117 protein-coding genes, 1 tRNA gene and 5 pseudogenes (1 of these 123 running past the window's edge) are annotated in these 112923 nt (G+C 60.3%); 65 read left to right on the top strand and 58 right to left on the bottom strand.

Going from position 1 to position 112923, the window contains the following annotated elements:
• Nucleotides 1-250 precede the first annotated feature (250 nt).
• Together ACYP01_RS20520 and ACYP01_RS20525 are read left to right on the top strand one after the other, a co-directional pair.
• Nucleotides 251-1504 carry a pyridoxal phosphate-dependent aminotransferase gene (locus tag ACYP01_RS20520; RefSeq protein ID WP_003943683.1) on the top strand — a complete coding sequence of 418 codons (1254 nt, stop codon included), beginning with the start codon at nt 251-253 and terminating at the stop codon, nt 1502-1504.
• 509 nt (nt 1505-2013) lie between these two features.
• The gene (locus tag ACYP01_RS20525; protein ID WP_003943628.1) at nt 2014-3276 is read left to right on the top strand and encodes a YibE/F family protein; all 1263 of its coding nucleotides are present in this window, start codon (nt 2014-2016) and stop codon (nt 3274-3276) included.
• Between the two features lie 9 nt (nt 3277-3285).
• Here ACYP01_RS20525 and ACYP01_RS20530 read toward each other — a convergent pair whose 3' ends face one another.
• Together ACYP01_RS20530 and ACYP01_RS20535 are read right to left on the bottom strand one after the other, a co-directional pair.
• A complete protein-coding gene (locus ACYP01_RS20530; protein ID WP_459682057.1) occupies nt 3286-4962 on the bottom strand; it encodes an Hsp70 family protein in 1677 nt (558 codons plus the stop codon).
• 149 nt (nt 4963-5111) lie between these two features.
• Complete coding sequence (locus ACYP01_RS20535; protein WP_459682059.1) at nt 5112-6431, bottom strand: UDP-glucose dehydrogenase family protein; 1320 nt, start codon at nt 6429-6431, stop codon at nt 5112-5114.
• A gap of 108 nt (nt 6432-6539) precedes the next feature.
• On the opposite strand from ACYP01_RS20535, the gene ACYP01_RS20540 reads away from it, so the two are divergent.
• Nucleotides 6540-7064 (top strand): arsenate reductase/protein-tyrosine-phosphatase family protein, encoded by a 525-nt coding sequence (locus ACYP01_RS20540; protein WP_459682061.1) that lies wholly within the window; start codon nt 6540-6542, stop codon nt 7062-7064.
• Here ACYP01_RS20540 and ACYP01_RS20545 read toward each other — a convergent pair.
• From ACYP01_RS20545 to ACYP01_RS20600, 12 genes and pseudogenes are all read right to left on the bottom strand, one after another.
• Nucleotides 7036-8424 (bottom strand): annotated as a pseudogene (locus ACYP01_RS20545) (tyrosine-protein kinase domain-containing protein). The gene ACYP01_RS20540 and the pseudogene ACYP01_RS20545 overlap by 29 nt on opposite strands.
• A 539-nt stretch (nt 8425-8963) precedes the next feature.
• The gene (locus ACYP01_RS20550) at nt 8964-10409 is read right to left on the bottom strand and encodes a tyrosine-protein kinase domain-containing protein (RefSeq protein WP_459682063.1); all 1446 of its coding nucleotides are present in this window, start codon (nt 10407-10409) and stop codon (nt 8964-8966) included.
• 622 nt (nt 10410-11031) lie between these two features.
• Entirely contained in the window at nt 11032-12357 is a 1326-nt protein-coding gene (locus ACYP01_RS20555) for a UDP-glucose dehydrogenase family protein (RefSeq protein ID WP_459682065.1), read from the bottom strand.
• Nucleotides 12358-12409: 52 nt separating this feature from the next.
• Nucleotides 12410-13378 (bottom strand): GDP-L-fucose synthase family protein, encoded by a 969-nt coding sequence (locus tag ACYP01_RS20560; RefSeq protein ID WP_007726619.1) that lies wholly within the window; start codon nt 13376-13378, stop codon nt 12410-12412.
• On the bottom strand, nt 13375-14406 hold the full coding sequence (gene gmd / locus ACYP01_RS20565) for a GDP-mannose 4,6-dehydratase (protein ID WP_459682066.1): 1032 nt from the start codon (nt 14404-14406) through the stop codon (nt 13375-13377). The genes ACYP01_RS20560 and gmd overlap by 4 nt, the downstream gene beginning before the upstream one ends.
• A gap of 100 nt (nt 14407-14506) precedes the next feature.
• The gene (locus tag ACYP01_RS20570; RefSeq protein WP_459682069.1) at nt 14507-15571 is read right to left on the bottom strand and encodes a polysaccharide pyruvyl transferase family protein; all 1065 of its coding nucleotides are present in this window, start codon (nt 15569-15571) and stop codon (nt 14507-14509) included.
• Nucleotides 15564-16775, bottom strand: coding sequence for a lipopolysaccharide biosynthesis protein (locus ACYP01_RS20575; RefSeq protein WP_459682071.1), 1212 nt, complete (start codon nt 16773-16775; stop codon nt 15564-15566). Before ACYP01_RS20575 ends, ACYP01_RS20570 begins: the two co-directional genes overlap by 8 nt.
• A 70-nt stretch (nt 16776-16845) precedes the next feature.
• Complete coding sequence (locus tag ACYP01_RS20580; RefSeq protein ID WP_064443236.1) at nt 16846-17385, bottom strand: DapH/DapD/GlmU-related protein; 540 nt, start codon at nt 17383-17385, stop codon at nt 16846-16848.
• Nucleotides 17382-18671, bottom strand: coding sequence for a glycosyltransferase (locus ACYP01_RS20585; RefSeq protein ID WP_459682073.1), 1290 nt, complete (start codon nt 18669-18671; stop codon nt 17382-17384). Before ACYP01_RS20585 ends, ACYP01_RS20580 begins: the two co-directional genes overlap by 4 nt.
• 17 nt (nt 18672-18688) lie before the next feature.
• Nucleotides 18689-19027 (bottom strand): DapH/DapD/GlmU-related protein, encoded by a 339-nt coding sequence (locus tag ACYP01_RS20590; RefSeq protein WP_024487404.1) that lies wholly within the window; start codon nt 19025-19027, stop codon nt 18689-18691.
• A gap of 215 nt (nt 19028-19242) precedes the next feature.
• Nucleotides 19243-20418, bottom strand: a complete 1176-nt coding sequence (locus ACYP01_RS20595) for a glycosyltransferase (RefSeq protein ID WP_459682076.1) — start codon at nt 20416-20418, stop codon at nt 19243-19245.
• Nucleotides 20419-20514: 96 nt separating this feature from the next.
• Nucleotides 20515-22035: a sugar transferase gene (locus ACYP01_RS20600; RefSeq protein ID WP_459682078.1), complete on the bottom strand. Its 1521-nt coding sequence runs from the start codon at nt 22033-22035 to the stop codon at nt 20515-20517.
• A 929-nt stretch (nt 22036-22964) separates the two neighbouring features.
• Between ACYP01_RS20600 and ACYP01_RS20605 the strand changes: the two genes are divergently transcribed.
• Nucleotides 22965-24368, top strand: coding sequence for a hypothetical protein (locus ACYP01_RS20605; protein WP_459682080.1), 1404 nt, complete (start codon nt 22965-22967; stop codon nt 24366-24368).
• A complete protein-coding gene (locus ACYP01_RS20610; protein ID WP_058038950.1) occupies nt 24362-25813 on the top strand; it encodes a glycosyltransferase in 1452 nt (483 codons plus the stop codon). Before ACYP01_RS20605 ends, ACYP01_RS20610 begins: the two co-directional genes overlap by 7 nt.
• Nucleotides 25814-25815: 2 nt before the next feature.
• Here the strand turns inward: ACYP01_RS20610 and ACYP01_RS20615 are convergent, their stop codons facing one another.
• Nucleotides 25816-26991: an O-antigen ligase family protein gene (locus ACYP01_RS20615; protein ID WP_459682082.1), complete on the bottom strand. Its 1176-nt coding sequence runs from the start codon at nt 26989-26991 to the stop codon at nt 25816-25818.
• A gap of 348 nt (nt 26992-27339) precedes the next feature.
• On the opposite strand from ACYP01_RS20615, the gene ACYP01_RS20620 reads away from it, so the two are divergent.
• Complete coding sequence (locus ACYP01_RS20620; RefSeq protein ID WP_223304618.1) at nt 27340-27663, top strand: helix-turn-helix domain-containing protein; 324 nt, start codon at nt 27340-27342, stop codon at nt 27661-27663.
• A 99-nt stretch (nt 27664-27762) separates the two neighbouring features.
• On the opposite strand, the gene ACYP01_RS20625 is transcribed toward ACYP01_RS20620, so the two are convergent.
• From ACYP01_RS20625 to ACYP01_RS20640, 4 genes are all read right to left on the bottom strand, one after another.
• Nucleotides 27763-28686 (bottom strand): UTP--glucose-1-phosphate uridylyltransferase, encoded by a 924-nt coding sequence (locus ACYP01_RS20625; RefSeq protein ID WP_287482701.1) that lies wholly within the window; start codon nt 28684-28686, stop codon nt 27763-27765.
• A gap of 572 nt (nt 28687-29258) precedes the next feature.
• The gene (locus ACYP01_RS20630; protein ID WP_459682085.1) at nt 29259-30407 is read right to left on the bottom strand and encodes a beta-mannosidase; all 1149 of its coding nucleotides are present in this window, start codon (nt 30405-30407) and stop codon (nt 29259-29261) included.
• A 46-nt stretch (nt 30408-30453) separates the two neighbouring features.
• The gene (locus tag ACYP01_RS20635) at nt 30454-32187 is read right to left on the bottom strand and encodes an ArnT family glycosyltransferase (protein WP_003943618.1); all 1734 of its coding nucleotides are present in this window, start codon (nt 32185-32187) and stop codon (nt 30454-30456) included.
• Nucleotides 32184-34145, bottom strand: a complete 1962-nt coding sequence (locus tag ACYP01_RS20640) for a hypothetical protein (protein ID WP_459682088.1) — start codon at nt 34143-34145, stop codon at nt 32184-32186. The genes ACYP01_RS20635 and ACYP01_RS20640 overlap by 4 nt, the downstream gene beginning before the upstream one ends.
• Nucleotides 34146-34451: 306 nt before the next feature.
• Between ACYP01_RS20640 and ACYP01_RS20645 the strand changes: the two genes are divergently transcribed.
• Nucleotides 34452-35174, top strand: coding sequence for a hypothetical protein (locus ACYP01_RS20645; RefSeq protein ID WP_003943634.1), 723 nt, complete (start codon nt 34452-34454; stop codon nt 35172-35174).
• A gap of 33 nt (nt 35175-35207) precedes the next feature.
• Here ACYP01_RS20645 and ACYP01_RS20650 read toward each other — a convergent pair whose 3' ends face one another.
• From ACYP01_RS20650 to ACYP01_RS20690, 9 genes are all read right to left on the bottom strand, one after another.
• On the bottom strand, nt 35208-35405 hold the full coding sequence (locus ACYP01_RS20650) for a CsbD family protein (RefSeq protein WP_007726588.1): 198 nt from the start codon (nt 35403-35405) through the stop codon (nt 35208-35210).
• 90 nt (nt 35406-35495) lie between these two features.
• Nucleotides 35496-35759 carry a GlsB/YeaQ/YmgE family stress response membrane protein gene (locus ACYP01_RS20655; RefSeq protein WP_003943661.1) on the bottom strand — a complete coding sequence of 88 codons (264 nt, stop codon included), beginning with the start codon at nt 35757-35759 and terminating at the stop codon, nt 35496-35498.
• Nucleotides 35760-36168: 409 nt separating this feature from the next.
• Complete coding sequence (locus ACYP01_RS20660; RefSeq protein ID WP_459682091.1) at nt 36169-36753, bottom strand: hypothetical protein; 585 nt, start codon at nt 36751-36753, stop codon at nt 36169-36171.
• The gene (locus ACYP01_RS20665) at nt 36750-37319 is read right to left on the bottom strand and encodes a DUF6286 domain-containing protein (protein ID WP_459682093.1); all 570 of its coding nucleotides are present in this window, start codon (nt 37317-37319) and stop codon (nt 36750-36752) included. The genes ACYP01_RS20660 and ACYP01_RS20665 overlap by 4 nt, the downstream gene beginning before the upstream one ends.
• Nucleotides 37316-37708: an Asp23/Gls24 family envelope stress response protein gene (locus tag ACYP01_RS20670; protein ID WP_459682095.1), complete on the bottom strand. Its 393-nt coding sequence runs from the start codon at nt 37706-37708 to the stop codon at nt 37316-37318. Before ACYP01_RS20670 ends, ACYP01_RS20665 begins: the two co-directional genes overlap by 4 nt.
• A complete protein-coding gene (locus tag ACYP01_RS20675) occupies nt 37701-37880 on the bottom strand; it encodes a hypothetical protein (RefSeq protein WP_003943629.1) in 180 nt (59 codons plus the stop codon). The genes ACYP01_RS20670 and ACYP01_RS20675 overlap by 8 nt, the downstream gene beginning before the upstream one ends.
• Nucleotides 37881-37918: 38 nt before the next feature.
• Nucleotides 37919-38107 (bottom strand): hypothetical protein, encoded by a 189-nt coding sequence (locus ACYP01_RS20680; protein WP_232329999.1) that lies wholly within the window; start codon nt 38105-38107, stop codon nt 37919-37921.
• Between the two features lie 70 nt (nt 38108-38177).
• Nucleotides 38178-38462 carry an Asp23/Gls24 family envelope stress response protein gene (locus tag ACYP01_RS20685; RefSeq protein WP_042452304.1) on the bottom strand — a complete coding sequence of 95 codons (285 nt, stop codon included), beginning with the start codon at nt 38460-38462 and terminating at the stop codon, nt 38178-38180.
• A complete protein-coding gene (locus ACYP01_RS20690) occupies nt 38459-38923 on the bottom strand; it encodes an Asp23/Gls24 family envelope stress response protein (protein ID WP_003943699.1) in 465 nt (154 codons plus the stop codon). Before ACYP01_RS20690 ends, ACYP01_RS20685 begins: the two co-directional genes overlap by 4 nt.
• Nucleotides 38924-39109: 186 nt before the next feature.
• Here ACYP01_RS20690 and ACYP01_RS20695 point away from each other — a divergent pair, with 186 nt between their 5' ends.
• Nucleotides 39110-39688, top strand: a complete 579-nt coding sequence (locus ACYP01_RS20695) for an RNA polymerase sigma factor (RefSeq protein WP_459682099.1) — start codon at nt 39110-39112, stop codon at nt 39686-39688.
• Nucleotides 39685-40176, top strand: coding sequence for a hypothetical protein (locus tag ACYP01_RS20700; RefSeq protein WP_230691574.1), 492 nt, complete (start codon nt 39685-39687; stop codon nt 40174-40176). Before ACYP01_RS20695 ends, ACYP01_RS20700 begins: the two co-directional genes overlap by 4 nt.
• 220 nt (nt 40177-40396) lie before the next feature.
• Here the strand turns inward: ACYP01_RS20700 and ACYP01_RS20705 are convergent, their stop codons facing one another.
• Nucleotides 40397-40645 (bottom strand): hypothetical protein, encoded by a 249-nt coding sequence (locus ACYP01_RS20705; RefSeq protein WP_019747457.1) that lies wholly within the window; start codon nt 40643-40645, stop codon nt 40397-40399.
• 165 nt (nt 40646-40810) lie between these two features.
• Between ACYP01_RS20705 and ACYP01_RS20710 the strand changes: the two genes are divergently transcribed.
• From ACYP01_RS20710 to ACYP01_RS20725, 4 genes are all read left to right on the top strand, one after another.
• Nucleotides 40811-40999 (top strand): PI-type proteinase, encoded by a 189-nt coding sequence (locus ACYP01_RS20710; protein WP_228117918.1) that lies wholly within the window; start codon nt 40811-40813, stop codon nt 40997-40999.
• Between the two features lie 259 nt (nt 41000-41258).
• Nucleotides 41259-41678 (top strand): STAS domain-containing protein, encoded by a 420-nt coding sequence (locus ACYP01_RS20715; RefSeq protein ID WP_037131011.1) that lies wholly within the window; start codon nt 41259-41261, stop codon nt 41676-41678.
• On the top strand, nt 41675-43162 hold the full coding sequence (locus tag ACYP01_RS20720) for an alpha,alpha-trehalose-phosphate synthase (UDP-forming) (RefSeq protein ID WP_459682102.1): 1488 nt from the start codon (nt 41675-41677) through the stop codon (nt 43160-43162). Before ACYP01_RS20715 ends, ACYP01_RS20720 begins: the two co-directional genes overlap by 4 nt.
• Nucleotides 43163-43298: 136 nt before the next feature.
• Complete coding sequence (locus tag ACYP01_RS20725) at nt 43299-43676, top strand: hypothetical protein (protein WP_007726560.1); 378 nt, start codon at nt 43299-43301, stop codon at nt 43674-43676.
• A 24-nt stretch (nt 43677-43700) separates the two neighbouring features.
• Here ACYP01_RS20725 and ACYP01_RS20730 read toward each other — a convergent pair whose 3' ends face one another.
• Entirely contained in the window at nt 43701-44003 is a 303-nt protein-coding gene (locus ACYP01_RS20730) for a MerR family transcriptional regulator (RefSeq protein WP_003943719.1), read from the bottom strand.
• Between the two features lie 358 nt (nt 44004-44361).
• Between ACYP01_RS20730 and ACYP01_RS20735 the strand changes: the two genes are divergently transcribed.
• The 5 genes from ACYP01_RS20735 to ACYP01_RS20755 all read left to right on the top strand — a co-directional run bounded on the left by ACYP01_RS20735 (nt 44362) and on the right by ACYP01_RS20755 (nt 46581).
• Complete coding sequence (locus tag ACYP01_RS20735; RefSeq protein ID WP_003943664.1) at nt 44362-44520, top strand: hypothetical protein; 159 nt, start codon at nt 44362-44364, stop codon at nt 44518-44520.
• Between the two features lie 84 nt (nt 44521-44604).
• Nucleotides 44605-45150, top strand: coding sequence for a Dps family protein (locus tag ACYP01_RS20740; protein WP_003943731.1), 546 nt, complete (start codon nt 44605-44607; stop codon nt 45148-45150).
• A 73-nt stretch (nt 45151-45223) separates the two neighbouring features.
• Complete coding sequence (locus ACYP01_RS20745; RefSeq protein WP_003943674.1) at nt 45224-45358, top strand: hypothetical protein; 135 nt, start codon at nt 45224-45226, stop codon at nt 45356-45358.
• A gap of 48 nt (nt 45359-45406) precedes the next feature.
• A complete protein-coding gene (locus ACYP01_RS20750; protein ID WP_003943739.1) occupies nt 45407-46078 on the top strand; it encodes an ANTAR domain-containing protein in 672 nt (223 codons plus the stop codon).
• Between the two features lie 185 nt (nt 46079-46263).
• On the top strand, nt 46264-46581 hold the full coding sequence (locus tag ACYP01_RS20755; RefSeq protein WP_003943622.1) for a WhiB family transcriptional regulator: 318 nt from the start codon (nt 46264-46266) through the stop codon (nt 46579-46581).
• Nucleotides 46582-46590: 9 nt separating this feature from the next.
• On the opposite strand, the gene ACYP01_RS20760 is transcribed toward ACYP01_RS20755, so the two are convergent.
• The gene (locus ACYP01_RS20760) at nt 46591-47028 is read right to left on the bottom strand and encodes a hypothetical protein (RefSeq protein ID WP_037131043.1); all 438 of its coding nucleotides are present in this window, start codon (nt 47026-47028) and stop codon (nt 46591-46593) included.
• A 237-nt stretch (nt 47029-47265) separates the two neighbouring features.
• Between ACYP01_RS20760 and ACYP01_RS20765 the strand changes: the two genes are divergently transcribed.
• On the top strand, nt 47266-47700 hold the full coding sequence (locus tag ACYP01_RS20765) for an ATP-binding protein (RefSeq protein WP_003943620.1): 435 nt from the start codon (nt 47266-47268) through the stop codon (nt 47698-47700).
• Nucleotides 47697-48479: a SigB/SigF/SigG family RNA polymerase sigma factor gene (locus ACYP01_RS20770; RefSeq protein ID WP_003943639.1), complete on the top strand. Its 783-nt coding sequence runs from the start codon at nt 47697-47699 to the stop codon at nt 48477-48479. Before ACYP01_RS20765 ends, ACYP01_RS20770 begins: the two co-directional genes overlap by 4 nt.
• A 16-nt stretch (nt 48480-48495) precedes the next feature.
• Here the strand turns inward: ACYP01_RS20770 and ACYP01_RS20775 are convergent, their stop codons facing one another.
• The gene (locus ACYP01_RS20775) at nt 48496-48744 is read right to left on the bottom strand and encodes a hypothetical protein (protein WP_003943680.1); all 249 of its coding nucleotides are present in this window, start codon (nt 48742-48744) and stop codon (nt 48496-48498) included.
• Between the two features lie 330 nt (nt 48745-49074).
• On the opposite strand from ACYP01_RS20775, the gene ACYP01_RS20780 reads away from it, so the two are divergent.
• From ACYP01_RS20780 to ACYP01_RS20790, 3 genes are all read left to right on the top strand, one after another.
• Nucleotides 49075-49512, top strand: coding sequence for an STAS domain-containing protein (locus ACYP01_RS20780; protein WP_003943635.1), 438 nt, complete (start codon nt 49075-49077; stop codon nt 49510-49512).
• Between the two features lie 86 nt (nt 49513-49598).
• Nucleotides 49599-50576 carry a YihY/virulence factor BrkB family protein gene (locus ACYP01_RS20785; RefSeq protein ID WP_003943713.1) on the top strand — a complete coding sequence of 326 codons (978 nt, stop codon included), beginning with the start codon at nt 49599-49601 and terminating at the stop codon, nt 50574-50576.
• 316 nt (nt 50577-50892) lie between these two features.
• Nucleotides 50893-51096: a cold-shock protein gene (locus ACYP01_RS20790; protein ID WP_003943666.1), complete on the top strand. Its 204-nt coding sequence runs from the start codon at nt 50893-50895 to the stop codon at nt 51094-51096.
• Between the two features lie 128 nt (nt 51097-51224).
• On the opposite strand, the gene ACYP01_RS20795 is transcribed toward ACYP01_RS20790, so the two are convergent.
• The gene (locus ACYP01_RS20795) at nt 51225-51464 is read right to left on the bottom strand and encodes a CDGSH iron-sulfur domain-containing protein (protein WP_003943717.1); all 240 of its coding nucleotides are present in this window, start codon (nt 51462-51464) and stop codon (nt 51225-51227) included.
• Between ACYP01_RS20795 and ACYP01_RS20800 the strand changes: the two genes are divergently transcribed.
• Nucleotides 51465-52514 carry an iron-containing redox enzyme family protein gene (locus ACYP01_RS20800; RefSeq protein ID WP_459682111.1) on the top strand — a complete coding sequence of 350 codons (1050 nt, stop codon included), beginning with the start codon at nt 51465-51467 and terminating at the stop codon, nt 52512-52514.
• On the opposite strand, the gene ACYP01_RS20805 is transcribed toward ACYP01_RS20800, so the two are convergent.
• On the bottom strand, nt 52471-53169 hold the full coding sequence (locus ACYP01_RS20805; protein WP_037131016.1) for a HemK2/MTQ2 family protein methyltransferase: 699 nt from the start codon (nt 53167-53169) through the stop codon (nt 52471-52473). The genes ACYP01_RS20800 and ACYP01_RS20805 overlap by 44 nt on opposite strands.
• A 109-nt stretch (nt 53170-53278) precedes the next feature.
• Here ACYP01_RS20805 and ACYP01_RS20810 point away from each other — a divergent pair, with 109 nt between their 5' ends.
• The 5 genes from ACYP01_RS20810 (at nt 53279) to ACYP01_RS20830 (ending at nt 57282) form a co-directional block, all read left to right on the top strand.
• Nucleotides 53279-54046 carry a GAF and ANTAR domain-containing protein gene (locus tag ACYP01_RS20810; protein ID WP_003943624.1) on the top strand — a complete coding sequence of 256 codons (768 nt, stop codon included), beginning with the start codon at nt 53279-53281 and terminating at the stop codon, nt 54044-54046.
• Between the two features lie 233 nt (nt 54047-54279).
• Nucleotides 54280-54984 carry a glycosyltransferase family 2 protein gene (locus ACYP01_RS20815; RefSeq protein ID WP_076948781.1) on the top strand — a complete coding sequence of 235 codons (705 nt, stop codon included), beginning with the start codon at nt 54280-54282 and terminating at the stop codon, nt 54982-54984.
• The gene (locus ACYP01_RS20820; RefSeq protein WP_003943621.1) at nt 54981-55919 is read left to right on the top strand and encodes an acyl-CoA dehydrogenase family protein; all 939 of its coding nucleotides are present in this window, start codon (nt 54981-54983) and stop codon (nt 55917-55919) included. Before ACYP01_RS20815 ends, ACYP01_RS20820 begins: the two co-directional genes overlap by 4 nt.
• Nucleotides 55913-56671, top strand: coding sequence for a PIG-L deacetylase family protein (locus ACYP01_RS20825; RefSeq protein ID WP_459682115.1), 759 nt, complete (start codon nt 55913-55915; stop codon nt 56669-56671). Before ACYP01_RS20820 ends, ACYP01_RS20825 begins: the two co-directional genes overlap by 7 nt.
• The gene (locus ACYP01_RS20830; protein ID WP_003943669.1) at nt 56668-57282 is read left to right on the top strand and encodes a class I SAM-dependent DNA methyltransferase; all 615 of its coding nucleotides are present in this window, start codon (nt 56668-56670) and stop codon (nt 57280-57282) included. Before ACYP01_RS20825 ends, ACYP01_RS20830 begins: the two co-directional genes overlap by 4 nt.
• Nucleotides 57283-57334: 52 nt before the next feature.
• Here ACYP01_RS20830 and tatA read toward each other — a convergent pair whose 3' ends face one another.
• From tatA to ACYP01_RS20845, 3 genes are read right to left on the bottom strand one after another with little or no spacing between them, the layout of a single operon-like run.
• Complete coding sequence (tatA, locus tag ACYP01_RS20835; RefSeq protein ID WP_003943732.1) at nt 57335-57511, bottom strand: Sec-independent protein translocase subunit TatA; 177 nt, start codon at nt 57509-57511, stop codon at nt 57335-57337.
• Nucleotides 57511-58182: a Rid family hydrolase gene (locus ACYP01_RS20840; RefSeq protein WP_003943640.1), complete on the bottom strand. Its 672-nt coding sequence runs from the start codon at nt 58180-58182 to the stop codon at nt 57511-57513. The genes tatA and ACYP01_RS20840 overlap by 1 nt, the downstream gene beginning before the upstream one ends.
• Nucleotides 58183-58221: 39 nt before the next feature.
• Nucleotides 58222-59802: a flavin monoamine oxidase family protein gene (locus tag ACYP01_RS20845; RefSeq protein WP_459682236.1), complete on the bottom strand. Its 1581-nt coding sequence runs from the start codon at nt 59800-59802 to the stop codon at nt 58222-58224.
• A 238-nt stretch (nt 59803-60040) separates the two neighbouring features.
• Between ACYP01_RS20845 and ACYP01_RS20850 the strand changes: the two genes are divergently transcribed.
• Nucleotides 60041-61552: an APC family permease gene (locus tag ACYP01_RS20850; protein ID WP_003943653.1), complete on the top strand. Its 1512-nt coding sequence runs from the start codon at nt 60041-60043 to the stop codon at nt 61550-61552.
• Nucleotides 61552-62304, top strand: a complete 753-nt coding sequence (locus ACYP01_RS20855; protein ID WP_003943724.1) for an IclR family transcriptional regulator — start codon at nt 61552-61554, stop codon at nt 62302-62304. Before ACYP01_RS20850 ends, ACYP01_RS20855 begins: the two co-directional genes overlap by 1 nt.
• A gap of 3 nt (nt 62305-62307) precedes the next feature.
• Here the strand turns inward: ACYP01_RS20855 and ACYP01_RS20860 are convergent, their stop codons facing one another.
• The 3 genes from ACYP01_RS20860 to dcd form a co-directional block, all read right to left on the bottom strand.
• Nucleotides 62308-63831 (bottom strand): hypothetical protein, encoded by a 1524-nt coding sequence (locus tag ACYP01_RS20860; RefSeq protein ID WP_459682120.1) that lies wholly within the window; start codon nt 63829-63831, stop codon nt 62308-62310.
• 328 nt (nt 63832-64159) lie between these two features.
• Nucleotides 64160-64444, bottom strand: a complete 285-nt coding sequence (locus tag ACYP01_RS20865; RefSeq protein WP_042452329.1) for a hypothetical protein — start codon at nt 64442-64444, stop codon at nt 64160-64162.
• Between the two features lie 25 nt (nt 64445-64469).
• Nucleotides 64470-65039 (bottom strand): dCTP deaminase, encoded by a 570-nt coding sequence (gene dcd / locus ACYP01_RS20870; protein WP_003943702.1) that lies wholly within the window; start codon nt 65037-65039, stop codon nt 64470-64472.
• Nucleotides 65040-65344: 305 nt separating this feature from the next.
• Between dcd and ACYP01_RS20875 the strand changes: the two genes are divergently transcribed.
• Nucleotides 65345-65418, top strand: a tRNA-Gly gene (locus ACYP01_RS20875).
• 72 nt (nt 65419-65490) lie between these two features.
• Here ACYP01_RS20875 and ACYP01_RS20880 read toward each other — a convergent pair.
• The 3 genes and pseudogenes from ACYP01_RS20880 to ACYP01_RS20890 form a co-directional block, all read right to left on the bottom strand.
• Complete coding sequence (locus tag ACYP01_RS20880) at nt 65491-66399, bottom strand: tyrosine-type recombinase/integrase (RefSeq protein WP_459682239.1); 909 nt, start codon at nt 66397-66399, stop codon at nt 65491-65493.
• A gap of 78 nt (nt 66400-66477) precedes the next feature.
• Nucleotides 66478-66660: pseudogene (locus tag ACYP01_RS20885) on the bottom strand (Arm DNA-binding domain-containing protein); the annotation flags it as partial.
• Nucleotides 66653-67288: a helix-turn-helix domain-containing protein gene (locus ACYP01_RS20890; RefSeq protein WP_459682122.1), complete on the bottom strand. Its 636-nt coding sequence runs from the start codon at nt 67286-67288 to the stop codon at nt 66653-66655. The gene ACYP01_RS20890 and the pseudogene ACYP01_RS20885, both read right to left, overlap by 8 nt.
• Before the next feature lie 126 nt (nt 67289-67414).
• Between ACYP01_RS20890 and ACYP01_RS20895 the strand changes: the two genes are divergently transcribed.
• The 8 genes from ACYP01_RS20895 (at nt 67415) to ACYP01_RS20930 (ending at nt 72010) form a co-directional block, all read left to right on the top strand.
• Complete coding sequence (locus ACYP01_RS20895) at nt 67415-67648, top strand: helix-turn-helix transcriptional regulator (protein ID WP_459682241.1); 234 nt, start codon at nt 67415-67417, stop codon at nt 67646-67648.
• Between the two features lie 272 nt (nt 67649-67920).
• Nucleotides 67921-68877, top strand: coding sequence for a hypothetical protein (locus tag ACYP01_RS20900; RefSeq protein ID WP_459682124.1), 957 nt, complete (start codon nt 67921-67923; stop codon nt 68875-68877).
• Nucleotides 68861-69364: a hypothetical protein gene (locus tag ACYP01_RS20905; protein WP_459682126.1), complete on the top strand. Its 504-nt coding sequence runs from the start codon at nt 68861-68863 to the stop codon at nt 69362-69364. Before ACYP01_RS20900 ends, ACYP01_RS20905 begins: the two co-directional genes overlap by 17 nt.
• Nucleotides 69365-69418: 54 nt before the next feature.
• Nucleotides 69419-69865: a hypothetical protein gene (locus ACYP01_RS20910; RefSeq protein WP_459682128.1), complete on the top strand. Its 447-nt coding sequence runs from the start codon at nt 69419-69421 to the stop codon at nt 69863-69865.
• A gap of 127 nt (nt 69866-69992) precedes the next feature.
• Nucleotides 69993-70304: an FDXHR family putative zinc-binding protein gene (locus ACYP01_RS20915; protein ID WP_459682130.1), complete on the top strand. Its 312-nt coding sequence runs from the start codon at nt 69993-69995 to the stop codon at nt 70302-70304.
• Nucleotides 70301-70633 carry a hypothetical protein gene (locus ACYP01_RS20920; protein WP_459682132.1) on the top strand — a complete coding sequence of 111 codons (333 nt, stop codon included), beginning with the start codon at nt 70301-70303 and terminating at the stop codon, nt 70631-70633. The genes ACYP01_RS20915 and ACYP01_RS20920 overlap by 4 nt, the downstream gene beginning before the upstream one ends.
• A gap of 308 nt (nt 70634-70941) precedes the next feature.
• Nucleotides 70942-71343 carry a hypothetical protein gene (locus tag ACYP01_RS20925; protein ID WP_459682134.1) on the top strand — a complete coding sequence of 134 codons (402 nt, stop codon included), beginning with the start codon at nt 70942-70944 and terminating at the stop codon, nt 71341-71343.
• Between the two features lie 391 nt (nt 71344-71734).
• Nucleotides 71735-72010 (top strand): helix-turn-helix domain-containing protein, encoded by a 276-nt coding sequence (locus ACYP01_RS20930; protein ID WP_459682137.1) that lies wholly within the window; start codon nt 71735-71737, stop codon nt 72008-72010.
• A gap of 279 nt (nt 72011-72289) precedes the next feature.
• Here the strand turns inward: ACYP01_RS20930 and ACYP01_RS20935 are convergent, their stop codons facing one another.
• Complete coding sequence (locus ACYP01_RS20935) at nt 72290-72544, bottom strand: Txe/YoeB family addiction module toxin (protein ID WP_021343849.1); 255 nt, start codon at nt 72542-72544, stop codon at nt 72290-72292.
• Nucleotides 72541-72792 (bottom strand): type II toxin-antitoxin system Phd/YefM family antitoxin, encoded by a 252-nt coding sequence (locus ACYP01_RS20940; protein WP_021343848.1) that lies wholly within the window; start codon nt 72790-72792, stop codon nt 72541-72543. Before ACYP01_RS20940 ends, ACYP01_RS20935 begins: the two co-directional genes overlap by 4 nt.
• Before the next feature lie 550 nt (nt 72793-73342).
• Here ACYP01_RS20940 and ACYP01_RS20945 point away from each other — a divergent pair.
• From ACYP01_RS20945 to ACYP01_RS20965, 5 genes are all read left to right on the top strand, one after another.
• On the top strand, nt 73343-73546 hold the full coding sequence (locus tag ACYP01_RS20945) for a hypothetical protein (protein WP_459682140.1): 204 nt from the start codon (nt 73343-73345) through the stop codon (nt 73544-73546).
• A 129-nt stretch (nt 73547-73675) separates the two neighbouring features.
• A complete protein-coding gene (locus tag ACYP01_RS20950; RefSeq protein WP_459682143.1) occupies nt 73676-73909 on the top strand; it encodes a hypothetical protein in 234 nt (77 codons plus the stop codon).
• Nucleotides 73906-74133, top strand: coding sequence for a hypothetical protein (locus ACYP01_RS20955; RefSeq protein WP_459682145.1), 228 nt, complete (start codon nt 73906-73908; stop codon nt 74131-74133). The genes ACYP01_RS20950 and ACYP01_RS20955 overlap by 4 nt, the downstream gene beginning before the upstream one ends.
• Nucleotides 74134-74172: 39 nt before the next feature.
• The gene (locus tag ACYP01_RS20960) at nt 74173-74466 is read left to right on the top strand and encodes a hypothetical protein (RefSeq protein WP_459682148.1); all 294 of its coding nucleotides are present in this window, start codon (nt 74173-74175) and stop codon (nt 74464-74466) included.
• Nucleotides 74467-74952: 486 nt separating this feature from the next.
• Nucleotides 74953-79770: a transglycosylase SLT domain-containing protein gene (locus ACYP01_RS20965; protein WP_459682151.1), complete on the top strand. Its 4818-nt coding sequence runs from the start codon at nt 74953-74955 to the stop codon at nt 79768-79770.
• Nucleotides 79771-80360: 590 nt separating this feature from the next.
• On the opposite strand, the gene ACYP01_RS20970 is transcribed toward ACYP01_RS20965, so the two are convergent.
• The 4 genes and pseudogenes from ACYP01_RS20970 to ACYP01_RS20985 all read right to left on the bottom strand — a co-directional run.
• Complete coding sequence (locus ACYP01_RS20970) at nt 80361-80732, bottom strand: hypothetical protein (RefSeq protein ID WP_459682153.1); 372 nt, start codon at nt 80730-80732, stop codon at nt 80361-80363.
• 32 nt (nt 80733-80764) lie between these two features.
• Nucleotides 80765-82282, bottom strand: coding sequence for a GNAT family N-acetyltransferase (locus ACYP01_RS20975; RefSeq protein ID WP_459682156.1), 1518 nt, complete (start codon nt 82280-82282; stop codon nt 80765-80767).
• Between the two features lie 343 nt (nt 82283-82625).
• The gene (locus tag ACYP01_RS20980; RefSeq protein ID WP_459682244.1) at nt 82626-83213 is read right to left on the bottom strand and encodes a DUF4352 domain-containing protein; all 588 of its coding nucleotides are present in this window, start codon (nt 83211-83213) and stop codon (nt 82626-82628) included.
• 57 nt (nt 83214-83270) lie between these two features.
• Nucleotides 83271-83372, bottom strand: a pseudogene (locus tag ACYP01_RS20985) (DUF2510 domain-containing protein); the annotation flags it as partial.
• A 3370-nt stretch (nt 83373-86742) separates the two neighbouring features.
• On the opposite strand from ACYP01_RS20985, the gene ACYP01_RS20990 reads away from it, so the two are divergent.
• The 3 genes from ACYP01_RS20990 to ACYP01_RS21000 are packed head-to-tail and all read left to right on the top strand — an operon-like array spanning nt 86743 to nt 88774.
• Nucleotides 86743-87105, top strand: a complete 363-nt coding sequence (locus ACYP01_RS20990) for a GntR family transcriptional regulator (RefSeq protein ID WP_007726518.1) — start codon at nt 86743-86745, stop codon at nt 87103-87105.
• A complete protein-coding gene (locus ACYP01_RS20995) occupies nt 87102-88037 on the top strand; it encodes an ABC transporter ATP-binding protein (protein WP_459682159.1) in 936 nt (311 codons plus the stop codon). Before ACYP01_RS20990 ends, ACYP01_RS20995 begins: the two co-directional genes overlap by 4 nt.
• Complete coding sequence (locus tag ACYP01_RS21000) at nt 88034-88774, top strand: ABC transporter permease (RefSeq protein ID WP_459682161.1); 741 nt, start codon at nt 88034-88036, stop codon at nt 88772-88774. The genes ACYP01_RS20995 and ACYP01_RS21000 overlap by 4 nt, the downstream gene beginning before the upstream one ends.
• 150 nt (nt 88775-88924) lie before the next feature.
• Here ACYP01_RS21000 and ACYP01_RS21005 read toward each other — a convergent pair whose 3' ends face one another.
• Both ACYP01_RS21005 and ACYP01_RS21010 read right to left on the bottom strand, forming a co-directional pair.
• Entirely contained in the window at nt 88925-89416 is a 492-nt protein-coding gene (locus tag ACYP01_RS21005; RefSeq protein WP_459682163.1) for an FBP domain-containing protein, read from the bottom strand.
• A 200-nt stretch (nt 89417-89616) separates the two neighbouring features.
• Nucleotides 89617-90234: a DUF1109 domain-containing protein gene (locus tag ACYP01_RS21010; RefSeq protein ID WP_459682165.1), complete on the bottom strand. Its 618-nt coding sequence runs from the start codon at nt 90232-90234 to the stop codon at nt 89617-89619.
• Between the two features lie 551 nt (nt 90235-90785).
• Between ACYP01_RS21010 and ACYP01_RS21015 the strand changes: the two genes are divergently transcribed.
• The 6 genes and pseudogenes from ACYP01_RS21015 to ACYP01_RS21040 form a co-directional block, all read left to right on the top strand.
• Complete coding sequence (locus ACYP01_RS21015; protein WP_459682247.1) at nt 90786-92081, top strand: hypothetical protein; 1296 nt, start codon at nt 90786-90788, stop codon at nt 92079-92081.
• A 46-nt stretch (nt 92082-92127) separates the two neighbouring features.
• Complete coding sequence (locus tag ACYP01_RS21020) at nt 92128-93381, top strand: wax ester/triacylglycerol synthase domain-containing protein (protein WP_459682167.1); 1254 nt, start codon at nt 92128-92130, stop codon at nt 93379-93381.
• A gap of 137 nt (nt 93382-93518) precedes the next feature.
• Nucleotides 93519-94403 (top strand): MBL fold metallo-hydrolase, encoded by an 885-nt coding sequence (locus ACYP01_RS21025; RefSeq protein WP_003943725.1) that lies wholly within the window; start codon nt 93519-93521, stop codon nt 94401-94403.
• 186 nt (nt 94404-94589) lie between these two features.
• Nucleotides 94590-95051, top strand: a complete 462-nt coding sequence (locus ACYP01_RS21030) for an Hsp20/alpha crystallin family protein (protein ID WP_459682169.1) — start codon at nt 94590-94592, stop codon at nt 95049-95051.
• 58 nt (nt 95052-95109) lie between these two features.
• Entirely contained in the window at nt 95110-95253 is a 144-nt protein-coding gene (locus ACYP01_RS21035; RefSeq protein ID WP_193595562.1) for a hypothetical protein, read from the top strand.
• 362 nt (nt 95254-95615) lie between these two features.
• Nucleotides 95616-95970: pseudogene (locus ACYP01_RS21040) on the top strand (alkane 1-monooxygenase); the annotation flags it as partial.
• 43 nt (nt 95971-96013) lie between these two features.
• Here the strand turns inward: ACYP01_RS21040 and ACYP01_RS21045 are convergent.
• The 4 genes from ACYP01_RS21045 to ACYP01_RS21060 all read right to left on the bottom strand — a co-directional run bounded on the left by ACYP01_RS21045 (nt 96014) and on the right by ACYP01_RS21060 (nt 100667).
• Nucleotides 96014-96325 carry a hypothetical protein gene (locus tag ACYP01_RS21045; protein WP_459682254.1) on the bottom strand — a complete coding sequence of 104 codons (312 nt, stop codon included), beginning with the start codon at nt 96323-96325 and terminating at the stop codon, nt 96014-96016.
• A 118-nt stretch (nt 96326-96443) separates the two neighbouring features.
• Entirely contained in the window at nt 96444-97274 is an 831-nt protein-coding gene (locus ACYP01_RS21050; RefSeq protein WP_459682172.1) for a pentapeptide repeat-containing protein, read from the bottom strand.
• A 175-nt stretch (nt 97275-97449) separates the two neighbouring features.
• Nucleotides 97450-98262, bottom strand: coding sequence for a peptidoglycan DD-metalloendopeptidase family protein (locus tag ACYP01_RS21055; protein WP_232319028.1), 813 nt, complete (start codon nt 98260-98262; stop codon nt 97450-97452).
• 689 nt (nt 98263-98951) lie between these two features.
• Entirely contained in the window at nt 98952-100667 is a 1716-nt protein-coding gene (locus ACYP01_RS21060; protein ID WP_003943733.1) for a 3-ketosteroid-delta-1-dehydrogenase, read from the bottom strand.
• Nucleotides 100668-100854: 187 nt separating this feature from the next.
• Between ACYP01_RS21060 and ACYP01_RS21065 the strand changes: the two genes are divergently transcribed.
• From ACYP01_RS21065 to ACYP01_RS21080, 4 genes are all read left to right on the top strand, one after another.
• Nucleotides 100855-101193 (top strand): hypothetical protein, encoded by a 339-nt coding sequence (locus ACYP01_RS21065; RefSeq protein ID WP_459682176.1) that lies wholly within the window; start codon nt 100855-100857, stop codon nt 101191-101193.
• Between the two features lie 64 nt (nt 101194-101257).
• The gene (locus tag ACYP01_RS21070; protein ID WP_459682179.1) at nt 101258-101806 is read left to right on the top strand and encodes a hypothetical protein; all 549 of its coding nucleotides are present in this window, start codon (nt 101258-101260) and stop codon (nt 101804-101806) included.
• 468 nt (nt 101807-102274) lie between these two features.
• Nucleotides 102275-102697 carry a hypothetical protein gene (locus ACYP01_RS21075; protein ID WP_459682250.1) on the top strand — a complete coding sequence of 141 codons (423 nt, stop codon included), beginning with the start codon at nt 102275-102277 and terminating at the stop codon, nt 102695-102697.
• A gap of 98 nt (nt 102698-102795) precedes the next feature.
• Nucleotides 102796-104046, top strand: a complete 1251-nt coding sequence (locus ACYP01_RS21080; RefSeq protein WP_007726466.1) for an amidohydrolase — start codon at nt 102796-102798, stop codon at nt 104044-104046.
• A gap of 66 nt (nt 104047-104112) precedes the next feature.
• Here ACYP01_RS21080 and ACYP01_RS21085 read toward each other — a convergent pair.
• Nucleotides 104113-105288 (bottom strand): annotated as a pseudogene (locus ACYP01_RS21085) (MFS transporter); the annotation flags it as partial.
• Nucleotides 105289-105337: 49 nt separating this feature from the next.
• Between ACYP01_RS21085 and ACYP01_RS21090 the strand changes: the two are divergent.
• Both ACYP01_RS21090 and ACYP01_RS21095 read left to right on the top strand, forming a co-directional pair.
• Nucleotides 105338-105787, top strand: a complete 450-nt coding sequence (locus ACYP01_RS21090; RefSeq protein WP_459682183.1) for a winged helix-turn-helix transcriptional regulator — start codon at nt 105338-105340, stop codon at nt 105785-105787.
• 23 nt (nt 105788-105810) lie between these two features.
• The gene (locus ACYP01_RS21095; RefSeq protein ID WP_459682186.1) at nt 105811-106413 is read left to right on the top strand and encodes a hypothetical protein; all 603 of its coding nucleotides are present in this window, start codon (nt 105811-105813) and stop codon (nt 106411-106413) included.
• Nucleotides 106414-106520: 107 nt separating this feature from the next.
• Here ACYP01_RS21095 and ACYP01_RS21100 read toward each other — a convergent pair whose 3' ends face one another.
• Nucleotides 106521-106742 carry an RGCVC family protein gene (locus ACYP01_RS21100; protein ID WP_075832430.1) on the bottom strand — a complete coding sequence of 74 codons (222 nt, stop codon included), beginning with the start codon at nt 106740-106742 and terminating at the stop codon, nt 106521-106523.
• 238 nt (nt 106743-106980) lie between these two features.
• On the opposite strand from ACYP01_RS21100, the gene ACYP01_RS21105 reads away from it, so the two are divergent.
• The 3 genes from ACYP01_RS21105 to ACYP01_RS21115 all read left to right on the top strand — a co-directional run bounded on the left by ACYP01_RS21105 (nt 106981) and on the right by ACYP01_RS21115 (nt 109981).
• A complete protein-coding gene (locus ACYP01_RS21105; RefSeq protein ID WP_037129595.1) occupies nt 106981-107325 on the top strand; it encodes a PNPOx family protein in 345 nt (114 codons plus the stop codon).
• A 234-nt stretch (nt 107326-107559) separates the two neighbouring features.
• Nucleotides 107560-108291, top strand: a complete 732-nt coding sequence (locus ACYP01_RS21110) for a response regulator transcription factor (RefSeq protein ID WP_039972719.1) — start codon at nt 107560-107562, stop codon at nt 108289-108291.
• Nucleotides 108281-109981 carry a sensor histidine kinase gene (locus tag ACYP01_RS21115; RefSeq protein WP_042452382.1) on the top strand — a complete coding sequence of 567 codons (1701 nt, stop codon included), beginning with the start codon at nt 108281-108283 and terminating at the stop codon, nt 109979-109981. The genes ACYP01_RS21110 and ACYP01_RS21115 overlap by 11 nt, the downstream gene beginning before the upstream one ends.
• Nucleotides 109982-109984: 3 nt before the next feature.
• On the opposite strand, the gene ACYP01_RS21120 is transcribed toward ACYP01_RS21115, so the two are convergent.
• Nucleotides 109985-110365 carry a VOC family protein gene (locus ACYP01_RS21120; RefSeq protein WP_007726436.1) on the bottom strand — a complete coding sequence of 127 codons (381 nt, stop codon included), beginning with the start codon at nt 110363-110365 and terminating at the stop codon, nt 109985-109987.
• A gap of 199 nt (nt 110366-110564) precedes the next feature.
• Here ACYP01_RS21120 and ctaD point away from each other — a divergent pair, with 199 nt between their 5' ends.
• Nucleotides 110565-112307, top strand: coding sequence for an aa3-type cytochrome oxidase subunit I (gene ctaD, locus ACYP01_RS21125; protein WP_007726434.1), 1743 nt, complete (start codon nt 110565-110567; stop codon nt 112305-112307).
• Nucleotides 112308-112528: 221 nt separating this feature from the next.
• Nucleotides 112529-112923, top strand: the start of a protein-coding gene (locus ACYP01_RS21130; RefSeq protein ID WP_065456042.1) for a universal stress protein. 424 nt of this gene lie beyond the right edge of the window; the window shows 395 of its 819 coding nt (coding positions 1-395); the start codon lies at nt 112529-112531; its stop codon lies off the right edge, out of view.

Below are 112923 nucleotides of genomic sequence, written 5' to 3' on the forward strand. Positions count from 1 at the left end.
AGATCGACGGATCGAGGTCCGACCACCCTCGGTCGGACGAAGTTCAGCCCACCAGATCTCGTCACCGACGTATCGTCCACCCTCGACAGGGTGCCCACCTGCAGCCAGATCAGCTGCTCCGATCGGAGAAGTCCACGATCCGTACGGGGCTGCAATCTGCTCGCTGGGGGTCATCGCTCGACAATAGCCAACGGGGCGTGCGACACGGTCCCCGACAATGCACTTGCACAGTGGTGGAATCATGTAACTCGTGAGCACACCAGAACCCGTCCGCCACCGTCAGCCGCAGCGCGAGCTGGAGCAGTCGTCGAAGCTCCAGAACGTCCTGTACGAAATCCGTGGACCGGTGCACGCGCATGCCGCCCGGTTGGAGGCGGAAGGACACCGGATCCTCAAGCTCAACATCGGCAACCCGGCACCGTTCGGATTCGACGCCCCCGATGTGATCATGCGGGACATGATCGCCGCCCTGCCCTATGCACAGGGCTATTCGGAGTCGAAGGGCATTCTGTCGGCGCGGCGCGCAATCGTGACGCGTTACGAGTTGGTTCCCGGCTTCCCCGAGCTCGACGTCGACGACATCTACCTCGGCAACGGTGTTTCCGAGCTGATCACGATGACCATGCAGGCCCTCCTCAACAACGGCGACGAGGTTCTGATCCCAGCACCGGACTACCCCCTGTGGACTGCGATGACGAGCTTGTCCGGAGGCACGCCCGTCCACTATCTCTGCGACGAGGCCAACGACTGGAATCCCGATATCGCCGATATCGAATCCAAGATCACCGACAAGACCAAGGCTCTCCTCGTCATCAACCCGAACAACCCCACGGGTGCGGTGTACTCGATGGAGGTTCTGCAGCAGTTGGTCGATCTGGCACGCAAGCATCAGCTTCTGCTGCTCGCCGACGAGATCTACGACAAGATCCTCTACGACGACGCCAAGCACATCTCGCTGGCAACACTTGCCCCTGATCTGCTGTGCCTGACGTTCAACGGCCTCTCGAAGGCTTACCGCGTCGCCGGCTACCGCTCCGGCTGGGTGGCAATCACGGGCCCGAAGGATCACGCGGCCGGCTTCCTCGAGGGACTCGATCTCTTGGCGTCGACCCGTCTGTGCCCCAACGTCCCCGGACAGCACGCCATTCAGGTCGCCCTCGGCGGTCACCAGAGCATCGAAGACCTGATCCTGCCCGGCGGCCGCCTGCTCGAGCAGCGCGACGTCGCTTGGGAGCGATTGAACATGATTCCGGGCGTTTCGTGTGTGAAGCCTCGCGGCGCGCTCTACGCGTTCCCTCGTCTGGATCCGAACGTCTACGAGATCCACGACGACGAGAAATTGGTTCAGGACCTGCTTCTCCAGGAGAAGATCCTGATGGTTCAAGGCACCGGGTTCAATTGGCCGAATCACGATCACCTTCGGATCGTCACCCTTCCGTGGGCCCGAGATCTCGCCGTGGCCATCGAGCGATTCGGCAACTTCCTCACCAGTTACAAACAGTAGATTCTCACGCTGAATCCGGCTGAAATCGAGTAAACAATTCGTTGTACAAATGCCCCGTAAACGTAAAACTGCGGGGCATTTGTGCGACCTTGGTCACATTTTTCGCAAACCATGCGGTTTGATTGACTCTTTAACTATTTAGTGACCTGCCCCGATGTGAAAACGGTCCAACCGGTACGTGATTCGTTGTGAAATTGGTAGTTGGACAACGCGCCAAATCGGTTTGAAATTCGGTACATTAGTTAGCAGCACTTCGGTGCCGCGAGCACCTGGTATCCCTCCCCCCCCTGTGGATACCAGGTTGGTGGCGGGGACAACCCCCCCTGTTCCCCGCCACCCAGCTCGACCAATCCCAGTTTCACAACCCCTCATCGGTAGCACCGGTTTTCGCCGACTCTGCCTTGTAGCGACACTGCCTTTCACCGACACTGCCGTCAGAAGCTGACCATTCGCTTCGGAGCCGATAACATTGCACCGGTGCAAATCCCCAGTCCGACACTCAGTTTCCGATGAGTCACGGCCACGGCCACGGTGGCCCCATTCAGATCGGCCCCACCGCATCACGCGTCGTCATCGGGTTGCTCGTCGTCATCGGCATGGTCGTCGTCGCGGCAGCTGTCGCACTGTGGCCGGACAAGAACACCATTCCCGTCCCACTCCCCTTCCAGAATGCCGACGGCAGCTCGGTGGAAACCGAGGCGGGCACCGTCACGATGCAGGATCTCGGTGACTGCGGAAGTTCCTCTGCCGGAAGGGTATTCGTCGGTGCCCCGCAACCGCCGCCTACCTCCGCCTACCAGTGCCAGCGAAGTATCGTCGATATCGAATCCGGGCCGAATGCCGGAACGAAGACATTGCTCGAGGTCATTCCGGGCGCCGGTCAGCCGGACCTTCGCGTGGGTGACCACATTCGCCTGGTGCGTCAGACCGACCCGAACGGAAACACGCAGTACTCCTTCGAAGACTATTCGCGTGGGCTCCCGCTGGCGTTGATCGTCATCGCGTTCGCCGTCGTCATCATCGCAGTCGCACGGTGGAGAGGGCTGCGCGCACTCGTCGGCCTGGTGATCGCCTTCGGCGTAGTCGTCGGGTTTCTCCTACCCGCTCTGCTCGACGGCAAGCCTGCGATACCGGTTGCGCTGGTCGCCGGGGCGGTGATCTTGTACGCGGTTCTCTATCTGGCGCACGGGGTCTCACTCAAGACCAGTTCTGCTTTGCTCGGCACCCTTGCCGCCATGGTGCTCGCCGCGGTTCTCTCCTACCTCTGCATTGAACTGACACACCTCACCGGTTTGTCTGAAGAGCAGAACACCAATGTTCAGACCTATATCGAGCACATAGACATCACCGGCCTGCTGCTGGCGGGCTTCATCATCGGCTCGCTCGGCGTTCTCAACGACGTCACCATCACCCAGGCATCCTCGGCATTCGAGTTGGCCGAACTCGACAAGCATGCGTCCCGTCGAAAAGTCTTCGGCGGTGCGATGCGGGTCGGACGTGATCACATCGCCAGCACGGTCTACACCTTGGTTCTCGCGTACGCGGGTGGGGCGCTGCCACTGCTACTGCTCTTCAGCGTCAGCGGGCGCCCTCTTCAGGACGTCCTGGTCGGTGACGCTGTAGCGATCGAAATCGTACGGTCCGCGGTCGGCGGGATTGCTCTGGCTCTATCTGTTCCGCTCACTACTGCTATCGCTGTGATTCTGGCTCGGCCACCCGGTAGTGCGGTCAAGGCCGGCCCCACGTCAGGTGGCCGACACTCCAAACGCTGAAAACGAGCCTCAGAGTCCGGGAATCGGTGGGAGAACCGGCAACAGAATCGGCGGAAGCCCCGGGATGTAGATCGCCGGCGGTGGCGGCGCGGGCGCGGGCGCGGGAGGCACGTAAGTGTCCTGCACGACTGGCGGAGCCTCGACGACCGGAGGGGCTTCCTCCGTCGTCGTCGGGGGCGGGGTCGTTGTGGTCGTCGGCGGCGGAGTAGTCGTGGTCGTCGGTGCCGTCGTGGTCACCTCGGTTGCCACGGGTCCGGCGTCCTCGGAATCGAAGACCTTTCCTCCGTAGCCCAATCCCAGCCCCACGATCACGATCGCCGCGATCACACCGGCGCCGAGGCCCGCGAACCGTAGCGGGTTTCTCGCCTCTTTGGATGTCGATTCAACGGGTTGTGTCCCGGCGAGCCAGGACGGGTGTGCGGCCCCTGCCCCGGGTGCCTCGCCTTCGTACATCGCCGAGTACGCCTGGGCGTCAACCATCACGGCCTCGGTGTCTGCGTCACGTTCTGTGCTGAATCCGTCCGTGGCCCGGTCGCTGTCGGCGACCACGAGATCTGCGGCCGGATCGAATCGTTGCTCGTGCCGGTTCGGTCGCGGCTGAGGCAGTTCCGCCGCGTAAGGGCTCGGCACCTGTTCTTGCGGAACGGACTTCGTGCCGGAAGTGACTTCGGACAACGCATTCGGCCGCTCCGATTCCGCGAGCGTTGCGACCCCTCCGTGGCTGAACGCCTGAACCGGAACGGGTACCTCCGCCGGGGTGTGGATCGGATACGGCGCAAAGATCGGCGCTACAGCCGGAACTTGAACCGGGGCAGATACCGCGCGCGCCGATGGCGTCATCGACGACTCCGCGATCAGCGCAGCGCCTTGAGCAGTCACGAGTTCCGGCTGCTCGGGCGCGATGAGGGGGCACTCCAGCCACGCGGCGAGGGTCGCCCGCACGATCGGAATGCGTGCACCGCCACCGATCAGGAGAATCGCGTCGGGGTTACGGCCGGACGTTGCGATGACCTCTCGTATCTCGCGTGCGAAGGCCTCCACCGACGTGACGACCAACGAATCGAAAACTTCCCGCGACAGCAGGAGAAGCCCGCCGGGGCCGGGCAGGCACACCGCACTTCGTGAGGACAGCTGTTCCTTCGCGAGTCGGCATCGCGCCTGCAGTTCGGCATCGCCGCCCGGGTCGGCCGGCGTAGCTATACGGCGACGCACGGTCTGATCCGAGTAGACGAGCTCGTCGAAGTGATCTCCACTGACCCGCGTCGACCGGGCGGTGACGACGGTAGACCGCATCTGCCTGTCCACAATGCTGATCGTCGATCCAGAACTACCGATGTCGACGACGACGAGTGTGCTCTGGTCGGTCAACGCACCGGACTCCTCGAGCATTCGAAGCGTCGCGACTACTTCGGGAACCAGCTCGAAGTTGTCGATGCCTTTCTGTTCGAACGCTGTTTGGAGTGCTCCGGCCTGCGCTTGATCCCGGTAAGCGACGACCGTATTGCTGCCGAGGTCGGCATTCTCGGTCAAGGCCACGCCGGTTGCCTCCGCTGCGACTTCCTCGGGAATCTCGCGGCCTCGATCGACCGCTCTGGATCGGAACACCGGACCACTGTGGTCGGGCGTCCCCGGGCGCGCCAAACGCACAGCGCTGGCTCCCACCGTCACACCCAAAACCAAGTTCATGATCCACCTTCGTCGACCGTCGACGGGTTCCGTCACCAGACCCCGTCATTCCCCGGCCGGAAGTCTACCCACTGGGCATGGTCTGCGAGGTTCGCGCATCTCACCTAAGGCCTTCTCGCAGCTATTTTTTCGCTACCTGGACGTTCGACCTACCGCCCCAATCCGCGATAGTTCCAACCGGCGGAGCGCCACAGGTCCGGATCGAGGCAATTTCTGGCGTCAACGATCACCCGCCGCCGAACGAGTGGTTCCAAATCGGCGGGCACGAGTGAGGCGAACTCGTCCCATTCAGTGGCGATCAAGACCACATCAGCATTCCTGCAAGCTTCTGACGTGGAGGTTGCGTAGTGAAGGGTGGGAAACAGTCGGCGAGAATTATCCATTGCCTTCGGATCGAAAACGGTGACCGCCGCCCCGTGCAACTGCATCATTCCTGCAACGTTGAGCGCAGGCGAATCGCGCACATCGTCGGATTCGGGCTTGAACGCAGCTCCCAGCACCGACACGTTAGCTCCCAGCAAACTGCCATCGCAGGCTGCCGTCACCAGTTCCACAGCTTTTGTCCGTCGTCGCATGTTGATGCTGTCGACCTCGCGGAGGAAGTACAGCGCCTGGTCGACACCCAACTCCCCGGCGCGTGCCATGAACGCCCGAATGTCCTTCGGCAGGCACCCACCGCCGAACCCCAAGCCCGCATTGAGGAACCGTCTACCGATCCGAGCGTCGTACCCGAGAGCGTCGGCCAACATCGTGACGTCGGCGCCGGTCGCCTCGCACACCTCCGCAATCGCATTGATGAAGGACACCTTGGTCGCGAGAAACGCGTTCGCAGATCCCTTGACCAACTCGGACGTCGCCAGATCGGTCACGAGGAACGGCACCCCCGCGCCCAGTATCTCGGCATACACCTCGCGAAGAACGCCTTCGGCGTTTCCCGGCCGGTCACGATCGATCCCCAGAACCAACCGGTCAGGGCTCAAGGTGTCCGCGATCGCGTGTCCTTCACGCAGGAACTCCGGATTCCAGGCCACCTCTACCGAGCCACCCGCCGGCGCAGTCGCTCGGAGTCGCTCGCCGAGAGCCGCTGCCGTGCCTACCGGCACCGTCGACTTCCCGACTATCAGCGAAGGCTTTCGCAACAACGGCGCCAACATGTCGATCACCGAATGAACATGACTCAGATCTGCGGCGTACTCCCCCTTCTTCTGGGGCGTCCCCACACCGACGAAATGGATGTCCGCAAAATCCGCGGCATCGGAGTAGGAAGTCGTGAACTGCAGCCGACCCGACGCCAGATTCTTCTCCAGCATGTCGGTCAGACCCGGCTCGAAGAACGGGACCTCCCCACGAGACAACTTGTCGACCTTGGACTGGTCGATGTCGACTCCCAGCACGTCGTGGCCAAGTTCGGCCATACACACTGCGTGGGTCGCCCCCAGGTATCCCGTTCCGAACACGGTCATCTTCATGTGTTGTTGGTATGCGTCCGAACTTTCCGAAACGCGTACGCCAGGTGGGCGCGAAACCAACATCGGGCGTACGACGAGTGCGTCGCGTGTGCAACCTATGCTTCTGCCATGCACGTTCTCTTCGTTTGTACGGGAAACATCTGCCGATCACCCACGGGCGAACGCCTTGCACGTGCTTATGCCGCCGAAGCCGGGGTCACCGGATTCACCGCGTCGAGTGCCGGAACCCGGGCGATGGTCGGACACCCGATCGAGCCGACTGCTGCGAGGGTTCTCGCGGGGCTCGGCGGCGACCCCACGGAGTTTCAAGCCCGACGCATGACAACGGCGCTGGCCTCGGACGCCGACCTCATTCTCACGATGACCGAAAGTCAGCGAGACAAAGTCCTGGCGATGGCTCCGGCGCGGCTCAAGCGCACGTTCACACTTCGAGAAGCCGCACGGTTGGGCTCGCTCGCAGATGCAGGAACTGTCGAGGACCTCGCCGCCGCCAGACCCCGATTTCGTGCCACCGAACCCGAGGACGTCATGGATCCGATGGGTAAGGAAGAGAACGTGTTTCACGAGATCGGACTTGAGATCGCCGATCTCCTCGGCCCGCTGCTCAGCCGACTTCGCTTCGGTGAGCTCTGAGCGAGGTCACCGCAGTCAACTGTGGTAACGACTTGTCCGACTCGTAGTAGCTGTACTCGTACGCATTGCGTCCGCGAGACGGCGTCATCGTGATGACAGTGCCCAGGACGTGCGCACCCACACTCTGTAGGTTTCCGACCGCGCACGCCAGTTGATCGCGCTTCGTGGAGCCGTGTCGGGCGATCACAAGTGCACCGTCCGACATCGCGGCCAGGACCGCGGCATCCGTGACGGGTAGCAACGGCGAGGCGTCGATGATGACGTAGTCGTATCGCGCCCGCAGTTCCTCGAGAACATGTTTGGCCGTGTCCGTGCCGAGTAGTTCGCTCGGGTTCGGCGGGATCGGTCCGGAGGCGAGCACTGTCAGCCCGTCGAACTCGGTCGGCTGAAGCACATCGTCCAGCGTCGCTTGACCGGAGAGCACCGAACTGACGCCGACACTTCCGAGCAATCCCAAATACTTCGATACTCGCGGCTTCCGGAGGTCGCCTTCCATCAGGCACACTGATTTGCCGGCCTCCGCCAAGACGAGAGCGATGTTCACGGCCGTGGTCGTCTTACCTCCGGAGGGAAGCGAACTCGTGACGACGGTGACACGCGGTGGATGGTCCACCTCGAGGAACTGAAGGTTGGTGCGCAATTCACGGAAGGCTTCGGCACTCACGGAACTTCCGTCACTGAAAGCGATCGCGTGATTGACTTCGACGTCCTTGTCGAACGGGATCGTGCCCACCATCGCCGAACTCGCGATCTCTTCTACAGTTCGACGATCTTTCACCGTGTTGTCGAGTCGATCACGAATCAACGCAAGCGCGATCCCCACAACCAGTCCCGCCACTGCGCCGAGCGCGAGGTTGCGCGAAGTCTTGGGTGACACCGGAACAGTCGGCTGTTGAGCCTGCTGTTCGACGACCACACGTGCAGGCGGTGTTCCGCCGTTCTCGGGTGTCTCCAGTTCCTTTGCCAATGCCACGAATTCGGATGAGAGAGTGTTCGCGATCTCGCGTGCGAGTTCCGGTGACGCGTCCTTGACTGCGAGGTCGATCAACACAGTGTCGGGCGCCGACGTCGCAGTGACCTTGGAAGCCAACTCTTCAGCCGACATCCCGCCGACCACCCTCGGTCCCAGTTCGTCGATCGTCTGCTGTGCGAGTGTTCGGCCGGTCAGGAGTTTTGTATAGGACAGAACTCGCTACTGTGAAAGTTGACTGCCCTGCAGTGCCTCGTTGACCGAGGTACCCGCCGACGTCGAAACGAACAACCGGCTCGAAGCCTGGTAGATCGGTGTCGAAAGAAGAGAAGCGCCAAGGGCTCCGAGGATTCCGAGGACGGTTACAGCAGCCGGTGTGGCCACGGACATCGGGCCCAGAACTCGTTCAAGCTGTGTCGCAACTGGATAGCACCAAGGTATCTGCCGCCTCGAACGATCCATCAGTCGGCGGCAGGGTCGATATCGCGTCCCGGTACTGCACTAGGCTGCGCCAGCAACTCTCACACCAACTGCCCGAACGCATCGCGGGATGCAAGGTCGAGCCTGAGACCGTGCGCAACCCACAACGCCGAACCGGGCTGATCCGCCTATGGGCCCGCCCCACTCGTCGCACGACTCAGCCAGGACGCCCACAAGGACTCGTACGCAACCAATTCGACGGTTATAGCAGCGATGTTCGATGTCATAGCGGCACCGGTCAAGCAGGGACAGCTCAGACCGCAGCGTCGCATCCCGCATGCCCGTGCCTACCCGATTACTGCGACGGCCGATGAACCTGCATTCCGGAGTGCGCGTCGCAGACTCAGAGGACCCGACTAGAGAATTGCGTCCGATTCACCACATACAGAAGGGCCCTCGAGCATTGCTCGAGGGCCCTGCGAGGCGTCGGGATTTAACGTACGACCAGATCAGTTGACTGTCGACGTTACCCTTCGTTCGCCGACTGGATTGCTGTCCACGGAACCTCCCACGGCCACGTCAGCGACAACCGGATCGGAATCGTAATAGTACTTGTACTCGTAGACACCACGACCGTTCAGCGGGGTCATCGTGATGACAGTGCCGAGAATTGTCGCGCCCACACTGTGGAGATTGCCGACCGCCCTGCTCAGCTGTTCCCTCTTCGTCGTGCCGTGACGAGCAATCACTAGCGCACCATCCGCCAGCGCTGAAAGAACTGCAGCATCCGTAACCGGAAGCAACGGCGAGGCGTCGATGATGACGTAGTCGAACCTTCTGCGGAGATCGGTAAAGACCGCATGGGCAGTGTCAGTCCCCAGCAGTTCGCTCGGGTTCGGAGGAATCGGACCTGAGGCAAGAACCGTCAGGTCAGCATTGCTCGTGACTTGAAGTACGTCGTCGAGATCTGCTTGCCCGGCCAGGACCGAGCTCAGACCGACGCTTCCGATAAGTCCGAGGTACTTCGAAACGCGAGGCTTACGGAGGTCACCTTCGACGAGACACACCTTCTTGCCTGCCTCGGCCAACACGAGTGCGATGTTCACCGCAGTCGTGGTCTTTCCCTCGGAGGGAAGAGAACTCGTAACGACGATGACACTCGGTGGGCGATCCACGGCAAGGAACTGCAGATTGGTTCGCAGCTCGCGGTACGCCTCGGCACTTGCGGAGTTGCCCTCGTGGAAGTTGATCGCTTGATGAACTTCGCGTTCCTTGTCGAACGGAATTGTTCCCACCATCGCCGCGCCGGCGATGTCTTCGACCACCTTGCGCTCTTTGACGGTGTTGTCCAGGCGATCACGCACCACAGCCAACCCGATCCCCAGCAGAAGCCCGATCGCGGCACCGAGCGCCACGTTCCGCGAAGTCTTCGGCGACACCGGTTCCGCGGGAGTTTGTGCTCGCTGTTCGACAACGACGCGCGCAGGTGCTGTTCCGCCATTTGCGGGCGTACCCAGATCTTTGACCATCACGACAAACTCGTCCGAGAGCGCATTTGCGATTTCACGTGCCAGTTCAGGCGACGCATCTTGCACGCTCAAATCGAGCAGTACTGTATCCGGCGCCGATGTGGCGGTCACCTTGGACGAAATCTCCGCAGCGGAAAGCCCACCGAGTCGATCGGGCCCGACTGAATCGATCGTTCTCTGTGCCAGTGTCTCGCCGGTAAGGAGCTTGGCGTAGGAAGTGACCAACTGCTGTGAGAGTTGGTTACCTTGGTAAGCCTCGTTCACGGTTGTTCCGGCAGAAGTCGACACGAACAGGCGCGTGGAAGCCTGGTAGATCGGCGTGGCAATCAACGAGGCGCCCAATGCGCCCAAGATCACGACCACAGTGACGACAGCGACTATCTTCCACCGTGCCTGCAAAATCTTCAGGTAGTCCCGTACATCCATCGTCGAATCTCCTTCGGCTCGAACACGTATCACGTCTTCGAGTAGTAATCGACAGCCGCTGTCGAGCCGCTGCACTCAATGCAGGCTGAACGAGGCAGCCAATCTTCTATCGCGTGTCCCTGCGTCACAGCGCGAGGTATTTGCCGAAACAGCCAGGGGGGAGAGGCCTTCACGGCATCTCACACATCTCACTTCCTGGCCGATGCTTGATCGGGAAGTGGCGAACACGCGACACTGACATCGGGCCCACTCGCACATCGCTCAGAGCAGACACAACGTGCAGCCAGGCTGAACTCTACTGCGTCATTGGTCTTTTCACCACCGCAACGGAGCCTCGAAACTTCCTAGACATCGTCAGTCGACCGTGCCGACCATGAAAGGGTCACATACCACAGCGGGCCGTAGGACCAACGTCCGTCGACGACCAACTACGCAACTTGCCGTCGGAAGTTGATGCATACCAACCGAACAAGGCAACATACCCCTCACCCTGCGATGCACGAGCGGCTATCCCAGCATCTCCCCCGGCCACAGCTCGCTCGCCGACGGACTTTGGTCCCGGGCACACGGCCACTTCCCCTCGATGCCTACAACACCCACCCTCCGTGAAGGTTTCACCGGTTTACGGCCTTCCGAGACCTCGGTAGGTCCACCCTGCGTCGCGCCAGGTGGTCGGTTCCAGACAGTTACGTCCGTCGATGATGACCTTCTTGCGGACGACAGGTTCGAGGTCCGACGGCAACAACTTTCGAAACTCGGTCCACTCGGTCAGAACCAAGACGACATCAGCGCCTGCACACGCTTCAAGTGCACTCGAAGTGTAAGTGAGGGTGGGGAACAACGCCTTCGAGTTTCCCATCGCCTTCGGGTCATAGACATTGACGGCAGCGCCTTGCAGCTGAATCTGCCCGGCAACGTTCAGCGCAGGTGAGTCGCGCACGTCGTCGGAGTCAGGCTTGAAGGCTGCACCGAGAACCGCCACATTGGCTCCGAGTAGAGAACCACACGCTTCTCGAGCCAGTTCGACCATCCGAGTACGACGACGCATGTTGATGTTGTCGACTTCGCGTAGGAAAGTGAGTGCTTGATCTGCTCCCAGCTCACCAGCACGTGCCATGAAAGCACGGATGTCCTTCGGTAAGCAGCCCCCACCGAAACCGATTCCGGCGTTGAGGAATCGCCTACCAATTCTCTCGTCGTGGCCGATGGCATCGGCAAGAACGGTCACATCCGCACCTGAAGCCTCGCACACCTCCGAGATCGCATTGATGAACGAGATCTTCGTTGCCAGAAATGCATTGGCTGATGCTTTGACCAACTCCGAAGTCGCAAGGTCGGTCACAACAAAGGGAATACCTTCGTTCAAGAGTTGCTCGTACACTTCACGCGCAACCGATTCCGCACGTCCGGGGCGATTGCGGTCGACCCCGAGCACAAGCCGGTCCGGGTGAAGCGTGTCCTTGACCGCGTAGCCTTCCCGGAGAAATTCCGGGTTCCACGCCACCTCGACGTCTTGTCCGGCAGGCGCCAGCTCCCGTGCCCGCGCACCCAATCGCTCTGCTGTACCAACTGGCACAGTTGATTTCCCAAAGATTACGGTCGGCCTGGTCAAGAGGGGTGCGAGTGTCTCGATCACCGAATCGACAAAACGCATGTCGGCCGCGAACTCCCCCTTCTTCTGCGGCGTACCGACGCCGAGGAAGTGGATGTCGGCGAACTCTGCGGCCTCCTCGTAGGAAGCCGTGAATCGAAGACGTCCCGCGGCTATGTTGCGGCGCAGTACTTCCTCGAGTCCCGGTTCGTAGAAAGGAACCTCCCCAGCTTCGAGCATAGCGAGCTTGTTCGGATCAACATCCACCCCGAGAACCTCATGACCCAACTCGGCCATGCAAGCTGCGTGTGTCGCCCCGAGGTAGCCTGTGCCGAATACCGCAATACGAGAAGTCATAACGATGTCTGCCTGTCGAAGTCGAGTTTACGTCGAATAATGCTGTAGTACTTCATGTCCTGATCGAATCGACGTTCTGTCGATACCACTCCACGGTCGATGCGATCCCCGCACGAAGATCAATCCTGGGCTGCCACCCCAAATCTCGAAGCTTCCCGATGTCAAGCAACTTCCGCGGCGTCCCGTCAGGTTTCGAATGATCCCATTCGATCTCGCCGTCGAACCCGATCTCGTCCGCCACGATCGCAGAGATCTCCGCGATGCTCTGGTCCTCGCCTGTACCAACATTGACGTGTTCTGCTCCGTCATAGTGGTCGAGCAAATGAAGGCAGGCATCCGCCATGTCGTCGACGTGGAGAAACTCGCGCCTCGGCGTCCCGCTGCCCCAGTTCACGACTGAAGCAGCTCCATCACGGCGCGCGTCGTCGAAGCGTCTGATGAGGGCCGGCAGCACATGAGAGCCCTTGGCAGAGAAGTTGTCACCCGGGCCGTAGAGATTGGTCGGCATCGCGGAGATCCACGGACGCCCGAACTGCTTGCGAACAGCCTGTACCTGCAGGATTCCCGCGATCTTGGCGATGGCATATGCATCGTTCGTGGGTTCCAAATGACCGGTCAGCAGATATTCTTCGCGAATCGGTTGAGGAGCGAATTTCGGGTAGATGCAGGATGATCCGAGGAACAGCAGGCGATCTACGTCGAATTCGGCCGCCGCGTCCATCACGTTCACCTGGATGCGAAGGTTGTCGGAGATGAAGTCCACCGGCAGTGTGCTGTTCGCCAGTATCCCGCCCACTTTGGCTGCCGCGAGGACCACGTTCTTCGGCCTCTCAGCGGCGAAGAACTCGAACACGGCACCGCGGTCGCGAAGATCGAGTTCGGCGGACGTGCGACCGACAAGGCGATTGAAACCGTCGGCCTCCAAACGACGCCAGATCGCTGAACCCACGAGTCCACGATGGCCCGCGACGTACACCGCATCGTTCCGATCGAGGGACTTCTGCGCGTACTCCCCCGTCATCGAGCGTGCTCCCAATCCACCAGGTTCGGGCGGTCGATCCAGGGCTTGCCCTCACACGTCAGAGCCTCGATGTCCGCATCGACCATGATTCGAGCCAGCTCGGGGGTATGTACAGTCGCCTTCCAGCCGAGCTTCTGCTCCGCCTTACCTGCATCTCCGATCAACGCATCTACTTCCGTCGGCCGCAGATAGCGCTCGTCGAAGCGCACATGATCTTCCCAGTTCAACCCGGCGTGCTCGAAGGCCACCGTCAGGAAATCCTTGACCGAGTAGTTACCGCCTGTCGCGAGCACGTAATCGTCCGGCTCGTCGGCCTGAAGCATCCTCCACATTCCCTCCACGTACTCCGGCGCGTAACCCCAGTCGCGGATTGCATCGAGATTACCCATGTACAAATCGTTTTCCAGGCCGGCCTTGATCCGCGCCACCGCCCGCGTGATCTTGCGAGTTACGAATGTTTCGCCTCGCCGCGGAGATTCGTGGTTGAACAGAATTCCGTTCACGGCAAAGATCCCGTACGCCTCGCGGTAGTTCTTGGTGATCCAGTACGAGTACACCTTCGCCGCACCGTACGGCGATCGCGGATAGAAGGGAGTCTGCTCGTCCTGCGGAGGCGGTGTCGCACCGAACATCTCGGAACTGGACGCCTGGTAGAACCTGCATTCGAGACCAGCCATCCGGACTGCTTCGAGCAACCTGATCGACCCGATTCCCGTCGTGTCTCCGGTATGTTCGGGCTCGTCGAAACTTACCCGTACATGGGACTGCGCTGCGAGGTTGTAGACCTCGTCCGGGCGTATCTGTGCGAGAAGAGTGACCAAACGCGCCCCGTCGCTGAGATCTCCGTAATGAAGGAACAGTTTTGCATCCGGCGTGTGGGGATCCACATACATGTGATCGATTCGAGCTGTATTGAACGTGGACGATCTACGAATAAGTCCGTGGACCTCGTATCCCTTGCTCAACAGCAGCTCGGCCAGGTATGAACCGTCTTGGCCTGTAATTCCGGTAATCAGTGCACGTTTCACTTGAAACTCCGTCCTCGAAGCAGATACTTGTCTGCGAGTAGTCATCGGCCGAATTGTGTTGTGTGGGAGCAGCGAACCCACAACCAGAACTGAGAAACCCTCACGGCATTACTGCCTCCTTGATCCGCGATCTCAGATCCTCCAGTTCCGCGGCAGCGGAATCCATTCCGCGAGAGATTCGGGTAGATTCGTCGTGCCCTAGATTCAAGCTGCCACCCGTCGCATCGTCCATCCAGGAGGCCTGCGGTGCGAGTACCGGTTCCAGCGAATCCCTCAGCTTCGGTACCGAACTACTACCCGACATCACCGGTATCGATCCGCCTCGAGCGCTCAGGATCAAAACATGGAGGCGGTCACTGACGGTTACGGCGGCGCGCTCGTACAGGGCGCGGACAGCGGACTCCTGTTGCCGATGGGTCGTGTCATCGTCCCATCCCACGTAGGGAATACCCAGCGTCGCAGCAACTTCGCGGTTGTGGCTGTCGTCCTCGACAACCTGGCAACAGGCCATCAAATCCAAACCATCTGCCGCGAACTGACTTTGGATCGACCGAAGGGTCGCGTAGTTCACCGGTCGGTCATGCCGAAGTGAAAGCAAGGCTATTTCTCGGCGCGCAGATTCTCGGCCAGCAGACTTCGCTCCGTCGGATACACCGGCCCCGAACGCGAGATCGGGATAGAACCGACTCTTACCTCGCAGGTACTCACACGTCCTTTTGTCACGTGCCGCGTAGACGTCGGCTACGCCGACGAGGATCTTCTCGGGTACTGCCGCCATTGGGCTTCGTACCTCGATCGACCGTCCCAAAACGAGGACTCGTGTACCGAACATGCGAAGCACCGCAAAGACTGTCACCAACAACGAGTGCTTGACGACGCTTGCTGCTGATGCCCCCAGAACCGCCGGCCCAGGTGCCATCACGATCACTGCCCGCTTTCGGCGCACCGTATCGGACAAAATCGCTCGCCAGAAGCTGATACCCGAATCCATGACCTCGTCGGTTGGTTCCCAATCGAAGGCATCGACGTACTCCGCGCTCATACTGCCCGAAAAGACAACGGGTTTGAATCCCAGTTCACGCATGTAGTCGACTGCTGTTCGGCGTATCTCGATGTCACCCAGATTGCCCTGAGCTGCTGCGATACTCATGAAGAACCTACGCATGGGGATCCCTCCTCATTGCAACGACAACGACACAGGTCAGCAATGCGGTTTGAAGTACATAGCTGAGCGAGAGCGACCACCCCGCTCCGAGCGCCCCGTAACGGGGGGCAGCCAGCACGATTCCGACGAGGCAGATCAAGGTGCTCACAACCGTTATGTAGGAGACGATTTCAACTCTGCCCGTACCTTGCAGGATCGCATTCAATTGGGACGAGATCGCTGCGAAGATCAAACTGAAGCAGACGACCTGCATTACCGGTACCGCGTCTACGTACGCATCGCCCAAAATCGGTGGAACGAGTTCAGGTATGGCAGCTGCGATCACACCGAAGATCACCGCGCTTGCGATGCATACGTACATCGCGGGTCGCAGAATGCCCTGGGTGATTCGCCCGGTCGTCGAGCGCGCCGCCGCAGGCATGAGAACTGCCGCAAACGATGTGGGAATCAGCCGCAACGGCGTGGTGATACGACTCGTCACGCCGTAGATTCCGGAGACGGCCGGTGACGTGACAAGTCCAACCAGCAGTACGTCGAAGTTGCGCGTCTGAGTAGCAACGGAATTCAACCAGAAGTGCGAAGACTTGCCAATGATCGACTTGTACGAGCGTCTCGATCTGACACGAGTGATCGCCGGTCCGAGCCGAATGGCCACGAAGACAGCGATCATCGAAGAGAACGCGAGGCCCACGGAATACCAGAACACTGCGTCGACTCCTGCGAGCCAAGCGGCCGCAACAAAAACGAGAGCAAGTGCTCGCCGGAGGAGCAACGACACCGCGTTCTGCCAGGTATTCCCGTCAGCGAGTGGTAGCGAGAGCAGCGTCTCGACGTAATTGTCCAGAACAACCCAAGCTGTCAACGGCACTACGAACCAAAGCTTCGGCTCGAAGACCGCGGCTACCGCCGCGGTAAATGCCAGCAATGCACCGACGGCCAGGTTGGCGCGGCGCGAGAACTCCAAGGTCGACGCGATGAGGGGTTCCTGGTCACCCAACGCACGGATCCGAACCAGAAATGGGGTGAACCCGAAGTTCAGAATGGTCTGAAGCACCAGTCCGACACCATAAGCCGCAGCGAAGATTCCAAAGCCGGACGGACCGGAGATACGCGCGAGTAGGACCATACTCAGTGCCTGAATCAACGCACCGACAAGACGTCCGCCGGCGATTCCCGTGAACTGAACCACCAAGGGGTTCGTCATCACCTTCATGTTCCACCACCCGGGCACTCGAACGAGTGCGGAACCCCGGCGCAGCGCGGTCGTGCGCCCTTCATGGTCGTCCGATCGACGAAACCGGGGCGCGGACGATCGAACTCGCCGGAACATCGGATGTAACAAGGCAATTTGCGCCGATAACCGAGTGGTCACCGACCGACGTGCCGCGGAGAATTGTGGACCTGGCCGCAATCCACACTCCGTTGCCGATGACGATCGGTCCGTTGTCGAACTCGAAAGTCCGTGACTGTCTGCTGTGACTGCCCGCGCACAGAAAGACGTCCTGCGAGACACAACTGTTCGACCCGATACTCACCGGTTCGAGATTGAGGATCCATGCTCCCTCACCCACCCAAGTGTTATCACCGATCGACAGTTTCCACGGCCAATGGATCTTCACGCCGTGCCGAATCAGGACTCCATCACCGATCTCAGCGCCGAACAGTCTGAGAATGGCAACTCGTATGCGTGCCGGCACGAACCAGGCCCGGAACAGTGGTGCCACCGCGAGCCAGGCGACCTGCACTGATGCCGGACGTCCCTTGTCGTATCCTGCCCCGGTGAATTCGCCGAGGGAGAGCTGCGGGTGTGTCATCGCGCTCGGGCTTGCGTCGGTCGAGTCGGCAAACTGTCTCGATTGATGAGTCCGTCGAAGAGGTCACCGAACGCGGTGGTGGCAGAGCCGGGAGACAAGGTTTCGTGCACGTACTCCCCCCCGTTTCGCGCGAGTTGAGCGGCACGGACGGGGTCAGAAACCAGCATCTCTATTTCACGTACCAATGCTTCCGGATTTCCGGCGTCAACACGTACTCCCGCCCCGGACAGGGCGATCTCCTCGCCGGAGGCACTGTCCGAAGATGTAGCCGCGACGACAGGTACCCCTGAAGCGAAATACGATGTAAGTTTGCTCGGAACGGCCATACTGCGAAGATCGGCCAACTCGTTGAGAAGTAGTGCGTCCGCTGCTCGCAGCACATCGGTGAAGTCCTCGCCGCCAACAGGATCCATGAATTCGATCCCGGTGCATCCCTCGGACAGCTCTTCGAGATGGGCCCGCTGATTCCCATCCCCCATCAGCACGAATTTGATGTCGGACTGGCGCGGCCCAAGTAAAAGCGCGGCGTTCACCACGTTCTCGAGCCCTTGCTTTGCACCCATATTGCCGGCATGCAGAACTATCTTCTGTTCCGGCCCCCAGCCCAATCGCTTTCGCGAATCTTCTCGGGTGCAGGCAGACTGGGAGAGATCCAGGTGGGTCCAGTTCCTGATGACTGTGACGCTGCTCGAGTCGACTCCGAGGTTGTCCTGCGCATGCTTCGCGAACCGCGGGTGGATCACGACGACGTGATCGGACTTCCGCAAGATCCAGGATTCGGCTCGATCGACGAGAGACGACAGGCCTCCGCTCAGCTGACCGGTCTCGGACGCGCCCAGTCCGTAGAAGTCCTGCACCCACAGCACCACGGGTGTGCGCGATCGAAGGAGCCTGGTCCTGATGACAAATGCCGCCGAGGACAAAAGTGTAGGACTTAAACACAGTATGAGGTCTGCTCGATGGAAAAGAGTCGCCCAGGTCGCCCTCAAAGCGAAACTTGCCTCCATCAGAATTCTTCGCAGGAAGCTGGGATTCCGGGGGATGTAATGACGAAGTCTTTGAACCGTCAGATTTTCTGACTGCTCTACGGAAGACAGACCTGAGAAGCCATCCATCTTTCGCCAAAATGGATAGTGCGGATACCCTGTCACTACCCTGACGTCAGCACCGGAATCCGCTATCGCATTTGCCAAACCCTCCGTGTACGGAGCGATACCGGTTGGCTCAGGAGAATAGTTGATTCCCACGATCAGGATTTTATTTCCCTGATTATCCATCGTGCTCATTTCCCTTTTCAGCTAACTCAGGACGGCAGTCCGTGCACAGCTTGCAGGTGTGCACTTCTCTGCGTGTCACTCTCGAATCGTTCGGCGACTTTCCGTGCCGGAACTCCGACATTCACCGAGAAACTCTCGACGTCGTTCGTCACGACCGAACCGGCTCCGATAACCGCACCGTCACCGATCTTCACACCGCTCAATATCACCGAACAGGCGCCTATCCATACGTCTGTTCCAATTTCGACAGAATCGCGTGCACCAGGCTGACGGTCCCCCACCCACGTCGACGCGAGCATCGGAATACCCACCTCGTCGATCGCGTGGTCTTCGCGCCCCACGATGTAGACGTTCATTCCGATCATGACGTGGGATCCGATGGAGCCGTCTACCTGAATAACGGTTCGGGGTCCGACGCTGACATTATCGCCGATATTCAGTCGGTGAGGCGCACTGATGATGGCTCCACGGCCGGCGTTGAAGTCGCGCCCTACTGAAACATTCCCGTTCGATATTGCGAGTCCATTCATTATTCCGCGAAGGGCTCGCCTGACACCTGACGGTAGGCGTGATCGGTTGCTCATCGTACGACCATCTCCTTGGGCCATCCCTCATTGTCGAATTCGACGACCTGACCTCGCAACGCAGCAGAGATCCCCGATGCCATGGTTTCGGCGGAATAGAGATCCCCTACCTTCGCTGAAACTTTCTCCGCTGGAACGGGATTGGAGACAAGATGCAAGAAGTAGTCTCGCAGCGCCGCAGCCAGCGACTCCTCGGTCGTCGGTGAGTAACTCTGCATAGGACCGACAGCAGCAAGTTCGATCTCGGGGGCGTGCGGGGCGTCCTCGGGGTACAGCATCGGGACTCCGAATCCCAAACTCTGAGTGACACTCAACCCGACGTATCCGGGAGAGATCGACATGATTGAGCGTGCGTAGATTTCAGCAAGTTCGATCGGACTTTCAATGCGTCCGTGTACAACAACGGACTCTTCCAGACCTAAATCGAGAATTTGCCGTTCTATCGTTTCCACCGCATTGCCGAAACCCACGATTTCCAACACGGCACCCTCGTCGACGAGGCCTGATTGGTGGAAAGCCGGAACCAATTGATCGACGTTCTTCTCGGCAACCAATCGGCCGACATAGACAATTGATTTACGCGATTCACCGGTGTTACCAGCGTTGATGTCAGCGCGTTTGTACAAAGAATTGGGTGCAACCCAAACTGGTTGGCCTGGAACCTCGAGCTTGGCTGGGACCACACTGGCGTACCCGTAAAGAATAGTCCCCTGAGACAAGCGGCGCATCGTTCTCCGAAGGAAAGCCGTCTTCGACGAAGAACCTTGCCTGGGATGCAAATGGCCCCAAAGAAGAGTACGGCGACGCGCTATTCGTCGAAGGACCAAAATACTCCACGATGTGAGACTACGGGGGTTCAAATCCAGGATAGTCACGGACGCTGAAAGCGGATTTTTCCAAGAACCCACCTGAAGAAGAAGCTTGTCACCGAAGATTCCGATCCGTCGAACGCGGTCGTAGAAATCCTTGTCGATGCCAGTTCGCACCGTGGAATCCAGACCGTAGTCCGAAGCCAGAATATCGAGATTTCCTTCCTCCATCTCACGCAACACCTCGATGCACGGATTCCGATAGGTTGGAATCACCGCCAGATACATCGAGTATTTTTTTGATGACATCGAGCCTGCTCCCCCAAAGTTCTCATCGAGCACCACCGATTGGCCAGTGTGCATTGCGCAGTTCCCTTACTTCGGATCCCAGGCAGAGTTCGCCGGGAATGGCGAATCGGATTCGCGATACGAATACGAAAGACTGACTGACTGAACGGATCAGTATGCGCCGTCACTAGCCATTACGGCTTTGAGCGTCTTCACCACGATCATCACGTCCCCGACCATCGACCAGTTGTCGACATAGGACAGATCCAGCCGAACGGTTTCTTCCCACGAAAGATCCGAGCGCCCGCTCACCTGCCACAAACCGGTGATACCCGGTTTGACCAGCAGTCGCCTTTTCACGGCCCCGTCGTATGCCTCTACCTCACGCCTCAACGGCGGTCTCGGACCAACTACGCTCATCTCGCGCCGGAGCACATTGACGAACTGAGGCAACTCGTCAATCGAAAACTTTCGAATGACGCGCCCCACCTTGGTAACCCGAGGATCGTCACGCATCTTGAACAGGACGCCGGCGCCCTCGTTATCCGACAGCAGGCTGTCGACCTGCGTATCTGCGTTCTGAACCATCGATCGGAACTTCAGCATCGGAAAGGGAACCCCGTCCAATCCCATTCGCTCCGACCGATAGAGCACAGGACCCCGACTGGTGAACTTGACTGCCAACGCCGTCACGATCAAAACGGGACTGATCAAAATGAGAATGACAGATGCGAAAACGACGTCGAAGGCTGTCTTGGCGAACCGTTGAGCACCGTGGTATCGCGGACGTTCGACGTGAATCAGTGGAAGGCCCGCCACCGGCCGCATCGACAGTCGCGGACCGGAAACATCCAGGATTCCCGGTGCCACAACAAGATCGACGTCCTTACACTCCAGATCCCAGGCCAGTTTCCGCATACCGTCGTAGCCGAGGTGTTCCGTCGCCGTAACCGCCACCGCATCGGCACCGACCAAGTCGAGTGCGTCGGTCACATCGTGCTCGTCCCCGAGGACCGGTATTTCGTTGCCGTCGACCACGATGACTCTGTCGCGACGACCTAGTTGACTGGGTTGGCAGACGCCCACGACCCGGTACCCGTCACCGGGAGCTCGTTCGAAGGTTTGGGCCATTTTCTTGACTGCAACCGGGCTTCCCACGACCAAGACGGACGTCTGGAAATCGCCGCGCGAGCGCTTCCTCGCAATCACTTTTCGCCAGATCCAGCGGCTCGCCATCAGCGCGGTCAGACCGACAGGAAATGCGAAGGCCAGATAGAGCCGCGCGATGTCCAACTGCAACAGCAAGCTGACAATCGCAATGAGTCCGAAGAGGCGAACTGTCGCGACGAAGATTCGTCTGTACTCTTCGGGTCCGCTGCCGATCACACGAATCGAGCGAGTGCGAAAGATCCCCAACGACGATAACCACATCGCCGCCAATGCAATTGACACACCGGTGTAGCTGAGTTGCCCGAGGATTCCGGGGCTCACTGCACGGCCGTCTCCACCGAATCGCAGCCATTGAGCCAAGAAAACCGTCGCCACGATGATCACCGAATCGCCCAGGAACAGCCTTCTGCGGTACGCCGTTTCCCATTCCCTCCGAGAAGCCGATCCGCGGCGGAGGTCGGGCACTGCGCGGGGAAGCGTGTGCTTGGTCTTGCCCAGTGTGGACACGTCGAGCGCCGTCACGTGATCAGTCCCTTCCTCATTCGTGGAATCCGTGTGTCGTTGAATCCGTGTGTCGTTGAATCCGTGTGTCGTTGACAGGTGTTGAGCGTGATTCACCAGATTTGAGCAATCCACTGGAACAGCAAATTGCTCGCTTCGATCCGAAGAGTGCAATTGTTCGAGAATCGGAACGCTCTCACGCTCCGAGTGGATTACATTTCAGCACTGTCCGCGCGCAGGATCAAACGCAAAGTCGCCCCAGTTCAGGCCTGTAGTCGCCCGCACCCCTACCTATTCCAATGTGGCCGCAACGCAAGCGCTTTGCCTCTCACCGTTCGGAGGCGGAGCGTCTGGAACAACAGAACGAAAGATCGATTCAGAGGCAACTATCGTGTTACTTCGACGAAAGTGCGGCAAAGCGAAGGACCTTACTCGTCAGTAGGCGGTTGCCACAGGGCAACGCATTACCGATACGGCCTGAATAGAGGATCATTTCCATTGGTAACCAACGCGATGACTTTCGCCGACAGAAGGTGCCTGCGCCGTTGGGGACCTACGTCCCCGGCAGGGATCTTGGTCCCTATTGCCGATTCGATGTGCAATTCGAAGGCGAATAGCCCTACAGCCCTTGCTGATACAGGCTTCAACATCGAAACAAGATCAGGTCACTCGTCCAGTTCGCAACAAGCCGGCTCCGAAAAGAAAATTTTCCTTCGTCTCAATATGTGAGATTTCTGCCCGGCTTCGGCCGTTCCGCAGCGGCCGGTGCTCGGATTCGCACCTTGTGATCGATCACGTAAGGTCGACAAAAGTCGGGTTCGCTGACACAACCTCGCTGCAGCCGACACAGCCGGAGTGGACGACCAGTTCGAATAGGACTACATATCTTGAAGATTCGCGACCTACGCACGAAGTCGGGAATTATCCCCCGCCTCACAGTACGTTGGCTGATGATTGCAGCCGCGACAGTCTTTGCTTTCTGGCCCACCTGGACCAATTTGTGGAGGAGCACCGCGAGCGGTACCGCCATCGGATACGTTTTTGTCCTCCCTTTGCTCTGCCTGATAGCCGCCGTCGGAACAGATTTGCGACGCGGCCCGGACCTTCCGATCCACGACCGTGAGACGGACAAGATTGTCGGTGGTATCGGCTTACTTGTTTCTCTGGGTTTACAGGCACTCCTCATGCCACGTTTTGCCGAGAACTATGAATTGATGCATATCGATGTAATCGCGGCATGGGTATTTGTCTGGAGCGCAGCGGTTCTCATGTTCGGGCTGCGTCCGGTGAACCGCTACTGGGCAATCTGGGTTGTTCCGATCGTCCTGGCGCCGCTCATCTACCGCACGCTGGCGACCGAACTCGGCGGCACACGATTCGACTACAGCATCATCATGGTGCTGGTCGCCTCGGCCGCAACGACGATCGCCGTCAGTAGGACCTGGAGACGGGGATTCGCCGGGTTCGTCGCTTCGTCCGTCCTGGGTGCTGCCTTGGTCTACTACCTCTCACGGCAGTACCCGACTGCACCCTTGTTCAGCGTCCAACTGCTACCAGCAATAGGTAGTGCGTTACTGGTAGGCGGGTTCTTCTACCTGTACGAGCGACGTGGAAGGTCATGGAAGCCGTTCGAGCGTCCGCTCCGGAATCCCTCGACGTCAACCAGCAACTGGACGATCCTGGTGGTGTTCGCCGCGGCGATCGTGATGTTCTTTACGCCAGTGCCCACCACTCAGAGCGTTCCGGTCTCGGTAGGCCCGCCGGCGACTGCTGATCCACGCCTCATCGTCCCCGCCGGTTGGCGTGAGATCTCGACCGACGAATACGATTGGCCGAGAAAATACTTCGGTTCCACCTCGGCACTCACTCGCCAGACAATTCGTGCTGACACACCCAACCCTGCCTGGGACACCCAGATGCGACCACGCACCGTCCAAATGGACGTTGTTCAAGTGCGTCGCCCGTCTACTCTGTCTGTCTATCCGAGCAATACGACCTATGATCTCCAGAACGCACGTGTCAGCCCCACCGTACGAGTTGAGTTGACTCGTGGAGTTGTCGCGGAAATGTACACAGTTGTCGACGACTCCCTCCTACTCACCTGGAGCAACCTCAATTTCGTGTGGACACGCGGCGACGGTGCCGCACAACGCGTCACACTCTTGACAGTGGACAATCATGAACCGAATGCCTTGTTCCCCGAACCGAAACCATCGATGGCTTCGAATGGAAGCAACACCTTGGCAGTTCTACTCAGAGGCAGGATATCTACTGTCGACAGCGAATCTCAGTACAAGGATCTAGGAATGCTCCAGTCCCTCGGAAGGCTTGTCGTGGAGGCACAGAAGTGGTAGATCCCGATCTCTCGGTTGAGGACGAAAGCTCCGAAGAATTCAAACGAGTTGCACTCCACGATGCTGTGAACGGACTGCGTGAACGTAAACCGATTTCGTCGGCATCAGTTGCGTTCTATCCGTGGCAGCGCAACATCCTGTTCCTGATTCTCGTGATCACCGTTGTGTGTCTGGTCTTCTTCCTTACTCCCACGCTCATCGTTCTCACATTGGCATGCACGCTCGGGTACGTATGGGCGATGGTGGATCGCCTAGTGCTGTTCACACGAGGTCTGGATGCCTCCTCGATCGTGACGATCAGCGATCAGGAGGCAAGCTCGCTTTCCGATGAAGAACTACCGCACTACACAATCCTTGTGCCGGCGTACAACGAGCCGGAAGTAGTCGGAGACCTGATTTCCGCTATGCGTGCGATCGACTACCCCTCGAACAAATTGCAGGTGCTGTTGCTCCTCGAAGAGGATGACACCGTCACCATCGACGCGGCGACTGCCGCCGGAGTCGATGCCGTGGTGAGTATCTTGAAGGTCCCTGCTGCAGATCCGCGCACCAAACCCAAAGCCTGCAACTACGGATTGCACTTCTCTACGGGCGAGATAATCACCATCTACGACGCCGAGGACTCACCGGATCCGCTCCAGTTACGCCGTGTGGTGGCAACCTTCGCGAAGCTTCCATCGAATACCGCGTGCGTTCAGGCGAAACTCGCATTTCACAACGGGACTCAGAATTTGTTGACCGCGTGGTTCACGGCCGACTACGCCCTCTGGTTCAATTTCATCCTCCCAGGACTGATGCGCAGTCAGTCACCGATTCCTTTGGGAGGCACGTCTAATCACCTTCGACGAAGTGTGCTCGACGAGATCGGCGCCTGGGACCCCTTCAACGTCACGGAGGACGCAGATCTCGGAGTTCGCATCGCGGAGAGCGGCTACCGGACCGCTGTTCTGAACTCGACGACGCTGGAGGAGGCCAACAGCGACACGATCAACTGGATCCGACAACGCTCACGCTGGTACAAGGGTTACCTGCAGACTTGGTTGGTTCACATGCGTCAACCTGTGAAACTGTGGCGCGGACTCGGCACGGTCGGATTTCTACGCTTCACCATCTTGATGGCGGGGACACCCATTGTGGCGACACTGAACATGGCGTTCTGGCTGATCAGTCTGGGTTGGATTCTCGGCCAGCCCGAGGTCATCCACGACGTGTTTCCCAACTACGTCTATTTTCCCGCCCTCGTGTCTCTCGTATTCGGTAACGCCGCAGTCCTTTACATGAACCTGGTGGCATGCCGAGAGACGCGAAATCCTATGCTGCTGATAGCTTGCCTGACCGCTCCGCTTTACTGGGTCTTGATGAGCATCGCAGCCATCAAAGGCACATATCAGTTGATACGCAACCCGTCTTACTGGGAGAAGACCTTCCATGGCTTGAACACGTAAGCTCAATTCCCGATCAACGCTTGTTGCGCGGGTTGAGCTTTGAAGCTTGCGGTCCGATCACTGCCGGCCGAAAGACATGCAAACGCGAGTACGACCGGTAGCCAGTAGTACGCCTGCTCGAAAAATGCCGAGGTCAGTGCGAATGTCATCATCGCGACCAGCACGCCGGCCGCGGCGGCGTTCTTGCCGGACTTCATCGATCTGAACGCAACCAATGCCGTCGCGCAGATGATGAGCCCCACAGCCAGGGCAAGCACCACCCCGCCTTGGTACCAAGACCGTAGAAACACATTGTGGACGACTGTGACGTTGTCGAACGAGGCCGCATTGGCAGCGTTCAGACCCACCCCGGACAGCGGATGCGCGCGAATAGCATCCCAAGCGAATCCGTAAGTGTCGTTACGGATCTCGAGTGTGCTGACGGCTTTGGTCTGCCCTGTGACCTGAAGGTATCGATCGGCCGGCGTCTCCAGGTGCTTTCCGAACTCGGTGTAGGTGATTGCGACCCAGAAGAGAACAGAGGCGCCGACAAAACTCTTGACGATGGTGGTGATCTTCACTCGCGAAGAAATCGCCACGACGATCAATCCGATCGCGCATGCCGACAACGAACTCAAACTACCGGTTGCCAGCAGTCCCACCGCGTTCACAATCGAGATCAGCACCAGAACGACCCGATTTCCTACCTTTCGCACTGCAGCCCCCAGGCACAGAATCAGCGCAAGTGAGGACATGATGCCCAGAACGTTCGGGTGACCTGCCAGACCTGGAGCACGACCGTTCACAACACCGAAACCGAAGACGGATGAACCGGCCAATTGGATAGCGGCGGCCAGAGCAGAAACCGATTGGCTTGCTATGAACGCAATGCATACATGCCTGACAAAACCCGGATCACGCCGGACATTGGCGACCATCACAAATATTCCGAGCCCGAGAACTATGAAAAGTTGGATTCCAACATAAAGATTTCCGCCGATATCATTGCCACGCGTCGCTGTCACCGTGGCGACGAGAGCGGCGTAGCCGGCGGTCAACCAGACGCCGACAAACTGCGGCCGAGCAACTCGTCCCAGCGCTACTGACGCCACGATGACCGCAAGCACTGCCATCGCCCACAACTGCGTGACGGCGCCGGGCAACGAGCGGTATATCGGAACTGCGATCGCGATCGCCATCCACACGGCGGTAATCGGCGACAAAGGAATTCTGCCCGTTCGCCCTGCCGTCGAAGCGGCATCATTCCGAAGACCTTGAGGTCTGACTTGACTCGGCGTTGTCATTGAGTTCCTGCTTCCGACAATCGAATTTTTTGCATTTCACCCTCGATTTCACCCTTCGCCGACGCCGGGCTGAATAATCCCCGCTCAGCGCAGAAGTCATCCTCTGTCGGCAACGTCGCGTAACTGCAAATAAGCGAATCGTCGACGCAAAACTTTGCCACGACATGGCAGATATCCAATTGTCCTCGACTCGTGGCCGAAAGGAAGTGGCATATACGTCTCGGCTCAGGCAATATGACCGCTATGAGTGGTTTCTCCGCATGGGTCGAGAATCAACTGGAACTTCGCTCGTTCGGCGACATCCAGGAAGCTGCGCGTGCGCTGAAGATTCGACCTTCCGAGCTGAGTCGATGGCTGTCGGCTAAACGCCCTCCCACGCAGGACACGATGCGGACGGCATGTCAGGTCTTCGACGCTCCGATCATGGAGGTCCTCGTAGCCGCCGGTTATCTGACCTCTGAGGAAGCGGAGCCGGGGATGACTCCACCGTCGATCGTCGCGACGATTTCGACACAGTCCCTGGTGGACGAACTCACCCGACGCGGTATCGACCGACAAAGTGAATGAATCCGGGCTACCGACATTCACATACGCGCTAGCCGAACATGGTGCAGATTCTCGTGCACCAAAACATATTTCGACCTCAGCTGTCATGGACGGCATTATTCAGTACGTCAACTGCGGATCCGGCTGATCCAATCGTTCCTTGAGCCAGACTCGCAACTCCGGTCCGTACTCGGTGCGACTGAGCGCATGGTCGAGAGATGCTCGCAGAAAGCCTCCCGGGTTACCAAGATCGTGGCGGGTTCCGTGATGGACGACGACGTGAACCGGATGCCCCTCCGCGATCAACAGCGCTATCGCATCCGTCAGTTGTAGTTCGCCACCCTGCCCGGGTGAGATTCGTCTGAGCGCGTCGAACACGGCGCGATCGAGAAGGTAGCGTCCGGCCGCGGCGAGAGTGGACGGAGCATCCTCAGGAGCCGGCTTCTCGACCATGCCGACGACGGCAAGCACATCGGGATCGCTGCCCTCCACAGGTGTTTGGACGTCGAATACTCCGTAGGCCCCAACACGATCGGGCGCGACGTCGAACGCGCACAGCACAGAACCACCACGCTCGGCACGTACCTTCGCCATCGCGTCGAGAATGCCGCAGGGGTGAACCAGATCGTCGGGAAGCAGCACCGCGAACGAGTCCTCGTCCGCATCCAGCACCGACTCGACCAGACCGACAGCGTGTCCCAATCCCAGCGGAGACTCTTGCACAACCGGCTCCACCGAGATCAGGCCCGGAGCCCGACGCACACGCTCGAGTAGATGGTGCTTCCCGCTGGCGGCGAGCTTACCCTCGAGCACCAGGTCCTCGACGAAATGCCCGACGACCGATGCCTTGCCCGGCGCAGTGACAATTACCAGACGTTCCGCGCCTGCTTGCGCCGCTTCGCTTGCGACCAGCTCGATCCCGGGTGTATCGACCACGGGGAGCAACTCTTTCGGAACCGTCTTGGTGGCCGGGAGGAAACGAGTCCCCATCCCGGCAGCCGGCACCACAGCAGTCTTGAAAGGCCGTTCAGCGCACCCAGTCATCGTTCACCTCTCCGCTCACGCGATGCTCCACACACTTACCGTTACGCGCATGCAGCGGTCGTCCCCTCATTTCGACGACCGAAAGCTCACATCGCATGTACAGCCTGCGCACAAGGTCTACCGGGCGGCCGATGACGCCGCAAGTTGACTCGAACTCGGAATTCGTTGCGCGCGAGAGCTACACACCACCCCTCGATGTCACTTCCACGAGGGGCACGCCGCACTCCGCGCACTACCCGTTACCGCGGCGAACGGTTGTGATCGTATTTCGACGTTGACCACGGCGGGACGTAGCAACTGGCCAAAGAGACAGGTACGACACAACTTCCGAACTCAGCACCTCAACCGGACCGTCCCCAGCCGACCCGGACGAAGGTCCTGGAAGCGTCGCATCGATGGTCCCGTGCGACTTCACCAGCCTTCAAGTTCGGTTATCCACAGGTGAATGCCACTGAATACCATTGAATACGAACGAAATACGGTCATCACGCCACAACACCAGATTCAGGTTGTTATCAAATCGTGACCATACTCCCACTGGGTGGAACTCCCAGTGGACTACTAGCAGTGTCCTAACTTGCCAGTGAAGCAATCACGTCGAAGAGTGGATCGTCAGGCCCGATATCCATTGTGCATTCGTTCGGCCGTGGATCCGGCACGAATGCCCACAGGAGAGCTCCGGCCGTACCGGCCACCTTCTGCCCCGTCAGCTTCGTCTCGATATTCGTGGCTCTGGTCGCCAGTGATTCACAACTGCCTGCCAATTCGCCTGTCTCGGCGACCAACAACGGCTTCCCGACGTTCGCGGCCTGTTCGATGCGACGCGCCAGTCCGTTCCACTGGTCGCCCGGAAGCGGAACCCCGTCTGCTCCGTAGTCGTGATACTGCAGAACGTCGACGAAGTCGGACTCGCTCACGTACTGGTAGTCGTCACCCGCAGTGCCGCACTGACCGCCCCCGACGTATCCGGCCGTGATCAGCGTGTTCGGATCGATCGCCCGAAGTTCGGCGCCTGCCGTGTCGAAGAACTCCCGCAACACCTGCGCGGAATCAGACGGGCACGTTCTTGTCCACCAATTGCAGGCGGCATCGGTACACAGGCTCGGTTCCGGCTCCCCCACCAATTCCCACGCCGCGACGGAAGGCTCGTTCTTCCAACGGTCGACGGCGGTATGCATCCAGTCCTGGAAGCTCATGGTGGCTCGACCTGGGATCAGGTTCGCGACCTTCCACTCGTCGGTGTACCAGTCCCTGGATTTGAACAGCCCGTCATCACACCCGCTGTCCTGGGGTGAGAGCACCGGAATCGTGAACTGATTGTGTCGCGCCGCAGCGTCGAACACCGCGTCCATCGGGCCGAAATCCATCTCCCCGGACACCTTGTTCACCGCGAGCGCCTGGAACGCGTTGAAACGCGTGACGGAGTTCGGTGGCAGAGAACCGAAGTAGGCATCGAGATCGACCATGGCGCCACAGCCGAAGTTCACCGACCAACCAGTGGCCAGTTGATAAGCATTCAGCCCGGTAGGCCACCATGGCTGTCCGTCGAGCGTCAGTCCGCTCGACGACGCTCCCACCCGAACCGTCTTGGGCGAATCGGCAACCACCGGCGTCGTGAACATTCCTGTCACCACCGCGACGGTTGCAAAGCTGACTACAGCGGCAGCGATACGGCGACGCACTGTGCCAGGCACACGCGGACGCACTTCTTCAGAAGACATCTACAACCATCCACGTCATACGGACAATCCTCCCACACGAATTGCCTCATCGACCCGTTTGCCGTTCACCGGTGACGCGATACAAACGCCAGGCCGAAGGGTCCATGCCGCCGTCGTTGGGAACCTCGAGTACCAGCGCTCCCACACCGCCGGCCCCGGTGTCGTACATCGTCGGATAGCGCCGATTGACCGCGTCCGACACACCGCGACCGGTGTTCGGCACCGACAGGATGTATTCGACGTGATGTTCGGCGGGGTTGTTCAGTACGCGCACGAAGTCCGCATCGGAAGGCACGACGAATTGCCGAGGGTTGTTCGACGACGCCACGACGGCATAGCTCTGCACGGTGTCGAGCAGAACCGACCCCTCCGGCAGAGCCAAGTCGTCCAGGTACCTGGCGATGCGACGCTCGGCCGCAAACGTGCGCAGATTCGTCTGCTCCTCCAGGTTCTGCCGGCCCGGAATGATCGCACTGGCAATGGAATGCTCGAGCACTGCGATCCGCGCATTACCCATCGCGACAAACGTGACCAGCGTCGACCCGACCAGCAAGCACAGAGAGATCACAAGGGGCAGAGAGGGCCCCGACTGCTCGGGGTACGTCGATACCGAGCGTGACGCAGCAGCCCCCGGTCGACGCGTGACGACCGGCGCTCCGCGAGGTGCGATCAGGACGACCAACACGAAACACAGCGGAATGATCGAAATGTAGAAGCGCAGAAGGGGAAACGTCGATCCCATCACGTAGAGCAAGGTTTGGGCACCGAGGATGGCGCCGAACAACACAAGAGGCACGACCACTTCGGTGTCGCGCCGCCGAAGTGCGTAGATGATTGCAAGGACCGCGAGCACCGGGAGCGCCGGGCCGAGTACGGCCATTTCGGTAATCGAGAACGCAAGACGGGCGATCGGTGAGTCGGTTCCGGCACCAGCCTGCTCCAGGATGGAACTGTTCCCGTAGACCGACGAGAACTGTTGGAACGCTTGACCTGTGATGAGCCAACTGGCAAACGACCACAAGGCGAAGGCAAGGAATCCCGGCATCAGCACTACGGCACCGTCGAGGGCTGCTGCCCAGAGCCGCAAGCCAGGCCCCGCGCCCTCGCCGCGCTCCTCAGCAGTCGGGCGGAAACGAAGCCAACTCACCACGGTCACCAGCACCACCGCGACGAACAGCGGGGCCAATGCGTCGTATCTGGTGAGGTACGCCAGAGCGAAAGCGAGGCCGGCACCGATGAGGTCGTGTACGTCGTCGCTTCGCATCCACCGAATCAATCGACGTGTCGCCCACAGAACGAAGAAGAGGAACGGAGCTTCGCTCATTCCGCTCGCCGCGTACATGACGATCATCGGGTTGACAGCGAACAGCACGGTCAGGACGACGGTGACCCATCGCGCACACCCACGGTCGCGGCTGATCCCACGTACCTGAATCACAGCACCAGCCATGAAGGCCGCGGACATCACGACCGCAGTGATGTTCCACCGCAGCAGATCCGGCCACCAATGACCCATCAGGCCCATCGGAATCTGGACTGCCGCCGTCAACGGGGTGAACACGAACCCGATCGCCGCGAAGTGCGGATCACGGCTGAGCAGCATCGCCGACACCGCGGCGACGCGGCTCAGCGAATCGGTGAAGATGAACCCGATACCCGCGTTCATCCACACGCCCAACGCGGTGTAGATCGCGAAGAGCGCGACGAACATCCGCCATGGCTTGCGGCCCGGTAGATCGTGGACCGCGACGGACAGGGCCGGGCGATCGGTGACGGTCACTGTCCGCGACGCCGAGCGACGAGCACACCACCGACGGCAACAGCGATCAGAACCACGGTCCCGAATCCGATCCAGCCGATCGTGACCGCGCTCAGTCCGGTCTCCTCTTCGGCCGAGGTCGCGGTGCCCAACGGGGCGACGTTGACTCCGACATCGAAGGGCTCACTTCCCCGAGGCGCGACCAGGAGATCGCCGGTCAGTTCTGCGAACCGGTCCTTCCCACCTTCCAACCAGTTGAGCAGACCGTCGGCATCGGCCGCATCACCCTCAGATGTCAGCGCCACCACTTCGTTGTGCGAACCCGAAACCACCTGCAAGGCACCGTATTGTCCACCGAATTCCAGACCCTGCAAGCGCAGGAGCCCTTGATCTGCTGTGTCCATGGGTAGAGCCACCGGAGTGGGAAGCGTCCCGTCCGCCGCGATCAACAACGCCGGCAGCGAACTGGTCGCCGCGTCGCCGAACGGGAGCACACGCGGTTGCAGCGGCAGATAGCTCAACCGCTGCATCGCGACAACGAGGCGCTGCGCGCGAACGAGATCTGCGAAATCACCGTGACTCAAACCGACATCGAGTGTGGGCAGCATCGACTGCGGTAATGCCTGGAATCCTCCAGGCGTCGGCGGGAATCCGGTAGTGGACGTAATGGTGCTTGCCGGATCGACAGTGAGCGAAGACGGGCTACTGGTGCCGCATTGGAAGTCGCCGGTCACATCCATCGAGACTTCGAAGGTCAGGTCGCGACGCAGGAGTTCGTTCGGAACATCGACGCCGATGTCGAAGCGCCCTGTCTCGTTCACCGTCTGCGAAGCAAGCCGTGAGTCCCCCAGCGAAATCGACAGTTCTCCGTTGCGTGAATTCGGCAGCGGTACATAGGAACCGATCATTCGGATCGACACGTCCTTCATCGGACGCCCCAGTTGCGACTGGCTGAACGGGACGTCGACCTCGATGTGATTGAGACCGGAAGCCGTCAACGTTCCGAGCTTCAGCTCACCGACGGTGATGGCGTCCTGGGAAATCTGGGCAACTGTGTTGTCCGGTGACGCGAGCGCCCTGCTCGCCGCCCAGTAGCCGTCGAAGTTCGCCGCCAACAGACTAACCTGAGGAACGAGGGTCTTGTCGTCCCCTGAAATTCGCAGCACTGGTGCACCATTCGGAGCAGCCGCGAGATCGATGCCGGCGTCCCCACTGTTGCCGAGCACTACAGCTCTCTCGAAAAGTCCCGGCTCAGCGGACGGCAGACTCTGGCCGTTCGGCAGTTGCTCCACCACCACGGCGTCAGGCTGACTTCCGTACTTGTTGACAATCGCTGCACTCAGCTGCAGAGCCGCACTCTGCTGTGACCGTGACGAACCATCCGTGACGTAGATGGTTGCCTTCCTCAAAATCGGCGGAAAGAAGGTTGCAACAGTCGTGGGCTGCTGCTCGGCACCGTCGTAGGCGACAAAGGCATCCCGGAGCGCAAGGGGCTGGTATCTCGTTCGGTCGTAGCAGCGGTCGTCGACGGGAACGAGGTGAGCGATCATCGACACGGTCACGCTCCGGTCGACCACTTCGAGACCTTGCAACGGAACCGAAATCGGTAGGCCAGTTCCGGCCTGCCCGGCGTCGAAGTCGACGCGGCTCACCAATCTGCCGTCGGCAGTCACCTCGAGCCAACCCCTACTGAAGTCGGTCGGGGCGGTCAGGATTCCGGTCACGGCTGTTGCGGTGAGTCCGTCCGGCACTGGCACGGTCACCAAGACGGGTGCGTCATCGGAGGAGAACACGATGTCTGTTCCTCGTCCGAGTTCGGTGAAGGAGATCGGAGTTGTGGCTGAGGCGGCCACCGAAGTATCTGCGTCGTCCTCGAAATCCTGGGCCGAGGCAACACTGCCGAGCGGAAGCAACAAAGTGACCGCGACAGCCACCGGCATTGCCAGCGCGCGCGTCAGCCAGGTTCGAGAGTGGCCCATCAGCGTGTCTCCTCGACATTTCTTGTTTCCGCGCAATCACCAAACACAAATCACGAGTAGCAATCTCGCCAGTTCGCGACGGTCGCAGGTCCGATCGCACCGTTACGGACAAACAAACCATAACGACCAATTTATGCGTTTGGCTAATTATCCCGCCGGGCGAGACTTTTGTTACGGCAGGTCACATGATTAGCAATCACCACCACTGGGAAGCCGAAAGACGCCACTGTAAAGCCCGTCAATACGCCTGAACGTCCGTCCAGTCCGGGCGCTTCACGGGCGGAGAATTCTCAGATAAAGGAAGCTGTGACGATCAATTCGATCATCCCCGCCGGCAAGAGTGCGATCGGAAAGCTGGTCGGTGCGCCGTTCCACTTCGCATCATCGCTGCGCATGGCCAGGGTTTTTCACCCTCACGGGATCGAACTGAAGGGAACATTGAAGCCGGCCACCCCATGGTGGCCGGTATCGGAGTCGTCGACGATTACCGTCACCGCTCGAATGTCGAAAGCCCTCGGAACACCCGGAGACCTACCCGACGTACTCGGCCTGGCGCTTCGGTTGCACGATGTCGGCGCAGATGAAAACCCGTGGGACATTCTTCTCGCAACATCAGGACTTTCTACCTTCTCCAAAATGTTTCCAGCTCCGGCTTTCTCGTGGAACGGCGCGAGATACAGCACACTGGTTCCTTACTCACGCGCGGGCGGTGCCGCGGCGTGGCTGATCGTGACACCGCGCGGCGTCCATCCGGCCGGCACTTCTTTGTCTGCATTGAAAGCTGCGGTCGATCATTCCCCGCTGCACTTCTCCGTGTACCTCGCGAGGATTCAACTTCAGTTGATACCGATCGGACATCTCTGTCTCGACGAGGTCGAGGACCACCCGGATTGCCTCCAGCCGTCCTTCGATCCGATTCTGAACACACCGGCCCACATGCGCATGCTTCCGGAGTGGCTCGCAGAAACGCGCAAGTTCGCGTATCGCGGTAGCCGCAACGGCCGGGGAGGCACACAAAAGCGCGGTTGACCGGACGTGCCGATCAACCGCGCTGAAGCTCACTCAGCTTGTGAACTTGTCCTTGATATCCGAGACCTTGTCACTGACAGTGTCTCCGGCCTTCTTGACCTTCGCCTCGCCCTGATCGGCAACACCCTCGGCAGCCAGATCATCGTTGCCCGTGGCGTTTCCGAACTTTTCCTTCGCCTCGCCGATGAGATCCTCAGCGCGGTGCTTTGCCTTGTCGATGAAGTCAGACATGTATTTCTCCTTCTTGGGTTCGGTCGTGCGTTCGGCCGTGGAATTCGGTCGTGGATTCAGTCGAACTCGAACTGCGTGGACAAATGCGTGTCAACGTTTTCCGGTGACTGCCTTGACCAGGAACAGCAAGATGACAGCGCCGAGGAGGCAAGTGAGGAAGCTGAAGATCCACCCCGCGCCCTCGACATCGACGCCGAAGACTCGAAGCAGGAAACCACCGATCAGACCGCCGATGACACCGACAACGATGTTGAGGAAGATCCCCTGCTGCGCATCGGTTTTCATGATCTTACTGCCGATCCAACCCGCCAGTCCACCGATGATGATCCAGGCGATGATACCGAGAGGAAGCATTTGAACTCCTTAGAGTAAAGAGGGGCGGCGCAATGAGAGACTGCCGGTGAAGGGAGAGTTCCGAGCGATCGGCCCGCGCAACTAGACCGTGATCGCGGGTAGTGTTTGCACACAACCGGACTCTCCGCCGCACGACGCGGGGGATCGTGCACTCAGTAGCAGCCACATTGTCTGCTTACCTTTCTATCAGGTGTTCACGACAGAACCAAAATGACTGGCGATTCACCACATACGAGAAACGACACTCACCGACGCGCACATGATCAGCGTCACTACGATCGCGATCGCCATCGAAGTGACGGTCGCAAGGAGCACCGTGACACACAGTGCCACAGCAACATCCATGACTCTGTGCACGATCGGGAGGTCTACCAGTACCCGGTCGCCGGGAGGCTCAAACCTCGATTGATCAGAGAGTTCTCGGCTCATCGCGTTTCGCGCTTTCCACGGCGATGTGAGTTCTGGTCGCGACGGATGGATCACCGACCACCGCAGCGACTTGATCCCCCGTGTCGGTGACGCGAGAAATCAGCTCGGACAACGTATCCGATCCGGATACGACGCTACGTCTCAATGTCACTCGCAAATCGATCGTGCGAACTCCACGATCGAGCAACGCTTTTCCTCGGACACGCGACACTTCGTCGAAGTCCTCCAGTGATGCGCTCGCCCCTTCCGCCACCGCACCCAGATCCGCGGTGATGGAATTGTGTGAGTTCGACCCATGGACGGCGATCTCCTTCACCCGACGCAGCGGCACATGCGCGATCAACCACCGCAACGCGAGGAGAACTAGCAGTACTCCCCCAGCTCCGACAGCCCATGGCCACCACGAGTGATCGACAAGATCTTCAGCCCACGGGATCTCGATACGCGCCGGGAAATCCTTGATCACGTCGAGATTCCACAGGATCGCTGCAACTCCCAGCGCTACCGCGAGCATCCCCACGACGCATGTCGCCACGCGATCCATCGCCGTCGCCGTCCGAGTCATGACAGCGATCCCGTCTGGATACGAACCTTGATTCGCGGCGATGGTGACAGCGACCCGGCCAAGTCCCCCAGCACCGCACGGATTTCCGATTCAGCGGTGGCGGCTCCATCGGGCGTGACCGAGGCCTTCACTTCCAGCTTGCGCCGGGTCGCGTGTGACGAAGCGGATCGAACCTGGGCCAGTGACTCGACGCGAACAGACGCTATCGCCGCTACATCGGCGGGATCGATCCACGTATTCGCGACTCCGACCAAGGCATTGGCAGTCTTTCGGCGCGGTTTGAGTCCGAGGATGACGAACCACAGGCCGAGAACGACGGCTGCGATCCCCGCCGGCAACATCCAACCCTGGTACGCGAGCCCGTCCACATATGCGGCAGCACTTGGTATCCACTGCGACCCGGTGATCACGCCGGTATCCACCAGCGCGTCGCGGACGCCGACCACGCCGAGCGCAAGTAGCGCCGCGGCGATGAAGAATCCCGTGACGGCCGATCCGGGCGCCGCAAGGGGAACAGGAGCAGCAGCCTTCGAGGCAGTGGGTGGTGCGACCTTGTCGGCGGTCATCGCACTTTCCTTCCCGCATCACGCTTGGTCGATGCCGGGAGAACGCTCACGATCGCCACGTCGACGCCGTCTACGTCCAGGCCCGATACAGACTGCAACTGGGTTGTCACGTTCTCTCGCACCGCGGTACCGATGACCGACAAGGATCCGGGCCACTCGATCGCGATGTCCACCTTGGCCCGTACCCGCTTGCCGGATACCAGCACTCGCGCCCTCGGCAATTCGCGCCCGGTCAGTTTGTCCATGCCGGCGGCGTGATGGCGCACCCCCGGGGTTCCGCGCGTCGCCTCGAGAACCAACTTCTGCGCGACTCTCTCTCGAATCGTCAGCGTTCCGCGATCGCCCGGCTCACCAAGCACAGACGACTCCGGTCGAGCTGTCTCAGCCACGTCCGCGACCCTTCAGCATCACACCGAGATCGAACTCGCCGTCACGCTGACCACCGACGAGGTATCCGATCACACCGAGAACCAGAGCGATGAGGAATCCGGTGAAACCGCCTGCAGCAGCTGCGACTCCGAGAAGTAGTCCTGCCAGTAGGCCGACAGTCGAGGTGGTCATGTGAATCCTCCGTTGTGGATGATGTTCGATGGTGCCTGTCAGATCTCGGTGTAGGTCTTTGCACCCGGAAACCGAGCGCGCAAACGCGTGTACTGGGCCCGAACGGGTTTGGCTATCTGTCGCATCGTGCCGCGCAGCGACGTGCGCACAACCACACCGATCGGGGATGCGAAGTCCCGGTCGACGCGTTCGAGCGCTCGATTGAGCGCGTCGGCAGATCCACCCACGTCGGGGTGGTAGTTCCTGATCGCCTCTCGGCGTGCGGATCGTCGATCAGGAACTGAACCCCGAGAGTGCTCAGGCATCGTGCGCACGACCGACTACGTCTTCCACTGTCACGTTCACGGGGCCTGTAACGAGTCCTGAAACCGCTTGGCGGATACGTAAAGCCGTGTCTCGAACGGCGGCGTCGGCGAAGATGCACACATGGATGTCTGTCGACGACTCCGTCACCCGCACGCCGACGACGCGGCGACCGGGGAGGTACGTGCCAACCTCGCCGAACATTCCGGCATGAAGAGAGGCGACCCCAGGTATCCCCGTCACAGCCGCCGCGATGGTGTCGGCGATTTCGGAACTCACTGCACCCGTGCAGTCTTGGGCTCGCCGGTTTCGTCGTCACTGCCCTCGTCGAGGTGAACGTCGTGAACCGTGATGTTCACCTCGGTCACCTCGAGTCCAGTCATCCGTTCGAGCGCCGCGATGACGTTGCGGCGAATGCCGGTGGCCAGATCGGCGAGCGATACGCCGTACTCGGCCACGATGTCGATGTCGACCGCTGCCTGCTTTTCGCCGACCTCGACCGATACTCCCTGGGAGTGGTTGACACTCGCGCCGGGGATCCGCTCGCGCAGTGCCCCGACAACCCGGGACGCTCCGCCGCCAACGTCGTACACACCGCTCACCTCTCGCGTGGCGATGCCGGCAATCTTCGAGACAACGGTGTCGGCGATCGACGTCTTTCCTTGAGAGCTCACGAGAGCCGAGTCGTTCGATGATGCAACATCCTTCGTAGATGCTGTCGCAACCTGTGTGCTGACCATTGTCATCTCCTCCTGTTGATCGATCTACCTGTGTAGTCGTCACTCGAAGGCAAAACCGAATGCCCCAGTCAGGTGACGTGCATCACTGACACTTGTTAGTTACTGTCCGTAACATTCAACGCCCCGGCCGGGCGAACAATCTTCGAACGCAGCCGAGTTTTCCGCATTTCCGCGAGAGGAGCGACTGTGGCGTTACCGCACACACAGGGGCGCACCGAAGCACCTGACGGCTTGGACACCGCAACGGTGAACGCTGCGATACTCGGCGACCGAGAAGCATTCGAGTCACTGGTGCACTACTACGGACCTGCACTTCACCGCTATGCGCGTCGAATGCTCGCAGATGAAGGCGACATTCTCGAGGTAGTCCAGGACACTTTCGTGGCCGCGTGGCGCCGACTCGATTCATTTCGTGGCGAATCGTCGATGCGAACATGGCTTTTCGCGATCTGTTCCCGAAAGATCGTGGACAGCTATCGAATCAAGAGAGCGCAACCGATCGACGACAAACTGCTGGATCCTCTCGTGCCGTCTCCCGAGGCCGGCCCGTTCGACACGACCTCGAACGCCGCGTTCCTGGAGGCACTGGAAGAAGCGTTGGGTGAATTGCCTTATCGCCAGCGTGCGGCCTGGACGCTGCGAGAGGTGGAGATGCTCACGTTCGTTCAAATCGGCAAGATTCTGAGACTCACTCCGGATGCAGTGCGAGGGCATCACCATCGTGCACGGGCTAACCTGAGTGAACGAATGACGAGGTGGCGATGACTGAATCACGAACCGACGCATTGATGGCGCACGCATCCGACGTCCTGCGGAACGCTCCCGAGCCAGGCTGGGATCGAATCAGCGACAAGGTGATCCGGGCGCTACGGTCGACCTCGGCGTCCGGTTGGCCGCTCGACGCACACGCGTCCGAAGGTCCACGCCTAGGCACGGTGTCGGTGAGCGATCACGTACTCCGCACCCATTTGGCCGCCGAGATACGTTCTCGACACCACTGCTCGCCGAGCAGTATCGAGTTCTTCGTCGACGGCCACGAAATACGTTCACTACGTATCGAACTGGCAGCGCCATACGGAGTGGATCTGGCCGAATTGTCGGACCGGGTTCGATTCACCGTCGTCGATGTCGTTCACCTGATCCTCGGCGACATGGACCCACCCGTCTCTGCAGAGAGCGTCCACATCGCCGTAGTCGACATCGTGGATGATCTACTTGCCGAGGAGAACACCAAAACCCACTCCGAGCACTAGGTGTTTGTTCGGCAAGTGTTTGGGAACCCGGCACTCATGACCACTCCCCCACCACCGGATCCGGGCCCCGTCCCCGACCCGGGGTCGCCGACACCACCCGCGCCGGCACCACCCGATCCGCTGAATCCCCCGCCCGTGCCACCGACTCCGACGCCACCGAACCCGTACCCCCCGGATCCGATCCCGCAGATCTGACGTCGACTGCCCCGAACTTCGGAGTTCAACCGCCGAGTTCGGCGATCATCTCGCTCAACGATTCTGCGGCAATACGTAGTTCACCTTCGTCGGGGTTGTCGGGCGAGGACGGTAGGCGCTCGGCCAACTGCTCGCGAGTGACAAGCGAGATACCATCGAGGCCGAACCCTTCTTCATCGGGGACGTAGATCTCGATCTCACCCCCAACCGCTACCAATTCCGAATGGGGCCCGCTGCCCAGCAGTGCACGCAGGTGTTCGGTCGTCACGGTCATATGGTTCACGTGAAATCTCCTGCTTCGGTGACAGCTGACTTTGCCGGTATGGCTCGACGTGACGTACTGACTCGACGTGACGTACTACCCCTATTGAGTACCCCTCACGGGTGAGCAAGAAACGACAAGTACATGAACACCAACCTTCAGAGAGACGCAGCCACCATGAGTGAACGAAATTCCACCGACCGCACTGATCAGACGGACGAGCCGCAGACCACCGGCACCGACCACGGTCCCGGAACCGGGGCCGATGCCGCACACAAGGACGTTCAGACCGATCCGTCGGGCGAGCGTACGTGGGCCGACGAGGGTGGAGCCTCGAGTACCGGCCCGGCAACCGACACCGACTGATCGCGCAAGAGCTCAGTCATCGGGACCAAGGTCCCGTGGGCCGACGCTCACGGGTCCTTGAAATCCTTACGGATCTAACGCTTTTCACCTGGGTTTTCGCGATGCGGTAAGGTAAGCACTCAGCACGGTTGAGTACCCAGCCGTTGAAGACGAGCACGGTTCGTGCGTTGCTTCCCGTGCCGTTTCCCGGTTTCGAACGAAACCGTTTCGAACCAGACCGTTCGAACGAACCGTTTCGAGCAATCCGTCAGGAGTTTCGATGAACGAGTTTTCGAGAACTACAGATGAGCGTACGGACAGTCCCCCCACCTTCACGACGACCTGTGCCGAAAACATTCAGTCGCTCGTGGTCAGCGGCGAGATCGACGTCCGGTCCCGAGCTGATTTCGCTGCCTGCGTCGACGACCTGGTCGGTGAGCGACACCCGTTCGTACTCGACTGCTCGGACGTCCAGTTCATCTCCGTCGGAGGTCTTTCCATCATCGAGACTCTGTCGGCCAAGGCACGGAGGCTCGGCGTGCCGTGGACGCTCGTCGCAGCGCACCCTGTCAGGCGTCCGCTGTCTCTTCTGAAGATGGACACCGACATCGTGTACACCGACTCGACAGCCGATGCAGTCGCGTACCTGTCCTCGACCTCCGTCCTGGACGAGACCCTGGCGGAGCCGATGTCGGCGTGAGTACCGATCTCGAAAAGCTCTCCGAATTCGTCGTCGTCGCAAACCGACTGCCGGTCGATCTCGAAACCGACGAAGACGGAAGCAAGAACTGGAAGCGAAGTCCGGGTGGGCTCGTCACTGCGCTCGAACCCATCCTGCGACAGCGGGATGGCGCCTGGGTCGGCTGGCCGGGGGTCGCGGACGAGAAGGTCGATCCGATAGTGGTTGACGGCCTTCGTCTGTTTCCCGTCGAGCTGACCTCTCAGGACCTCGCCGAGTACTACGAGGGGTTCTCCAACGACACGTTGTGGCCGCTCTACCACGACGTTCTGGTGGCTCCGACGTTCGAGCGGTCGTGGTGGCACACCTACGTCGCGGTCAACCAGCGGTTCGCCGAGGAAACCGCGCGTTGCGCCGCGGACGGAGCGACTGTCTGGGTGCAGGACTATCAGTTGCAACTTGTGCCGGCGATGCTGCGCGAGCTGCGGCCGGATCTGACGATCGGGTTCTTTCTTCATATCCCGTTCCCTCCGGTCGAGCTCTTCATGCAGCTTCCGTGGCGCAAGGAGATCGTCAGGGGAATGCTGGGCGCCGATCTGATCGGCTTCCACTTACCTGGTGGCGCAAACAATTTCCTGTTCTTGGCCCGCAAACTTCTCGGCCTCAAGACGACGACCGCGGGCGTCGGTGTTCGAAGTGCGCTCGGGCATGTGGATTTCGATTCTCGCGTCGTCAAGGTGGGCGCCTTTCCCATCTCCGTCGATTCTGCCGAACTCGAGCGCCAGTCGAAAAGCGATTCGGTCCTGCGTCGCGCGCGCGAATTGAAGGAAGAGCTGGGAAATCCCGAGAAAATCTTGCTGGGAGTCGACCGGCTGGACTACACCAAGGGTATCGACCTGCGGCTTCAAGCCTTGAAGGAACTCCTCGACGAGGACCGTCTGGATCCGGAGAAGTACACGATGGTGCAGCTCGCGACGCCCAGTCGTGAACGCGTGCAGCACTATATCGACCTGCGTAGCGTCATCGAAGAGCAGGTGGGCCGCATCAACGGTGACCACAGTCAGATCGGCCGCCCCGTCGTTCACTACCTGTATCAGCCGGTCGACCGTGAAGAACTGATCGCACTGTTCGTCGCTGCCGACGTCATGCTCGTGACGCCGATGCGCGACGGGATGAATCTGGTGGCCAAGGAGTACCTGGCCTGTCGCGGCGACCTCGGAGGTGCTCTCGTTCTCAGCGAGTTCACCGGTGCCGCAATGGAATTACGACAGTCATATCTGGTCAACCCGCACGACTTGGACGGCGTGAAGAATACGATCCTGACCGCGGTTCATCAGGATCCGAAGGAAGGCCGTCGACGTATGGCTGCGCTGCATCGACAGGTCATGACACACGATGTGCATCAGTGGGCCGAGTCGTTCCTGACTGCGCTTGCCCCACCTGGACCGCTTCCGGACGATCAGTTCCTCACGGAGCGTGAGTCGAACTTTGCGCGCAACAACTGACCCCCACGGGCTTGCGTCAGTGCGCTCGGAGACTCGAGCTAGGATTGGTTTCAGTTCATCGTCAAGCAGCGGCTGCGAACTGATCTCCTCGACATAGCCGTGCAATGCTGCATCGGCCCAGAAAGACAGGCCGACCATGCCCCTCACGATGAAGTACTCCGAAACCTACAACGACGCTCTCATTGCGCTCGCTGCCGCTACTCATCGGCCGGCCAACGTGGTGAACCTGTTCGGCGAGTACGCCATTCGTGTTGACCTCGAATACAACCGGTTCCTTCTGGCGACCAATACCGCGGCTGGACTCTCCGATCGACCCGACAACGGAGAATCATGGCTGGTGCGGTTCTTCCAATCCGAGAACACCGACACTCCGGATCGCCTCCTCGCGGAGGCGTCGCATCAATGGTTGGTCGATGCGTTGGACGCCGCGCTCGAACAAATCGCAGCGGCAGGGAACAAAATCTCCGCCGACGCGGACTTCGGCGACCCTACCCGCACCGAAACTCCATCCTGAACGGCATCGTCTCGAGCAGCACCACTAGTCCCCCTCGGCAGTCAACTGGCTGATTCGAGCCGCTAAGACTGCATTCTCGGCCTCGAGGGACAGAATCAGACGAATACCGACGAGATTGACTCCGTCGTCGATCAGCGCGGTGATTCGTCCGAGCGTATCCAGGTCGGCCTCGCTGTACCGGCGCGTACCGCCATCGGTGCGGGTTGGGGTGAGCAAGCCCCTTCGCTCGTAAAGGCGCAGCGTCTGAGGTCCTACCCCGGACAGTTCAGACATCACTGAGATCCCGTACACGCCGCGCAGCGCCCGGGTCTGGGATTCCGACGTCACTGGAACCTCCTAGTTCGGTGTCGGCTGTCTCAATCGGCGTCACCCGACCTTAGCACCATCACGCAGTGAATCTGACGCCCAGGACATAGATTCAAGCGTGTCCAGGACCACTGACAACAAGAATCGTCGAGCAGAAAAGGCGTGAAATGGCAGATCAAAGCCGATTTCGACAAGATTGCACAATGCGCTTTCCTTCGCCCGCGAATCGAAGTAGCCTTGCCAATTATCTACATCGGCTGATATAGATTTTGTAGCACCTGAAAGCGCCATAACTGGAGCTCGAAGGCGCAGAACACCCAGACGTCGGAGTCGGTGGTTCAGCCGACTCCCTCACGGCACACTCTTCACCGGGAGCAAGATGACGACGATCGACATCCCGCCCACACAGGGCGAGAGCACCACCGGCATCGGAATCACTGTCGCAAGTGCGACTTTGACAACCGAAGAGGTCAAGCGCCGAATCGCGATGATGTACGGCGACCCGGTGACAGAGGAGCCAGTAGCACTCGCGCACTGAACCTGACCGACACGCGATCCGATTGACGATGGCGCGAGACCGCCCCACTGGAGGGCGATCCCCATCAAGACGAGAGGAAAACATATGTCCGAGTTCACCGTACCGGGACTGAGCAGCGCAGACGGTTCGTCCGTCGCCGATATTCTGCAGGAACGCCTCAGCGCCTACAACGATCTTCACCTCACGCTCAAGCACGTTCACTGGAACGTCGTGGGCCCCAACTTCATCGGCGTGCACGAGATGATCGACCCCCAGGTGGAGTTGGTTCGCGGCTACGCCGACGATGTGGCCGAACGTATCGCGGCACTGGGTAACTCGCCCAAGGGCACTGCGGGAGCAATCGAGCGCGATCGAACGTGGGACGACTACTCCGTCGGCCGAGACGACGCTCGTGCGCACCTCGCTGCGCTCGACCTCGTCTACACCGGGATCATCACCGACAGTCGCACCGCAATCGACAGCGTCGGCAAGATCGATCCGATCACCGAGGACATGTTGATCGGCCAGACGGCGCAGTTGGAAAAGTTCCAGTGGTTCGTTCGTGCTCACCTCGAGAACTCGGGTGGCAGCCTCGTACACGAAGGCGCGTCCACCGAGCAGGATGCCGCAAATGAGGCGCGTCAGAACTGACGCACCGTCCGCGGTTTCGGCCGATCGGGGGTCGGCCGAAACCGCACTCCCCACAACAGGAAAGGGCAAGAGCATGTCTGCGGACTCGCGCGGCACGTCGACACAAACACGTCGCGAGTATCAGATGTTCGTGTTGCAGCAGCGTTTGTTGTTCGGATCGATCGTGGCAGGCACCGCCCTTGGAGTTCTCGCGATCAACTACTTCTGAAATATCAGGGGCCGCAACCGTCGAAGACAGGACAGAAACGACACAATCATGAGTTCGAGCACTCTCCGCTCGATCGTTCGTAGCGATCGATTTGCGGCAAGCAGTTCTTCTCTTCTGCTCGTGGACAGCGATTTTCGTATCCAGGGCGCAAACGACGAATACCTTGCCGTATCCGGTCGCAGCCTCGATCAATTGCACGGAGTGGAAGTGTTCGAAGCCTTCCCCGACAATCCCGACGACTCGTTTGCCGATGGAATCTTCTCGTTGACAACGTCATTCGAGCGCACGATGCACTCCCGAACTCGGGACGCACTGCCGACTCAGCGTTACGACGTGCGCGACGAGCGCGGGAGCGGGATGTTTGTCACCCGCTATTGGAATACGGTGAATTCCGCCGTCACCGATGATGACGGCAGGGTCATCGGTGTGCTTCATCGTGTATACGAGGTTCAACGACCGCTGGCTCAGCAGTCCAGTTCGGCGTCAGACGTCCTCACCCGCCTTCGCGCGGAAAATGACGAACTGAGAAGAGCTTTGGATTCTCGGCCCTTGATCGAGCAGGCCAAGGGATTACTGATGGCCGAGCGTGAGTGCTCGGCCGACCAAGCCTTCGACTTTCTGGTCCAGATGTCGCAGGAATGGAACGTCAAGGTGCGCGACATCGCCGGTGGTCTTGTCGCCGCAGCAGAACGACGTGCCGTGGATCAAAAGAATTCCTGACGACCGGGATTCAAAAGTTGTACGGCTGGGTAATGACCGACCAGAGGTACCCCCGAAATCTTCCCCCTCGAGGGAGGAGCCTCGAAGGTCCCGCCGGTTCAGGCCGGCGGGACCGAGCTTTGCCTTAACACCCGACCTGGATCCGCGATCCGAGTCGAGTTCGTCACGCAGCGAAGGGAACGTCCATGTTCATGCGCTCCTACACATCTCCCAGGCCCCTTGCCGACGAGTGGGATTGGCAACTGTCCGGCACCTGCCGCGACACCGACCCCGCTCTGTTCTACGACGACACGAACGAGCGCGGCTCCAGGCGAGCGAAGCGCGAGAGTTCGGCGAAGCTGGTGTGCGCCAGATGCCCTGTCGTGCAGAGATGCCTGGTGCACGCCATCCAGACCGGGGAACCCCACGGAATCTGGGGCGGCATGACGGCGACCGAGCGAGAATCGTTGCGCAAAGCTCGAACTGAACCACTGATCAGTGCCGCGACGAGCTCACGAGAGTAGGTAGGAACCTCAGGGCCTGGCCTCGTGGTGCCGCAAACCGTGCGTGCGGCGTCGCTCCTTCATCTCGGCTTCGAAGAGGTGCGGCACTCCGCCTGCCAGCTTGTCGCGCACCACTTTCTCGCATTCACGAAAAAACGACCAGTAGTTCTCGTCGAACTCTTCGACCAACTGGAAAGTCCAGCGCCCCTCGACCACGTTCCGGCCGATCAACTCGCCCTCGACCTGATCGGCCAGGTCGTCGTTGCCGCTGGATCGCAGTAGCTCGACGACCTCGTCGAGCATCAGATCGGCATGCCCTATCAGCTGATGGAAGTCGTACAGAGCACCGCGTGCCCGTTCCACCGTTTCAAGGGCGTTCGACAGCACTCCTGCCGCCTTCACCTCGTCATCAGTGACACCTTCCGGTCGTATGTGTACGGGGATCTGTCTGTCCGAATGGGTGTCCATGAAGCGGCTGTACCCGAACGACGCGAAAATGAAAGATGAGGATTCGGTACGTCCGCACCACAGGTGATGTGTCTCACAATTCATCCTCTAGTTCGGGTAAAGAGGGTTAGTTCGCCGGGCGAAGGGTAATCCAAGGCCATGAATACTTCCGGGGTAGAGATGGCTGGCACGCACGGCCGGTACCGGTCCTTGCCTCGGTCCGCCGGAATTACGCCACATCTACCTACAGGAAGCCCCTTGATCCCTCTGTCGAGTCCGACCGAAACCGAACTAACTCACGACTCCATCGCCTCGCTCCGCGTCCGCGCGTCGTACTCTCAACTTCCCACTCTGCGCGGAATCACCCGAACGGTTGCCAACAACACCGGACTCGATGTCGACGGAACAGCCGATCTTGCTCTGGCGATGGACGAAGTCGCGAGCATCCTCATCGGCCACGCGATACCGTCCAGCGACCTGACCTGCCGATTCGACACCGTCGGCCGCACACTTCGGACCGTCGTGTCCGTGATCGCGCACTCCGAGATACCCGACAAGTCGCACAGCTTCGGATGGTTCGTTCTCGAAGCGCTGGTCGATTCCGTCCGCTTGGAACAGTCGGAAATCGACGCGGACGGTCACATCACCCTGACGATGACGCTTGAAAAGGGCTTGCCCCAGGAGCGTGCGTGACCGCTGTCCCACCGGACAAGAAGGACCAGTACGAAACAGCTGTCGAACTGTTCGTCTCGATGGCCTCGCTTCCGCCGAATGATCCCAGCCGAGAAAAGATCACCACCTCGATCATCGAACTGTGCCTACCCCTGGCCACACACGTCGCTCGCCGATACCAGGGGCGTGGCCAGCCTTTCGAGGACTTGGAGCAAGTTGCTCGCGTCGGGCTCATACAGGCCGTGCAGCGATTCGACGTCGACAAAGGATCGGATTTCCTGTCGTTCGCCGTCCCGACCGTCATGGGTGAGGTACGCAAGCATTTTCGCGATCACGGCTGGTCCGTGCGAGTGCCTCGTAGCCTTCAGGAACGGCACCTTGCCCTCAACCGGGCGCTCACGACTTTGTCCCAGACGCTCGGCCGTGCACCGACAGTCGCGGAACTCGCCAAGGAACTCGACATCGAACCGGACGAGGTCGAACAAGGTTTGACCGCCGGTAATTCGTACCGAACCACACCGCTCGACACCGCGTCCGCCGGCGACGGGAGTGGTCTGACTCTGATTGACACTTTGGGACAGTACGACGAAGCGATCAGTCGGATCGACAATCACGAAACCCTGCGGCCCGCGCTCCTGGCACTACCGGAGCGCGAGCGCACGATCGTCGTTCTCAGATTCTTCGGCCATCTCACCCAATCCCAGATTGCCGAAAAGGTCGGCATCTCTCAGATGCATGTATCCAGAATCCTCACTCAGTCACTGAAGCAGCTACGCACCGAGATGGGTGAAATCTTCTGAAGGTACGTCTCGAGGATCAGATGTATTCCTGTGCAAGACGTTCCAGCTCGTCTCGATCGATGAGACCGGGCTGGCCGATGTCGAGGGCCTCGAGATACTTGTTGGCGAGGCGGTAATCGTGCCCCCATCGGCCGTGCTCGCCGTCCTGCTCGGTGCGCTGCACACTGGAACCGGGCGGAACCTCGTCCCGCAAACCGTTGGTCTCCGCGCCGATCAGTGTGTCGAGCTTGGTCGAGATGGCCGTGAGTGCATCGCGGTCGTTCATCTGATTCCCTTCGTCCGGTGACGCTGATCTTCCACCATACCGAAGCGTCGAGCCAAAAACATTGCACCGCTTAATATTCGACCTCTCACCTGGACCGATTCACGCCCTCGAGCTACACTGAACGGTACCGAGGTTGAGAATACAGCCGGGGTTGAAGCCACTGGCGCTCGGTTCGCATCAAGGCTCTGGATCAGGTGAGTATTTCCTGCGCACATCTGTACTGTTCATTTCCATTGAGCTCTAAAGCTTTCCACGCCTGGACGCATTCACTTTCCGCGCCGCCAGATCGGTCGTCAGCCTTTCGATGAAAGCACACAGACCGGATCTGCCATGAATCTGAATGAACTCGACCACACACCGATCGATTCCATCGATCCCTCAACACAATTGGGGCCGATCGTGGAAACGCATGGTTTCGCGGCCTGGCGGATAGCGCCCTCGACAGTCCTGATCCGGGTCGACGTCGACCTCGACAAACTCTCCGCCCCAGAACTACGAGAACTTCTCAACTCGTACGCTGCGGAGTGGTCTCGCGTCATTCTGGACTTGTCCAACTCACTGTTCGTCGGTGCGGTCTGCCTCGAACTGTTCGCCGAGCTGAACTCCCGTTCGCGAGCCCACGACTTCCAGTGGGCCGCGATCGGGTCACACCCGCTTCGACGCTTGCTTCGCGCGGCGCGGGCGGAAGAGGAATTCCCGGTCACCAACTCTGTCGAGGGCGCAATGCGCGCGCTCGACGAAACAGAGAAGTCACTCGAAGCCTCCTGACGCCACGGCTGCCCCGGCGTCGAGCGCCAGGCGCTCGCAGCGACTAAGGTTCGTCGGGCTGTCCGACGAGCTGAGAGAGACCGAGAATGACAATCGCCAAGCGCCTCGATGCCTTGCAACAGAAGCATCCGGCCCTGGGGTTCCCGATAGCGGTCCTCTACAAGTTCCTCGACGATCAAGGTGTTTATCTAGCCGCGCTGATCGCTTACTACGGCTTCGTCTCGCTCTTTCCTCTTCTTCTGTTGCTCTCGACCATTCTCGGCTTCGTGCTGTCGGGCAACCCTGAGCTTCAGCAACAGATCTTGGACTCCGCGCTGCATCAGTTTCCGGTGATCGGTGACGACCTGGGCAATGCGCAACAGATCGGCGGCGGTGTCACGGGTCTGGTGATCGGAATCGTCGGTGGTCTCTACGGTGGCCTCGGTGTCGCTCTGGCTTGCCAGAACGCGATGAACACGGTGTGGTCGGTGCCCCGAAACATGCGACCGGATCCCATCCGCGGGCGTCTCCAAGGGCTACTACTCCTCGGCACGATCGGTCTCGCGATCTTGGGGACCACCGCTGTCTCCAACATCGGCGGTGCGCTTCATCTGGGCGGTTCGTTCAGCTTCCTGCTGACCCTTGCGGTAGTCGTCTTGAATGCGGGCATCTTCATCGTCGCTTTCCGGCTCACCTGCGCCCGCCCGCTCTCGGTAGCCGATGTGGCACCTGGAGCGATCGCCGCTGCTGTTCTCTGGCAAGCACTTCAGTCCTTCGGTGCCCTCTATGTGACCTCTGTGGTGCGGGGTGCCTCCACCACCAATGGCGTCTTTGCCATCGTTCTGGGTTTGTTGGCCTTCTTGTTCCTCGCTGCAGCCTCGATCGTCATGTGCGCGGAAATCAACGTCGTGCGAGTCGACAAACTCCATCCGCGGGCGTTGTTGGCTCCGTTCACCGACAACACCGAACTCATCGAAGGCGATCGGCGCACCTTCGCCGATCAAGCAAAAGCACAACGCGCGGTTCCCCACGAGAACATCCATGTGACGTTCGACGGGCACACCAAACCCGACGATTCGGACTGATCTCGACCCCGATCGAGTTGGGTATTTGGTCCCCTCCTCGGTATCGGGGTGGCATTCTGCGCCGCGAATCCAGATTTAACACAGGTGTTGTCATTTCACGCTGCATCGAAGGGACGAATACATCACAGCAGGTGAACGCGCATAGTTGAACAATCACCTGCTTCCGACGTGGTCCCGGAACGGGACAAAGCCGTCAAATACTGCAACTCGCCATGCATGTAATTGGAGACAGAAAAAGAAGAGCATGGCAGGATCAGGTGTGAGACCGGACTCTCGATGGGAGGGCTCGGCTCGATGGATCCAGGAGAATTTGGTTATGGCTCAGGGCAGTGTCAAGTGGTTCAACGGTGAAAAGGGCTTCGGATTCATCGAGCAGGAAGGTGGCGGACCGGATGTGTTCGTTCACTACTCGGAGATCCAGGGCAGCGGCTACAAGTCCCTCGACGAGGGCCAGAAGGTCGAGTTCGAGATCGGACAGGGCCAGAAGGGCCCCCAGGCTCAGAACGTTCGCGCCATCTGAGTTCGATCCCAGTCTGACTTCAGACTGAAAAGGCTGGACGCTGCACCGCATGGTGCCGGCATCCAGCCTTTTCTTGGTTTCCGGATCGTCTTGGTTCACGGGTCGGGCTTGTTCCGAATTGGCACCGGTTACGTCGCTCTCGCCCGCTTCTTCTTGTGGGAGCTGTCGCAGAACGGCGCGATGCCGGTCCGCCCACATCGACACAATGCAACCGTAGAGCGCTTGTTCTCTATCGGAGTGCCGTCGTCACGGAGCAACTCGAAGTCACCACGCACCAGCAGCGGGCCGTCCGTGCAGGCGGTTATGGTGGTGTTGTTACCGGGAACACTCGGTGTTTCGGCAGATGACGATTCGGGAAACGCGGTCATATGTCCTCTTCAGTTCTCGATTCGGCCACTGGTGTGCCCACTTCCATGCCTGTTCCACAGGCCCGCGGCCCACTGAGCGCCACTCTCGTTTCCATTCTGCGCTCCTCGGCCGATCCGAGGGAGATTACGGCTGCCGCTGACGCGTACGAGGATGCACAGTCCACCGACCTCACCTACGACATTCTTCGTGACGACGACGCTCAGCTGACCCTGACGCTCCTCTACGAGCTTCATTTGCAGGGAATCGAGAACGTCTCGGACAAATGGGAGTGGAATCCCGACCTGCTCGCGGTGCGGTCGCGGCTCGAAGAGCGCTTCGAGTCCGCCATCGCGCAGCTCGTGGGGACAGTGGAGTCGTCTGGCGACGTCGTGGCCGACCTCTGGTCGATGACCGCCCCCAGTGCAGGCCCCGGTCTTGCGTCCTTCATGGCGAAGGATGCAACGATCGATCAGTTCTCGGAGGTACTGATTCACCGTTCGCTCAATCAGCTCCGCGAGGCGGATGTGCACACCCTCGGAATTTCGCGCCTCTCCGGTGCCGTCAAGGCCGCCCTCGTCGAAGTGCAGAGCGACGAGTACGGAGGCGGCCGCGCAGAGCGAATGCATTCGCGTCTTTTTGCCGACACCATGCGGGCTGTAGGTCTTTCGGACCGCTACGGCCACTACATCGATTCTGTTCCCGCGGTAACGTTGGCTTCGTTGAATGCTCTCTCGCTCTTCGGTTTTCATCGCCGCCATCTCGGAACGCTGGTCGGGCACCTGTGCGCTGTCGAGACCACGTCTGCGCTGCCGAGCAAACGATACAGCGCAGGACTGCGCCGACTCGGATTCGGTTCGGACGCGACACTGTTCTACGACGAGCACGTGGAAGCGGATTCCGTTCACGAACAGATCGCCGTTCGGGAACTTGCCGGCGGTCTCGCCTCTTCGCAGCCGCACCGCACTGATGACATCTTGTTCGGCGCCGCAGCGTGCCTGGCGTTCGACGATCTTCTCGGCGATCACCTCACATCGAGTTGGGAGAAGGGCACGACTTCGTTGCGCGAATGATCACGAGTTGTTCGATTTCCTGACCGGTGGTGATCAACCCTCGTGCCTCGAGCATGGTGCGCCTCTCGCGCATCACGGGCCCGAAGGGAACGTACTTCCGGGCTGAAATCTCTACGGCCATACCGTGTTCTTCGAGTATCGCCTCGGTCTTGTCGACCCCACACAGCACCGATTGCAAGAGAAGCAGTGTGCCGCCCGGGACGAGCACCTCGTGAACGGTGGCTGCGATCCTGTCGATGAGGGCGCGTCCGTCCTTGCCTGCGTCCCAAGCACGTTCGATTCCAGCGGTAGGGAGATCATCTGCAAGAGCAGGGACGTACGGCGGGTTGGAGATCACCAGATCGAAGAGTTCGCCGTGCACCGCCTCGGTGAGGTCGCCACGACGGGAGTCGATCGAGGTTCCGTTGAGGATCCCGTTGAGACGAGCATTGGCACACGCTCGGCGAGATATGTCGACCGCGACGACGTGGCCTGCGCCTGCCGCGGATGCCGCGACAGCGAGGGCGCCGGTCCCCGTGCACAGATCCAGCACCCGACTGCGAGCGGTGAGGCGCTCGAACAGCAGCGCATCCGCCAGTAACGACGTGTCGTGTTGCGGTGGATACACACCAGGTAAACGCAGGATCATCATCGGCTCCTCTTTTTCAGGCGACATCGCACATCGCTGCGTGCGGCTACCCAGGAACCTCGGATTTCATGCAACATCGAAGCAAAGACCGCCTGGAACGGTTACATCGCCGCAATTTGCGGAGTAGACCTGAATCATGACAGGCAATGCGGACACCCCACAGGGAGCCGCGGCGTTTGCTTCCGCAGCAGATTCGCTCGACACCCTCGCCGAAGCGATTGCCGGACTCCGGTCCACTCTGAACACGGACGCGCATCTCGACTCCATGCTCCAACGTCTGGCCGAGACGGCGGTCAAAGCGCTGCCGGATGCCGATGCTGTCAGCGTGACGGTGCTGTCCGCCGATGGCCCACGAACTGCTGCATCTACCGCGGACTACCTTTCCGCGATAGACGATGCCCAGCATTCCGCCGATCGTGGTCCGTGCGTTGACGCTGCGCGCACCATGTCGTCGGTTCGGTCGAAGGTGGGTGATCACGACGACAAATGGCCGGAATTCACCGCCGAGGCCCGGAAACAAGGTGTCCGGTCCTACTTGTCCGTGCCGCTCACCATGGGCGAAGGAAGCACCGAACTTCTCGGCGCGTTCAACGTCTACGGATTCGCCTCGACAGAGTTCAAGCCCTTCGACGAAGAGTTGATGAAATTGTTCACCGCCGGTGCGGGCGCGGCGATCGCAGATTCACGACGCTGGCGTCAGGCACACGAGCACATCGAACAGTTGCACTGCGCCATGGAATCTCGTGCCGAGATCGAACAAGCCAAGGGCGTGCTGATCGCCATCCACGGCATCGACGCCGACGAAGCATTCAGCCGGCTCGTTCAGCAATCGCAGCACACCAACGTGAAACTGCACGAGGTGGCCCGGATGCTCGTCGATTCGGTGCGCCACCGCCGGTTCTGAAGATTCTTCGGTGCAAAACCCCGTTTTGCACCCGAAAGCACAGTCGCAAAACCCCGTCTTGTACCCCGCCGGCACATCTCTCAAACGTATCCAGAGATGTTTCACCGAAACAGTTTTCGACCTGCACGGCTGCTGGCGGTCGCGCGGCGGCACCCGTCCGAAATGTGGTTATCTGTTGAGAACCGGGACGAAAGAAGACCCGACCGTACCAGGGTGAGGAAAGGATCGTCACTGTGCCAATCGACCAGGTTCTTGTCGTAGTTCCCGCCCACAACGAAGCCGAAGACCTCCCCAATTGCCTTCGTGCACTCGCAACAGCGGCGTCGGCTTGCGTTGTCCCCGTCCGAGTGGTTGCCGTCCTCGACAACTGTTCGGACGGAACCGCGGGGGTCATCCCCGACGGGGTGGAAGTACTCCGCGTCGAGCATCAGAACGTCGGCCGTTCGCGAGCGACGGGTTTCTCTGCGTTCGGCGCAGATTTGGGGGCCTCAGCGTGGTTCGCCACGACCGATGCCGATTCGGTGGTCGGCCCCACCTGGATTGCGCGCCAATTGGAGTATGCGCGTACTGCGGACGTCGTCGCGGGCACCGTTCGCATCGCGGACTGGGAAGGCCATCCGCACTCCGTTCGCGAACGGTACGAACGTATGTACCACGCACATCCCTATGGTCGACACGGTCACGTCCACGGTGCCAACCTCGGTGTCCGCGCCGATATGTACTGGGACGTCGGAGGATTCTGCGATCTCGAAGAAGACGAGGATGTCGATCTCGTCCGGCGGTTGAGCGAGGCCGGTGCCTGTATCGCGTGGGCAGAGGACATTGCGGTCACCACGTCTGCGCGTCTCGACGGCCGAACTCCGGGCGGCTTTGCCGGACATATCCGTAACCTGGGTGGTACGACCGCCGATAACGAAGAAGCGGAGTTGGCACGATGAAACGACTACACACACTCCTGGACGCAGGTGGACTGTACTTGCCGCTGCCCGGCGGCGGCGCGACGGCCGCACGGTGGACCTCCCTGGCAGAGCTCACACGGGAGAATGTGGTTCTCGGCCGGATGGCTGAGGCTCACACCGATGCCGTCGCGATACTCACCGAACTCGACGGACCGGATCCCGAACCCGGGCAGCTGTGGGGAGTGTGGGCGGCCGAGCCACCCGAACCCGTGGTGAATGCGTCTGAGCACGTGGGGATCTGGACGCTCACCGGTCGCAAGTTGTGGTGTTCCGGCGCCAACACCTGCACGCATGCACTGATCACCGCCTTGGTCGACGGTGTCCCCTCCCTCTTCGCGGTCGAGCTCGGACTACCTGGGGTGCATCCCGTTCCCGATTCGTGGAAGGCCGTCGGTATGGCCGAAAGCGACTCCAGCGCGGTCGACTTCGACATGGTTCCGGCCATACCGGTCGGGACGGCAGGCGACTACCTGAGCCGCCCGGGGTTCTGGCACGGCGCGATCGGCGTGGCTGCATGCTGGTACGGCGGCGCCTGCGGCGTCGCTGATCCGTTGTACGACAAGGCTGCAAGCAGCGAAGACCCCTACGTACTCGCACACCTCGGTGCGGTCGATGCAGCGCTCGCCGCAGCGCGCAACGCGCTCGCAGTCGCGGCGGCCGAGATCGATGCGGATCCCTTCGACGAAAATGCCGAGGCCACGCAGCGGGCACTCCGTGTGCGCGCAATTGTCGAGCGCGCCGCTACCGAGACCCTGGATCGGGTGGGACGCGCTCTCGGCGCCGCACCGCTCTGCATGGACGCCGCGCACGCCGCACGGGTAGCCGATCTCACCGTCTACTTGCGGCAGAGTCACGCCGAGAAGGATCTCGCCGAGCTGGGCCGGATTGCAGCCAAGGGGAAACGGCCGTGGTGAACTCGAAACTGTTCGCGCAGAAGCCTGTCGACGACGGCGGTACTCCCGAATCGACATGGCGGGAGTGGGGAAGAAGTTTTCCGGAACTGGATCTCACCGGATGCTCACGATTGATCATCGTCGCTCCCCATCCCGACGACGAAATACTCGGTCTGGGCGGAACCGCTCTTCTGGCAATACTTTCCGGCATCAGTGTTCAGGTCGTATCTGTCACCGACGGCGGAGCTTCGCATCCCGATTCACCGACCGTGACTCAGCCCGAGATGGAACGCCGTCGACGGTCCGAGTCGGATCGGGCAGCGCGTGTCCTCGGAATTCCCACACCGGTTAGATTGAGCATTCCGGACGGAAAGATCGGCGAGAACCGACAGGAGTTGACCGACCGCCTCAGCTCGATTCTCGGTGATTCCTCGGCGGATACCTGGTGCGCCTCCACGTGGCGCGGGGACGGCCACCCGGACCACGAAGCCACCGGAGACGCGGCGGCGAGGGCGTGCGCGGACACTGGATCGCGCTTGATCGAGTATCCCGTCTGGGCGTGGCATTGGGCCGCGCCGGATCATGCGGCAGTCCCGTGGGAAAGAGCACGAAAGGTGACCTTGCCCTCCGACGTTCAGGCTGCGAAATCTGCTGCCACCAATGAGTTCACTTCACAGATCGCTCCGCTTTCCGATCATCCCGCGGATGCACCCATCCTCCCCCGCCACGCGATGGAACGATTACTGAGGCCGTACGAGACGGTGTTCGTATGAGCGATCGTGAACTCCCCGCGGATTACTTCGCCAAGATGTATGCCGCACAGTCCGACCCATGGGATTTCGAATCCCGCTGGTACGAGCAGCGGAAGTACGCACTCAGTGTCGCTATGCTCCCGAAACCTCGATACCGTCGCGCATTCGAACCGGGGTGCTCGATCGGGGTTCTCACCGAGAAGTTGTCCGAGCGCTGCGACAGCGTTCTCGCCACCGACATCGTCCCGACCGCACTCGAGAGCGCTCGAGAGCGGCTTACCGGACATGACGCCGAATTTCGGCTCTGGGCGTTGGGTGACGACTGGCCCGACGAGACGTTCGACCTCGTCGTCATCAGCGAAGTCGGCTACTACCTGACCTTCGAAAAGCTCATCGAGGCAATGCTGCAGGTCGTCGAGCATCTCGAGCCTGGCGGAACGCTGCTGTGCGCCCATTGGCGTCATGTCGTACCGGAGTATCCGCAAAACGGTGACGCTGTTCATTCGGCTGTGCGCCAGACGCCGGGGTTGGCGCAGTTCGCGTCGTACCAGGACGAGGACGTGCTGATCGATGTCTTCGTGAAGGGTCCGCCGTCACCACCGTCGGTAGCTCGTTCCGAAGGTCTGATCTAGTAGACCTGTGCGCGATTGAGGAGTGTGGGGACTCCTCAACCGCGCACGGGGGTCAGTCTCGCTGCTCCAACGCGAGGTCCGTATCCGACTGCAGTTCACCGACTTCGGACTTCAGGATCCGCATCGACCTGCCGAGGCCCCGGGCCGCGTCGGGTAGCTTCTTCGAACCGAACAGCACCACGAGCACTACCGCGACGATCGCCCAGTGAGTCGGGCTGAGCGCGCCCATCAGGCGGGTTCCTTGCCGTCGGGGTACACCGCATCGACCTCTACCTCGACGAGCCAACCGGCAACGGGCAGTCCGGCAACCTCGAGGGCGAAGCGGGTGGGCCGGGCGCTGTTTCGCTCGATCGGAGCGATCGGCTCGGCCGTGCCCATCGGCACCAACTCGGTGTCACCCGTGTCGAGATTGGTGTTGGCGAAGAACTGCCGGTACGCGCGATTCCATCCGGTGTAGTCGGCCTTGTCCGATCCCGGCGCGTTGTCGAGGAAGACGCGCATCGTCACGACGTCTTCGAGACTCAATCCCTGTGCTTCGAGGTTGTCGCGGATCTTCTTGAGTACGTTGATGCCCTGCGCCTCGGTGACGGTGACACCGGCCGGCAGAACACCGCCGGAGAACTGACCGTCGATGTACGACTCCGGCGAACCTTCCGGCGCCGCCTTGTTTCCTGCCGACGGGCCGATGCCGCTGGTCTTGTAGATTGCGGTGTCGCCGCCGATCGCGACGCCCTGAGCGATCATCGGGTTTGCCTGCCCCGCTTCGAGAATCGATTTCGAGACGAACGAACTCGATGTGGTCTCGGCGTCCGCCTCGTCAGACGAGCAGGCAGTGGCGAAGCCCAGTAGCGTGGTGGCGGCGAATGCCGCTGCAAGGACCTTGGTGCTGCGAGATTTCATGATGTGACCTCCAGAGAAAGTGATGGAAAACGAAGCACGTCAAGCAGTTTGCGCAACACGCTGATGCAGGTGGGTCACGACGTCCTGCGCGGACGTGAAGGCCCCGTGCTGCCAGGCGATGGCGTTGGAGAGGTGATCGCCGGCGAAGTAGATCCGGTCGACGGGTTCGAGCAGCTTGGCGTACTCGGGAGTTGCCATGCCGCCGTGGGAATCTCCCGCGCCGGCCCATGATGCCCAGGCGGATTCCGAATACTTGGTGCGACGCCAGCTTCCGGAGAAGGACGACGAGATGTCGCGAGTGTATTTGTCGCCGTGGATTTCTGCGCCTTCGGCGATGGCCTTGGCCAGCCGCTGACGGTGGGTGAGCGATTCGAAAGCCTGTTGACGCTTACCCGAGCTGTAGTACGCGACGACGACGCCGCGGTCGGAGTTGTAGTGGTCGTAGGGGAACATGATCTGGGAGATGTCGCGGTCGGTGTTGGACGCGCCGCCGTAGATGCGGTCCTCGGTCTCCCACCACCGACGCGAGTATTCGATACCGAGCTTGCCCGACGACGACGGCTTGGCTGCATCCAACGCGAGCAGGATGTCGGAGGGCAGGTTGTTGTTCAGCCGCTTGATCAGGTGCGGTGGGATCGTGCAGATTGCGTAGTCGGCGGTGATCGACTTGGATTTGCCGTCGACGACGTAGTCGACGGTGACGCCTTCCGGCACGTTCTTCATGCCGCTGACCTCGGCGCCGAACTCGATGTTGTCCATCCCGATCGCGTCCTGGAACTTGTAGTAGATCCGGTCCATGCCACCGACGGGGGTCATCATCGTCATGGCCTGGTCGTAACCGAACTCGAAGGAGAATGCACGCCCGATGCCGCCCTGGATGACATCGCTCATCCCGAATGGTTCGATCTCGGTTCCGAAGTTGAGGCCGGCGCCCGGCTCCGCGGAGTGCCCTCGACGCGAGGATCCGACGTAGCGGCCGTCGCTGGAGAGATCACCGAAGTCGGTGAGGAAGGACGAGAGTGCTTCTTTGTCTTCCTTGCTCAAGACCTGGTCGAGAGCGCCCTGATTGGTGGCCTTCTGCAGCAGCTCGGACATGTATCCGTAGGTGTCGGCTTTGGCTGCTCGGTAGGTGATCGACTGATTCGCCAGCGGCTTGTTGCCGGTGTAGTTGACGAAGGTGTTCGCGTTCTGGTTTCCGAACATCTGCAGTTCGACGCCCAGTTCGCGGCAGTAGTCGATGGTGTTGTGATTTTGCGGAATACGCGTCGCACCGAGGTTGTAGAAGTGGCCTTCCGAGAACGTACAGGTCTGTGTCTCGCCGTTCAGGTCGGTTTCTTCGGTGCCGTTGCGGATCGACCACACCCGACCACCCGGGCGGTTGCGTGCTTCGAGGACGGTGACCTTGTATCCGGCCTTCTGCAGTTCGTAGGCGGAGCACAGACCGGACGGTCCGCCGCCGAGGATCACGACGGAGTGATTTCCCTTGACCTTTCCGATCAGGTCACCCGCTGCAGGTGCCTGAAACCGCCTCGGCGTCGACGCCACTGCCGGCGCCAGGCCGATGGACGACATAGCACCGAGCGCCAGGCCCGCGCCACCGGTGATTCCCAGGCTGCGCATGAAAGATCTACGTGTGTATGGCATTCGAGCTCCCCAGTGTGCTCCCGGTGACCCGGGTGGTTGGTGTTGAACACAGACTTCAGGAGCGTTGGGTCCGGAACTTGACGCACAGGAAACAGTCAGTGGGGACCGAGTGAGAAACCTGCGAGCATCAGCATCGGGCTCTCTCACCCGAGTGCGATCAGCGGAAGCATGCCCGCAATATCGGCGTTACAGAACCGGACTAGCGTGACGCGACATGTCCGCTCTCACCGAAGCTATCGCGCGGTCCTTCACCACGCGCGAGAAGCAGCCCCCGGCGCGATCACCGCTGCGCGCGTTGGGTCGTCGGCAACTCTCGGGCGCCGAAGTGCTGGCCCAGTCGGTGGCAACCACTGCCCCTGCTGTGTCGATGGTCGTTCTGCCCGTCACCATGCTGACACACGGCCGATTGTTGAGCGGGATGATCACCATCATCGCGGCCACCGTGCTGGTGACGCTCATAGCCTTCTGCGTTTCGCAGTTCACCCGCCGAATGGCTGCGTCGGGCGGATTGCACAGCTTCGTCTTTCGCGGCCTGGGCACCCGGGCAGCATTGACCACCGGCATCGCCATGCTGGTCAAGTACGTCGGCAGCGCGGTGATGACGCTCTATCACGGCGGACAGGCCGCAATCGCATTGCTCGGCTTCGCAGGTGTACACGTGGACAAGACTTTTCACGTCATCGCGCTCTATCTGGGGATAGCCTTGCTGATTCTCGGCGCTCTCGTGCGAAGTGTCAGATTTGCCGCGCTCGCGATCCTCGTCGTCGAAAGCTGTTCACTTCTGTTCATCGTCGGGCTCATGATCCTGGGCGGTTCCGGAAGTCAACAAGCACAGATCGTTCCCCCCACCTCCGGCCACGGGTTGTTACTCACCGCCCTGGCTGCCGTGTTCGCTCTCGCCGGATTCGAGAGCGCGGCCTTCTTCGGCCCCGAGGCCCGTCGCCCGCTGGTAACCGTCACCCGCACAGTCCTTCTCACTCCGATCATCTGTGGATCGCTCTTCATCTTCGCGGGCTGGGCCGCTTGGTCCGGGCGCAGTGACACCCTCGTCAACGCCTATCTCCACGGAACGGCGACGGGCGTGAGCCCCGGTGTCGTGATCGCGCTCAACGTCGGTCTGGGGTGCTCGTGGCTGGCGTCCTCGATGGCGTCATCCAATGCTGCGTCACGCCTGGTCTATTCGTTCGGTGTCGAGCGCCTACTCCCCCGCCGGTTCGCCTCGGTTCACAGTGCCTTCCGTACGCCCTACTTCGCATTGACTACCGTGGTCTGCACCGTCCTGCTGGGCGGCGGAACCTTTGCCGTACTCGGGCGCGGAGAAATCTTCGACGACGTTCGACTGACGGTTCGCGGCGCCGTCATCGTGGCCTATGCACTGACGGCTATCGCATGCGTTGTCTTCCTGACACGGATCGGCGAGCACACTCCCGGCGTTCTCGCGGCCGCGTCGTGTGGCAGTGGTGCCGGCGCGATAGTCCTCGGTTACCTGGTTTATGCCAACACGATCGACCACGCGTACGTTGCACCGATCGCCGTACTCGTGATCCTGACCTCGGGCACACTCTGGCAGTTCTACCTGCGACGCCGAAGCCCCAAAAGTCTGCTGCACGTCGGCGCTTTCGACAGTCCCGAAACCGAGGACGTACTACCAGGAGCTGGGGTGTTCGCCACCGACGCAGCCGGAAACATCGTGCTGGTGGGCGAGCCGACTGCCGGCGCCCGCTGATGGTGGGCCGACCACGCGACCTCGGTGGGCACGAACCCCGAGCGGTTCAGCGCGCCCTTGCCCTCCTCGAGTCGGCGGCCAGGCTCGGATCGGGAGCCACCGCCAAGGACATTGCCGCCCTGGCCGACATCCCACCTGCCACTGCGTATCGGTTACTCAACATCCTTGTCGCCGACGGTTACCTGGTTCGGATCGCCGACCTCTCCGGCTTCGCACTAGGCCGACGCACCCGTGAATTAGCCGGGGCTGCCGCCGAACCCACACCCATCGACAATTCGGTGCTCCTCGAAGAACTCCGCGAACAGCTACGGTTCGGCGTCTACCTTGCGTCGTTTGCAGAAAACAGAATTCGGCTCGTCGATCGCGATCCCGACCACGAACTCAGTGGTGAACGGACACTGGTCACAGCCGTTCACGCGTCGGCTATCGGGAAGCTGCTCCTCGCCAACCGACCCGAATTGGCCGAGGCCCCACTGCGAAAGGTCACCGCACACACCATCACCGACGGCGACCAGTTGGAACTCGAACTCTCTCGGATCCGGCGCGGTGAGGCCGCCCGTGAGGTCGACGAGATTCGTGTCGGACGCTCCGCCGTCGCCGTCCCGATCCACGACGCGGAAAGGTGTGTCGTCGGTGCCTTGGCTGTGATAGGTCCGACCGGCAGACTTTCCGTCGACGACGTAGACCTGGTCGTGCTGTTGCGGGAGTACGCGGAACGCATCGTTGCACCGACGATGTCGAAGGCAAGCTGAAAATCAGAGGCCGAACACACGTTTGGCAAAGCCGAGATGCTCGTCAGCCCAGCCGATGACGCCGAGCGTGGAATCGAGATTCTGCGGCGGAGTGCGCACCAAGGTGTCGCGTCGGACGAGTCGGTCGAAATCGACCTGAGCGCGGTCGAACTGGACCCCGGCCGTGACCATGATGTTCGCCAGTTCTTGCGCCATCACCCCGTACGCGACTGTCGTGGGATGAACGCCGTCGAGCGAGAAGAGGCCGCCCGATGCGCGGCCGCCGCGACCGTCGGCGGAGAGGAACAGCGAGTCCGGCACGGGTTGCAAGTCGGTCAGTGCTTTGGGGAGGGGGTACGGCGTCCACCATGACGGCCGCGCATTGACGTCGGTGACGTAGCGCCGTGAGGCCACGCGCTCGAGCAACCCGGCAATATCGCAGAGGTACCAGTCCTTCCCCACCCGACGGGCATTCGCGACGGCTTGCTCGATTCCGTCGTTGTACATGTCGATTGCGCTGTCGACGGCCCATGCCTGCGCGCCGGTGATGTGTTGATCGCGTTGTGGGTCGAAGTCGGTGTCGCGCACCCACGGTCGTGCGTAGTACGGGAAGTAGCGGGATCCGATTTCGATCTTGCCGCCGAGCCCGTGGGCGATCGGTGCGATGGTCACGTGTGGGACAGTGCAGAGGATGACGTGCTGCGCGTTGATCTTCCGGATCGCGGCGAGCACCTCGGCATACTCCGACGCGAAGTGCTCAGGCCGCCACACCGTGTAGTCGCGCTTGCCGACCGGATCACGGAAGTTGTTGCCGCTCCACTCGACTCGGAGTTCGGTGACGGTGCGGAGCGCGTTGTTGGCACCGAGGAAGACGATCAGAGTTTCGATGCCTTCCTTGCCCAACTCCGCTGCTGCGTCGAACGCGGTCATACGCTTCTCGGCGTCGGAGCCTCGCGGCAGAACTCGCAGTGCGGCGCGCTCGCCGTTGTTCTCGACGATCTGGCTGATCAAATCGTCGTGCGGTTGGTGAAGAGCATCCTCGCAGCCCTGCGCCGTCTTGGTCAGAGCGTCACGAAGATCCCACCCGTACACCGAGAGGTTGTGGTTGATTATCGAGAATGTCGGCGCTTCGCTGCCCGGTCCGCGTTCCCAATAGTCCTCTACCTGATCCATGAACGCGCGCGCAGCAAAGAGTGCGAGCGGCACCTCCCAGAGGTCGAGCCGTGGGCCGAAGCGCTCCTCGAGGGTGCGGAGCAACAGTTCGATGTTGAGCGGAAGCCCGCCCGGGCCGCCGTAACGGGGAAAGCGGAACTGGTCGAGCCGGCCCAGCTGGTAAGCAATGATCGCCGGATACGACAGATCGGTATTGAAGATCGCCCCGCTCTGGAATCCCTGCGACAGCGAATCGCCGATGACCACCAACCGGTGGGGAGCATCTCCCCCTGGCGGAACTACCGGAATCCCCACTGTGGGATCGAACTGCGGAACCCTTGGTCCGCCGGCGGCCGCGGCCACGACCTCGTCGGGAGTATCGGATGGAAGTTCCATGCCCACTCACCTCCGGAAAAGTCCAGCTGGTCAGCTTATCAGTGGTGGCTTACGCCGATCGGCATTGTCCTGCTCCGATTGCTTCTCGATCGACCTGACAACCTCGTCGGCCCACTGTTGATTTCGCCCGTCGAATTCCGCGCGGTCCCGACGCGCGATACCCCGCCCCACCAGGATGGCAATCGGAATGGAACACACGACCCATACGAGTAGTACGCCTCCGACAATCCACCACATAACCAGTAATTGTGCCCGATTCGACGACTGTTGTGCTCCAGGTCGAAACATCTGTCCGAATCGTGGCGGTCAATCCAGGTGAGCGCGCAGGTCAGAAACGATCTGCGTCGACGGTTTCACGGGCTTTGCGAACCTGATTCCAACCACGAGCGGCGATGCCGAAGGCAACAAGCGACATCAGATCCGAGACCGTCAGACCGTGTTCTCTGTTCAACGACCACAAGACCTGACCTTCCAGCGGTCCATTGAAGAACAGCCACGCCACCCCTGCACAGACGGTCACAACAACACTGGCTTTGGACGGCTTCATCAAACACACGGTGCTGGTCACGAACAACAAGTTCATGAAAACCAGACCGTAGAAAATTCCGATCATGCGACTCCCCCCGAAGTTCGTTCGTTCAGCCGCGGTTGAAGTTCAGGTACGCCTTCGACGGTGTCGGGCCGCGCTGGCCCTGGTATTTGGATCCGGCCTCGGAGCTTCCGTAGGGGAACTCTGCAGCGCTCGAGAGCTTGAGCAGGCAGAGCTGTCCGATCTTCATTCCCGGCCAGAGCGTGATCGGCAGGTTTGCGACATTGGACAGCTCCAGTGTGATGTGGCCGCTGAAACCCGGGTCGATGAAGCCGGCGGTGGAGTGCGTCAAAAGGCCCAGGCGCCCGAGGCTCGACTTACCTTCGAGACGGCCGGCGAGGTCGTTCGGCAGTGAGCACACTTCGAGAGTCGAACCGAGAACGAACTCGCCGGGATGCAGTACAAACGGCTCGCCCTCTGCCGGTTCGACCAGGCTGGTCAGCTCGTCCTGGCGCAGTGCCGGGTCGATGTGCGTGTACCGCGTGTTGTTGAAAACCCGAAAAAGACCGTCGAGGCGCACGTCGACGCTCGACGGTTGCACCATGGAATCGTCGAAAGGGTCGATACCCAGACGTCCAACGGAGATTTCGGCACGGATGTCACGATCGGAGAGCAGCACAGGTAGAGGTTACCGGTTCTGCGGGCAGTGCCGGCCCATCGCCGGGGCGATCACACTGTGGTTACCGAACACGATGCGCGGGTTCTGGACTCCCACGGGAGAGTCCAGCCCCACTTGTCTCAAGTTCTCCATCCCGAAAGGCGTTCCTGCACAAAACTTTTGGACAAATCATTTACCGAAGGCGCCGACTTCAACACGCCTGTGTTGATCAATGGCGGCCGGGGACACCGCCGCTTGAAAGCTCGTCTGATAATGTTCGGAAAGCACGTTGATCGGCGGTGAAAACACGTCCGGTCGGCTGCGACGCCGATGTAGTTCAATGGTAGAACATCAGCTTCCCAAGCTGAATACGCGGGTTCGATTCCCGTCATCGGCTCCACAGAAAAGCGGCTCTGACCAGCGTCGGAGCCGCTTTTTTCATGTCACACAGTTGTTCGATCACCGCGACATGTCACAGCGATGTCACTGCGCCTCCGAGAACCTTCGCTGCATCCTTCAATGCGTCGTTCTGTGAGTGTGCGTAGACCTTCATCGTGAAGCTCGCATCCGAGTGTCCGATCCAAGCGGCGATGACGGCGACCGGGACACCCTGAAGGTGCAGCGTCGTCGCCGCGGTGTGCCGTGCATCGTGCAGCCTTATGTGCCGGACGCCGGCCGCCTTGGCAACCTGGGCCCAGTACCGCGAGAGCACTGCAGGGTTGTACGGCTCCCCTGCCTCGTTGCTCATCACATAGTCGCCTGAGCCGTAGTCGGGCCCCAATGCAAGCCGTTCGCGCTTCTGTCGGAGCTTGGCAGCTTCCAGAGCGGTCTTGAGTGCGCCCGTCAGTGGAAGCGTGCGACGCGAGCTATTCGACTTCGGATCGCCCTCGACAGTCTTCCCGCCTGCGCTCGTCCGATTGTTTGCAATCGTGAGCGTGTTGTTCGCGAAATCGATATCAGTCCATCGCAGGCCTGCGATTTCGCCGCGCCGCAGGCCGGACAGCGCAAGGTGCCATCCATGGCCGTTGCGGTCCATTGCGGCCTGCGCAAGGAGTTGCTTCACCTCATCGGGCGAGTAGGTCTCCATCTCTTTGTGTGCACTCGGAACACGATCGACCTTCGCTGCGACATTGCGAGCCACGAGCCCTTGTGCGAGCGCATCCTCGAGCATTTGTGCGACAGTCGCAGCGACCTTGTTCACCGCGGCTGGCGACCACGGTTTCCGAATACGACCCTTTGCCGTCTTGGTGCCGCCTGCCACTAAATCCTTCACGAGGTCGTCGATGTGACGTTTGGTGAGCGACTGCAGAAGCTTCTCGCCGTGACGCTCACGAAGCGGAGCGAGGTCGTATTCGAGCTTGGACAGCGATGTCGGCCGCAACTTATGCCGCCCCGCAACGTAGTCCGCACAAGCCTTTTCAACCGTCACCGATGATCGGGCGACGTAGGTGCCTTCGTTAACCTGGCTAGAGATTTTCGCGTGGGCATCATTCGCTTCATCGAGGCTCGTGAAACGCTTACGCGTCTGCCGTCGCTTGCCAGTGACAGGGTCGAACCCAGCGTCGAGCGCAACCTCGTAACGCACTGCACCGCTGGATAACACAACTTTCCGCATGCCTGGCGGAAGCCTCTTCCTAGCCATCGAACTCTACCTCCGTCAGATCTAGGTCGGCGGCAATGGAAGCATGGAAGGTGCTGCGCAGAATGTCACGAACCTTGTCGAGATCTGCAGCGACTTTCGAGTAGTCGGTCATCAGGCGCTCTTTCTCTGCGGGACTATCTGACACCCTTAGTCGGCGTTCTATCTCGATGAGACCGCGGCGTAGTTTCTCGTGTTCGCGCACCCATGCAATCTCGTGAATACCTCTAGTTTTCGGTTTTGACCACAGAACAGGCTGGGCGTAGTCGATTTCCCATGTTGCTGGTTGACCCCAGAACCACTCTGCAGCTGCAGCACTACGAATTTCCGGTTCGCCAGGCGCTGGCGTGACCCGTTCATCCGGCATACCTGGGTAGATCAGGCGAATCGGAGGCACTGACAGCGCCCGTGCGAGGATCACTATCTCAGCAAGGTCGAGCTTCCCTTCGCGAGATCCATTTTCAATCTTGGAGATCGCGACGCGCGATATCGGAAACCCGAGTTCGCCGCACCGATTGGATAGCTGCACCGCAGAGAGTCCTGCTGCTTCTCGGAGCTGCGCGATTCCCAATCCGATCCGCGCAGCATTTTGCTTCTGCCATGTCTTCGCTTGCTGGTCAATGTTTGGCATTGAGTCAGTTTTCCACACTTCCTGGTGCGTTCGTGCTCATCCCGGTATATTCGTTACTGATCGCGACAACAATAGAGACATTCTGTCGCATTACGAAACGGAGTGAAGATGGCACGGCTCAACGGAATGAACGAGATTTGCGCCCGCACAGGCTTAGGCCGAACGCTTATCTACGAGCAGATAGCCGCAGGCACACTACGGACGGTCAAGGTCGGCAGACGCCGACTAGCCACGGATGAGGCAATCGACGAGTTCATCGATCACCTGGTGCAAAAGTCCGACGCAGTCAATAGCAGCCAAAAGCACTCCGACACACCCACGAGAAGCCCCATGGACGAACGCTCACTGGCGGCTTCTTGAGGTTTAAATCTTCCAAAGAAAGTGGTCGGGACCTCTGGCAAGGTCCCGACCATCTAACTCAAGTTTCTCGACACCCACACAGCTCGAGCAAAACTTAGGTGTCCGCCGCCAACAGTGCGCGGTGGACGCGAAACCCCTTATCTCAGACAGAGTCTCGCCTTGACAACTATAGACGACGAAAGCCAAGCGCACATCCCACTCTCGATCACTGAAGCCGTCGATCTCGTAAGCGACCGCGCAGATTCGAGAGGACAACACGCGTGACTGACTCAATGCGGTTCGAGTGGCGCAAGTTGGTGGTGCGCGACCCGCACCTCACCGATGCCACGCGGCGCGTCTTGCTCGAGTTCGAATCCTATGCCGACCCAGATGGCACGAACGTGCGGCCGGGAATCCTCACGATTGCAACTAGTCTGCGCACGCTCTCGGGCACACATCAACACGTATCAGAAAGGACGGTTCGTTCTGCCCTGGCTGACGGAATCGCGCGCGGCTACATCGTCTTGACAGCCAAGGCGCCGCGTGGGCGAGGTAACAAGCTGGTCGACGTGTACCGATTGACTCTCCCCGGAGAGTCACAAGAGCCTGAACTGACGTGTAAGTGCGCCGAAGAACTGAGAGCCAGGAAAGAACGGGCTGCCAAAATACTGGCAACCCAGACTGCCGCCAATACCGACGAAATACTGGCAACCCAGACTGCCGCCAATACTGCTGTAAATACTGGCAATTCAGCGTCTAAATACCGGCAATCTGAGGCTAAATACCGGCAACCTAGGTTGCCTACTACCAGTTCATTTACACCAGATCAGGTTTCACCAGCAAGGAAGCATGCTGCTTCCGTTGGTAACTCAACTACTGACCGCGAGCGCGAAAACCGCGACGACCAACCCGCCGGACCGCCAGTGCCACCGAACGCGTGGGCAGTGATCCGCGAAGTCATCCCCGCCGAACAACCCCAGACCGTCCGGACCGAACTCGCCCTCCAGGTCTCGACACTCCAGAAGTCCGGTACCGCACCCGACGTCATCAGAGACTCGCTGACCCTCTGGCTCAAGAAGCCGACCCTCGGACCCAGGGCGCTGCCGCTGATCGTCTCCGAAGTCCTCAAACGCCGGAACGGCGCAACCGGCAACACCAAGCCCGGCGGCGCCGACCGCGCCCAATCGATCCTCGACCGCACCAACCGACTCACCGCGACCACGGAGGCACCCCATGCCCAGCTCGACTGACATCGAGATCGCAGGACTCACCCTCGCCAAAGCCGCACTCATCGACCACCGCATCACCGCCGACGACCCCCAGATCCTCGCCTGGGCCGAATGCTTCACCGGCCAGGACATCGGACACACCGAAGCCCTCGACGCCGTCCTGACGCACTACCGCAAACCGAACCCGTTCGCGATCATGCCCGGCGACGTCCTCGCCACCGTCCGGGAACAACCCCTCGGGCCCACCAGCTCCGACGAACGCATCAACCGCTGGCTCCTCCGCTGGATCGACAAACCCCACGCCCGAACCATCGAAGCCATCAGCGGCATCCCGACACCCCACTGGGAACCACCCACCGACCTCGACCCCACACACGCAGACGCCTGGGCCAAAGACCGGCACCGCGACTGGATCCGCGAAAACCGGCACCGCATCGCCGACGCCATACGCGGCAAAACGAGGCCCCAGAGCGCCATAGAGCGCTCAAACGGCCCCATAGGTGGCTAAACCCTGCCTAGACACCCGCAAACGCCCGTAGCGCCCGAGAAGAGCCCACGCACAATGCCCAGTCCGAACCACACCGCGGCCGACGCCCTCGCCTACGTAGCGACCATCGTCGAAGCCCGCGTCCAACGCGCGATCCACGCGATCTCGGAGAACATTCCCACCGCGCGAACAACGGCCGACGACCTCTACGAGAGCAATCGGCGTGCGCTCGACTCGCTCAGCCAACTCGTCTACGACGTACAGGCTGCTGCGCGAGCACACACCACCGGCCCCACGTACTCCGACGGTCGCCCAGTCTCATCCATCGTCGAAATCGGCAACACCGGCGGAACATTCACGCATCACTGGAACCCAGATCCCACCAAGAACACACAACAGCAATTCGACGTATTCACGAGCACAGGACGCACCACCATCACCCTGATCCCGCCCTCGACGGCCGACGCCGCCTTCCACCCCTACGACGACACTCCCGCACAACCCGAAGGGCCCCGCGCATGACAGACCACATCGCAGTCCATCGCCAACAGCGCGCCAAAGCACCAGCCAAACGCTGCACCACCACACACTGCGCACAACTCACCCGACACCCAACACAACTCTGCCCGGACCATCGCGGAAACCGCCGATGAACACCAAACCCAACCAAACACCCACAGACACTCTGGAAAACCCGCACAGCGGAGAACCCCAGGCCGAAAAACCCCACCGCAATCCAACCGCCGTACACACCAACTGCTGCGCAGCCACCTGGACCGGACTCACCACATGCCACTGCAGCAACTGCCACACAACCTTCACCAGCCCCAGCGCCTTCGACCAACACCGACGCCGCAACCACTGCCTACACCCCACCGCCGCCGGCCTCACCCAAATGCCCCGACAATTCACCGCCTACGGCTGGCCAGGAACCCACCCACAAAGAAAGCAATTCACATGAACGCCCGAATCCACCAAATACTCGACGCCACAATCAAACCCACACCAAACACCCCACCCGACAAACTCGACCGCGCAACACACAACCTCATCTGGCAAGCAGCCGCCAACACAGACAGCCCAACCCGACTCATCAGCCTCATCACCGACTACAACCACACCCTCGGCACCGACAGCCATCACTACACCGCCATCGCAATCACACAAATGGCCACCATGATCCTCGAACCAATCCTCGAACTATGCGACGCCGAAAACATCCCCGTCAGAAAGGAATTCAAACGCGCAGCACTCGAAGTAACACTCCGAAACACCGGACTGTCCGACTAACTACGAATCCAATCCGAGGTCCGCAGGTCTGTCTCACAAACGGTGGGGTCTATCTCGTTAACGGTGTTTCTGCCGCTACCCGCACCAACCGGTCGGAGCCTCGTGTGCGCGCGTGCGCGCGCGAGGCGTCGTTCCGAACATTTGTTCTGGCTCGTCCATTCTTCGTTTGAAGGGAAAGTTTCATGTCTGTTTCGCACAATGGGTCACACGATGATCGCGCTGCGTCGATCGAGTCATTGAGGGAGTCGCACCAGGATCGAACGGGGCCGGGGGCTCAGTCTCGACGCCGCGAGGAGGCGAGGGCCGAGTTGGATGAACAGGTTGACAAGGCTTTGGATGTTCCGATGTCGCAGGAGGAGGCTCGTGCTGCCCGAGAGGTGGAACGCCTCGAGGAGGAGGCTCGGATTGACGCGATCCGGGAGCGTAAGCGCGCGGGCCGGACTGATGGTGATGTTGCCGCGTTGATCGAGGAGCGGCGCAATAGGGATCAGGATCGATCCGCACGGACGGCAGCCGCGCACGACTCGGAGGTGGAGCGGCTGAACGCAGTCGGGAGGCAGGCTAGGGCTGCGTATTTGGCGCGGCAGTCGACGTACCGGACTGAAACCGTCGCGCGTGCTCAGGAGCGTGCAGAGGTGAAGCGCAAAGCTCTCAGGGAACGTCAGGCGTTCATTTCCAGTGGTGGTCGGGTGACGTCGATCGAGGATTGATGAGTGTTTCGCCCGGCCACTCGACGCGAGCGGCCGGGCGAACGTGTGTCAGTCGGAGTTCGCGGCTGCTTGGTTGATGAAGTCTCGTACGTCGGCGGTGAGCCAGCGTAGGCCGGCTCGAGTGCCTAGTGGGCAGAATCCTTTGTCGTACAGGGGGTGTCCACCACGTAGTCGGCCTTTGTGGACGGCTGCTGGCGTGATGCTTAGTACCGAACACAGTTCGGCGAGGGTCATGAGTGGTTCGATCGCTGGTGGGTGGTGCGGTGGATTTGGTTTGGTCACGTACTCTCCGATTGTGTGGACTGTTGAGTATCGTTGATTGAAAAATGTTGCGCCACTTGATGGTTATCGAGTGGCGCGCTAGACACTAGATACCTGGGTGGATCCGGGGATGGGTAGCGAGAAGGTGACGGGTGACGACGAACTGACGACTCAGGAAGCTGCGGAGCTGCTGGGCGTCTCACGTCCGACTTTGGTGCGGTTGCTTGAGGAGGGTGAGATTCCGTTCGAGAAGCCCCGTCGGCACCGGAGGGTCAATCTCGCGGATCTCCTGGCATACAAGTCTCGTATCTCGGAGCGACGCAGTGCGGTGCTCGCCGAAATGACGGCCGAAGCAGCTGAAGACGATGACTTCCACGGTGTGAACGGTTTCGTCGAGACGCGATAATTTCGCGAATCCCGGATATTATTGCCGACGATGAAACATGGTTTCGTGTGCCTATGGATGCCTCGAAACGACATGGCCGGGATTCCGAATCGCGCTCTTACACCGAGGGTGTCGGATTTCCGCAGGTCTGACGGCGTGAGCCACCCCGTGGGAGTTTTTCGGGCACACCGTCGCGAATCGATTTCGATGCCGTCATGACCCCGCCTTCGGAGTGGGCGATGGCCGGGCAGATCAGGTCGAAAACCCCGACACATGGATTGTGTGCCGGGGCTGTTGCTTTTAGTAGTGTCGCCGTGCCTGCTGGATGACGATGATGTCATCTTTGACGACGTAGACGAGGCGATGCTCGCGGTCGATGCGACGAGACCAGGCGTTCAAGTCGCTGTATCGCAGAGGTTCGGGTTTACCGGTCCCGGTGAAGGGATTCCGCTTGATGTCCTTGATCAGATCGTTGATCTTTTTGAGCATCTTGCGGTCTGCGACGGACCAGTGGGTGTAGTCATCCCATGCGTCGTCCGTAAAGGCGATATTCACTCGAGAAGCTCTCTTTCGGTGTATTCGCCACGTCGGGTTGCCTCCAGACTGCGGATCAGGCGCATCGCGTTCGCAGGCGATGACAGCAGGTGCGCGGTCTCGACGATAGAGTCGTAGTCGTCCTTCGAGAGGAGAACGGCGTTCCCCTTCTTGGAGACGATTTCGATCGTCGTGTGGTCGTCGTTGACCTGCTCGATGAGCGGGAACAGTGACTTCCTGGCGTCCGTGGCGGTGATGGCAGTGGACATGTGACCTCCTGAACAGCAGCTCGCGTCGATGATAATTTCAGTTTTTAGTTTCTACGCCACTGTTGCTACGTAGCGTACCAAACTAGTACCTAATTCGGTACCACTATGGTTCGTGACGCCAGTTACGGCAATTTAAGTGCCCTTACCGAGGACCCCAAGCGCTGCTTCTGGCTCGCCTCCTCCCGCCCCGAACACGAAGACGCTCCGAAACAGCTGTGGATAGCCGCACCGAATGTGCGCCCATGATCCACGCGCTCCGCTGACCACGTTTCCGACCCTTGCACACGCAGGTTGTAATAATTTCAGGTCATAATTTGCGAATCTCGATCGAAGGCGTCATTTTATGACTGCGAATGAAATGTCAACCGCGAGCATTACTCGCGGAGACATGCCGAGCGAATGCAATGCTTCGGCTGAGCTTCCCAGTCGACGCCAACGCCCCTTGAACGCTGCCGAGGTAAAGCCCAGCCCCTTCGCATTCGCAGCTGCGAAGACCGATCCCGCACGGACTCGCCTACTCAGAACTTGAAGGGGGGTGTAATTTGGGAATATGACATTGGATCCTCTGGCGCGCGTTGTAACCACGGCGGCGACCAACAAAGCGGCACAACAATCGTCGATCGATGCAGCAGAAGCCCACCGCGCGGCGATCTACGCAGCAATAGACGCTGGCATCCCCATCGCGGACATCGCGAGGGCGGCCGGCGTCAGCCTGTCGCGGATCTACACGATCGCGAAGGCCCGCCCCAAGTAACTACGAGCACCTGGCTTGAAGAACAAGATTTTAAAGGGGGGTTGAAATATTTTGAAGGGGGGTGTAAAAATGAATCAGCCCCAGGGACACCAACCTGGATGGCACATCCCCCTCGAGTAAGGCATCCACATGGCACACATCACCCCAATCAGGCCTCGAGTCACAGACATCCAGGGCAAGGAAGTCTGGGTGCACCCCTGGGCTTCAGAACCGTCCAACCCTCTTGTCCAGCTGTACATTCCAGAGCTACAGCACCAAAGCCTCCACCTCGAGCCAGAGCAAGCCAAACTCCTACTCGAGCAGCTGACCAAGGCAATCGAAGAACTCGAACCCGCAAGCGCACTCCTGGAGGTGTCAGCATGAGCATCACACTGGATCACTTCACTGTGGAAGGCACCAGCATCACCTCCCTCCATTCCGACCAAAGGATGGGCAGTCTGGACGTTGTTGCCCAGCACGGTCACCCCATCACCATCAGTTCCGACACAATCGACACGATCGAAGGCCTGACCCCAGAATTGGCCAGGGCACTTGCCCAGATCCTCAGCGAGGCGGCTGACCTCAGCGATGGGATGCACATTCACTAACCCACTCAACCCGCTCGACACCCCCAGAGGCTTGCCTGGATGCCAGGCAAGCCTCTGTTGTTCGTCAAGAAGGCACGCAAACCCGCCAAGATGGGGTTCTATGAAGGAGTGAGAACCGGCCGACCTGCGCGCACATACGACGAGTTGGCGGCCGCGTTCGATCTTCTCCTTGCAGTCGCCCTCGAGGACGGCGAGATCGTGTCGTGCCATGGCCTCTCACCATCAATTGAAGGCGCGGTCGTCGAGATTCTCCTCTGCCCTGGTCCTCGACAATCCGAAGCTGTCGCAAACGCTCGGTCGGTCTTCGAGATGACGTACAAGCACCTGACTTGAAACCCCCAGTTCTCCATGAGGACAACGATTTTCATTCAATTCAAACGCAAAACTCATGGTAAGCTACTTCCGCGCTAGCAGTGTGTCCGCAGTCGGATCGCTATCGGTCTAGCGAATCCCCCACCCGAGGCGCCACTTCGCCCTCTCTCCACCGCCACACCCCATCGGAACACATACCGATGGGGTGTTTTGTCGACCCTGAAAGGTCACCAACAACATGAGAAACGCCTTCCGCAGAATGCTCTTTCGTCGCGGACTGATGACACCAGCGATGCGTCGCCAGCGAATGGCCCATTCGGTTAACGCCGCAGCGATGACTGCGTCTCCGCCCAATCCGCCTACCCAACCTCCCAGCCGCACCCAGCGAATCGCTTCCGCCATCCAGCGCCGACTCGCGCGATAGCTACGTAAACACCTGCGCTGCAGCTCATTAGCTGAAGTAGCAGCGCAAGACAACAAGAAAAACAACTGAATAGCGAGGCACACATGTCAACGTCGTACAACGCTGGATCCGCGCGGCTGATCGTCGAACCCGAACTCAAGGCGAACTTCCACGAGCGCGTCAAGTTCCTTGTCGACGCGAAACATGTCGAAGCGAACGTTCAAGTCCTTCCGAACCTGGCCGGGTTCCACCAGCGAGTGCGGAACGGTACCCGAAACATGCCGGCCGTCGAGGTCGACATCACCCCGAACCTCACTGGGCTGCGTAACCGCGTACGTACCCAGTTGCAGGGGATGGAAGCCGACGTCACCGTTCGTGCGGATCTCGATCTGACCAGGGCGCACGCGCAAATGCAGGCATTCCGGGCGTCCATCAGGGACGTCCACATGAACCTGGACATCGACACCGGCGCGGCGATGACTCAGGTCGCAGCTCTGACGGCACAAGTGTTGGCGCTCGAGGCGCTGATTCGTGGCATGCCGCCGATCCCTGCCGGTGGTGGAGGTGGCGGCGCTGGAGGCGGTGCCGGTGCCGCTCTCAGTGGCATTGCTTCCGGTGCAGGTCTGGCGAAGATTGCTTTGGTCGCATTGGGTGCGGTGTCGTTGGTGCCGCTGATCGGCCAACTCGTCCAGGCGGCAGGGGTCGTTGCGCTGCTACCCGCGATGGGTGCGGCTGCAACGGCGACCTTTGCGACGATCGCAGTCGGCGCCACCGGCATCAAGGACGCCTTCGAGGCAGGCAAGGAAGCGGCCAAGAACTCCGCGAAGGAGTCGGCAGCCGCGGCGAAGCAGACCGAGGCTGCTCAGCGCTCTCTGGCCGACGCGATCGACGCGGTAGAGCAGGCGGAGAAGGGCCACACGCGAGCACTGCGTGAGGTTGAGTCCGCGGAGAAGAACAACCGTCGTGCGGTGGCGGACGCGGAACTCGCTCAGAAGTCGCTCACGCAGGCGCGCAAGGCCGCAACCGAGCAGATCGAGGACATGAACCTCGCTCTCAAGCGCAGTTCCCTCGACGAAGAGGACGCGTTACTCGGGGTCCAGGAATCCTGGGAACGACTGGTCGAAGCCCGAAGCTCCGGCGATGCGACCCCAACCCAGCTACGCCGGGCCGATCTCGCGTACCGCCAGCAGGTCCAGCGTCTGACGGAGGTTCGCGAGGCGAACCAGGATCTCCGCGCCGAGGTCGCCGAAGTCAATGCCAAGGGCGTCGAAGGTGCGGACCAGGTCGTCGCTGCTCAACAGGCAGTGGTGGACGCCGATGACCGTGTCGTCGACTCGAAGCAAGCGATCGTCGACGCGCAGGATCGAGTCGCCGAGTCGCAGAGGGGAATTGAGCGGGCACTTGACAACGTGGCGGTCGCTCAGCAGAACCTGAACGACACCATGGCAGCGGGATCGCCGTCCCTCGAAAAGTACAACGAGGCGCTCGCGAACCTTTCACCGAATGCACGGCAGTTCGTCGAGATGACGCGCGGAATGTCCGACGCTTGGAAGGAACTCCGGTTCTCGGTACAAGACGCGCTGTTCGACGGCATGGGGCAGAAGTTCTCGGAGCTCGGCGGCACCTACATGCCGATCCTGACGAACGGTCTGACGGCCCTGGCGGACGTGTTGAACACCAAACTGAAATCGGCCATGGATTGGCTGATGACGGATGGTGTCAAGGACGACATCTCGCAGATTCTCACTAACACGGCAGAAGCGTTGGGGCCGTTGCTAGATGGGCTCGGCAATCTCGGCTCTGCGCTACTGGACCTCTCAGCTGCCGGATCGGATTTCCTCCCGTCCATTACCGGTGCATTCGAGGAGGGGACCGGCAATTTCGCCGAAATGATCCACTCGATGCGCACCACCATCGACGAAAACGGTAAGTCGCAACTGCACAACTTCATGCAGGAAGCGATCGACACGTTCGCTCAAATCTGGCGCATCATCAAGGGAATCGGCGAACTCGCGGGCAACATGTTCGCCGGCTCGGATGAGGTGGGGGAGTCCTGGCTCGACTCGATCGAGTCCACCCTCGATCGCTGGAACGAATTCCTCGGAACGCCCGAAGGTCGCGAAGAAATCAAGAAATTCTTCGAGGACGTCAAGTCGATCGTCGAATCGATCATGGGCATCATCGCCACCTCCGCAGAAATGCTGAAGTGGTTCCGCCCGGCCCGAAGCAGCGACGACAGCGAACAAGGCGACGCACCCGGCAAGGTCCCCGAACAACTCGAACCCGGCCAAGCCAAGCAAGCCGGATGGTTCCGCCAAATCTGGGACTGGGCCGACAACGACACCGATTTCGGCGGCAAGTTCGCCCGCGGCCTCAACTCGTTCTTCGGCTACAACAACGAAACCGAGAAATACGACGGTGGCCTGTGGAACAAGGACCACGGCGGCTGGGGCGGCGCGATCAACCGCGGGCTCAGCGGCGTCGGCGACTTCGTCAGCGGCGGCGCGTGGGACTGGATCGGCGCGAAAGATGGTCAGTCTCCGGCCGCAGCGTTGTGGGAGAAGTCGATCAATGCGGCCAAGGACGCCTGGGACGGATTCACCGGCGCCGTCGGCGACAAGGTCGAGGACACCAAGAAATGGTTCGGTGACGTCAGCTCCAGGATCGGTGAAATCGGATCGTCGGCGATCACCGGTCTACGAGACGGGGCGAAGGCCAAGTGGGACGAACTGTGCTCACGGGTCTCCGACGGTTGGAATAACACCATCCGGCCGGCGTGGGAAACCCTTCGCAACGAAGGCCTCGGTGGACTCGCCAACGATTTCCTGGCGAAGATCACCAACGGCGCCGTCACGGACTGGAAGAACCTTCCATCCGCCATCGGTTCCGGGATCGCGGACATCGTCGAAAAGCACTTCCCGGGATTCCGGGGCGCGCTCGACGAACTGCGAACCTTCTTCGGCGGCATCGTCTCTGCCATCGGTGACATCTGGGACGGATTGAAGGAGCGTCTGGCCGGGCCGATCAACTTCGTCATCGACACCGTGCTCAACAACGGGCTCGGCAAAGCGTGGAACGCCGTCGCGGGACTGCTGGATCTGGAACCGTGGCCGACGATCGATCCAATCGGTGAAGTCGGCGGCAAGGCCGGTGGAAACATCGCAGACCGCATGATCCATCGTCGCGACGGTGGCGCGGTGTTCGGTGCAGGTGGGCCTCGCGACGACAAGATCCCCGCCTGGCTCTCGAACGGCGAGCATGTCTGGACAGCAGCAGAAGTCATGGCTGCAGGCGGTCACGGCGAGGTCGAGCGGATGCGCCGCGAGACCCTGGCCAGCAACTACCGAGACGGGGGTCGGGTCCAGAACAAGGGCCCGGCGAAGTTCGCGCTCGGTGGTGGTGTGATCTTCGGTTCCGACACCGACACCTGGATGGCGCAGGTCATCCAGGACGCGTTCCCGGAAGTGACGATCACGTCCGCTCTTCGCCCCGGCCACTCCGGCTATCACGGCAAGGGTGGTGCCGTCGACATCGATGGTCCGAACAAGCAGGCCTACGCGGACTGGATCTTCCAGGCATATCCGCAATCAGCGCAGCTGATTTGGGGTCCAGGACCGTTGCTCTACAACGTCGGCGGAAACATGATCACCGACCAGGGTCAGCTCTCCAATCAGGTGTACGCCGGTGACTTGCCTGGTCACTGGGATCACGTGCACTGGGCGAACGATTTCCCGCAGGCCGAACTGAGCGACGAGGAAAAGAAGTCGCTGTTCGAACGGTTCACGGGAGCCATCGGCGGGGCGTTCAACATGGTCCGCAATCAGACCGCGAACCTGTTCGAGCTTCCGGTCAAGGGGCTGCGGAAGATGATTCCGGAGTTCTCGGAATTGGGTATGTTCGGGCAGATTCCGCTCGCCGTCTACGACAAGTTGACGGACGCGGCTTTGACGATCGTCCGTGGCAAGTCAGCTACCTCCGGTGGCGGAGATGTCCCGTACGACAAAAACTCTGGCGCCGAACAGTGGCGACCCCTCGTGGAGAAGCTGTTCGACGAAAAGGGTATCGACCGGTCATTGGTCGACAAGTACCTGTACCAGATCCAACGGGAATCCGGTGGTAACCCGAACGCGATCAACGACTGGGACGTCAACGCGCAGAACGGTGTCCCATCGAAAGGTCTCGCTCAGGTCATCGACCCGACGTTCCAGTCGTACAAGGACCCAGGGTTCGACGACATCTGGGATCCGGAATCGAATCTCCGTGCGTCGCTGAACTACCTACTTCGTGACCCGAAGTTCGGTGGGCAAGGTGTCGCAGCGTTGACCGGTGCCGGATACGACCAGGGCGGGGTCTTCAAGGACAAGACCTTCGGGTTCAACCTCTCCGGAAAGCCCGAAGTCGTGTTCACGGACGACCAGTGGCGGTTGCTGCAGCAGTACATCCCGGCCGTGACAGGTCAACCGCTGACCACACCTGAATCGCCGTCGGTAGCACCTGCTCTCGCGGGTGATCCGGCAGCGCCAGTCCCGGGTGCGGCGGCGTTTGATCCCCAGGCGTACATGAACACACGTCTGGACAAGTACGGCAAGGACGTCGGCAAGATCGGTCAGGACGCTCTGCTCGAAATCTTCGGGCTCAAGGGCACTCCCATCGATCCGAACAGCTACTACCGACAGGCGTTCGAGCAGGCGTCGAAGGCCACAGTGCCGTCGGCGGGTGCTGCCCCCGGTCTGACAGCCGGGTCGCAGTACAACGTCGGCACCACCAATCGACCGGACCAGATTTACGCCGGCGACGGCGCTGCCCCGGTCGACCAGTCCACAACCATCAACATTCAGGTCCAGTCCGTCGAAGAGGCATTCGCGAAAGCGAAAACCTATGCGGCGCAGCTGGCCCTGCAGCACGGGGCGAGGTGGAGCTAGTTGTTCGATTCGACAGCCAAGGTGGAAATCTTAGGTTGCGACAGGTAATCCCGGTCGATTAATCCCCCCGATCTCTAATCCCCCCGATCTCATCGCATCCAGCGGTGGGGTCGGGGGCTTGTTGTCGTTTGTGGGGCCCACCGACAAGTGGGACTGCGAGCACACTGTCGGCGGGCCGTGGGCACCGAACCGTTGCCCTAGACGGTGCGCAGTTCAACAGGCCCGCCTCCGGGGGGATGGCACCCGGTCGGCGGGCCGGTACGACGGACCGTGTGGCCGACATCGAACCGCCGCACGTGCGGTATTTCCGCTCGCGCGGACAACCAAACCCCCGGCGAGTTGGGGGGGCTCACCGGAACATGCGGTGGATGCGGTGTGCCGGTGAGCCGTGCACATCGAATCGGCACGATGCGCATTTTGTGAGAGCCCACCCCCAGCGAGTGGACAGCCGGAGGGCAGGCTTTGCGCGGCAGGCCCGCTTCCAGGAGGGTTGCCGCGGCAAGCAATAGGTTCTCAGGCGAGTGACGGCTCAAATTGGTTGCACGAGGGCGGCCCAACCCATTGGGGTGTTTGCATCCTGGTCAATGGGATTAAGCGGCAGCAGTCATCGCACGGAAGTGCCGTGAAAAACTGCTGGGATCGAGGTACTGGAAGCTCTGCGGAGGACGCTTCACGCCGAATGCCGTTGAGAGACAAAGTGGCTGCCGGGGAGTCACGACGTCGCCTACTTTGATGCCGGTTCCAAGCGATTTGCCGTCGAAGTATGCGAAGAATCGGTCCTGCGGTATCCCGGCGACCTGGCGGAACTGCGTCCACAGTTTTCGTGGGTTTAAGGTTTCTTGGCCGGTGACAGAGAATGCGCAGACCACGGCGCTTACGGGCGCAGTTGCATAGACCAGGACGTGGGTAACATCGTCGGCGATGGGGCGCTTGCGGAACTCAACCTGCTTCGACCCGTTCATGATTGCCGTAGCATACTCCGGGTGAATTGACATTAGCGCGACCCGTCCAATTGTCCTCTTACCCAACGCATTCCCCTCTCAGACACCTCAGATATGCTCTGTGGCCAGCCATTGATCAACCCCGCGTGCTGTATTGACTCGCGCGTCCAAGCAGGCTCCAGCGTCCGGTCATAGCGGAACAGTAAGGCCAGTACATCGCGAGGGCCGTCACACATCGTTCGGATTTCATTCGCAGTATAGACGGTTCGAGTTCCGACCCTCTTGATGATCTCTTCGGCCGAGTTGCTGACGAAGGATTCCTCGACGACCCCGACCGTGGTGACCGCTGGCCGGTCACCAGTCCGCTGGAACAGCAACGCATCTCCGGGTTGAACACGGCGCGTAGGAGCGTGACACAGGTATGCCTTTCGGATTGCGTTGCCACACGCTTCATTGCCTTCGAACAGGCCGAGCTCGGTGTCCGCCTCCGGAAGGAGGCGGGTATGAAATCCGTTCCTGATAGGGACCACATGAGCTCGCTCTGGTTGGAAGAATCCCGGCCCATACGTGACCGCTCGCTCAAGTTGGTTCTTCGATTGGTCTCCGGTGACAGGACGCAGGAACTTGCGCATAACCACTTCGCCTCGGATTGTGGTTGCTCCCTCGGACGGCATGAAACCGAAGGCCTCAAGCCATTCGAGTAAATCGACCTTGGTTGGGAGAGCTTCCAAGTACATGTTCGATACACCCAGCCTGCGTGCGTGCCCGATTACGGCCTTCAAAAGAAGCTCACCGCGCTTGGATCCGCGAAACTCATCGGACACTTTAAATGTGCAGATCTTGAGGGTGGGATTTGAAAACCCGTGGGGTCTGTCGATTTCGACCTTGAGTACCCCAATGCCCTCTGGATCGTGCGGATCTCCGAGAACAATGACGTTTCGTTGTTGTGCGCACACCTTCTCGCGCCACCATACGTCGAATTCGTAGTCTTCCCGGAGCGAGTCGAAGATCGCAGCCGACGTGCGGATCTCGTACCCTCTGACGATACGAGTTGAGGGCACAACAGGTTCGGTTGAGACTAGTGGGCGAAGTAACTCGAGTGCTCCTTCGATGGAGAGCGCGGTTTGTAGCCCCGCGCGCCTTGCCCTAGCTCGCATAGTCGAGTCATTCGTCACGAGCCAACTAGCGGCTCCCGCAGCGAGCGCAGATAACACCTCTAGATCAGCGAGATTGTTTCGGCTAATGTCGCCCGGAAACTCCGATCGGATCGCCGCGTTAATATCGATGCGCGGCAACACGTCATACTTCTCAAGTGCACGATTCCTTCGCGCTCGAATGGCGATCCCGGCACTCAACAAGTCCGTTCGTGTCCCATTGCTTACGAGTAGTCGGTACTGCAACCGTTGGGAAAGCCGGATCAGCTCCGAGGCCTGCTCGCCAAATACATGTCCGCCAGCTCCGTGGTCCTCGGCCGCAATAAACACATTTGAGTCGACGAGCAAACTAAGAGGCGCACCAGCGACTGGGGGCGCGATGCCATTGAGACTCGCAGTTTCAAATTTTGAGCCCATGAACTACGCCCTCCCGAAATCGAGTGCGCGTGTCTCCCCAGTCCTATTTCGGAAAGCTTTGCGCGTGAGAGCGTTGCAACGACGAGCTGTTGAATGGTTGCGCGGCGCGGACCGGGATCGAAGAGACATATTCTTCACGCTGACGGAGTCCTGTCGGCCGGGCCTCGGAGGTGTTCGCCGCATCCGCCGGGGCTGATCTTTGTGGTTCGGGAATCATTGCACGCCGCAACCCTGCAGCATCATTCGAATCCGACTTTTCGATCTTGTGCGTCGGCGACTCACCCGGGTTCTGCGTGACTACCTCCCGGGTGAGCGGCGCGCACCGGACGCTATGCGAAAGCGGTTAGTTGAAGTTGATCCGTGCGCCATTGGAGAACATCGAGTCGTGAACCTCGATCCCCGTCGGCACCGCGCCCACGGGGATGTCGAACACCACTCGGGTTGAGCGGGTGATGCCTGGGTTGATGTCGCCGGCGCCCTTGTCGTCACCGTCCAGCCCGAATTCGGCTGAGAAATTGTTGGTGAATTCGCGCCCCTGATCGTCGATCAAGACTTGGTTCGAGCTCGCATAGTACTGCGGCTTATTCGACGTATTCGTGACGTCAACGTAGACGACAACGAACTGGCCCTCCGCTGTCTCGCTGAACCACGACGACTCTCGTCCGATCGTCGTGAGCCCTGACTCGACCTCGGTGACAACGAAGCCGAACTTCCCGTCTCTCACTTCAGTACCGAATCCAGTCACGACTTGCTCTTGCTTCGTCGGCGTTGGTGTCCGTGTTTCCGATTCCGCTTCATCGACGACTGCGGCGGGCACGCGAGTGGTGGAAGAGACTCGGGTAGCTGTCGACCTCGCGCCGTCATTGCTCGTGAGCGCCGAAATGAAGATGCCAACTCCGAGGATTGTCACTCCGATGATGAGCAGTTTCATGCCGAAATTCATCGGCTTTTTTGGTGGCACTCCGGGATGGAATTGTGCAGGCTGGGCGAGGGCGTTTGGCTGAGTCGCGGCGGTCCATTGTTGCCCGTCCCAGTACCGAACAATTGTCGGGTTCTGCGGGTCTGGGTACCAGCCGGGCTGTGAGTTCATCGCTATGTCCTTGCTTGGCCCTGTTGGCAGGGGAAGTGTCAGCAATACATACCAGACGGTTCGGACCGTGTGGAAATTCGTTAGCTTCCCAAGGCACAGCAGTTTCTTGCCTGCGGGGAGACAACTACGTCTTCATCCAGGTCAGACTCCGCTAGTTCCACGCGCGACGAAGGCATGAAATGAACCCATCCACGTCTTTCCAAGACCAACTGACAACATCACCGAACAGTGGCACATCGATTCTGGCGCCACCCGCGAACTCGATGTGCTGAACAGCGGCCCATTCGTGAACTGCCCCGGCACTCGGTCGATCCTCAATCTCGGACAATCCGAATCCCTCGATAGAGGAGACCGGACGAACCCAGCCTTGGATGGATGGTGAGCTCCCCTTGAGTGAACTTTCACCATCCCAATCCTGAAGGCTGCTATTTGCCGTGACGTACGCGACTGAGTTCGTGGTCAGCCACACTGCCCGCCATTCCGTACCACCTTCACTCGACTGAAAGTCCGCCAGCCCAGCCGAAACATCGGCGCCGCTAATCAAAGTCTCCATCGCCTGGTAGACAACGAAGGGCGCACGCCGCCCCCGGGGTGAAAAGCCGTAGTGCCAAACTGCTTCAAGTCTCGCCCTGTCCAGTTTCATGGCTATGACATCTACACGCTCACTCCGACATACTGGAAAACCTCACCCTCCAATAGTTCTCGAAACTCGAAGCATTTGCTCATGCACGTTTGGCAAGCTCGAAGGTTCACCGCGCGGACCTCTCTGTGTCACAGCGATGTCACTAAAGGGTGCGAATTGCTGCGAACCGACACGAACAGCAATAACGACTTACCGCAGGTGAGAAATAGTTTCCTGAACAGCCACGGACATCAAAGGACGGACCGAACCGACTTCCCAAGCTGAATACGCGGGTTCGATTCCCGTCATCGGCTCCACAGATTCTCCGCAGTTCAGAGCCCTTTTGGGGCAGTCGAACTTCGCTTGTTTGGGTCCCAAATCCTGTGACAGGTACACGGCAGGTACACAACCCCCTCCATTCAGTGATCAGTCAATGTGAATCCAACGAAAATGGGGGTGCTAGAGGACCGCGTCTCGGAATTCTGCAGTTCATCGATGCCGTCCGACTGGTCGTGCCCCGGCCTGAATCGGTGTCCATTGCGCGCACTGTCAGGAGAGTGCTGTCGACCTCGAAGCCGATGGTCGCCGGTACCTCGGTTCGTTTGCCGTCCATCAGTGATTCGAGCGCGACTACCAACCGATGGGGTTGGAAACTGTCTCCGCTCGGACTCCGCCCGCTTATCAGTTGAAGTTTTTGAAACCGATCTGCCGTAGCGCACCCGGACACCGGGGACCACAACTCACGCAAGAATGCAGATCTTCTCACAATCACAACTGTGAAAATACCCAAGTCCGTCAAAAATCACCTTCGAAAAGCATCAAGTACGTATTCTTCCTAAGTATCGGACAGCCCTAACCGTAAGTCCCAATGCACGACCATCGCTCTGCACGGATCCGGAGAGCCGGATAAAGCTCGAAGAAATACCCCAGTTTCGAGGACTGTCACATTAGCGTCGTGCTACCTTCCCGAAGATCTTTGGAAACCGGCAGATTGGCCCCAATTCGATAGAAGGCCGTAAGTGTCCAGAGTCGAAACCTCATTCCCCGCAAGCATCGCAGCGTCTTCCCTGGTTATGACGTTCGAACTACGGCTTCTCACGCAACTGCCAAACCGGGCAACTTTGGCGCAGGTGCTTCTGGTGGATCTTGGTTGGTGGACTACAACTCCTCGAATGGCCTCGGATATATCAGGACAGTCACCTCATTCGGTCCAGGCTCGCCGCTTACATTGCAGGTCTCAATTTCGATAGCAGGACATCTGCCCTGTATGCAGTAGCGAATACTGCCGGGCCCTAGACGGAGCGAGGAGGTGAATTCAAATGGATAACGTCCTCTTTGCTATCGTCAACGTGATCGTGGCGATGGCGAACGGTTCCACGATCCCCCTCTCATTAGAAGGCGCAGGGCCACTAACCGCTCCCGACTTGTAGAGAAGATCGGCCGACCGCATGTGGATGACATTTTCAGCTCTGCCTGAAACCTGCATATCAGAAGATGCGTGGATCGTGCGGTGGTCACAAATAGTCGGTCGAGGTCGCCCCGAATAGGATCAGCAACCGAATGTCACAGCGCCGACTGGTTTGATCACGCGAGTGCGCACCGTGAGCAGAATTCACACAGAGGTCGATTAATGTGCATCTGCTGAATCAGCCTTCTCAGCTCCGTTTGATCGAATACGTCTGCTGGCTCGAGTGCCCTTGCCACGGTGAGGCAAGCTACCGATCTCGGACGCGGGCGGGCGCTGTCTCTTGATGTTGATGTTGACCACGATGGACCTGCACCTAGTTGGCACTGACCAATTTAGGTCGTCGAACAGGTAGCCGGTGGAAGCGCTTCGGTCTTCGGCCCGATCACGAGCGGCCGCTATGTGGTGAGAATCGGTCGGTCTCCTCTTGAAATGTAGTCGGCGAATCGCTCAATTCCTGCTTGTGAGAAGCTTCCTCGACCTGCGCGTCTAAGTGCGGCTTCGACGAATGGGAGCGGTTTCCTGCGGTACGTGCGGTAAATGCTGTCTAGTACTGGTTGCAGTGCCCGGCGTGCGAGGTCTGCTGTTTCCGGGTCTGAACCCCCGAATTTCACTGTCACATTCGGCATAGATACCCCTGCTGGTCGAGTGTCCGATTCCCTGGCCGGAAGCGTACGTATCGGGATTGCAAATCAGTACAGAAACACCAAAACGGGGCGCTAAGTCCCTACTTGCGGTGGATACGACTCCGTCTTTGGGTTGACGAAAAGGGGCCCGACCGCGGCGTGCGGTCCGGCTTCTGTTCTACGACTGCGGGTTACGACCGGAAGCCGAGGCTTCTGGTTTCGCCGGCTTCACGTTGGGTGGCGAACTGCCGATGCTGACTGGTGTTTGCGTCAACGCATAGCGAACTCCCATCTACAACGTCCATGCAGAATGTCCCCCGATACATAGTTGCCGCCTTCGACGAGGTGGCCGAATTCATTGAGGCGATATCTACCGGCCACCCGAAGGTGCCCCGTCCGTGGTCGACCACCTAGATCGGCGGTTCCATGGTTCCGAAGAAGCTCAATGCCTGTGCGCAACGCCCCGGGATCTGGAAGTCGTAGCCGGTCTGCATCCAAGCTGTTCCATCAGCCTCTGCGATGAATGTCCCGATAGGCAGCGCTCGGAGACCCAAGTCATCGGTGCCAGATTCCGCGATCTCATTGCCAACATGCCCCACGACGTTCTATGGTTCATTACATGAGTAATGAACCAGTGAACATCGGGCATCGATCATCGTGATCGACGACGGACGACCACTGTTCCAGCAGATCGCCGAGCAGATCGAAGGCTCGATCATCGACGGCTCCCTGCCGGAAGACGGGCAGGTGCCCTCAACCAACGAACTGGCGGCGTTCCACCGAATCAATCCGGCGACGGCAGCCAAGGGCCTCAATCAGCTCGTAGGCGAGGGGATCCTCTACAAGAAACGGGGAATCGGAATGTTCGTCACGGTCGGTGCCCGCGACGCACTCAGGTTCAGACGCCGAGAAGCGTTCGCGCGCCAGTACATCGAGCCGCTGGTCGCGGAGGCCGACCGGCTCCAGATTTCCCTCGGCGAACTCAAATCCATGCTGGACGACAGGAAGGCGGACCGATGAACGCAAGCACGACAACGACCGAGCCCCGAGTCAGGCGTTTCGACGAAACTGAACTTGTCGCCTCGATGCGCTCCGTGGACAGAAAGTACGGGGATGTCGACGCGCTCGCGGACGTCTCGTTCGAGATCAGCCGCAACAAGATCTACGGTCTGCTCGGCCGTAACGGCGCAGGCAAGACGACGATCATGCAGATACTGACCGGGCAGGACCTGCACACCCGCGGCGACGTCGAGGTATTCGGCGCTGCCCCTTTCGAAAATGCCGACGTCCTGGCAAACGTGTGCTTCGTCAAGGAAAGCCAGACGTACCCCGAAGACCTCAAGGTCAAGCACGTACTCGTCGCCGCCGGCCATCTACTCCCGAATTGGGACCACGCGTTCGCCGAGACACTGCTCGACGACTTCCAACTTCCCCTCTGTCGCAAGGTGAAGAAGCTTTCACGCGGCATGCGGTCGGCATTGGGGGTGATCATCGGACTCGCCTCCCGCGCGCCCCTGACGCTTTTCGACGAGCCGTATCTCGGTCTCGATGCCGTTGCACGCCAACTGTTCTACGATCGCCTGCTTGCGGACTACGCCGAACATCCTCGCACTGTGGTGCTTTCGACTCACCTGATCGACGAGGCAGCCAATCTGCTCGAGCACGTGATTGTCGTCGACGGCGGCCGGATTGTCGTCGACGCAGACGCGGATGCACTGCGTAGCCGCGCCGTGGTGGTATCCGGTCCCATTGATGCGGTGGATGCCGTTGCCGCGTCCGGCAGGGTCCTGCGCCGGGAGACACTGGGCGCCCACAGCCGAATCATGTTGCAGGCCGATGTGACAGAGACCGAGCGAAACCGACTGCGGGAGGCGGGAGTCCAAGTGGAACCGGCATCTTTGCAGGAACTTGTCATCGCGACTTCGACGCAGCGCAAGGAGATCACCGTATGAGTATCGCAACGACAGAGCCACGGACGGTCCCGAAGACGCCCGCTCGGTCCAGGATCGGTGCCGTCCTACAACTGCATACGGTCGCGTGGCCGTTGCTGATCGCCTGGCCGGTGGGCATCCTGTTGATCTCGTTCCTGATCAGCTTCACTATCTACGCGATCGTCGGGAACGGGGAGGGTGAAGGATTCACCGGCAGTGTGTTCTCGGTCTACGGTTTCGTGCTGGCGTTCTACCTCCAGTCGATGACGCAGACGTTCCCATTCGCGCTCGGACTGAGCGTGACTCGCCGCGAGTTCTTCACTGCCACCACGGTTATGGCGCTGGCACAGTCCGCAATCTTCGCAATCGCGCTGCAACTGCTGTCAGTGGTGGAGTCCGCCACCAACGGCTGGGGTGTGCACATGCGCATGTTCGGCATCGCACGCTATTTCACCGACAACACCGCCGTACAGTTGCTCGCACTGTTCGCGACGCTGCTGCTGACCAGTTCGATCGCAATGCTGGCAGGTGCTATCTACCAGCGGTGGAGGATAACCGGTCTACTCGCCTCCCTCACTGGGCTTTTCGGCTTGCTCGGCTTGTCAGCGATCGCGATCACCTGGGCTGGGTGGTGGCCGGCGATCGGTTCGTGGTTTGTCGATACTCCCCGAGTGGTACCGATGGCGCTACTCCCTCTGGCCCTTGCCATCGCGTGCATCGCCGGAGCCTGGGCGACGTTGCGTCGAGCAACGCCGTGACCGCACAATCATGTGCGACGGCACATGTCGCGTCGTCTCGAAGTGCTCGTCGGATCAAAACCGTCTAGACAGCTCGTCCTCCTCCCTGAGTCAGGAAGGGGGGGACGAACGTCGCAACAGGACGCTATCTCGTCCCCGATTTGGTCCGCTCTACTGCCGAGCCACCCGCTCCACAAAACTCGAAGCCCGCAGCACCAGTTCATCTTTCCGGTTCTGGCGCGCAGCGGTGGCATCGTAGCCGGCATATGGGAGCGGGGGGTCGTTACGAACATTGGACGAGCACTGGAAGTCTCGGCAGATCAGTGTTCCGACCGTGCTGCCACGTCGACCAGCGGGCCCGGCCAACTTGGCGCCGTAGAAGACGACCTCGTTGGGGAGTCGCGTGTCGCGGCACCAGGAGCACTGGGCGCGCGACCGCGGAGTGGCCTCCGCTTGAACGAGCAAGACTCCGATGGTCTCCCCGTCAAGTGTCGGGACGATCGTGTAGGCGCGTCGGCCCATTTTCGGATCTCGCCAGCCCAGGTAGTCGAGAGCGTCGAAGTCGATGGTGCCGAAGCCGTCCGGCAGGGTGAGATCGGACTTCTCCTTACGACTCGCGTTGACGAGGCTGGAACGAATAGATGTATCGGTCAAAATGATCATGGGTGTATACCAATCGTGGCTCGGTGAAGGTGGGTACAGCTCATGGCCCGATCAGCACCAAGTGCTGTCGGGTCCGAAATGCGCTATCTGCTGCCGGCGAAGACGACGCCGACAACCCCCTCACGCCCATGGGGCGTCACCGTGTACGTATCCACACCGCGATGGTAGCTACAGGCCTGCGTTACAGGCCACTCGATTTATCAGTCACGCCATACCGCCGTGAACTCGTACCAAGGTCCGCCGAGTTGAGTTGCGGAGAAATCATCGAACCCCGATGGTGGGCCGCTGGGCGAGTACACCCACCCACTCGAGGTGATGAACATGCTGTCGTTGTCGATGAAGTAGACCTCATCCGGCCGCACGACATGGGCACTACTGATATCGAACTGGCCGATCTCGAGCTCTTCCACGGTCGATTCAGGCTGCTCCAAAAGACCAATCGCGATGGTCTCGAACTCTCCGCTCTTGTCGAGGAAAGTTGCCGGCGGCATCAACAACGCCAGAGCGACTGCAGCGATGACGGCGATCGGGGAGGGCAGAATCCACCACGACCACCGCCGGTCCTGGCCAAGGACGTAGAGGGTGCGGATCGCCCACACCAGACCGACCACGATCAAGATGAGCAGCGCCGCAGCGCTGACGAGGAAGGGATCCAACCATCTGTACTCCCCGAACGGCGAAGGCCACCAACCGTAATGCCGGCAGACCAACGCAATGAGCGGAACAACGGTGAATGCCAAAAGAATCGGCCCCGGTGGCTTGGACGACTCCGGAGGGTCAGCTACCAACCATTCACCCAGCGACTTCGGCCTTCTCATCACCCCACCGTATCTGCAGGTCATGGCAAACTCAGCTACACGGCGAATACCTTTGCAGTACAAGCACTCTCGTTCCACTCACAACAACCAACGCAGCGATCGGCACTCTCGCCGCAACCGACACAGATGGACAAACCTCACAATTCGCAGATTCAACGTGCCGATCATGCGACAATCGGACGGTGAACGAGACCGCGAGTGGAGTTTCGCACCCGCACCGACCGCGACTGCTGAGCGTCGGCGTCCTACTCTCCGCCGCCCTCCTGTGGTCCACTCCCCTCGCCGCCGCCGCGCCCACCGAACCTGGGCCGGTCAGTTGCATATCATTCGGAACCGCCCAACTGCCACCAGGTGCGCCCTCCGGTGGAGGTCGAGTCGGGTTGGCAAACCTACCGACATTCACCGGTTCAACCGCCCCCAGCTCGGTCCAGATCCGCACGCCAACTACGCAATTCAATCGTTTCTGGGACTTCGCGCTAGTCGACCACGACTTACTCGCTCGGCCGCGAGAGACAGGCGCATCAACGGCTCAACCGTGGCGTTTCGTGCCGATGCCCGAGTGCCTGCGTGGACGACTGGTCGGGATATCACTGGACGACGACGAACTCGTCGCGGTCGACGACAACGGCTGGATCTACACGATGGACAACGCATCCCAGGATCCGCTGGTGTGGAATTGGACCTCGGCATGGGGCGCACCGCTGTGGAGCGGTCCCGGCCGACAACTCCCCGGAGACCACCCGAACGGGTGGGCACTGAGCGTCTCGTCGCCTTGGGACAACCAAACTTTCACCGACGTCGCAGGACGGATTCACTTCGTCGGACTCGCCAAGATGACGATGATCCCCACGTTGACCGGGGACGGCAGCCGGATAACCTACGCGGACCCGTGGCTGCCCAACGACGACAGCTACGAGATCGGCGGCCCGCTCGGCGGGCGATTCCAGGCGGACTCGCTGTCGGCGGCCGGATCAACCACTTTCGTGATGAACAAGTACGGCGACATATACACCCGCACATTTGATTTCGATTCTTCGGGATCGGACTCGATCTTCTTCCGCTACAGCTGGGAAGATCAGTCGGACAAGCCGTCGGCACCCAACCTCGTGGCCGAAACACTGGACCGCAGCACCGCCGCGATCCAACTTCCGGCCCCCGACTGGGTGCACCAGCCCAAAATTCCCGGTGAAGTTACATCCGCGATCAGTGTGCACTCACTCGGTCCCGGCCCGAACCGGCGGGAGTTGCGTGTCGAGGGTCTCCGCGGCGCCGAATCCGGCTTCTGGCACAAGGATCTCGTCGGCGGCGACTGGGAGTTCACACCGACCGGCGCGTCCCTCCTCGGCACACTGATCGAAAACGCGCCGACAGACCGGTCGACGGATACCCTGTCCCCCGCTGCCCCCTGGCACTTGTCCACGACCTTGCCCGCCCGCGACGGTGCCATCGACGGTCAGACTCTGATCGACATCGGGTTTCCGTACTCTGTGGTGGATCCGCGCATGCTCGACGCGATCGGCCAGCACGCACAACCGTCCGGATACCGACTGGACGTGGACCATTTCGACCCGGTCACCACCACGCGGACCGCGACCGTGACTGCACCGGATGGCACGGTTCTTCCGATCGTCCTGCACACCGCCGACGGACTACGGATGGCTCCCCGCGCATCCGGCCTCGATGCCGATCCTCGCCACCTCGTCGGGGCAATCGAGATCCCGTCGGACGCGTACGCGGATCGGGCATCGAACCCCGCTCTGGACGCGTTCGTGCAGGACTGGATGCGCGGAAACCCCATTGCCGCGATCACGCTCAGCGCCACCGACCACGACTTGGTGATCCGCTAGCCGAAACCAGCGCCGTCCACCGTGTCGCCTCGATTAGGCTCAGTAGATGGTCGACACCACACCCGACGTGCCGATATCACCCGTCGACGCTGCGAGCTTCCAGCTCGGTGTGCACGTCCAGCCCTACCTGGTCACTATTGCCGGACTGCTCGCTCCTGGTGGCTTCGTCGATCGAGACGGTCGACCTGATCTAGTGCGACTTCACCGCACTCTCGCCGCTCACATCGCGCAGGAGCCGTTACTGCGGCAGCGACCGATCATACGGAACGGGTCATGGTGGTGGACGGAAAACGACATCGACTTCGACCTCCATCTCTCGCTTGACGAACGCGGGCCTACAGAACCCGACTTCGAATCCGTCTGTGGTCGACTCGTGATGCAACCCCTCGACACCACCCGACCGTTGTGGCACATCGCCTTTGTTCCTGCAGCTCGACCGGGTCTGTGCGGCATCGTCATCCGAGTGCATCATGCGGTTCTCGACGGTGCCAGAGCCAGCGACCTTTTCGAGCGCTTGTTCGCCTCACCTGATTCGAAAAGAACCGATCCGGGCGCTCCCGTGCCGAACATCCCTCCGAAGGCCGCCGGTTCCCTCGACCTCCTCCGATTTCGAATCGGTACTTTCCTGCACCGGCCAATCCGATCACGGGTGTTGCTGGGCGCCATTGGTCCCACGAGATCGATCTCGACCGTCAACGTCCGCACTTCTCTGATCGAGCATGCCGCGCAGCAAGCGGGAGGCACTTTGAACGATGCCTATCTCGTTGCGGTGGGCGGCGGACTGCGATTCATCCTCCAAGAATGCGGCGAGCCCATCCCCAAGTCGATTGCGGTATCGGTACCCGTCGCAGTCACAGCGATCGGTAGCGCACGCAATGCCGTCGGGTTCATGATCATCGACCTTCCACTTCGTGAAACCGACCCACAACGCACAGTCGCGATCGTCGCGAAGCAAACCGCTGCGGCCAAACCTTCCGCACGCGCTGCGGGAACAACCTTTCGGTCACCGCGTATCGCCGGCATTTTCGACAAGCTCGCAAAGCGGCAGCACATGATCGGTGCAGTCGTGTCCAACGTCCATGGACCGCGCGGCCCGCTCACGCTCGACGGGGCAGCGCTAGTCGAACTCTGGCCTCTGGGCCCGTTGGCGGGCAATGTCCGCGTCGGCTTCACCGCAGCGTCCTACAACGACACATTCTGGATCGGAATCCAGGCCGATGCCGAGCATCTCCCACCTGCAAGCAAGATCGCCCGAGCCGTCGAACGGACTCTCGACGAAATAGCCGGCACTGCACACTGACTGGATCTACTGCCACTATCCGATGCACCTCGCCGCTTGGGCAACGGATACTGTCGAGACGTCTCGACAACATCTCCACTGATTCGAGCCTGCAAGCCGGTGTCGTCACGACACGATCGTCACGAGGAAGGCGAAAGATGTTCACACCTGCAGAATTCGGCAAGGTCTCGGTACTGGTTCCTGAGAACGGTGGTGCCGTCCCCTACGGGAACACCGTGGTAGTGCACGGATCTGAAAGCACGCTCGTGATCGACCCTTCGCTCTCCCTCGACCGCGATCCCGTCGGCGCAGACCTCGTATTCGTCAGCCACGGGCACGAGGACCACATCGCCGGACTACGCCATTTCGACACCCCGGCCTATGCGCACCATCTCGACGCACCCGCAGTCGCATCCCTCGACACGATGCTCACCAATTACGGCCTTCCTCCGAACGAACGAGTCGAGGTCCAGCAGTCGATCGCTACGCAATACGGCATACCCCCGACCCACGAGAACGTGTCGGGGATCGCGGGCGGCCACGCCTTCGACCTGGGCGACCGCACTGCGACGGTCATTCATTTGCCAGGGCACACCCGCGGACACTGCGGGGTCCTCGTTGAACCCGACGGCTTCTTCTACGTCGCCGACATCGATCTCACCTCCTTCGGCCCGATGTACGGCGACCTGGGTAGCAGCGTCAACGACTTCCTCGACTCCATCGACCACGTCGCAACGATCGACGCACGCTGGTACGGAACATTCCATCAGAAGGGCGTGGTCGAGGGCAGCGACGAGTTCCGTCGCCGGTTGTCCGCATACCGCGACAAATTACTGAGCCGCGAAGACCGTCTCATCCAATTCCTCGGCGAACCAAAACTCTTGGAAGACATAGTCGCTCATCGACTCGTCTACCGCCCCCACGTATCGGCCCCGTACGTCGACGCCGTCGAACGACGGACAGCTCAGCTACACCTCGAACGACTCATCGCATCCGGTGCCGTCACAGTAGACGAAGACAAGGTGTTTCGCCGGACCCTCTGACATCCCTGGCAAACTGATCGCGCCATTTCGGATACTTCCGAAAATCGGACCGAAGTTCACCGAAAAAATCTGGCACTCGAGGTTGCAGAGTGCCAGATTGGCTGGTTATCATGTTCTCGCACAGTGAGTTCGGTTGCCGTCGAGGTGACGGCGACCTTTCTTAGACGATACGGGAGGTGTGTTGCTGTGCTTCGTTTCGATCCTTTCACCGACATCGACGCGATCACCAAGTCCCTGCTTGCCACCGGAACCGGCAGCAGCCGAAGTCCACGCTTCATGCCGATGGACCTCTACAAGATCGATGACCACTACGTCCTTCACGCCGATCTTCCCGGCGTCGACCCAGGATCAGCGGACGTACAGGTAGACGGCTCGACCCTCACCCTGACCGCGCACCGCAGCGCCATTTCCGAAGAGGGAGTGACGTGGCTGGCCGGTGAGCGTTTCACAGGAACATACAGAAGGCAGCTGTCCATCAGTGAGGACATCGATTCCGAACGGATCGTCGCCTCATACGACAACGGCGTGTTGACCGTGACCTTGCCGATCGCAGAGAAGGCGAAACCGCGGCGGATCGAAATCTCGTCGGGGCCGCCGTCCCGCACCGCAAACTCCGAGGTGAAAACCCAAGGACAGATCGAAGCCTGACCTGAACGGCTTGGCACGAAATCGACTGTACGAGAGCCTTTCATCCAGGAGGTCCACAATGCTCGCGCCAATCATGGCCCCCGCCGCAGCTCTGGCTGAACCGGTCGTCTGGAACGAAGACCCGCAGCGGCAAGGCTGGTGGAAGCGCATCCTCGCGGCCACCCCGCCCGAGAACCCCACCAACGAAGAATTTCAACCCTGACAAAACCAGACCGTGTTCGCCGAATACGGTCACCCACAAATGAATTGATGCCTTCCGTCCGTCCACCGAGGCGGACGGACGGCATTTACAGGCGCTCTACACACGTTCAGCTCGATGAAGCATTCCGGCCGAACCGAAGAGCCATCACCTGCAGCAGGTCAGGAACCGCCCGAAATGGGCGAAGCAGGACGAAACGCTCAGACAACAAGGACGAAGCTCGCCGCCACCTGCCAACCGTGACTCGTACGGTTGAAATGTAGACGTCAGTGACTCCGCTGACGCTTACCGGCCTCGTCGGTCCCCTGAATTGTGTGGCCGTCGAGGTCGTATCATGTCGATATCCAAACTGAAAGTGGTCAGCGTTGGGATTGCTCATCCCACTGAGCCCCTTTTCTGTCGTGGCTACTCGTCGAACATCTCCACCTCGGACTGTTTTGGGCGACCGGTGCCTGGATCCTGATTCTCGCCATCCCGATCGTCGACGTCGCAGTGGGTGCAGACAGCCACAGCCCGCCCGCCAACGCGATCGCGGCATTGCAGAATGACCGCTACGGACACTTCTACATCGAGCACAATCACGGTCACCACGTCAAAGTCGCGACACCGCACGATCCGGCCAGTGCCCGCTTCGGGGAATCCTTCTGGATGTTTCTGCCCCGCAGTCCATTCGAGCGGCTGAAGTCGGGTTGGCGGATCGAATCGGCACGTCTGCGCCGAAACAGCCTGACGAATTTGGGAGCGCAGCATTTGTCATTTGCCATCACAGCGTTGATTCGCGCTCGCCAATGTCATCGAGGATCAAGAACTCGATCTTCGCTCGCTCCCCGTCCGCATCGAAGTCGTTGTCGCGGTCTGAGACACGCGTGATCAGTTCCGTCAGTGCCGCATGGATCGTCGTGTACAGAAATGCACGCGGGTCGGACACCCCCATCACGTCGTCAGTGTTCATCTGTACCTGCGCCGTAGCGGTACGCCTGCCCAGAAACACACGCGGAAGCCGGATCCCGGTCGGATCGGTCACCACGGAGATGTCGCCACCAACGACAACAAACAGATCGAAGTCGTACTGCATCGCGATGCCCCTCAGCCGGTGTCTGAGCCGAGTCAACTCCTCGATGAAGTCAAGCGGCACCGACGGTCCACCGAATACTGTCCTGAACGTGACCCCGCGAGTCATCGATCTGCCCCCTTTACGAATCATCCATTTCAGGATCGAGGGCCATACCCTCTGTGTCCCCCACGCCAAGTGCTCGGGCATATCGACCGGCATACCGCTCCAGTGCGACTGCTGAATCGGCCTCACCTTCCCATTGATCCGGAATCGCGGTGCCGTCACACGTTGTTCGCGACACTTGCGCTTCGGAGAACTCGACAGCGGTCCGGGTGAAGGAACACCGCACAAAACTCGTGGCCGCCGAGAATCGTGCGCCGCCGAAAGTGCACTCCACGAATGAGGTATCGGCGAACTGCGCACCAGTCAGGTCTGTGTCGTCGAATGCGCATCGTTCGAACACAGTATTGGGCACGGAGCGGAGCCCGCGTGCTTTGGCTCCAGTGAAATCGCAATCGACGACCCTCGGTCCGAGCGCCACACGCGAGAGCGCAGCACCCCGGAAACTGCACCGTTCGAGTCGGCGATTGAAACGGGGCTGTCCGGTCAGTGCCACGAAATCGAAACGGCAGTCGAATAATTCGGATTCGAAGACGGAGATCGAACCCCGAGCGAAACTCAGATCAATCCGTTCCAACGTGAGATACCGAATGTCCAATCCAGCGCTACCCGCTGTCAGGCCACGCACATCGATCAGCCCGTCATCGGTCTCCGCCCGTGGGGAGACGAGAGTGTGGGGAGGCTTGACGATCCGCGACTGATCGAGCAATTGCGCCCGTAAATTATCGACGTCCTCATCTGACCAACGTCGACGTAAAGAGGTGATCGCGGACCGGTTCACGGGCTCAATAGTATCGGCAAGATCCCCAGCGATTGGCTGCGGCTGTCCGAGAAGCGAACCACCACGCATCAGTACTTCGGTAGGAATCACTTCTCGGAGCGCGCAAAACAGCCGGACCGTGAAATGCACGGCCCGGCTGCAGCGCTCACGCGCACGAAGTGGAACTCGGAGTCAACTGGGGTACTGAAACCGGTCGTGTACGAGCCGTTGACTCATCTCCGGATCAGTATCGAATTATCCACTCTCACAAGTTGATCACGTCGCCCACAAGGATCTGATCGGGATTGACGATCTGCGGATTCATGTCCCACACCTGCTGCCAGGTGAGACCTCGTTCTGTCGCGAGGTCGAACAATGTATCACCGGCTGCAACGACTACCTTTGAGCCGGACGCTGGAGTCTCCGACTCCGGAATGCTTTCTACCGGTACAGATTCGGATGCCTCAGAGTAGACAACGGGAGCAGGCGCCGGTTCCGGTGCAAATTCGGGTGCTACGTCCTGTGCCGGCGCGGGCGCGGGCGCGGGCGCGGGAACAATACTCGACCCGGTATCGCACGCCCCGATCGAACTCAGGAAGGACATGGGATCGACGGCGCCTCCACTGTGAATGCGGAGATGCAGATGTGGACCGGTGGAGCTACCGGTGTTACCCGTTGCCCCGATCTCGTCGCCTACCTCGACGTGTTGCCCCACACCGACCCATGTTTCGGAGAGGTGGCCCATCTGAATCTGCTCGCCACTGTCCGCTTCCAACTGGATGTACGTTCCATATCCACCCGGATCATTGGGTCCGGCAACAGAAATCGTGCCCGATGTGGGCGCGTGGAGCGCGGTGCCGACGTTGACAGCGAAGTCGACTCCGTCATGTCCCGCGTGGTAACCCTGCGAAAGTGATCCGCTCACCGGCCACTCCCAATTGCAACTCGCCGACCAGCCCTGCGCACCGGCGGTACCTGCATTGGCTACTGCTCCGGCCCCCACAAGGGCGCCCAGTCCCGCAGTTACGGCGATGAATCGTTTTGTGCTGGAAGGCTTGTGTTTTCTGTGCTTACTCATGTTTTCCTTGACTGATGTGCTCGGAGCAGGTGCAGGCTCTACCCGCAGACAGCACTCAATACGTGCTGAGCTACTTGGTGTATCGCACCAAGACTCCGTTGGAGTGAAATTTTCGGATCGCGCCATGGAGAGAGGTACGGTGACCGCTCTCGAACGCGGGCGCGCGCATAGACCCGCAGGTCTGTATCTCCTGGTGACAGCACAGGAGATACGGGTTCTACATCGAGGCAGTGCCTGAATCGATCGTTGATCGAGGACTACGAATGCCGGAACAAACCGAAGGCTTCTCATTCGAAGATCGACAGGGTGGGTGTCTACCCGGATGGTCGGAAAGGGGGTGGAACATGGAGATCCTTGCGTTGCGGATGAGGAATCACCTCATACGCTGTCGCTTCACGACGCTCCACACCACGGTTGAATTACCTGGGTACATACCTGTTTTTGCGCATTCGACCCGACCGGTCGATATCAGGCGCGCCTTCGGTAGATGGCATCTGGTCGAACAATCGCCAGTGCCCCATGTCACTTCTGGAGACGATACCGCGTCTTGGTCACCCGGCGCGTCAGCGTTACCGAGATGGGACATACAGGCGGCATTGCTCCTACAAGCCGAACGGGAGACCAGTGCACGTTCCCGGCATCGGAAACGCGTGCTGATCTCCCGTTCGGCGATCTGTTGCCTAGTGGATCTACTGCTGAGTCGAAGCTACTTTCTCGGCTGCGTGGTGAGCGGCAATGTATCCGTAAACCAGCCCCTGGCCGATCGTTGCACCGGCGCCCGGGTAGGTGTGACCGAATGCGTTGGCCGCAGTATTGCCGATCGCATACAGGCCGTCGATCACGCTGCCGTCCTCACGAAGCACGCGTGCATGCTCGTCCGCCTGCACACCGCCGCAGGTGCCGAGGTCGCTGAGCGTCATCTTCACCGCGTAGAGGGCACTCGTGTCGAGCTTCCTCAGGTTCGGGTTCGGGGACACTGTCGGGTCGCCGTAGTACCGATCGTATGCACTTCCGCCGCGACCAAATTCCGCATCGCTACCGGCAGCAGCGGCCTCGTTGAACTTCTCGAAGGACTCGGCAAAAGCCTCCTCGGGAAGACCGACCTTGCGGGCAAGCTCGACCGGACTGCTCGCCTTGTGCGCGATGCCGGAGTCGAAGAATGCCTGCGGAAGCGGCTGACGAGGGAAGATACCGCCTGCGAACACGTAGCTGTTGCGGTACTCCTGGTCGAAAACAAACCACATCGACTCGGCCGGATCTCCGGCCTTTTCCCGTTCGAGCACGCGCTGGCCGAACGACATGTAGTCCGTCGCCTCGTTCACGAATCGACGACCGGTCTGGTCGACGATGAACGAGCCTGGCAGCGCACGCTCTGCGAGCATCACCATCGGCGGGCGGCCCTTGATGCTTGCCACCGCCGGGAACCACCACGACTGATCCATCGATCCGATACCTGCGCCGAGCTCTTGTGCTGCCTCGATCGCTTCGCCGGTGTTGCCCTCTGCGCCCAGGCTCTCGTGCTCACCGAGGCTCTCCGACTGGTACTTGTGGCGCCACTCCATGTTGTGGTCGAACCCGCCGGCTGCCAGAACGACACCACGCCGAGCGGTCACCGTCACTTCACGTCCGTCTTGCACCACAACTGCACCCGTTACGCGGCCATCTTCGGTGATGAGCCGAACCAACGACGTTTCCGTCCACACCGGGATACCGGCCTGGACCACACCTGCGAACAGGCCGGCGGCGAGCGCCTGACCGCCTGCGATGTATTCACGCTTGAGTACGTACTTGCCGTAAACGCCCTGCGCCAGGCGGCGGATGATGCGAGGGAAAGCCTTGCTCGGCTTCTTCACCATCAGGTTCATCCACTTGTAGTCCGCACCTGTCACCGGCATCGGCAGTCCGGCTTCCATCAAACCGGGCCGCAGGCGACCGCGTTCCGCGCCGAGTACCGACGCGTCGAACGGCAGGCACTCGCAGGTACGTCCGGCGGCGCTACCTCCCGGCAGTTCGGGGTGATAATCGGAGTATTCCTTGGCCCAGAAGAACTTCATGGGCGTCGTGCGGTAAAGCATGTCGACGGTGGCCGCACCGTTGTCGACGAATGCCTCCCCACGTTGGGCAGGGGCAGTATCACCGACCACCGACCGCACGTATGTCTTCGCGCGCTCAACGGTGTCGCCCGCACCGGCTTTCGCCAAGATCGGGTTGGCAGGCATCCAGAACGCTCCACCGGACCGCGCCGTCGAACCGCCAACGTACTGCGTCTTCTCCACGATCAGCGTGGACAAGCCGAGCTCGTTCGCGGTGAGGGCGGCAGCCATGCCGGTACCGGACCCGATCACCAGTAGATCGACAACGATGTCCTTGGCTTGTGTCGCGGGGGGTGCCTGATTCTTCGCCATTGAACAAATCCCTTCACGTGGTTATCGACGTAGAACGCTAAGGCAGTCGCGGCGCAGAAGGTTCCGGATGCCCAGTCAGCGGGACATTGCGAGTGGATTGGCGAAGAACGGCTCCTGCTACGGTTCGGGCGTTGTGCCCGCCCCAGCAGAATCGCGGCTTGCCTTCTTCGATGTCTACGCTGCTCACGTGAGGACAAATCCCAGCTTCGGCATCGTCGACGAAACGCTCGGCACCCTTGCACGCGGCATGCTTCCCCGCCTACGCCACGTCTTCGAGCAGCACCAGGCTCTTCACCGTCTGGCCGTCGAAGCGATTGTCAACGAATCCAGCGAAGAAGCTCCGTCACGAGGCGAAGTGATCGATGCACTGCGCGATTTGGTGCTCGAGTCCGTCGAGGTCTTTCCCGCCCACCACGTCGTCCTTGGTCTGACAGACTCGTGCGGTTTGCATTTCATGGACGGGTACTGGCCGGCGGTTCGTTTCAACGGCGACGATGGCGTGATCGAGGTGACTGTCGAATCCTGACCGCGATCCTCGTCTCGGGCTGTCGGCTGATGTTCCTCGGCACTGATGAAGAATAATCATCTACATGAAATGGAACACCCCTACAGAGACCGGCTGGTTCGTCAACCTCGCCCAAGGTGGTTCGGCCGTATCGATATTCGATCCGTCGGGGAACGTTCAAGGCGAACTGATTCCCGCATCCGACGACGGATCGGAGCGCGTTGCCGGCGGGCGGAAGAGGAAATCGTCAACAGCCGAGCAGGATCGATCCAGGCTCACATTCCGCAAAGGCCGACCTGCATCACTTCGATTGTCCGACGGAACGATCGGGACCCTGATCGACCAGAAGCCCAAGGCCATGCGCCGCAAGAACAAGCTGTGCGAAGTCGATATCGCGGGCAGAACATACCTCTTCGTTCATTCATCGGGCCGAAAGGCAACAGCCCGGCGTGACGGAATCGCATTGGCGCACATGGAACGTGGCCGATGGTCCGGCAGAAGTACCGTCGCCAGAAGAACCCTCACGGCAACGGACGCCCTTGACGAATGTGTCCTGACACTGTTTCAGAAGGTAGTGACACCTGGACGTACCGGCGCCTTCGATCAGGTACTGACCGACCTCAGCAACATATGACGTACGCCATATTCGGTGGATCTCAACCGCACTCGAGATACTGACTTTCAACTCTCAGGTCCACGGACATGCCTTGGACACAATGAGTTTCACATCTCGGAGCGGAAGGCTGAAACCAGACCATGGTCAATGTCGACGCTTTGAACACGCTCGCCCAGCGATTGTCGCCAGGTGCGATGATCACAGATCCAGATCTACTCCAGTCCTATCGGCAGGACTGGAGTTTCGATCCCGCAGCCGGAACACCGGTTGCCGTAGTACGTGCTTCGACGACGGTAGAGGCGGTTCGACGGACGGCATCTGATGCCGCCACATGTAGCGAATAGCGACGAGTACCTGAATTCTACTGTGCAACCGGATATGGTGAGGCTGTCGTCTTCAATGGCGATGCAAGAAGGGAAGCTACGACCAAAACGTTACGTCGGGGAAGACAAGCAAATCACCTGGACATGGCTGGAGGCCTCCGTGATGAATCTCGTTCGCCGACTGAGCGTCTGCACATCCGTCGTGATCGCTTCTACTCTGACGTCGGTAGCGCTCGCATCCGCCGCGGTGACCATTCCATTCCAGATCAACCCTGCGCCGTACGGCAACCCGAACGGCAGCTTCGACGCGCCGGCCGTCCGCTGCGTGGCTGTCGTCGGCGAACTACCTGGCACGGTGACGATCACCGGAGGCAAGGAAGACCGCTGGGGATGCCTGCTCTCGTCCGAAGTGCGCTGGCTGAACCTTTCGACCGGGGCATCCGGCTCCGCTCGGCTCTCGGACGGCCTCAACGGAGTCCCAGCAGAGGCGATCGTGCAGACCGGGACCGGTCAAGTCGCTGTTGCCGTGCTGTCCGTGGCCGGATCCATCATCACCCCAGGTGTCACATCGTTCTACGTGCCGTAGCACCAGAACTCCGCATCACCGGCACCGTGGGACCTAAGGTCCTGTTTACCGACCCGTCATCCCGGTTAGCCTGAAAAGACGCTACCGAGAGGACACTCATGACCTCGTCAGTGCACGAAACGATCGCCGTGGATCTGGATTTGATCGACCTGTACAAGGACCTCCACAGCCATCCGGAACTGGGGTTTCAGGAGCAACGAACATCCAGTCTGGTGGAAAGACATTTAACAGCACTTGGATTCGACACCACCACCGGTGTCGGGACTACCGGAGTCGTCGGAGTCCTGAAGAACGGAGTGGGCCCCACAGCGCTGCTGCGTGCGGATATGGACGCCCTCCCGGTTCGGGAAGAAACCGGATTGGACTACGCCAGTACCGTAACAACGACCGACGATCAGGGAAAGACCGTCTCGGTCAGCCACGCGTGCGGCCATGACCTGCATACGACCTGCTTACTCGGTGCGGCCCGGATCCTCTCTCAGGATACGACGACCTGGTCTGGCACTCTTGTCCTCGTCTTCCAACCGGCTGAGGAACTTGGCGCGGGTGCGCAAGCCATGGTCGACGACGGACTGTTCGAGCGATTCCCGAGGCCCGACATCGTTCTCGGACAACATGTATCGCCGCTACCGGCAGGCACGATCGCCGGGCACGCCGGCCCCTCGTATGCGGGATCGGACTCACTTCGTGTGAGACTGGTCGGAAAGGGCGCCCACGGATCTATGCCGGAGAACTCGGTCGATCCCGTGGTCATGGCAGCCGAAACCGTGTTGCGTTTGCAAACTGTCATCTCACGCGAGGTCCCGAGTACTGCCACAGCTGTCCTCACCGTCGGCTCCATCCATGCTGGAGATGCCGCCAACGTCATTCCCGGCGAAGCAGAACTGCAACTCAACATCCGCAGCTACGACGCAGGTGTGCGTCAGCGCATCCTGGACAGCGTCGACCGCATCGTCCGGGGCGAAGCGGCCACCGCCGGTGCACCCACCTCACCGACCATCACCGAGACGGAGCACTTTCCGATCGTCGTCAATGATCCGGCAGCGCTGGACAAGACACTCGATGCGTTTGCCGAATGGTTGGGGACGAACAAGATTCTCGATCCCGGTGCGGGAGCAGGTAGTGAAGATGTCGGCATTCTCGCGACCAGTGCCGGTGCGCCACTGTCGTACTGGCTGTTGGGCGGTACCGACCCTTCACTGTTCACGACAGGTGACATGACTGATCCGGCTTTGCGAACCGTGCCGTCGAACCACTCTCCGCACTACGCTCCCGTGATCGAGCCGACCCTGACCATCGGTGTGAACGCCTTGGTCGTCGCGGCCAGGACGTGGCTCCCAACTCCCTAGAGTGTTGCGGGTCCGCAATCGATCGATCGTCCATGCGATCAAGGCTGCAAACGCGTAGGCGCCGCCGAGAATACTTGCAGCGCCCCACCCTGCCGCGTCGAAAACCATAGTGGTGGAAACCGCCCCAGCCGCGCTGCCCAACGAATAGAACACCATGTAACTACCGATGATCTGCCCCGACGATTCCGGTGTGTTCGCGACGATCAGATTCTGGCTCGTGACATGAACAGCCTGCACGGCGAAGTCCAACGCAACAACACCGACAACGAGTAACACCAGCGAGTGCGTCGCCTGCGCGTTGAGTACCCACGACAGCACGAGAACGACCAACGACGCCCCGGTGACGCGTTGCGCTTTGCCTTGATCGGCCCACCGACCGGCACCGACCGCGCCCAATGCTCCAACCAATCCTGCGATTCCGAAGAGCCCGATCTGTGTGGTCGACAACCGCCATGGTTCCTCACTCAACGGCAGGGCCATTCCGCTCCACAAAGCACCAAAGGACGCGAAAAGGAACAAGGCGATCAGGGCCCGGGTGCGAAACAGTCGGTTCGTAAGCGTCAACGTCACGACAGACCCCATTGCACGCACGTACGAACGCCTATCGTGTTGCAAACGAGGATCTTTCGGCAGCATCGTCAGCGCGACGGCCGCGACCAGTACCGAAATGAAAGTGGATCCCGCGTAGACCGCCCGCCAGCCTGCCAGATCCGCAACTGCGCCGGCGACAGTCCGAGCGAGGATGATGCCGACGACAACGCCGCTGGTGATGACACCGATGTTTGCGCCCCGCTCGTCCGGGTCACTGATTGCCGCAGCATAGGCAACTATGACTTGAACAACTACCGAGAACGTGCCTGCGACCGCCATCCCGATCAACAGCTGCAGATTCGTGGTGGCCAGAGCAACAAGCATCGTTCCCGTTGCAGCAGCGACGATCTGGATTGCGATCAATTTCTTTCGATTCACGAGATCGCTCAATGGCACCAACACGATCAACCCCACCACATAACCGAGTTGGGCGAGTGCGACTACGAAACCGAGGCCGGCCGGAGGAATGGAAAGATCCGAGCCTATTTGCCCGAGGAGCGGCTGTGCGTAGTAGATGTCGGCTACCGAGACCCCGCAGAGCACTGCGAGCAACAGGCGAAGTCCGCGAGACATTTTCAACTTGCCCCGCGAGTTCTCGACAGCATGACGTGCAGTCACTTCCACCTCAACTTGGTTGCGTTTTGATACCATTTGGAGGTTACGTCAATACAGTTTCAAAACGCAACCAATGAGGAACTCGATGCCGGATCGCGCACAATGGACAGACCCGCACTGCCCGACGGCCCGAGCGGCCGACATCATCGGCGACAGATGGTCGCTGCTGATCGTGCGTGACGCCTTCGACGGGTCATCGAGATTCAGTCAGTTTCAACGAAACCTGGGCATCGCAAAGAACATTCTCACGGACAGGCTCAAAGTCCTTGTCGAGCAGGGAATCTTCGAAGTCCAACCGAACGCGCAAGGTACCCGCAACGAGTACATCCTGACCGAACGCGGTATGGATCTGTTCATCGTGATCATTAGCCTGCGACAGTGGGGAGAGCGCCACGCCTTCGATGACGGTGAGCCACACTCGATCTTGATCGACGACACCACGGGCGATCCGGTTCCCAGGCTTCGACTGATCAACACACTGAATATCGACCTGGACCCTACAAGTACACATGTGGAGAAGGTCGAGGAAGGTTGACCCGCAACTCGCCAGATTGACAGATGGGCGCACATGATTCGAAGTACGCGCATACTCCGACCATGACTGTCGATCTCGAGTTCTCCTGGCCGCAGTTTCTCTGGATTGCATTCATCTTCGTCGGCGTGCCTGCAACTATCGGCGCGAGCATCATCTGGACAATCTGGCGTTCGGAACGAATTGGCCTGGAGCACTCCGCGACCGCCCTCGGCGGCGGGCACACGGGATCGGGCTCACTCGGACTGTGGAGCACCGGCCTGTTGGCCTTTGCACTGGGCTTTCTGTCTTGCGTGGGCTGGCTCAGCTGGTCAGCCGACTACAAAGGCGGATTCCGCGGCCCCGGCCTGCCTGCTCCGACACAGTTCCCCACCTGGCAGGTCGTCGCCTGTGGACTGACAGTGATTCTGGCGTGTTTCGGTTCCGCACATTGCTCGCGATGGATGAAGGCCGGCGGTATGACGGCCGCTGCCGGCACTGCTGCAGGATTCACCACAGCATTCAGCATCGACGCCAGTGCCGATGTCACCGGACAGGCAGGCGTGGGCGTCGCACTGTCCACAATCGGATGGGGCCTCACCCTTACCGCACTGATGCTTCTGCGCAGCAAGTGGTCGCAACGAGGGTGAATCTGTCACTCAGTGCGGTTCACCCGCGGCGCGTTCAGTGGCGCGGGCAGTGTCGTCGAGGTGACAGTCGAATCTTGGCGTATGAATTGACGTGATGCCCAGGCGGATCAGTATCGCGAGTAGTGCTGAATTTCCTCACGATCGGCAGCGCAGATGCACTTTCGATCGAGACCGCGGTCGGCAGTCACTGCGCAGAAGCGAACCCCGAGCGGATCGTGGGATTCCATACTGTGCTGACACGCCGGGCAGATCGACGGTGTTTTCTGATCCTCGTCAGTCGACTCGGATTGCCCTCGTGCATTCGACACATCGGACGGGTTCGACGCCATACAGGCGCTCCAGTTCTCGGCCGTTCGACCACAGACCGGGTTGGCGTCGAGGACGACATGGCTTGACCGCGCATATTCGAATGACCCTCGACGTACCCCACGCTACTCGCTTCGGCACACCGGTTTGTACCAATTTCTGCCCACGCGACAATCCCGGTCGAGCAGGATAGAACTACTGCACGCACCATTTCCGTGCAGGATTCGAATTCGTGCAGCATTCGTCGTGAAAGGGCTTCTCGTGAACACTTTCCAACGTGTATCCGCCGCCGTGAACGTAGTGGTCCAACCACTGATCGGCGCTCCGATCGTAGGCAAACTACTGGGCCGTTCCATGACCGTCATCACCTACGTCGGACGCAAGTCCGGTCGTACCTTCAGCGCGCCCGTGTCCTACAAACGAAAAGGCGACCATGTGACGATCGGCGTTGCCATGCCGGACAAGAAGAGTTGGTGGCGCAATTTCTACCCGGAACAAGGTCCGATCGTTCTCCAACTGGACGGTATCGATCGCCCCGGCGAGGCACTCGCACACCGAAAAGGCAAGGGTGTCTACGTCTCCGTCGAACTCGCTCCCGTCGACTGAGCGGATCGAACAGCCACCGGTGCAATCACATTCAGCTCACACCCACCGCCTCACGAGATCTGGGTGATTCAGATCTCGTGACGGTCGGGACCTTTGACTCTGTGCAATCGAGACTCGGTCTCGCACCCTTCGACGCGGGTTTTTTGTCGACCATCGGTCGAACAACCCGATCCTGTCGGGACATTACCGTCCGGTAACATCGACGGCAGGCGTGAGCTGGAAGAGGTGACCACCGTGACGATCGGCATCTATCTGGTCGACGACCACGAGATCGTCCGTCGTGGATTGGCAGACCTGTTGAATCAGGTATCGGGATTCAACGTTGTTGGCGAGGCGTCGTGTGTTCGCGAAGCCTCGGCCGGAATACCCGAATGCCGACCCGACGTGGTTGTCATGGACGTCAGACTTCCCGACGGTAACGGTGTGGAACTGTGCCGAGAACTGGCGTCGACCTACCCGAGCGCCGCCACTTTGATGCTCACGTCGTACTCCGACGACGACGCACTGCTCGACGCCCTGATCGCCGGCGCACGAGGATTCGTCCTCAAGAACATCCGCGGCCACGACCTGGTGTCGGCGATCCGCACGGTTGCTACCGGCAAGTCGCTGTTGAACACCCAGGCGGTGATCGGTTTGGTCCGGCGCATCCGGTCCGAACAGGAGTCGGGTACTGCGGCAGCCCTGTTGACCGATCAGGAGCTCTTGATCTTCGAGTTGATCGGCAAGGGACTGAGCAATCGAGAGATCAGCTCGCACGCAGAACTCTCGGAGAAAACAGTCAAGAACTACGTCTCACGCATCCTCGAGAAACTGGGTCTCGAACGTCGAACGCAGGCCGCAGTTCTGGCGACAAAGCTTCGTGCGGGCACTTCGCACCCGGATCCTTCCGGCCAGGCGACCACTCACCTGCTGACGCCGTCCGGCTCGCCCTTCTCCGCCACCACGGGCACGCACCATGCCAGGTAGCCGCGACGCGCTCATGCTCAGCCTTTTCGGCGACATCGCCGGAAGCGCGGAGCTGACTGCTCTCAACCCGACTGCAATTCCCAAACTGCTCAGTGCCGTGTTGACCGTCGGGTCCACACTCCAGCTCGACGAAACCCTGCAACAGATAGTCGACGTCGCGCGACATCTCCTCGAAGCGGACTACGGCGCGCTCGGCGTGAAATCCCCCGACGGACGCTTGTCCCGATTCATCCACTCCGGTTTGACTCAGGGGCAGGTTGCCAAAATCGGGCATCTTCCCGAAGGACACGGCCTGCTGGGCCTGGTCGTTCGAGAACCGTGCCCGGTTCGAACCGACCGAATCTCCTCACATCCGTCCTCGGCAGGGTTTCCGACCAATCACCCGCCGATGGACACGTTTCTCGGTGTTCCGATCTTCGTCAGGGGCGAGGTGTTCGGCAGCATCTACCTCGCGGACAGCTCAGAACGGACTGCATTCGACGACCGCGACGAGGCTGTACTCCAGATTCTGGCAAATGCTGCGAGCATCGCCATCGACAATGCGCGTCTGTTCGAGGAATCCCGGACGCGAGAAGCCTGGCTCAAGGCCGTCGCCGCCGTCAATGCACGTCTGCTCAGCGGCGGATCCCGCGACGAGACGCTGGCGGAACTGGTTCGGACGACGCGGCACCTCACGGATGGAAATCTTGTGTGCGTCGTTCGCTACGACCTCGGCAGAGAGCCGGTAGTCCACGTCGCCGATGCTGCTGATTCCCAGCCTGTCCCCGCGACCGGATCAGCCGTCGATCTGTCCGGGACCGTGATCGACGACGCTGCGCGGAGCCGGCGGCCGATCTCTGCACCACATGGCAGTTCCGTTCCGGCACTGAACGTTTCCGGCGACGAATCAGTGGTCGCACTCCCCCTCTCCGGGACCTCGTTCGGCGGCGGTGTTCTCTTCGCGTCACGCCGCAGCAACCGCCCGTGGGGAGTGGACGAGATCGAGCAACTGACGGCGATGGCAGACATCGCTTCTGTCACTGTCGAATTCGCAGAACAGCAACGGAAAGAAAGACTGGTCGACGTCCTCGAAGATCGCGACCGAATCGCGCGGGATCTCCATGACCACGTCATCCAACAGCTGTTCGCCACCGGGTTGAGTTTGCAGGGGGTGCTGCAACGTCCAGGCGACGAGGACACCGTTCGAACCGTATTGGACACCTCTGTCGATCAACTCGATCGAACAGTCCGTGAAATCCGCACCGCAGTCTTCGACCTCCATACGAGCGAGATGTCTACTCCCACAAGCCTGCGGCGGCGACTACTCGATGCCGTCAACGGTCTGTCCGGCCACTCGTCGATCACTCCCAGCGTCACTTTCGAGGGAACCATCGACAGTTCCGTCCCGTCTCGACTTGCCCCGCACGCCGAAGCCGTTGTGCGCGAGGGCTTGAGCAACGCTCTGCGGCATGCACATGCCGATGCCATCGACGTCACCATCCGGGCCACCGAGGAGCTTGTCATCAGCATCGTCGACGACGGTGTGGGAATCGACCAGGCAACCAGAATCCACGGTCTCGACAACCTGGCGACCCGCGCTCGTCAGTGCGGAGGCTCGAGCAACATCACCAGCGAGAACGGTGTCACCGAACTGGTGTGGCGTGTTCCGCTGAGCCCCAGGCGAAGTCCGTTGCCGATCCAGCATCGTTGAGCGTCAGAGCGGATCCAGTTGGGCCTTGAGCAGGCAGAACTCGTTACCTTCCGGATCGGCCAGGACATGCCATTGTTCGTGCCCTGTCTGGCCGATGTCGGCCGGCCGCGCACCAAGACTCAGCAGGCGTTCCAGTTCGGCCTCCTGATCGCGATCGGTGGCGTTGACGTCGATATGCAGGCGGGGCTTGCCCTTCTCCGGTTCGTCTCTGCGACTGAGGATGATCGTCGGCTGCGGACCGCCGAACCCTTCGCGTGGGCCGATCTCCAACGAACCGTCGTCCATTCGATCGAGCACGACGAAGTCCAGGACCTCGCACCAGAACCGGCCCAGCACCTCGGGTTCCCGGCAACCGAGCACCAGTTCACTGATACGACATGCCATGACCATCTCGCTTTCTTTCGGCTCGTGAAGACAACTCTCTCGACCGTACCGGACCACGTGATCTACGCCATGCCTCTGTTCCGATCCTAGGGACCTTTTCCCCTCGTCCGAGTTCCCGGTCGCCACGATCATTGCGTTATGTTCCACAGTCCCAGGCATTCTCGGTCTTTCGTCACGTCGATGTGCGTAGGCGGCCGTCGTGGTTGATCTCGCGCCCCGGCCGGTCGGTGAGGTCGATTCCCCCGCCGATGCAATTCCCCGAACCGCTCCGAAGGGTTCGAAACTGGTCGAGATCCTCAGGACCACCGATCACAAGATGATCGGTCTGATGTACATCGTGACATCGTTTGCCTTCTTCTTGATCGGCGGACTGATGGCACTACTCATGCGCATGGAATTGACCGTTCCGGGAATGCAATTCCTGTCCAACGAGCAGTACAACCAGTTGTTCACCATGCACGGCACGATCATGCTCCTGCTGTACGCGACCCCGGTGTTCTTCGGATTCGCCAACTACCTCATGCCACTGCAGATCGGGTCGCCGGACGTGTGTTTCCCGCGACTCAACGCCTTCAGCTACTGGCTCTATCTCTTCGGCGGCCTGATCGCGTCCGCCGGATTCGTAACACCTGGTGGTGCGGCAGATTTCGGCTGGACCGCCTACGTACCGCTCACCAGCGAACTCCACTCCCCCGGCATGGGCGCCGACCTGTGGATCATCGGTCTCGCTCTCGGCGGGGTCGGCACCATCCTCGGCGCAGTCAACATCGTTTCGACGATCGTCTGCCTGCGCGCCCCGGGTATGACGATGTTCCGCATGCCGATCTTCACGTGGAATGCGCTGGTCGCCAGCATGCTGATCCTCCTCGTTTTTCCGCTGCTCGCTGCTGCCTTGATCGGACTGTGGGTGGACCGGCACCTGGGAGCGCACCTGTTCGACCCCGCCACCGGTGGAGTCATGTTGTGGCAGCACCTGTTCTGGTTCTTCGGCCATCCCGAGGTCTACATTCTGGCGCTGCCGTTCTTCGGCATAGTCTCGGAGATCTTCCCCGTCTTCAGCCGCAAGCCGATCTTCGGATACACCGGATTGGTCTACGCAACATTGGGAATTGCTGCACTGTCGATCGCTGTGTGGGCGCACCACATGTACGCAACCGGCGCCGTTCTCCTCCCCTACTTCTCGTTCATGACCTTCCTGATCGCAGTTCCCACCGGAGTCAAGTTCTTCAACTGGATCGGCACCATGTGGAAGGGGCAGTTGACTTTCGAATCGCCCATGCTGTTCTCCGTCGGCTTCCTGGTCACATTCCTGTTCGGCGGACTCTCCGGCGTCATCCTTGCCAGCCCGCCCTTGGACTTTCATGTCACCGACTCGTACTTTGTTGTCGCGCATTTCCATTACGTCCTCTTCGGGACAATCGCGTTCGCGACATACGCCGGAATCTACTTCTGGTTCCCGAAAATGACCGGCCGGATGTTGGACGAGAAGCTCGCCAAGATCCATTTCTGGTTGACCCTGATCGGCTTTCACGCAACATTTCTCGTCCAGCATTGGCTCGGCGCCCAGGGCATGCCTCGGCGGTACGCGGACTACCTGCCGTCGGACAATTTCACTCTTCTCAACACGATCTCGACCATCGGCGCGTTTGTGCTCGGAGCCTCGACGATTCCGTTCATCTGGAACGTTTTCAAGAGCTACCGGTACGGCCGAATTGTGACCGTCGACGATCCTTGGGGCTTCGGAAACTCGCTCGAATGGGCGACGTCCTGCCCACCACCGCGACACAACTTCACCGAACTTCCCCGAATCCGCAGTGAGCGGCCGGCATTCGAACTGCACTACCCCCACATGGTCGAAAGAATGCGCGACGAGGCGCATGTCGGACTGCTTGGTCACAAGTCGGTTTCCGACGTGAGAACTGAGGTGAAACAACATGAATGACGGCACGAAGTACCGAGCCTGGGCAGAAAAGCAGCACCACGAATGCCGAGCGAAACCCGGCCATCTCCTCGCCCCGTTGCTCGTGCTCATGTTCGCTGTCACGACGCTCGTGTGGTTGCCCCTGACGACTGCCGCGTGCTCGATAGTCGTCGCAGGATTGCTGTTCGGCACTGTCCTGCAAGCTAGTTCGCATTCAACAGACACAGCTCGAGGAGTTCACGATGAAGCCCGAACTATCGACTGATCTCATCACCTCGGAGTGGTCCGCGGACGGAGCGGTGGTCGTGTGCATCGACGGATCCCCGCTGCGCCCCGGCGAGATCACGTGGGCGGCTGAGTTCGCACATCGCCACGGTCTCTGGATGCGAATCGTTTTCGTAGCTCCGAGCGCCGATCTGAACACCTCGGCATCGCCGACCGGCCTGTTCATGGAGGCCATTCAGATCGCCGAGTCGGTGTCGCCAGATCTTCGGATCCGGACCGATCTGATCTCCGGGGAGAACACCGCAATTCTCACCGCGCTGACAGCTGAGGCCGCCTTGATCGTCGCACCACAGGACGATCCCGCCGCACCTGGACCGACATGTTCGTTCGCAAGAGTCGGAACACCGCGTGA

The organism is Rhodococcus sp. no. 34, assembly GCF_054589475.1.

What these genes read in the sequence shown, in the direction of transcription:
- ACYP01_RS20525 (WP_003943628.1), top strand. Translation starts at nt 2,014, where the DNA reads ATGAGTCACGGCCACGGCCACGGTGGCCCCATTCAGATCGGCCCCACC.
- ACYP01_RS20530 (WP_459682057.1), bottom strand. Translation starts at nt 4,962, where the DNA reads ATGAACTTGGTTTTGGGTGTGACGGTGGGAGCCAGCGCTGTGCGTTTG.
- ACYP01_RS20535 (WP_459682059.1), bottom strand. Translation starts at nt 6,431, where the DNA reads ATGAAGATGACCGTGTTCGGAACGGGATACCTGGGGGCGACCCACGCA.
- ACYP01_RS20540 (WP_459682061.1), top strand. Translation starts at nt 6,540, where the DNA reads ATGCACGTTCTCTTCGTTTGTACGGGAAACATCTGCCGATCACCCACG.
- ACYP01_RS20550 (WP_459682063.1), bottom strand. Translation starts at nt 10,409, where the DNA reads ATGGATGTACGGGACTACCTGAAGATTTTGCAGGCACGGTGGAAGATA.
- ACYP01_RS20555 (WP_459682065.1), bottom strand. Translation starts at nt 12,357, where the DNA reads ATGACTTCTCGTATTGCGGTATTCGGCACAGGCTACCTCGGGGCGACA.
- ACYP01_RS20560 (WP_007726619.1), bottom strand. Translation starts at nt 13,378, where the DNA reads ATGACGGGGGAGTACGCGCAGAAGTCCCTCGATCGGAACGATGCGGTG.
- ACYP01_RS20570 (WP_459682069.1), bottom strand. Translation starts at nt 15,571, where the DNA reads ATGCGTAGGTTCTTCATGAGTATCGCAGCAGCTCAGGGCAATCTGGGT.
- ACYP01_RS20575 (WP_459682071.1), bottom strand. Translation starts at nt 16,775, where the DNA reads ATGACGAACCCCTTGGTGGTTCAGTTCACGGGAATCGCCGGCGGACGT.
- ACYP01_RS20580 (WP_064443236.1), bottom strand. Translation starts at nt 17,385, where the DNA reads ATGACACACCCGCAGCTCTCCCTCGGCGAATTCACCGGGGCAGGATAC.
- ACYP01_RS20585 (WP_459682073.1), bottom strand. Translation starts at nt 18,671, where the DNA reads ATGAGCACGATGGATAATCAGGGAAATAAAATCCTGATCGTGGGAATC.
- ACYP01_RS20590 (WP_024487404.1), bottom strand. Translation starts at nt 19,027, where the DNA reads ATGATCGGAATGAACGTCTACATCGTGGGGCGCGAAGACCACGCGATC.
- ACYP01_RS20595 (WP_459682076.1), bottom strand. Translation starts at nt 20,418, where the DNA reads ATGCACACTGGCCAATCGGTGGTGCTCGATGAGAACTTTGGGGGAGCA.
- ACYP01_RS20605 (WP_459682080.1), top strand. Translation starts at nt 22,965, where the DNA reads ATGATTGCAGCCGCGACAGTCTTTGCTTTCTGGCCCACCTGGACCAAT.
- ACYP01_RS20615 (WP_459682082.1), bottom strand. Translation starts at nt 26,991, where the DNA reads ATGGCGATCGCGATCGCAGTTCCGATATACCGCTCGTTGCCCGGCGCC.
- ACYP01_RS20620 (WP_223304618.1), top strand. Translation starts at nt 27,340, where the DNA reads ATGAGTGGTTTCTCCGCATGGGTCGAGAATCAACTGGAACTTCGCTCG.
- ACYP01_RS20625 (WP_287482701.1), bottom strand. Translation starts at nt 28,686, where the DNA reads ATGACTGGGTGCGCTGAACGGCCTTTCAAGACTGCTGTGGTGCCGGCT.
- ACYP01_RS20630 (WP_459682085.1), bottom strand. Translation starts at nt 30,407, where the DNA reads ATGTCTTCTGAAGAAGTGCGTCCGCGTGTGCCTGGCACAGTGCGTCGC.
- ACYP01_RS20640 (WP_459682088.1), bottom strand. Translation starts at nt 34,145, where the DNA reads ATGGGCCACTCTCGAACCTGGCTGACGCGCGCGCTGGCAATGCCGGTG.
- ACYP01_RS20650 (WP_007726588.1), bottom strand. Translation starts at nt 35,405, where the DNA reads ATGTCTGACTTCATCGACAAGGCAAAGCACCGCGCTGAGGATCTCATC.
- ACYP01_RS20655 (WP_003943661.1), bottom strand. Translation starts at nt 35,759, where the DNA reads ATGCTTCCTCTCGGTATCATCGCCTGGATCATCATCGGTGGACTGGCG.
- ACYP01_RS20660 (WP_459682091.1), bottom strand. Translation starts at nt 36,753, where the DNA reads ATGACTCGGACGGCGACGGCGATGGATCGCGTGGCGACATGCGTCGTG.
- ACYP01_RS20665 (WP_459682093.1), bottom strand. Translation starts at nt 37,319, where the DNA reads ATGACCGCCGACAAGGTCGCACCACCCACTGCCTCGAAGGCTGCTGCT.
- ACYP01_RS20675 (WP_003943629.1), bottom strand. Translation starts at nt 37,880, where the DNA reads ATGACCACCTCGACTGTCGGCCTACTGGCAGGACTACTTCTCGGAGTC.
- ACYP01_RS20690 (WP_003943699.1), bottom strand. Translation starts at nt 38,923, where the DNA reads ATGGTCAGCACACAGGTTGCGACAGCATCTACGAAGGATGTTGCATCA.
- ACYP01_RS20700 (WP_230691574.1), top strand. Translation starts at nt 39,685, where the DNA reads ATGACTGAATCACGAACCGACGCATTGATGGCGCACGCATCCGACGTC.
- ACYP01_RS20705 (WP_019747457.1), bottom strand. Translation starts at nt 40,645, where the DNA reads ATGACCGTGACGACCGAACACCTGCGTGCACTGCTGGGCAGCGGGCCC.
- ACYP01_RS20710 (WP_228117918.1), top strand. Translation starts at nt 40,811, where the DNA reads ATGAGTGAACGAAATTCCACCGACCGCACTGATCAGACGGACGAGCCG.
- ACYP01_RS20715 (WP_037131011.1), top strand. Translation starts at nt 41,259, where the DNA reads ATGAACGAGTTTTCGAGAACTACAGATGAGCGTACGGACAGTCCCCCC.
- ACYP01_RS20725 (WP_007726560.1), top strand. Translation starts at nt 43,299, where the DNA reads ATGCCCCTCACGATGAAGTACTCCGAAACCTACAACGACGCTCTCATT.
- ACYP01_RS20735 (WP_003943664.1), top strand. Translation starts at nt 44,362, where the DNA reads ATGACGACGATCGACATCCCGCCCACACAGGGCGAGAGCACCACCGGC.
- ACYP01_RS20740 (WP_003943731.1), top strand. Translation starts at nt 44,605, where the DNA reads ATGTCCGAGTTCACCGTACCGGGACTGAGCAGCGCAGACGGTTCGTCC.
- ACYP01_RS20745 (WP_003943674.1), top strand. Translation starts at nt 45,224, where the DNA reads ATGTCTGCGGACTCGCGCGGCACGTCGACACAAACACGTCGCGAGTAT.
- ACYP01_RS20750 (WP_003943739.1), top strand. Translation starts at nt 45,407, where the DNA reads ATGAGTTCGAGCACTCTCCGCTCGATCGTTCGTAGCGATCGATTTGCG.
- ACYP01_RS20755 (WP_003943622.1), top strand. Translation starts at nt 46,264, where the DNA reads ATGTTCATGCGCTCCTACACATCTCCCAGGCCCCTTGCCGACGAGTGG.
- ACYP01_RS20760 (WP_037131043.1), bottom strand. Translation starts at nt 47,028, where the DNA reads ATGGACACCCATTCGGACAGACAGATCCCCGTACACATACGACCGGAA.
- ACYP01_RS20775 (WP_003943680.1), bottom strand. Translation starts at nt 48,744, where the DNA reads ATGAACGACCGCGATGCACTCACGGCCATCTCGACCAAGCTCGACACA.
- ACYP01_RS20780 (WP_003943635.1), top strand. Translation starts at nt 49,075, where the DNA reads ATGAATCTGAATGAACTCGACCACACACCGATCGATTCCATCGATCCC.
- ACYP01_RS20785 (WP_003943713.1), top strand. Translation starts at nt 49,599, where the DNA reads ATGACAATCGCCAAGCGCCTCGATGCCTTGCAACAGAAGCATCCGGCC.
- ACYP01_RS20790 (WP_003943666.1), top strand. Translation starts at nt 50,893, where the DNA reads ATGGCTCAGGGCAGTGTCAAGTGGTTCAACGGTGAAAAGGGCTTCGGA.
- ACYP01_RS20795 (WP_003943717.1), bottom strand. Translation starts at nt 51,464, where the DNA reads ATGACCGCGTTTCCCGAATCGTCATCTGCCGAAACACCGAGTGTTCCC.
- ACYP01_RS20800 (WP_459682111.1), top strand. Translation starts at nt 51,465, where the DNA reads ATGTCCTCTTCAGTTCTCGATTCGGCCACTGGTGTGCCCACTTCCATG.
- ACYP01_RS20805 (WP_037131016.1), bottom strand. Translation starts at nt 53,169, where the DNA reads ATGTCGCCTGAAAAAGAGGAGCCGATGATGATCCTGCGTTTACCTGGT.
- ACYP01_RS20810 (WP_003943624.1), top strand. Translation starts at nt 53,279, where the DNA reads ATGACAGGCAATGCGGACACCCCACAGGGAGCCGCGGCGTTTGCTTCC.
- ACYP01_RS20820 (WP_003943621.1), top strand. Translation starts at nt 54,981, where the DNA reads ATGAAACGACTACACACACTCCTGGACGCAGGTGGACTGTACTTGCCG.
- ACYP01_RS20830 (WP_003943669.1), top strand. Translation starts at nt 56,668, where the DNA reads ATGAGCGATCGTGAACTCCCCGCGGATTACTTCGCCAAGATGTATGCC.
- tatA (WP_003943732.1), bottom strand. Translation starts at nt 57,511, where the DNA reads ATGGGCGCGCTCAGCCCGACTCACTGGGCGATCGTCGCGGTAGTGCTC.
- ACYP01_RS20840 (WP_003943640.1), bottom strand. Translation starts at nt 58,182, where the DNA reads ATGAAATCTCGCAGCACCAAGGTCCTTGCAGCGGCATTCGCCGCCACC.
- ACYP01_RS20845 (WP_459682236.1), bottom strand. Translation starts at nt 59,802, where the DNA reads ATGCGCAGCCTGGGAATCACCGGTGGCGCGGGCCTGGCGCTCGGTGCT.
- ACYP01_RS20850 (WP_003943653.1), top strand. Translation starts at nt 60,041, where the DNA reads ATGTCCGCTCTCACCGAAGCTATCGCGCGGTCCTTCACCACGCGCGAG.
- ACYP01_RS20855 (WP_003943724.1), top strand. Translation starts at nt 61,552, where the DNA reads ATGGTGGGCCGACCACGCGACCTCGGTGGGCACGAACCCCGAGCGGTT.
- ACYP01_RS20860 (WP_459682120.1), bottom strand. Translation starts at nt 63,831, where the DNA reads ATGGAACTTCCATCCGATACTCCCGACGAGGTCGTGGCCGCGGCCGCC.
- ACYP01_RS20865 (WP_042452329.1), bottom strand. Translation starts at nt 64,444, where the DNA reads ATGATCGGAATTTTCTACGGTCTGGTTTTCATGAACTTGTTGTTCGTG.
- ACYP01_RS20890 (WP_459682122.1), bottom strand. Translation starts at nt 67,288, where the DNA reads ATGCCAAACATTGACCAGCAAGCGAAGACATGGCAGAAGCAAAATGCT.
- ACYP01_RS20895 (WP_459682241.1), top strand. Translation starts at nt 67,415, where the DNA reads ATGAACGAGATTTGCGCCCGCACAGGCTTAGGCCGAACGCTTATCTAC.
- ACYP01_RS20900 (WP_459682124.1), top strand. Translation starts at nt 67,921, where the DNA reads ATGCGGTTCGAGTGGCGCAAGTTGGTGGTGCGCGACCCGCACCTCACC.
- ACYP01_RS20905 (WP_459682126.1), top strand. Translation starts at nt 68,861, where the DNA reads ATGCCCAGCTCGACTGACATCGAGATCGCAGGACTCACCCTCGCCAAA.
- ACYP01_RS20910 (WP_459682128.1), top strand. Translation starts at nt 69,419, where the DNA reads ATGCCCAGTCCGAACCACACCGCGGCCGACGCCCTCGCCTACGTAGCG.
- ACYP01_RS20915 (WP_459682130.1), top strand. Translation starts at nt 69,993, where the DNA reads ATGAACACCAAACCCAACCAAACACCCACAGACACTCTGGAAAACCCG.
- ACYP01_RS20920 (WP_459682132.1), top strand. Translation starts at nt 70,301, where the DNA reads ATGAACGCCCGAATCCACCAAATACTCGACGCCACAATCAAACCCACA.
- ACYP01_RS20930 (WP_459682137.1), top strand. Translation starts at nt 71,735, where the DNA reads ATGGGTAGCGAGAAGGTGACGGGTGACGACGAACTGACGACTCAGGAA.
- ACYP01_RS20940 (WP_021343848.1), bottom strand. Translation starts at nt 72,792, where the DNA reads ATGTCCACTGCCATCACCGCCACGGACGCCAGGAAGTCACTGTTCCCG.
- ACYP01_RS20945 (WP_459682140.1), top strand. Translation starts at nt 73,343, where the DNA reads ATGACATTGGATCCTCTGGCGCGCGTTGTAACCACGGCGGCGACCAAC.
- ACYP01_RS20950 (WP_459682143.1), top strand. Translation starts at nt 73,676, where the DNA reads ATGGCACACATCACCCCAATCAGGCCTCGAGTCACAGACATCCAGGGC.
- ACYP01_RS20955 (WP_459682145.1), top strand. Translation starts at nt 73,906, where the DNA reads ATGAGCATCACACTGGATCACTTCACTGTGGAAGGCACCAGCATCACC.
- ACYP01_RS20960 (WP_459682148.1), top strand. Translation starts at nt 74,173, where the DNA reads ATGCCAGGCAAGCCTCTGTTGTTCGTCAAGAAGGCACGCAAACCCGCC.
- ACYP01_RS20965 (WP_459682151.1), top strand. Translation starts at nt 74,953, where the DNA reads ATGTCAACGTCGTACAACGCTGGATCCGCGCGGCTGATCGTCGAACCC.
- ACYP01_RS20970 (WP_459682153.1), bottom strand. Translation starts at nt 80,732, where the DNA reads ATGAACGGGTCGAAGCAGGTTGAGTTCCGCAAGCGCCCCATCGCCGAC.
- ACYP01_RS20975 (WP_459682156.1), bottom strand. Translation starts at nt 82,282, where the DNA reads ATGGGCTCAAAATTTGAAACTGCGAGTCTCAATGGCATCGCGCCCCCA.
- ACYP01_RS20980 (WP_459682244.1), bottom strand. Translation starts at nt 83,213, where the DNA reads ATGAAACTGCTCATCATCGGAGTGACAATCCTCGGAGTTGGCATCTTC.
- ACYP01_RS20995 (WP_459682159.1), top strand. Translation starts at nt 87,102, where the DNA reads ATGAACGCAAGCACGACAACGACCGAGCCCCGAGTCAGGCGTTTCGAC.
- ACYP01_RS21000 (WP_459682161.1), top strand. Translation starts at nt 88,034, where the DNA reads ATGAGTATCGCAACGACAGAGCCACGGACGGTCCCGAAGACGCCCGCT.
- ACYP01_RS21005 (WP_459682163.1), bottom strand. Translation starts at nt 89,416, where the DNA reads ATGATCATTTTGACCGATACATCTATTCGTTCCAGCCTCGTCAACGCG.
- ACYP01_RS21010 (WP_459682165.1), bottom strand. Translation starts at nt 90,234, where the DNA reads ATGAGAAGGCCGAAGTCGCTGGGTGAATGGTTGGTAGCTGACCCTCCG.
- ACYP01_RS21015 (WP_459682247.1), top strand. Translation starts at nt 90,786, where the DNA reads ATGCCCGAGTGCCTGCGTGGACGACTGGTCGGGATATCACTGGACGAC.
- ACYP01_RS21020 (WP_459682167.1), top strand. Translation starts at nt 92,128, where the DNA reads ATGGTCGACACCACACCCGACGTGCCGATATCACCCGTCGACGCTGCG.
- ACYP01_RS21025 (WP_003943725.1), top strand. Translation starts at nt 93,519, where the DNA reads ATGTTCACACCTGCAGAATTCGGCAAGGTCTCGGTACTGGTTCCTGAG.
- ACYP01_RS21035 (WP_193595562.1), top strand. Translation starts at nt 95,110, where the DNA reads ATGCTCGCGCCAATCATGGCCCCCGCCGCAGCTCTGGCTGAACCGGTC.
- ACYP01_RS21045 (WP_459682254.1), bottom strand. Translation starts at nt 96,325, where the DNA reads ATGCAGTACGACTTCGATCTGTTTGTTGTCGTTGGTGGCGACATCTCC.
- ACYP01_RS21050 (WP_459682172.1), bottom strand. Translation starts at nt 97,274, where the DNA reads ATGCGTGGTGGTTCGCTTCTCGGACAGCCGCAGCCAATCGCTGGGGAT.
- ACYP01_RS21055 (WP_232319028.1), bottom strand. Translation starts at nt 98,262, where the DNA reads ATGAGTAAGCACAGAAAACACAAGCCTTCCAGCACAAAACGATTCATC.
- ACYP01_RS21060 (WP_003943733.1), bottom strand. Translation starts at nt 100,667, where the DNA reads ATGGCGAAGAATCAGGCACCCCCCGCGACACAAGCCAAGGACATCGTT.
- ACYP01_RS21070 (WP_459682179.1), top strand. Translation starts at nt 101,258, where the DNA reads ATGAAATGGAACACCCCTACAGAGACCGGCTGGTTCGTCAACCTCGCC.
- ACYP01_RS21075 (WP_459682250.1), top strand. Translation starts at nt 102,275, where the DNA reads ATGAATCTCGTTCGCCGACTGAGCGTCTGCACATCCGTCGTGATCGCT.
- ACYP01_RS21080 (WP_007726466.1), top strand. Translation starts at nt 102,796, where the DNA reads ATGACCTCGTCAGTGCACGAAACGATCGCCGTGGATCTGGATTTGATC.
- ACYP01_RS21090 (WP_459682183.1), top strand. Translation starts at nt 105,338, where the DNA reads ATGCCGGATCGCGCACAATGGACAGACCCGCACTGCCCGACGGCCCGA.
- ACYP01_RS21095 (WP_459682186.1), top strand. Translation starts at nt 105,811, where the DNA reads ATGGGCGCACATGATTCGAAGTACGCGCATACTCCGACCATGACTGTC.
- ACYP01_RS21100 (WP_075832430.1), bottom strand. Translation starts at nt 106,742, where the DNA reads ATGGCGTCGAACCCGTCCGATGTGTCGAATGCACGAGGGCAATCCGAG.
- ACYP01_RS21115 (WP_042452382.1), top strand. Translation starts at nt 108,281, where the DNA reads ATGCCAGGTAGCCGCGACGCGCTCATGCTCAGCCTTTTCGGCGACATC.
- ACYP01_RS21120 (WP_007726436.1), bottom strand. Translation starts at nt 110,365, where the DNA reads ATGGCATGTCGTATCAGTGAACTGGTGCTCGGTTGCCGGGAACCCGAG.